The following is a 113,541-nucleotide window of genomic DNA, read 5'->3' as shown; positions in this document are numbered from 1 at the left end:
CGCAGCTCCGCAAGGGCTCGCTCCTGCAGTCCGACATGATCGTCGGACGTCCCGAACTCGGCCCGGGGCAACAGGAGATCGCCATCATGATCGACGCGGCGACCGGCGTCGCGGGCAAGATCACCCCCGGCTCGAAGGTCAACATCTACGCCACGTTCAAGGGCGAGGCCGACAACGCCGAGGACCAGTCCAAAGTCATCGTGGAGGGCGCCAAGGTGCTGGACGTCGGCAAGCTGACCCCGCTCGAACCCGACCAGGACGACCGCACGCGCCGCAGGGCCACGGAAGCGGTGCCGATCACCTTCGCCCTCGGCACCGCGGACGCCCAGCGCGTCGCCTACGCCGAATCGTTCGCCACCCACGTCCGACTCGCCCTGGTGGGCGCCGGCGGCGACGCCACCGTGCCGCCCAGGGACCGGACGTACACCCTCGACGAGGACAAGTAGGAGGTCACGGATGACCACTCGGATCCTCCCGGCCGTCGGCGACGTCGACGTGGCCCGCGCGTTGTCCGCGGTGACGGGCCGGCTGCCCGGCGCGGGAGCGGCGGTGTCCGTCGGCGTCTTCGGGGAGCTGCTCGACCACGTCGCCGGGCTGGGCCCGGTCGGCGCCGGCGGTGACGCGAGCGTGCCGCCCAGGGACCGGACGTACACCCTCGACGAGGACAAGTAGGAGGTCACGGATGACCACTCGGATCCTCCCGGCCGTCGGCGACGTCGACGCGGCCCGCGCGCTGTCCACCCTCACCGGCCAGCTGCCCGACACCGAAACCGCGCTGCCCGTCGGCGACTCCACGGCGCTGCTCGACACCCTCGCGCGGCTCGCCGCCGAGTCCGTGGACGAGCTGCCCGAAGTCGTCCTCGTCCACGAGCGCATCGGACCCGTCCCCGCCCTCGACCTCATCCGCGACCTCGTCCTGCGCTTCCCCGCGGTCGGCGTGGTTCTCATCACCGCCGACACCAGCCCGGGGCTCCTCACCGCCGCCATGGACTCCGGCGCGCGCGGCATCGTCGGCCTCCCGCTCGCCTACGACGCCCTCGCCGAACGCGTCCAGGCCGCCGCGTCCTGGTCCACGGGGATGCGCAGGCATCTGGGCAGTGGAAACGGCGGGGGACTCGAGCTGTACGCGGGAGGCGGGGGCGGGGCCGGCGCGGGCACCGTCGTCACCGTCAGCGGCGCCAAGGGCGGCGTCGGCACCACCCTCACCGCCGTCCACCTCGCCCTCGCCTCCCGCGCGTCCGGCCGCAGCGTCGCCCTCGTCGACCTCGACCTGCAGTCCGGGGACGTCGCCTCCTACCTCGACGTGCAGTTCCGCCGCTCCATCGCCGACCTCGCCGCCATCTCCGACATCACGCCCCGCGTCCTCCAGGACGCCGTCTACACCCACGAGACCGGTGTCGGCCTGCTCCTCGCCCCCGCCGACGGCGAACGCGGCGAAGAGGTCACCGACCGCGTCGCCCGCCAGACCCTCGGCGCCCTGCGCGCCCGCTACGACGTCGTGGTCGTCGACTGCGGCTCCTACGTGACCGGAGCGGGCGCCACCGCCGTCGAACTCGCCGACCAGGCCCTGCTGCTCGTCACCCCCGACGTCGTCGCCGTCCGCGCCGCCAAGCGCGTGGTGCGCCTCTGGGACCGGCTGCAGATCCGCAAGGCCGAGGAGACCGTCACCGTCGTCAACCGGCACGGCAAGGGCGCCGAGATCCAACCCGTCCTCGTCGAACGCGTCACGGGCACCAAGACCGCACGGACCACCGTGCCCGCCTGCTTCAAGGAGCTGCAGGCCGCCGTCGACGCGGGCCGCATGCAGGACCTCGAAAGCCGCTCCACCGTCAAACAGGCCCTGTGGGGCCTCGCGGGCGAACTGGGCCTGGTCGACCCGGACGCCCCGGGCACGGGCGGCAGGCGCGGCGGCCTCGCCCTGCGCAGGAAGGCGGCGACCGGCGACCGCGGCGCGGTCACCCTCGAATTCGCCGGGATGTTCCCGCTGCTGCTCGCGGTCATGGCGATCCTCTGGCAGTGCGCGCTGTACGGCTACACGTACTCCCTCGCCGGAAACGCGGCGGACGAGGCGGCGCGGGCGGCCACGGCGGCGTACGCGGCGGGCGAGGGCGCGGCCGGGGCCTGCTCCGCCGCGGCCCAGGAGCACCTGCCCGACGCCTGGCAGGGCGCGGCGGTGACCTGCACGGACGAGGGCGCGGTGTGGAAGGCCCACGTCTCCGTGGACGTCCCCGTGTTCTTCCCGGGCTTCGACGCGGGATGGCACGTCGACGGGGAGGCGGGCGCGGCGAAGGAGGGGGAGGACGGGTGAGAGGTCCACGGCACCGGCCTCGGCAGCGGCACGGGCGGCGTCGCCGCTGGGGCGACCACGGCGTCTCCATGCTGGAGTTCGCCGGCTTCCTGCCGATCCTGCTGCTCATCGGCCTCGCCGCGATCCAGCTCGGCCTGGTGGGCTACGCGGCCAACCAGGCGGGCTCCGGCGCCAGGGCCGCCGCCCGCGCGGCCTCGCAGGGCGACTCCGGGGAGGCGGCGGGCGCCGCCGCCATGGACGGCGGCCTCACCGCGTCCGTCGGCGTCAGCAAGGGCGGCGCCACGACGACCGCCACGGTCGAGGTCCAGGTGCCCACCCTGCTCCCCTTCATCGACACGGACTGGAGCGTCACCAAGGAGGCGACGATGCCGAACGACGACGCGCCCGACACCGACTGACCCCGGACCGCGAACACGCCCGCCCCCGAAGGAGGTTGAAGGACGACATGAGCCTGCGCGACCGCGTGGCCCCCACCCACCAGACCGAGCCGAGCCGCGACGACGGCCTCGTCGCCGTCTACCGCTCCAAGCTCCTGGAGGAGATCGACCTCGCCGAGATGTCGTCGCTCACGGCCGCGGACCGCCGCGTCCGCCTGGAGCGCGTACTCGGCCACATCATCAGCCGCGAAGGCCCCGTCCTCTCCACTTCCGAACGCTCCCAGCTGATCCGCCGCGTCGTCGACGAGGCCCTCGGACTCGGCGTGCTCGAACCTCTCCTCGCCGACACCTCCATCACGGAGATCATGGTCAACGGCCCCGACTCGATCTTCGTGGAGCGCGCGGGCCGCGTCGAACAGCTCCCCCTCCGCTTCGCCTCGAACGACCAGCTCATGCAGACGATCGAACGCATCGTGTCGACCGTCAACCGCCGCGTCGACGAGTCGAACCCCATGGTCGACGCCCGCCTGCCCACCGGCGAGCGCGTCAACGTGATCATCCCGCCGCTCGCCCTGACCGGCGCCACCCTCACCATCCGCCGCTTCCCGCGCGCCTACACCCTCCCCGAACTCATCGGCCTCGGCTCCCTCGACGAGCACATGCTGATGCTGCTCTCCGCATTCGTGCGCGCCCGCTTCAACCTCATCGTCAGCGGCGGTACGGGCACCGGCAAGACAACCCTGCTCAACGCCCTGTCGGGCCTCATCCCGGCCAGCGAACGCATCATCACCATCGAGGACTCGGCGGAACTGCAACTCCAGCAGGACCATGTGATCCGCCTCGAATCCCGCCCCCCGAACGTGGAGGGCAAGGGCCAGATCACCATCCGCGACCTCGTCCGCAACAGCCTCCGCATGCGGCCCGACCGCATCATCGTCGGCGAGGTCCGCGGCGGCGAGACCCTCGACATGCTCCAGGCCATGTCGACGGGCCACGACGGCTCGCTCGCCACCGTCCACGCCAACACGGCGGAGGACGCCCTCATGCGCCTCCAGACCCTCGGCTCCATGTCGGAGGTCCAGATCCCCTTCGAGGCCCTGAAGGACCAGATCAACTCGGCCGTCGACGTCGTCATCCAGCTCGCCCGGCACGGCGACGGCTCCCGCAAGGTCGCCGAGATCGTGCTGCTCGTCTCCCACGGCCGCCAGCACTTCCGCATCGTGCCGGTCACGCGCTTCGTACCGCGTCCGCTCGGCGCGGACCGCGTCGTGCACGGCTACTTCGAGCACCTGCCGCTGCCGCGCGAGGTCGCCGACAAGCTGTACGTCGCGAACGAACCGGTGCCGCCCGCGTTCGGGGTGGCGGACGCCATCGACGTACTGGACACGAGGGAAGCGATCGGATGAACGACCCCGCACTCCTCGCCCTGGGCGCCACCCTCCTGACGGGCACGCTCGCGGTCGCCGGCGTCCACACGTACGCGTCGGGCCGCGCCCAGCGCCAGGCCCTGGTGGACCGCCTCGCCCTCGGTCCCGGCACGGGTGACGGCGGCCCGCCGGGCCGCACCCGCCGCTTCGCCGCCGTCGACCGCCGCCTGCGCCGCACCCGCCTGGGCCGCGCGATCCATCTGCGCCTGTCCTCGACGGGCCTGGACCTGACAGCGGGCGAATTCTTCACCTACGTCGTCGCGGTCGTAGCCGCCCTCTGGCTGATCGCGGCCGCGACGCTGGCGCCGTTCTTCGGCCCGATCGCGGGCGTCGTCGCGATATGGGGAGCGGTCGCGTTCCTCAACTGGCAACGACAGAAACGCATCGAGGCGTTCATCAACCAACTCCCGGACGTGGCCCGCATCCTGGCGAACGCGACGGCCGCGGGCTTGGCGCTGCGCACGTCACTGGCGATGGCGGCGGAGGAACTGGAAGCCCCCGCGGGCGAGGAACTCTCCCACGTGGCGGACCAGCTCACGTTGGGCCGCTCCATCGACGACACGCTCGGCGAACTCGCCGAACGCCTCCCGTCCCGCGAACTGATAGTCCTCGTCACGACGCTCGTCCTCTCCAACAAGGCGGGCGGCACGGTCGTCAACTCCCTGCGCAACCTCACGCAGACCCTGGAGGACCGCAAGGAGACACGGCGCGAGGTCCGCACGATGCTCTCCGAGGTCAACGCGACCGCCTTCACCGTCCCGCTCCTGGGCCTCGGCTCCCTCCTCCTCATCAACTCGTCGAACGAGGGCGCGCTGAAGCGCGTGACGGGTTCACCGCTGGGCCAGACGCTGATCCTGATCTCGCTGGGCCTCTACGGCGTCGGCTTCTTCGTGATCCGCCGCCTGGGCAAGATCGAGGTCTAGGTGTTCGTCCGCATGATGTCGAGGAAGGAGACGCCGTGCTGAGCCTGCTCCTCGCGGCCGTGATGGGCCTGGCCGTGGCCGGCGTCTGCCAGGGCATCCGCATGTACCGCGCGGACGCGAAGCTGCCCACCGACCTGGCCGTGGCCCTGGAGGTCGGTGCGTCCCGCGTCTCGGTCGCGGGCTCGGCGGTGGACCGCCTCGGCATGCGCTTCGCGCCCATGGTCCTGCGCCTGATGGGCCCGAAACGGGTCGACGCCAAGCGCCGCAGGATAGACATGGCGGGCAACCCCGGCGGCCTGACGATCGACCGCTACGCGGCGAGGCGCGCGGTGTACGGCGTCTTCGGCCTCGTCCTCGGCCTGGTCTTCCTCACCAACGGCTCCCCGCTTTTCGGTCTGTTGACTCTGGCGTTCGGCGCGGTGGCGGCGGACGCGCTGATCTGGCAGGCGATCCGCGAACGCCGCGAGGTCATCGACCGCACGCTCCCCGACTTCCTGGACGTCCTCGCGGTCGTCGTCTCGGCGGGCCTCGGCTTCCGCCAGGCGCTGGACCGCGTCGCGGAGCGGTACGAGGGTCCGTGGGCGGACGAACTCCGCATCACGCTCCGCCAGATGGACATGGGCGTCAGCCGCCGCCAGGCTTTCGACGACCTGCGCCGCCGCAACGCGTCCGAGCAGGTCGCCCAGTTCGTCTCGGCGCTCCAGCAGGGGGAGGAGCTGGGCTCACCGATCGCGGAGACACTGATCCAGATCGCCACGGACATGCGCCGCACGGACGCGCAGAACTCCCGCCGCCGGGCGGCGAAGACGATCCCCAAGGCGACGATGGTGACGCTCGTCTTCATGCTTCCGGCCACGATGATCCTCATCGCAGCCGGAATGTTCCTCGGCTCGGGCTCCGACTTCGGCTCCATTCTGGGACGTTGAGACGAACGGAGATGAACTGTCATGAACGACTTCGCGAAAGCTCTTCGCGGCTGCAACTCGATGTGGGACAGTCAGGGCTGAGTTCACGGTTCGCGTGAGGGGACGTCGTGCATGGTGATCTCAACGAGGGGGAAGAGAACCCGCCAAGTTGCGGGCCGGGCACCCCGGATACCGCTTGCGTTGCGCAGAGTTGCTGCCGATGCACGCCGTGTGGCGTACGTTGCCTCTGACCACAAAGGGCGCGGTATCGGGTGGGAGAGAAGAGGCCGTCGTGCTGAAGGAACGCGTGCTCAAAGTCTGGGTCGACTGGTCGGTCTCCGTGGCGTCGCGTGTTCGGGGGGAGGGGCGGGATGCGGGGGCGGGGTTTGTGGAGTATGCGGGGTTGATGATTCTTATTGCGGGGATCTTCGTCCTGATCGACGGTCTGGGTCTCGACGGCCAGATCTCGGGCGCCATTCAGGACGCCGTCTCCGACGTGGTCGGCGGCTGACGCGCGGCCGTCCTCGTGATGACAGAGGGCAGACGCTCCCCATCTACATCTGGCTGACGGGAATCCTGCTCTTTGTTGCCCTGGCGTTCTTTGCCTTCGCCCAAGCGGCGTCGGCGCGCAATGGAGCCCAGTCCGCCGCCGACGCTGCGGCGTTGGCTGCCGCGCAGGAGTCCCGGGATGAGCTGGCGGACGGACTCGGCCTGTCCATCGGTGAGGGCGATGACTGGCTCGACTGGCTCACCGGTGACGCGCTCACCGACGTCGGGGCGCAGGCGGCGGCCGACGCGCTCGCGGCTGACAACGACGCGCAGGTCAACGATTTCGGACTGACCGAAGTGAACGGGTTTCCTGGGTACAGGGTTTCGGTCGAGACCAACTACACAGTGGGTGACTCCGTCATTCCTGGTACGGAGTCGCAGCACGCCAAGGCCGACGCCACTGCCGTCATCAAACCGCGCTGCGACGTAGATCCCTCGAGCGATCCTGAGAAGGTCGTGGAATTCGATTGCGACGGTGGCGAATCCTTCGAGATCGACCCTGAGGACTTCGAATCGGGTGATCTCCCGGACGCATCCGTTCTCTTCTCTGTCCACCTGGCCGACTGACAAGCGATCGACGAGAGAAGGAAGCCGCAGCGATGAACATTCGGCGAACCGCGACGACCCGCAGGGCAATGACCGCTGTCGCGATCACGACTGGGCTGGTCTTCACGGTGGCCGGTTGCGGCGGTGGAGACGGCGATGGTGACAAGGCCGAGAAGAGCGCGACCTCGACGTCGTCCTCTGGGCAGAGCAAGGGCGAGGATGACGACAAGGGTGAGAGCGATCAAACGCCCGAGGCGGACGAAGTGCTGGCCGAGGTCAAGGGCGAGGAGAACATCACCCTGACGGTCACCTCTGCCGTTAGGGACGAGGGTGGTTTCGTGACCGTCTCCGGCAAGGTGACGAACAACGGTGGCAGGTTCTGGGCGGCCGCCAACTGGCGTGGTGAGGAACGTGAGCTGAACAAGAACGGTTCGTCCGTGGCAGGTGCGAACCTGATCGACAACGTGGGCAAGAAGAAGTATCTCGTCCTGCGGGACACCGAGGGCCGATGCCTGTGCACGAAGTTCACGGGTGGCGTCAAGCCCAGCCAGACCGCGGACTGGTTCGCCCAGTTCCCCGCCCCCCCAGAGGGAACGGACAAGGTCACCTTCCAGGTGGGGTCGATGCCCCCCGCCCCCATCGAGATCGCCCAAGGCGAGTGACCGCATGACCCGCCACCTCCGCCACCTCGCGGGCGCCGCCACCCTCACCACCCTGATCCTCTTCGCCCCGCCGGCCCACGCCGACGACGACCCCTCCGCCCCACCGGGCAGCACCACCACCTCCCCGCCCCCGGAGGTCGACGCCACCAGCCCGGGGCTGAAGCTCGCCGACGGTGCGACGCTCGCGCCGGCGAAGGTGCTGGACATCAAGTCCGTCGTCGAGGACCTCAGCGGCGAGGAGCGCCGCGAGGACACCAACACCGACGTGAAGTTCGCGCTCCAGGCGGAGGTCCTGTTCCCCAAGGACAGCTCGAAGCTGAACCCCGAGGCGACCGCCAGGATCCAGGCGATCGCGAAGGAGGCCGAGGCCCAGAAGGCCACGGACGTCCGCGTGTTCGGCTTCACGGACAGCCTCGGCTCCTACAGCCACGGCAAGAAGCTCTCCCGCGAACGCGCGGAAGCCGTCCACGACAAGCTGGCGAGCTACCTCGGCCCGGAGGTCACGTACTCCGTGCGCGGCTACAGCGAGGACTACCCGATCGCGGACAACGGCTCGGAGGAGGGCCGCAAGAAGAACCGCCGCGTCGAGGTGTCCTTCCCCCGAGGAGCGACGAACGACGCCCCCGGCACGGAAACCAGCGGCTGAACGACGCCCTCACCACCCCCACCCCCTCGACAGGTGACGGGCGAAACCGAGATGTGCCTTCCGCGCCCCCGATGTCAGGATTGCCCCATGAACAGCAATCCCGCAGGCCACGACGGCCAGGACGGCCACGACGGCCAGGACGGCCGGGACTCGTCCCCTCGCACCCACGACTCGTCCCCCCGCACCTTCGACGCCCTCGTGGCCGAAGCCGTGGCCGCGCCGACCGAGGGGTGGGACTTTTCGTGGTTCGAGGGGCGGGCCACCGAGGCGCGGCCCTCGTGGCGGTACGCGGAGGCGATGGCCGGGCGGCTCGCCCGCGCCTCCGCGAGCCTCGACATCCAGACCGGCGGCGGCGAAGTGCTGGCCTCGGCCGCCACGCTGCCGCCGCTCGCCGTCGCCACGGAGGGCTGGCCCGCGAACGTCGCGAAGGCCACCGCCCTGCTGCACCCGCGCGGCGTCGTGGTCGTCGCGTCGCAGGAGGACGCGCCGCTGCCGTTCGCCGACGGCGCGTTCGACCTCGTCACCAGCCGCCACCCGGTCAAGGCCCACTTCGCCGAGATCGCCCGCGTGCTGCGCCCCGGCGGTGCGTACTTCGCGCAGCACGTCGGACCCGCCAGCGTCTTCGAGGCCGTCGAGTACTTCCTCGGCCCGCAGCCGGAGGAGGTCAGGAACGCCCGCCACCCGGACCAGGAGCGTGCCGAGGCGGAAGCCGCGGGGCTCGACGTCGTGGACCTGCGGGCGGAACGGCTGCGCATGGAGTTCCGAGACGTCGGCGCGGTCGTCCACTTCCTGCGCAAGGTGGTGTGGATGGTCCCGGGCTTCACCGTGGAGGCGTACCGTCCGCGGCTGCGGGAGCTCCACGACCGCATTCAGGCGGAGGGCCCCTTCGTGGCCCACAGCACGCGCCACCTCTTCGACCTCCGCAAGCCCATGGCCGTTTGACGGTACGTGAGGGGCGAGTAGTAGCTAAGCAGGCATAACGGTCAGAGCGGGCCAAGGGTTCGGTTCGTGACGTACGGGCCGAACTAGAGGCCTTGATTCCGCATCGTTATCAATACTGGCTCGTTCCGCCCCTGGGCGTCGCGTAAGTTCAGACCAAGGCTAATTCGCGTGAGCAAACCGCGCGTGCGGTGCCGCGCGGTGGAGGGGGCCGCGCGGCACCGCGAGCCGTCACTCCGCACTCCGCCCGGCACCCTCCACGACGATCCGCGCGCCCCGGCGCACGCCCCACCGGGCCATCGCCCCGGCCTCCGCCTCGATCACATGCCTGGCCCGCCATCGCGGCAGACCGACGCGGCCCGGCCGCATCGTCCGGATGGACAGCACACGCCACTCGCGGTCGAGGTACGCCACGTCGAGAGCGAACCGCATCCCCAGGGTGTGCACGCCGCGCGCCGGTGTCAGCAGGAGCGCCCCCGACACGCCCGCGCGCCCGAGCAGACCCCGCCGCCGCGCCCGCGGCGAGTCCGCGATCTCCAGCGGGACCGGAAGGTTCTGCGGGGGCGCGGATACCTTCATCGTCGCCATGTCCGCGAAATTAGCGCCCCGGCACTCCGGCGCGTCAAGCGCGCGCCCCCAAGGGGGTCCCCCATCGGGGTTACCGCCGCGCCCGGCCGAAATTCGCCCTCGAACCCGCAATTCCGCCGGTAGAACGGGATCGCGCAGTCGTCGGGCGGTCTCGGAGAGTAGTTGTGGGGCGCCAATGCACCCATCGGCACTTACGAAGGGTTATGGTGGAAACCCCCCCTCGGGCCGGTCCATCTCCCCCCCATGGACCGGCCCGATTTTTTTGTGCCACGAGGGAGGCGGGAGAAGGCCGTGGCCCGACCGCCCGCCGAAGATCGACTCCCCGTTATCGTCAGGGACATGTCGAACCAATTCCCCCCACACTCCACCCCGCCGGCGGGCCCGCCGGCCCAGCCCGGCCTGCCCACCTACCCCGGTCCCGCCCAGGACCCCGGACACGCGAGCGCATACGGATACGGGAACGGATACGGGTATGGCTACGGGGCCGGACCCATGGGGCCGCCCAAGATGCCCGGCGTCGTCCGTGCCGCGCAGATCGTCATCTGGGTGCTCGCAGGTCTCACCGTCCTCGGCAGCATCATGCTGATAGCCATCGCCAACCCGGAGACGGCCGGCGCCGCGCTCGGCGTGAACATCTGCCTCCTCGTCGCGGCGGGCATGGCCTTCCGCTTCGGCAGCGCGGGCCACGGCATCCGCGTGACGTGCATCGTCCTGATGAGCGTGCAGATCCTCTTCGGGCTCGGCGGCGCGGCCTCGGGCAACCCGGGCGGCCTGCTGCCGCTGCTCGGCGCGATCGCCACGGTGATCCTGCTCTCGCAGAGCGCCGCGGGCGCCTGGTTCAAGCGCCCGCGCGCCTGACCCGCCCGACACACGGCGAGGGGCCCCGGGCGGAATCATCCGCCCGGGGCCCCTCGCGTCCGGCCCCGCGCCGGATCAGCCCCGTCCGGCCCAGATGTTCGTGCCCGGCGTCGACACCGCGAACGTGTCGATCGCCGTCAGCTCCTCGTCCGTCAGCTTCGGACCCGCGAGCGCCGCCACGTTCTCCTCCAACTGCTTGACGCTGGACGCGCCGATCAGCGCCGACGTCATCCGCTCGTCGCGGAGCACCCAGTTGAGGGCGAGCTGGGCCAGGGACTGGCCGCGGGCCGCCGCGATGTCGTTCAGGCCGTTGAGACGCCGTACGACCTCGTCGCTCAGGAGGTTCGGGTCCAGGGACTTGCCCTGCGTCGCGCGCGAGCCCTCCGGAATGCCCTTCAGGTACTTGTTCGTGAGCAGGCCCTGCGCGAGCGGCACGAAGGAGATGCAGCCCATGCCGGCCGCCTCCAGCGTGTCGAGCAGCCCGTCGTCCTCGGTCCAGCGGTTGATCATCGAGTACGACGGCTGGTGGATGAGCGCCGGCACGCCCATCTCCCGCAGCAGCCGCGCCGCTTCCGCGGTCTGCTCGCTGTTGTACGACGACACGCCGACGTAGAGCGCCTTGCCCTGCTGGACGGCGGAGGCGAGGGCGCCCATCGTCTCCTCGAGCGGGGTGTCCGGGTCGAAGCGGTGGGAGTAGAAGATGTCTACGTAGTCGAGACCCATCCGGTCGAGTGAAGCGTCCAGCGACGACAGCAGGTACTTGCGGCTGCCCCACTCGCCGTACGGGCCGGGGTGCATCAGGTAGCCCGCCTTGGTCGAGATGACCAGCTCGTCGCGGTGGGCGGCGAAGTCCTGTGCGAAGAGCTTGCCGAAGTTGAGCTCCGCCGAGCCGGGCGGGGGGCCGTAGTTGTTCGCCAGGTCGAAGTGGGTGACGCCCAGGTCGAAGGCGCGGCGCAGGATCGCGCGCTGCGTGTCGAGGGCCTTGTCGTCGCCGAAGTTGTGCCAGAGACCGAGCGAGACGGCGGGCAGCTTCAGACCGCTGCGGCCCGTACGGCGGTACTCCATCGAGTCGTACCGGTCCTGTGCCGCGCGATACATAGACGTGTCGTTCATGGGTACGAAGCTACTTCAGCCGCTTCGCCCCCGACTGTGGAGGGACACTCGAGCGACGGTAGGGTGTCGCCCTCGGGGTTGCTCTGGGCGCGCCCCTGGAGACCGCCATCTGCTGGAGGCTGACACACGTGAACCTGCGCGACCTGGTGTACGGACTTTACGCACGCCGGGTGGAAGGCCGCCTCGACCACGACCAGGTGCCGAAGCACATCGGGGTCATCCTCGACGGCAACCGTCGCTGGGCGAAGGCTGCGGGCGGGACCACCGCACAGGGCCACCAGGCGGGCGCGCACAAGATCGAGGAATTCCTCGGCTGGTGCGCCGAGACGGACGTCGAGGTCGTCACCCTGTGGATGCTCTCGACCGACAACTTCGACCGTCCCGACGACGAGCTGAAGCCGCTCCTCGGCATCATCGAGGCCACCGTCCGCTCGCTCGTCGCCGACGGCCGCTGGCGCGTGCACCACGTCGGCGCGCTCGACCTGCTGCCCGCCCACACCCAGATGGTCATGAAGGAAGCCGAGGAGGCGACCCGCACCAACACCGGGATACTGGTCAACGTCGCCGTGGGCTACGGCGGCCGCCAGGAGATCGCCGACGCGGTCCGCTCGCTGCTCCTTGAGCAGGCGGACAAGGGCCGCAGCCTGGCGGAGGTCGCGGAGAGCGTCGACATCGACCAGATCTCCAAACACCTCTACACCAGCGGCCAGCCGGACCCCGATCTGGTGATCCGAACGAGTGGTGAGCAGCGGCTCTCCGGATTCATGCTCTGGCAGTCCGCTCACTCCGAGTACTACTTCTGCGAAGTCTTCTGGCCGGCCTTCCGCAAGGTCGATTTCCTGCGTGCGCTGCGTGATTACGCGGCCCGCCACCGCCGTTACGGGGGATGACTCCGCGGCGCCCCTGAGGTCGGGGCCACCCAGAGTTAACCAACGCGTCGTCATATGCCCTGGCATGGCTGCGCATGTTCGAGGGAATACCCCTTCCAGGTCGACGTCCGAGCAGTGTCCGACAGGGACGTCGTATCTCAGCGGGCGGCATGGGCCGTCCGCCCGGGAGGCCCTTTGCACCAGGACGACCGTGTGAGCAGCGCGGGCGACGTGGAGGGCCGGTGCTCGGCCCGCGCATCGCGGCCCGTGACCGGTCCGGCTCACACCCGCCGGATCGCACCCGGTATCCCTCCCGTCGCTCCCCGACCTCATCCGAGGGGGTACGTCCTTCCGTGGTGAACAGCACAAAGCGCCGCATGCCCGACAGGCGCACCTACGTTCTCGACACCAGCGTCCTGCTGGCCGACCCGAATGCCCTGACCCGCTTCGACGAGCACGAAGTCGTGCTGCCGATCGTCGTGGTGACGGAGCTGGAGGCCAAGCGGCACCATCCGGAGCTCGGATACTTCGCCCGGCAGGCGCTGCGTCTGCTGGACGACTTCCGCATCCGGCACGGCCGCCTGGACGCCCCGATCCCCATCGGGGACCTGGGCGGCTCGCTGCGCGTCGAGCTCAACCACTCCGATCCCGGCGTGCTCCCGGCCGGCTACCGGTTGGGGGACAACGACTCACGGATTCTCGCCGTAGCACGCAATCTCCAGGCGGAGGGGTACGACGTCACGGTCGTCTCCAAGGACCTGCCGCTCAGAATCAAGGCGTCGTCGGTGGGCCTCCTCGCCGAGGAGTACCGCGCCGAGCTCGCCATCACGGACTCCGGCTGGACCGGTATGTCCGAACTGACGCTCTCGGCGGAGCAGGTGGACCTCCTCTTCGAGGAGGACACCCTTTACGTCCCCGAGGCGTCGGAGTTGCCCGTGCACACGGGCCTCACCATCCAGTCGGAGCGGGGCAAGGCCCTGGGCCGGGTCACGGCGGAGGGCAACGTCCGGCTCGTGCGCGGCGACCGGGAGGCTTTCGGGCTGAAGGGGAGGAGCGCGGAGCAGCGTGTCGCGCTCGATCTGCTTCTCGACCCGGACGTCGGCATCGTGTCGATGGGCGGCCGCGCGGGCACCGGCAAGTCGGCGCTCGCGCTCTGCGCGGGCCTGGAAGCCGTTCTGGAGCGCAGGCAGCACCAGAAGGTGATGGTCTTCCGGCCGCTGTACGCGGTGGGCGGGCAGGAGCTCGGCTATCTGCCCGGCACCGAGGCCGAGAAGATGGGGCCCTGGGCGCAGGCGGTCTTCGACACGTTGGGCTCGGTGGCGGGCAAGGAGGTCATCGAGGAGGTCACCGCGCGCGGGATGCTGGAGGTGCTGCCGCTCACTCACATCCGCGGACGCTCGCTGCACGACGCGTTCGTGATCGTGGACGAGGCGCAATCCCTGGAACGGAACGTCCTGTTGACCGTTCTGTCCCGAATCGGGGCGAACTCCCGTGTCGTACTGACCCATGACGTGGCGCAGCGCGACAACCTCCGCGTGGGGCGGTACGACGGCGTGGTCGCCGTCGTGGAGAAGCTGAAGGGGCATCCGCTCTTCGCCCACGTCACGCTCACGCGCTCGGAGCGTTCGCAGATCGCGGCCCTGGTGACCGAAATGCTGGAGGACGGTCACATCTGAGGCAGTTCACGGCAGTTGCACCACTCAGGACGCCGTCCGGCAAAGCGAAGGAGCCTAGCCGGGCGGCGTCTTGCTGCACCCCTGTTTCCGTAAAACTCCTGGGGCAAACGGGGTGTGAGCTTTCCCACGCAACGGAGAATTGCCTTGCGGTGTCCGGCTGGGGCAGAGTCTGGGTCCTGTCAGGCCCCGCATGCGACACACGTGTACCCCCAGCGGTACGACAACTCGAGCACCACAGAACTTCATAGTGACCGTCGCATGCCGCCCGAAGCACCACGCGACGCTCCCGCCACGGGAGTTGTCCACCGGGTCCGTGCCTCCCGTGACCGAGTGACCAGCGGAGGCCAGCGCCAGGGGCACGATTGCGTCCGCGGGGTCACCTATGCGGGCGATGCTGGAAGGAAACCGTGTGAGCCGGATTTCGGTCCGGGGATTCGCCGTGGCTTCTGCCACCGCGGTCACCACCGTCGGCGCTGTCGTGGGTGTCGCCTCGGGCGACACCCAGCCCTCGAACACGAACGACATCGAGGCAGCGGCAAGCGACGCGACGCTCCTCGCAGACATACCCGCGGGTCAGCAGGCCCAGGTCCAGACCGCGTCCCTGACGCAGCAGGCCGACGCGCAGGCCATGGCCGCCGACACCGCAGCGAAGAAGACCGCAGCTGAGGAGGCCCGCAAGCAGGCCGCCGCATCGGCGATCGAGAAGCAGAAGGCCGCGGAGAAGGAAGAGGCGGCCAAGAAGGCCGCGCTCAAGAAGGAGCGTGAGGAGAAGGCCGAGACCAAGGCCAGCCGCTCCTCCGCCCGCGACGCCTCCAGCTTCGAGCCCCAGAGCTCTTACACGGTCTCCCAGGTCCAGGCGATGGCACGGCAGATGGTCCCCGGGGACCAGTTCCAGTGCTTCAGCAACATCGTGAACCACGAGTCCACGTGGAACTACAAGGCGACCAACGCCTCTTCGGGTGCCTACGGCCTCGTCCAGGCGCTGCCCGGTTCCAAGATGGCCTCGGCGGGCGCCGACTGGCAGACCAACCCGGCCACGCAGATCAAGTGGGGCCTGAACTACATGAACGACCGCTACGGAAGCCCGTGCGGAGCCTGGAGCTTCTGGCAGGCGAACAACTGGTACTAGGCCCCTTCGCGGCCGTACCGCGCTCAACCTCGCGAGGCCCCTCACCGTCCTACGGTGAGGGGCCTCGCCCGTGTACGGTCGGTCCGGACAGCTCCAGGGGGGAGTGGTGGGGAAAGACGGGGGTAAAGGACGGATCATGTCGCGAGTGCCAGGGTGGCTCGGCCGGCTCGGCGCCGGACTGAGCGGGATGGGCGAGCGGTTGAACGAGAAGCGCCGCGACAGGGACGCCGACTCGGACACCGACGAGCCGAGGAACGCCTCCGTGGAGGCGGACGAGAACGACCACGTGCCGGCCCCGCCGGCGTACGCGCCGGCCATAGCGGCCAGGCCCGACCCCGTGGACGCCGTGCCCTGGGGCATGCGCGTCGCCGCCGAGGCCGGCTGGCGGCTCCTCATCCTCGCGGGCACCCTCTGGGTCCTGATGAAGGTCATCAGCGCGGTCCAGCTGGTCGTGCTCGCGTTCGTGGCCGCCCTGCTGATCACCGCGCTGCTCCAGCCGACGGTGGCCCGCCTCAGGAACCTCGGTCTGCCGCGCGGTCTCGCGACGGCGGTCACCGCGATCCTCGGCTTCGTCATCATGGGCCTGGTCGGCTGGTTCGTGGTGTGGCAGGTCATGGAGAACGCCGACGAACTGTCCCGGCAGGTCCAGGACGGCATCGAGGATCTGCGCAAGTGGCTCCTCAACAGTCCGTTCCACGTGACCGAGGACCAGATCAACGAGATCGCCAAGAGCCTGCGGGACGCGGTCGGCGCCAACACGGAGGAGCTCACCTCCGCGGGCCTCGAAGGCGTCACGGTCATCGTCGAGACGCTGACCGGCATCCTGCTCGCGATGTTCTCGACGCTCTTCCTGCTCTACGACGGCAAGCGCATCTGGCAGTGGTTCCTGAAGCTGGTGCCCGCCCAGGCGCGGCCCGGCATCGCGGGCGCGGGGCCGCGTGCCTGGCGCACCCTCACCGCGTACGTGCGCGGCACGGTGATAGTGGCTCTGATCGACGCCATCTTCATCGGCCTCGGCATCTACTTCCTCGGTGTGCCGATGGCGGTGCCGCTCGCCGTCATCATCTTCCTCGCCGCGTTCGTGCCGCTGGTCGGTGCGGTGGTCTCCGGCGCCCTCGCCGTCGTCGTCGCGCTGGTCACGCAGGGCGTGTTCACCGCGGTGATGGCGCTCGTGGTGGTCCTCGCCGTGCAGCAGATCGAGGGACACATCCTGCAGCCGTTCATCCTCGGCCGCGCGGTGCGGGTGCACCCGCTCGCGGTGATCCTCTCCGTCGCGGCGGGCGGCATGATCGCCGGGGTCGGCGGCGCGGTCGTGGCGGTGCCGCTGGTGGCCGTCACGAACACGGTCGTCGGCTACCTGCGGGCGTACTCCCGCGAGGCCGCGCTCAAGCAGGCGCCGCAGCCGCGGGGCGCGACGGCGATGGACGCGTCCCCGGTGGGCGCGTCGAGGGTGGACGACGACGGGGACGGCCGGGACGACGAGGCGCCGACGGACGCGCCGCCGCAGTCGTCGGGTACGGACTGACGACTCACCGGAAACGCGAAGTGGGCCGGAACCCTCGGATTCCGGCCCACTGTCGTGTCTTCGGGTGCGTTACGCGAGGACGTCCTCGGAGTCCAGCGTGACGCCGACCGCCTGGATGACCGCGGCGACCTTGAAGGCCTCCTGGATCGTCTCGCGGTCCACGCCGGCCTTGCGCAGGACCTGCTCGTGCGAGTCCAGGCACTGGCCACAGCCGTTGATCGCGGAGACCGCGAGGGACCACAGCTCGAAGTCGACCTTCTCGACTCCCGGGTTGCCGATGACGTTCATCCGCAGACCGGCGCGCATCGTCCCGTACTCCGGGTCGGAGAGCAGGTGACGCGTGCGGTAGAAGACGTTGTTCATCGCCATGACGGCGGCGGCCGACTTGGCGGCCGTGTACGCCTCGGGGGAGAGGTTCGCCTTCGCCTCGGGCTCCAGCTCGCGCAGCACCTTCGGGGAGCGGGACGCGATGGCGCAGGCCAGCACGGTGCCCCACAGCTGCTGCTTGGGCAGGTCCGAGTTGCCGATGACCGAGCCGAGGTTCAGCTTCAGGTCCTTGGCGTAGTCCGGTACGGCGGACTTCAGTTCGTCGAGTGCCATGTCAGTAGCCTCCGTTCACTCGCCCGAGAGCAGCGCGACCGGGTCGAGGGTCTCGTCGCCCTTGCTCCAGTTGCAGGGGCAGAGCTCGTCGGTCTGCAGGGCGTCGAGGACCCGGAGGACCTCCTTGGGGTTACGGCCCACGGAACCGGCGGTCACCATCGTGAACTGGATCTCGTTGTTCTGGTCGACGATGAAGACGGCGCGCTGCGCGAAGCCGTCCTCGCCCTCGATGCCGAGGTCACGCATGAGCTCGTGCTTCGAGTCGGCCAGCATCGGGAAGGGCAGGTCGGTCAGGTCCGGGTGGTCCTTGCGCCAGGCGTGGTGCACGAACTCGGAGTCACCGGAGAAGCCGAGGACCTGGGCGTCACGGTCGGCGAACTCGTCGTTCAGCTTGCCGAACGCCGCGATCTCGGTGGGGCACACGAAGGTGAAGTCCTTGGGCCACGCGAAGACGATCTTCCACTTGCCCTCGTAGGTCTTGTGGTTGATCTGCTCGAACTCCTTGCCCTGCTCCAGCGAGACACAGGCAGTCAGGTCGAACTCGGGGAACTTGTCACCGACAGTGAGCACACGTACTCCTTGCGCGAGAGAGTCCCTTTTGGGGACTTTCCTGTGGGGTTGGACTGATGTCGATGGTGGCACAGGGTGCATTGATTAGGGAAATAGCTAGAGTGGGTCGTGTTGATCGGAGGTGGTTATCAGTGCGAGCCATTAATAGGGGCAGACAGCTCAGCAGCGGCAGGCAGTCCAGCGGCAAGCAGCCCAGCCTGGCGCAGCTGCGCGCGTTCGCCGCCGTGGCCGAGCATCTGCACTTCCGCGATGCCGCCTCGGCGATCGGCATGAGCCAGCCCGCGCTCTCGGGGGCCGTGGCGGCACTGGAGGAGGCACTGGGTGTCCAGCTCCTGGAGCGGACCACGCGCAAGGTGCTGCTGTCGCCCGCGGGGGAGCGGCTCGCGGTGCGGGTCGAGGCGGTCCTCGACGAGGTCGAGGCGCTCATGGAGGAGGCCGACGCGGTGAAGGCCCCGTTCACGGGGGCGCTGCGGCTCGGCGTGATCCCGACGGTCGCGCCCTACCTGCTGCCGACGGTGATCACCCTGGTCCACGAGAAGTACCCGGACCTCGACCTCCAGGTGCACGAGGAGCAGACCTCCTCGCTCCTCGAAGGGCTCACCGCGGGGCGGCTCGACCTGCTGCTGCTCGCCGTTCCGCTCGGCATGCCGGGCGTGACGGAACTCCCCCTCTTCGACGAGGACTTCGTGCTCGTCACCCCTCTCGACCACTGGCTCGGCGGCAGGGAGGGGATTCCGCGCGAGGCGCTGAAGGAGCTGAACCTGCTGCTCCTCGACGAGGGCCACTGTCTGCGGGACCAGGCGCTCGACATCTGCCGCGAGGCGGGCCGCGCGGACGCGCCCGTCACGACGACGGCCGCGGGGCTCTCCACGCTGGTCCAGCTGGTCGCGGGCGGGCTCGGGGTGACGCTGCTGCCGCGGACGGCGGTGCGGGTCGAGACGACGCGCAGCAATCAGCTCTTGACCGGGTACTTCGCGGATCCCGCGCCGACCCGGAGGATCGCTCTCGCGATGCGTACGGGGGCGGCGCGGGGCGCGGAGTACGAGGAGCTGGCCTCCGCCTTGAAGGAGGCGGTGCGGCCTCTTCCGGTGCGGGTGGTGTGATCCTCCGCTCCGGCTGTCCGCCGGGCGCACGCGTTGTTCGACCGCGGGCCGGTGGGGGCTTGTCGCGCAGTTCCCCGCGCCCCTGGGGGGACGCCCCTACGGGGCAGTCCCCCCAGGCGCTTCGGCCTCGCCGGCATCACTCCGTGCGCAGGCCGTCCGGGCGCATCATCCTGCGGAGCGGGGGGAGGCTCAGCAAGGTCACCGCTGCGACCATCGCCGCGCCCGCGCCCGTCAGGGGGACGAACGACCACCAGTCCGTGACGCTCTTGTCGATCATGCGGGTCATGACCACGCCCAGGCCGAGGCCGCCGACGATGGCGAGGGCCAAGCCGAGGGCGACGGGGATCGCCGTCTGCCACAGGAGCGACCACGCCATGGACGAGCGCCGCGTACCGAACGCGGTGAGCGCCGCGAGGAGCCGCTTGCGTTCACGGAGTTGCTCCAGCAGGGACACCAGCATCGACGCGGCGATCAGTGCCATCGTGACGCTCGCGCCGATCTGCAGGCCGCGCGCGATCGACGCGTACTGCTTGTCGCGGTCGACCGCCTGAAGCGAGTCCACGCCGAGGAACGGGCTGATGTGGGCCGCCGCGTTGCGTACGTGCTCCTCGGCGTCCGGCGCCCGCGGGTCGAGCTTGACCCACGACGTCGTCGACGCGTCGTCCAGCTTCTTGATGTCGACGGCGCCGGGCGTGGCGAAGATGCCGTCGAATTTCGTGCCCGACGGGTTGGGACGGGCCTGGACCGTGCGCGAGTCCTTCGGCAGCGTCCACAGGACCGGCTTCGCCCCCTTGTTGAAGTCGGGGTCGGGTCCGACGTTGACCGGCTTGCCGGGGCGTGCCGTCGTGTCGACCCAGTCGTTCTGCTCCCGGCTGCCCGTGTGCGAGACGAAGGTGTCGCCGTCCTTGCAGGAGCCGATCTTCGCCAGCTCGCGCAGGGTCGCGCAGGTGCCGATGTTCAGCTCCGTCGTCGGCGTCATGTCGTTGACCTTCTTGCCGCCCGGCCGTGTGACGTACGCCTGCACGGTCCCGATGACCTTCGTGACGCCCTCGGTTCGGGCGAAGTCGTCGATCATCTGCTGGGCGAGGGGCCCGCTGCCGGTCATGCTGCGCACCGTGAGCTCGGCACGCGTGGGGTCCTGCCCGGTGACCTTGTTGAAGTCGTCGTGCATGGACGCGAACATCATCTGGAGCGCCACCGCACCGGCCACCGCGACGGTGATCCCGCTGACCGCACGGGACGCCGTGCCCGACGTCAGCTGAAGCCTGCGGACGGCGAGCTGCCACGGCACGGGACCGCCGCGCAGCCGTCCCACGGCTGCTTCGACGAGCCAGGGGAGGAGCGCGCTGAGCCCGATCAGGGAGAGCGCCGAACCCACCGCGATCGCCGTCACGTTGACGGCCTCGTTGCCCATGTCGGCGTCGATGCGGCCGGACAGGAGCAGGATGGCGATGCCGGCGAGCGGCAGCAGCAGCCGCCACCACAGGCGGCGCTTGCGCTGCTTGCCGCCCCTGACGACACCGAGCGGTTCGATGGCGACCGAGCGCAGCGAGATCAGCGTCACCACGACCGCCGACACCGGCACGGCCACGGCGACCAGCGCCACCAGGCCGGGCGTCGGCACCATGTCGGAGGGGTACGCGCTGACGTTCGTCAGGTCGACCACGCCCACGAGCTCCCGCAGCAGCAGGAAGAGGACGGCGCCGGCGGCGAGCCCGAGCAGTGCTCCGAACAGGGCCTCGCCCGCGGCGATCCTGCGTACCGAGCGGGCGCTCGCGCCGACCAGTCGCAGCGCGGCGAGGCGTCGGTCGCGCCGGTCGCCGCCGAACCGGACCGCGGTGCCGATGAAGATCGCCACGGGGGTGAGCAGGACGACGCAGATCAGGACGACGAGCGCCATCAGGAACGGGTCGAGGGGCAGGGAGTTGTCCTGGCCGAACCGTGCGACGCGGTGGCCGCCCTCCGCCGATGTGAGGGTGTCGGTGCCCACGTAGTAGTAGAGCTCCAGCGGTGACATGAGCCCCGCGTCGCCGATCGTGCCGGTCTGGCGGTACTCGCTGAAGCGCTCCTTGAACAGCGGGTTCGCCGAGTCGTTCAGCAGGTCGCGCAGCGCGGGCGAGACGACGATCTCGCCGGGGCCGGGGATCTTGTCGAGCCCCGGCGGCAGTGCCGGGTGGTCGCCGTCGGCCTTCAGGAACATGCCGACGGCGGTGCGCCCGCCGAAGACGGTGCTGGTGTCGCGCACCATGACCGTCGTGTCGCTCGCCTGGGGCGCCTTGTCGTCCACCGTGGCGTAGGGCGTGCGGGCGGTGGACCGGTCGTCGCGGTTCTGCAGCAGCTGCGGCACGGAGGCCGCGCCGAGGAGCAGGGCGACGCCGAGGCCGACGCCGACGGCGGTCAGGATCGTACGGATCCAGCCCTCGCGGCCGCCGCCGGCCGCGAACCGTATGCCCATGCCCAGGTCGCGTGTCCAGGAGCTCATACGATCCGCTCCATGTCACGGGACCTGCCGTCGCGCACGATGATCTCGCGGTCGGAGTAGGCGGCGACGCGGGTCTCGTGGGTCACCAGGACGACGGCCGCGTTGGTGGAGCGTGCGGCGTCGGTCAGGAGCTCCATGACGCGTTCGCCGTTGAGGGAGTCGAGGGCACCGGTCGGCTCGTCCGCGAAGATCACGCGGGGGCTCGTGGCGAGGGCGCGGGCGACGGCGACGCGCTGGCCCTGGCCGCCCGAGACCTCGCCGGGCCGCTTGGCCGCGACGTCGTCGACCTCCAGGCGCTCCATCCAGGTGCGGGCGGTGGCCTCGGCCTCCTTGCGCCTGGCGCCGTTCAGCCGCAGCGGGAGGGCGACGTTCTCGACGCAGGTGAGCTCGGGGACGAGCTGGCCGAACTGGAAGACGAACCCGAACTCGCTGCGGCGCAGGGCGCTCAGCTCCGCGTCGGAGAGGCCGGTCAGGGAGCGGCCGTTGTACGAGATGGAGCCCTCGTCGGGGCGGACGATTCCGGCGAGGCAGTGCAGCAGGGTCGACTTTCCGGAGCCGGAAGGACCCATGACGGCGACGACCTCACCGGGGTGGATGGAGAAGGCCGCGCCGTCGAGCGCGGTGGTGGGGCCGTACGACTTGCGGAGTCCTTGGGCCACGAGAAGGGAACCTGCGGGGGTCATGCGGAGCGCACCTCCTGTGCGAGCTTTCCGAGGCGCGCGGCGGTGAGCTCAAGCCAGCGCAGATCGGCTTCGAGGTGGAACAGCGCGTGGTCGCAGATGAGCTGGTCGGCGAGGTCGCCCTTGCGCTTGCGGTCGGTGAGGATGCGCATCAGGCGCAGATGTTCGGCGCGCTGTACGTCGAGGAGTTCGGCGGCGTCGCGTTCGGTGAGGAGCGCGAGGACGACCTTGGTGTAGAGGGTCGACTGGAGGTAGGGCTCCGGCTTCTCCGGGGTGGCGAGCCACCGCTGGACGTCCGTGATGCCGGCCTCGGTGATCGCGTACCGCTTGCGCTCGGGGCCACCGCCCGCCTCTATGCCGTCGACCTCGACGAGGCCGTTCTTAAGCAGGCGGGACATGGTCGAGTAGACCTGGCCGTAGTGCAGGGGTTTGTCGTGCCCGAACTTCTCGTCGAAGGCGCGCTTGAGGTCGTATCCGTGCCGGGGGCCGGACTCCAGGAGTCCCAGAAGGGTGTGGCCAATGGACATGCGGAGCACTCTACACGGTGTGTATACGTGCCGTGTATACGCCCGGTGCATACGTCGGTCGTGGAGCACACTTGTGCGAGGCCGGGCAACCATCCGGGCCCAAGGAACGTCGGTTCCTTAGGGGCAGGTGCTCATTGTCACGTCCGCAAAAGACCGGATCGGCAGGAGTTTGTCCCAGGGTGCGGTGTTAGCTTCATGAGCTGACTCGACGTACGCATGTTGACTAGACCGAAGCGGAGCAATCTCAGTCATGGGCCGAGCCGAAGAACGACAAGCGCGGCAGCGCGGGGCCCGCAGGGCAGCGCGCAAGCGCCCGTCCGGCGGCAAGCGCACCGGCATACGCCGTTTCTTCACCTGGAAGAAGCTCCTCGGAACGTTCCTCGGGTTCTGCCTGCTCGGCATGCTCGGCTTCGTGGTGCTGTACCTCGTGGTGGACATCCCCAAGGGCAACGCCGCGGCGAAGAAGCAGAGCAACGTCTACAAGTACAGCAACGGTGACGTCATCGCGCGGACCGGTGACGTGAACCGCGAGATCGTCGACCTGGACAAGGTCCCGAAGGACGTCCAGAAGACCTTCGTCGCCGCCGAGAACAAGTCCTTCTACAAGGACGAGGGCATCGACTTCAAGGGCACGGCCCGCGGTGTCCTGAACACGCTGACCGGCAAGGGCAAGCAGGGTGGCTCGACGATCACCCAGCAGTACGTGAAGAACTACTACCTCAGCCAGGACCAGACCGTCAGCCGCAAGCTGAAGGAGCTCGTCGTCTCGCTGAAGGTGGACCGCGAGAAGAGCAAGGACGACATCCTCGCGGGCTACATCAACACCAGCTACTACGGCCGCGGCGCGTACGGCATCCAGGCCGCCGCCCAGGCCTACTACCGGGTCGACGCCAAGGATCTGAACGTCCAGCAGGGCGCCTACCTCGCCGCTCTTCTGCAGGCCCCGAGCCAGTACGACTGGGCGGCCGCGACGCCGACCGGCAAGAAGCTCGTCAAGCAGCGCTGGAACTACGTCCTCGACAACATGGTCGAGGAGGACTGGCTGGACTCCGGCAAGCGCGCGGACATGACGTTCCCCGAGCCCAAGACTCCCAAGGCGCCGCCCGGCCGCGAGGGCCAGATCGGCTATCTGGTGGAGGAGGCCAAGCGCGAGGTCCTGCGCAACAGCAACCTCAGCGAGGCCGAGTTCGAGGCCGGCGGCTACACCGTCACCCTCAACATCGACCCCAAGAAGCAGAAGCAGCTCGAGAAGGCCGTCGACGCGAAGCTGAACGACAAGCTCGACCGCAAGAAGAACAAGGCGGACGCCCACGTCCAGGCGGGCGCCGCGTCCGTCGACCCCAAGACGGGCAAGGTCCTCGCCATGTACGGCGGCGAGGACTACGTGAAGCACTACACGAACAACGCCACCCGCCGCGACTACCAGCCGGCCTCCACCTTCAAGCCGCTGATCCTCGCCGCGGCGCTGGAGAACGGCTCCAAGACGCAGGAAGGCCTGCCGATCACCGCGAGCACCGTCTACGACGGCACCAGCAAGCGGCCGGTCAAGGGCGGCGACGTCGCCTTCGCGCCGCCCAACGAGGACGACGTCAGCTACGGACCCGTCACCGTCCAGAAGGCGATGAACAAGTCCGTCAACTCCGTCTTCGCGCAGATGGGCGTGGACGTGGGCATGCCCAAGGTCATGGAGACGGCGGGCAAGCTCGGCATGGACGTCAAGGGACTGCCCGCCGTGCCCGCCCAGACCCTCGGCTCCATGGGCGCCAGCCCGCTGGAGATGGCCGGTGTCTACGCCACGCTCGACAACCACGGCAAGAAGGTCACCCCGGCCCTGGTCGGCTCCGTCGAGCACAAGGACCGCACGGTCGACCTGCCGGACCCGATCGGCGACCAGGTCGTCCAGCGCGGCACCGCCGACTCGATCACCTCGGTCCTGACCGGCGTGGTCGACGACGGCACCGGCCGCGCGGTCCGCAACCCCGTGCAGGACGTCGCCGGCAAGACCGGTACCTCCGACGACAACAAGTCGGCCTGGTTCGCGGGCTACACGCCGAAGATGGTCACCGCCGTCGGCCTGTTCGGCGAGGGCGCCAAGGGCGACCAGGTCTCCATGAAGGGCGCGGGCGGCTTCCCTCGCATCAACGGCTCGGGCTTCCCCTCAGAGATCTGGGCGGCCTACACGTTCGACGCGATGGGCTCGCCGAGCTCGTTCGACCTCGACACGAACATGGGCGCCGCCGTCGCGCCGGTCCCGGACCCGACGTCGAAGGAGCCGAAGGACCCGTCGAGCACTCCGACGAAGCCGGAGGACGACGACGAGCCGTCCAAGAAGCCGACGGACACGCCGACCCCGACGAAGTCGCCGACGACGCCGACTCCGACGCCGACGCCCACCAAGACGACCCCGACGCCGACGGCCGACCCGGACCCGACGGACACCGGCGGGCCCCCGGACCCGGAGGACGGCAGGCCCAGCAGGGACTGATCCGCGGGGATGCGTACGCGAGGGGAGGCGCCCCGGACCATCGAGGTCCGGGGCGCCTCCCCTTTACGTACGGAGCCGGGGCCGGTCAGTTCCGGTTCAGCTCGAACCAGACGACCTTCCCGGTGCTCAGCCGCGTGGCACCCCAGCGCCGCGCCATCTTGTTGACCAGGTACAGGCCGCGGCCGCCCTCGTCCGTGGCGCGCGCCTGACGCAGCCGCGGCAGCTGCGGCACGTCGTCGCCGACCTCGCACCGCAGCACGTCGGTGCGCAGCAGCCGCAGCGTGATCGGCCGCGACGCGTACCGCACCGCGTTCGTCACGACCTCGCTCACCAGCAGCTCCACCGACTCGGTCAGCTCTTCGAGGCCCCAGCGGGCCAGCGCGCTGCGGGCCAGCCGACGGGCCCGGGACGGCGTCGCGTTCTCCGGTTCGAGGAACCAGTACGCCACGTCGCTCGGCGCGATCCCGTCGAAGCGGGCGGCGAGCAGCGCGATGTCGTCGTCCCGGTCGCCGGGGCCGAGCATGTCGAGCACCTCGTCGCAGAGCGCCTCGAGGGGCGGCGGGTGGTCCGGACCCGTCAACTGGGCGGTGGCGGCGAGCCGTTCGCGCAGCTGCTCTATGCCGGTCCACACGTCGCGGAGGCGGGACTCGACGAGGCCGTCCGTGTAGAGGAGCAGGGTCGCGCCCGCGGGGGCGTCCAGCTCCACGGCCTCGAAGTCGACGCCGCCCACGCCGATGGGGGCGCCCGGCGGCACCCGCAGGACCTCCGCCCGGCCGCCCAGGTGCAGCAGGACGGGCGGCGGATGTCCGGCGTTGGCGATGGTGATGCGGTGCGCGACCGGGTCGTAGACCGCGTACAGGCAGGTCGCCATGCGGTCGGAGCCGAGCCGTTGCGCCTGCTCGTCCAGGTGGTGCAGGACCTCCTGGGGCGGCAGGTCGAGCCCGGCGAGTGTCTGCGCGGTCGTCCGCAGCTGGCCCATGATGGCCGCCGACGTCATGGAGTGGCCCATGACGTCACCGACGACCAGGGCGACGCGGCTGCCGGGCAGCGGGATCGCGTCGTACCAGTCGCCGCCGACCCGGGCCGTCTCGGCGGCCGGGAGGTAGCGCGAGGCGAGGCGCACGCCCGTCGGGCGCGGCAGCGTCTCGGGGAGCATGGTGCGCTGCAGCTCGTCGGCGATGTACGCCTCGCGGCCGTACAGGACCGCTTTGTCGATGCCGAGCGCGCTGTGCGTGGCGAGCTGGGCGGCGACGAGCAGGTCGTCCGCCTCGAACGCGGGCCGGTCGGGCCTGCGCAGGAACACGGCCGCGCCGATCACCCGGCGGCGCCCCCGCAGCGGCGCGAGGATGCCCCGCTGCCCGCCCGGCAGGGTGCGGCCCTCGCCGAGCAGTTCGGGCAGCGCGGCGCGGGCCGCCGCCGAGTCGGCGAAGACCGGGCGCACCCCGCGCAGCACCTCGGCGAGCGCGCCGCCGGGACGCACCTCGCACAGTTCGGCGCTGCCCATCACGTCGGTGATGTCGGGCTGCACCATCTGCAGCGCGGGCAGCGTGCTGCCGCCGTCGGTGTCCGGCTCCTCGCCGCCCTCCTCGATGGAGCGCAGCCGGTCGGAGCGGCGCAGCCGCAGCACCAGCGGGCCCGTGGGCCGCTCGTCGCCGACCGGCAGCGGATCGCGCAGGTAGACCAGGATCGCGTCGGAGAACGTCGGCACCGTGGCCCGGCACAGGCCCATCACGATCTCGTCGAGGTCGATGCCGCGGGCGATGCGCCGGGTCGCGGCGCCGACGAAGCGCAGCCGGTCGCCGTCGCGGCGCATGGCCGTGGGGCCCGCGCCGGGCGGCCTCGGACGGCCGGAGCGCCGCTCCTCGCCGTCCGGCGGTCCCACGGGCGCGGGACCGGCCTGCGACGGCACGCCGCTCTCGGGCACGGGGCGCGGGCGGTGCGGGTCGGGTTCGGCGGCCGAGGGCTGGGTGTGCTCACCGGAGGACGACACGGCTGTGCTGCCACCGCCCTCCGAAGTCTCCGGGGAACGCAGCAGCGCCCCGCGGGGATCCGCGGGGGCGGTCGACCGGGCAGCTGGTGCCTTGCGACCCTCGTGGGGGGTGAGGTGCTCCGTCACGCGTTTTGAATCCGTCCGTCCGGGGCTGCGCGCGCCGCGCGCCGTCCAGCGTTGCACGTCGCTCAGCCGCGTCGGCAGTGCAGAAAGACCTGGTGTTCGGGTGGTGCGTCGGTGCTTGCGGGAGCGTACGCATACGTGTCCTCGCCGGTGATCTCGAATCCCGCGTCCCGCACGACCTGCCGCAGTTCGTCCGCCAGGTAACCCGATACCCGGATTGTGTGCCCCAGGAACGGAATCGCGGCGTCGTCCAGGTCGGCCTCGACCATGGACAGCTCCATCAGGCCGCCCGGCCGCAGCAGGCCGTGCAGCAGCCGCAGCGCTTCGGGGATCTCCGCGCGCGGCAGCATCAGGAGGGCGAAGAAGCACGCGATGCCGTCGAATGTGCCGACTCCGCCGGGACCTTCGGCCCTCAGGTCGGCGATGTCGAGCTGCCGGAACTCGGCGGCCGGCACGTTCTTTCCCGCCAGGTCCAGCATGCCCGTCGAGATGTCGGTGCCGAGCACCGAGTGGCCGGATTCGGTCAGTTGCCGGGCGGTCGGCAAACCGGTTCCGCAGCCCACGTCGAGGATGCGGGAACCGGCGGGAAGCGCCGTCGCGAGATGACGCCCCGCGGCCAGCTGGCCCTCCTTGTGGGGGAAGGCGTCGTCGTAGTGCTGCCCGATGGCGTCAAAGGCCTCGGCCTGACCTCTGCGGTCCTCGCTCACGTTCTGCCGCCCCTCGATGACTTCCTGTCAGGCACCGCGCAGACCCTCGGAGTTACTGCTGTGCGCCCTTGCGGAGGACGATCCTACGTTTGAACCACGGGGGCGCATCAAGGGTCTCATGACGACACATGCGCGGGCGTACGGTCCCAGTCATCCGGAAGGGATGGTACGACCCAGGACGGATCGGGACGCCAGTGCTGCCAGCCGTCCGAAAACGGTGCCCCCCAGGCGGCGATCACGTCGAGCGCGGCGCGGCCCGCCGCGCGTACGTCAGAGGCCTTTCCCGCGTCCATCAGGCCGACCCTGCGGGCCTCGGCGAACTCGTCCTCGTCGTGCCAGCGCCAGCTGCGGTCGGGGCTCACGGAGATGTCCAGAAAGTGATCCTCGGAGTCGACGCCTCCGGACCAGCGGGCCCGCGGCTCCTCCAGGTTCACGTACCAGCTCCTGAACTGCCAGCCCGGCTCCCAGAACAGCCAGACCGACCACGGCTCGTCCGGCCGGGCCAGCTTCAGGACGCCGGTGCCGAACCAGTGGCCGCGGCGGACGGTGCGCGGCTTGGTGTAGCGGGTGGCCAGCGGCTCGTCGTGCACGGACGTGCCGTCGGCGAGCACCGGTTTCACGCACTCGGTGCCGGGCGCCATCCACACGGCGAGCAGCTCGTCGGTGTCCCGCACGACGGTGACGGGGCGGCAGATGTGGACCCGGTTCCCGGAGTTCTCCCGGTAGCGCCACAGGATGTGGTCCCCGGGCGCCCACCGCGCCACCCCGCCACCGGCCGCCGTCTTCCCGTCGAGGTCTGTCATGGACAGATACTAGACGCCTGCCTCCGCCGGGAGGCGGTGTCGCTACGGATGCGTCATCCGCAGCACGTCCAGCGCCTCGTCCAGCTGTTCCAGGGTGAGGTCGCCCCGCTCGACGTAGCCGGACTCGAGGACGACCTCGCGGATCGTCTTGCGTTCGGAGAGGGACTTCTTCGCGACCTTCGCGGCCTCCTCGTACCCGATGTACTTGTTCAGGGGCGTCACGACGGACGGCGACGACTCGGCGTACTCCCTGGCGCGTTCGCGGTTGGCGGTGATGCCGTCGACGGTCCGGTCGGCGAGCAGCCGCGCCACGTTGGCGAGCAGCCGGACCGACTCCAGGACGTTCTTGGCGATGACCGGCAGCATGACGTTCAGCTCGAAGTTGCCGGCCGCGCCCGCTGCGGCGACCGTCGCGTCATTGCCGGTGACCTGCGCGGCGACCATCAGCGCGGCCTCCGGGATGACCGGGTTGACCTTGCCGGGCATGATCGAGGAGCCGGGCTGGAGGTCCGGCAGGCTGATCTCCGCGAGGCCGGTGCGCGGGCCCGACGCCATCCACCGCAGATCGTTCGCGATCTTCGTCAGGCCGACGCCGATCGTGCGCAGCTGCCCGCTGGTCTCGACGATGCCGTCGCGCGCGCCCTGTGCCTCGAAGTGGTCGCGCGCCTCGGTCAGCGGCAGCCCCGTGGTCCGTGCGACCTCGGCGATGACGGCGGCGGAGAAGCCGGGCGGCGTGTTGATGCCGGTGCCCACCGCCGTGCCGCCCAGCGGCAGTTCGGCGAGGCGGGGGAGCGAGGCGCGCAGCCGCTCGACGCCGTACCGCATCTGGGCGGCGTATCCGCCGAACTCCTGGCCGAGCGTCACCGGCGTCGCGTCCATGAGGTGCGTGCGCCCGGACTTGACGACGTCCGAGAACTCCTCGGCCTTGCGCTCCAGGGCGGCGGCGAGGTGTTCGAGCGCGGGGACGAGGTCGTTGCTGACCGCGCCCGTGGCCGCGATGTGGATCGAGGACGGGAAAACGTCGTTGGAGGACTGCGAGGCGTTGACGTGGTCGTTGGGGTGCACGTCGCGGCCGAGGCGCTCGGTCGCGAGGGTCGCGAGGACCTCGTTGGTGTTCATGTTGGACGACGTGCCCGAGCCGGTCTGGAAGACGTCGACGGGGAAGTGGTCGTCCCAGCGGCCCTCGGCGACCTCGGCCGCCGCGTCCGCGATGGCGTCGGCGACGTCCTTGTCGACCACTCCGAGCTCGGCGTTGACCTTGGCGGCGGCCGCCTTGATCCGGGCGAGCGCGGCGATGTGGGCGCGCTCCAGGACCTGCCCCGAGATGGGGAAGTTCTCCACCGCCCGCTGGGTCTGGGCGCGCCACTTGGCGTGCGCGGGGACCCGCACCTCGCCCATCGAGTCGTGCTCGGTCCGGTACTCGCCGGTGTGGCCTTCGCTGGCGTCGCTGGTCATGCGCTGAACCTACCTCTCCGCTCAAACCCCGTAGAAAGTTGAGCACTTGTCTTGTTCCAGGTATTCCCAAGCCTGCTACTGACCAGTAAAAACCCTGGGTAACACCACACCGGGGAGGCGCAATGAAGCGCATCAGACGCAGCGGGCGAAGCGGCGGCAGGGGACGGCTGCGATGTTCGTTCGCGGCGGCCGTCGCGATGGCGGCCGTGCTCGGCACGGCCGCGGCCGTACCCGCCCAGGCGGCGGACGGCGGCGGGGCGCGGGCGAACGCCGCGACGCCCCTGCCGCCCGAGCTGGAGAAGATCCGGGCGGCCGAGGCCACCAAGCTCTACGGCAGCCCCGCCGAGCGCCCCATGGCCGAGCGCAAGACCGGCCTGATCTCGCTCGGCGACAGCGAGATCTCCGGCGAGGGCGTCGGCACGTACGAACCGGGCACGGACGGCCCCGACAACTGGTGCCACCGCTCGCCGGACACCGCGATCCACCGCACCGGCATCCCCGCCGACGTGACGTACAACGTCGCCTGCTCCGGCGCGCAGACCGTCAACATCAGGATCGGCGGTCAGAAGCAGTACGCCGACGAGCTGGTCCAGAGCGACAACCTCGCCGTCAAGGCGCGCAACACGAAGATCAAGACGATCCTGCTCGTCATCGGCGCCAACGACGACCTCCAGTTCGCCCCCGTGATGACGGACTGCGTCACCCGCTACCTGCTCCTCCAGGGGCCCTGCGCCGGCAAGTACGACGACGGCTGGCAGGCGCGCGTCGACGCCCTCGTCCCCAAGGTCGAGCAGTCCATCCGCGACCTGAAGACCGTCATGAAGGACGCGGGCTACCAGGAGGGCGACTACAAACTCGTCGCCATGGGCTACCCGAGCCCGATCGGCCCGGACTTCCGCGACAACCCGAAGTTCCCCGGCAAACTGGCCTGCGGCGGGCTCGGCTACGACTCCGACACGGAGTGGGGCCGCAACATCGCCGTCCCGGCCTTCGAGACCGGCATGCGCAAGGCCGCCAGGAACGCGGGCGCCACCTACCTCGACAACTCGCGGCTCTTCCACGGCCACGAGGTCTGCATGGAGGACACCTGGGCGCGCGGTCTGTACGTGGACCTGTCGAACCCGTTCCCGCCGGACTCCAACTCGGTGCGCCAGTCCTTCCACCCCAACGCCCGCGGCCACGCCGCCTTCGCGTCCTGCCTCACGCAGATCTACAACTCGGACCGGCGCGAGGGCAGTTGTGCCGACCCCGCGAGCACGGGCAGCCCGAAGCTGTACGAGGGCGCCTGGGACGACGCGTACAAGCCCCTGAAGAACGCGGCCACCGGCACCTGCGTCGACGTCGACGCCTCCGAGAGCCGCAACGGAACCAAGGTCCAGGGCTGGGACTGCACCGGCAACCGCAACCAGACCTGGTGGTACGACGACGCCCCCGGCGGGCAGCGCTCGCTGCACACCGGCCTCACCCAGGACCGCTGCCTGGACGTACCGGACAGCGCCTACAAGGAAGGCACCGCGCTCACGCTCTGGAACTGCCACGGCGGCGGCAACCAGAAGTTCGTCCGTGACGCCGGGACGGTGCGTCCCGCCGCCGACACCGGGCTCTGTCTGACCCTCGCGGGGGCCAAGGAGCCGGTGCGGCTGCAGAAGTGCACGGGGGCGGCCAACCAGCGGTTCGCCTGAGTCCTACGGAGGAGCCCTCTTCGGGAAGAGGGCTCCTCCGTAGTGCTACGCCAGGCCCGGTCCGCGCACCGGGATGTGCGTGAACGTCGGCTCCGGAGCCGGGTTCTGGAAGAAGTCGTTGCCCTTGTCGTCGACGACGATGAAGGCCGGGAAGTCCTCGACCTCGATCTTCCAGACCGCCTCCATGCCGAGCTCCTCGTACTCGACGACCTCGACCTTCTTGATGCAGTCCTGCGCGAGGCGCGCGGCCGGGCCGCCGATGGAGCCGAGGTAGAAGCCGCCGTGCGCGTCGCACGCGGCGGTGACCTGCTGGGAGCGGTTGCCCTTGGCCAGCATGACCTTGGAGCCGCCGGCGGCCTGGAACTGCTCCACGTAGGAGTCCATGCGCCCGGCGGTGGTCGGCCCGAAGGAGCCTGACGCGTAGCCCTCGGGGGTCTTCGCGGGGCCCGCGTAGTACACGGGGTGGTCCTTCAGGTACTGCGGCATCTCCTCGCCCGCGTCGAGCCGCTCCTTGATCTTGGCGTGCGCGATGTCGCGGGCCACGACCAGCGGTCCGGTGAGCGAGAGGCGGGTCTTCACCGGATGCCTGGTGAGCTCGGCGAGGATGTCGTCCATGGGCCGGTTGAGGTCGATCTTGACGACGTCCTCCTCCTCGCCCAGGTGCTCGTCCGTGGTCTCCGGCAGGAAGCGCGCCGGGTCCGTCTCCAGCTGCTCCAGGAAGACGCCCTCGGCGGTGATCTTCGCGGTGGCCTGGCGGTCGGCCGAGCAGGAGACGGCGATCGCGACGGGCAGCGAGGCGCCGTGGCGGGGCAGGCGCACCACGCGCACGTCGTGGCAGAAGTACTTGCCGCCGAACTGCGCGCCGATGCCGATCTTCTGCGTCAGCTCGAAGACCTTCTCCTCCAGCTCCTTGTCACGGAAGCCGTGGCCGGTGGGGGAGCCCTCGGCGGGCAGTTCGTCCAGGTAGTGCGCGGAGGCGTACTTCGCGGTCTTCAGGGCGAACTCGGCGGACGTGCCGCCGACGACGATCGCCAGGTGGTACGGCGGGCACGCGGCCGTACCCAGAGAGCGGATCTTCTCCTCCAGGAACTTCATCATGGAGGCCTCGTTCAGGACGGCCTTCGTCTCCTGGTAGAGGAACGACTTGTTGGCCGAGCCGCCGCCCTTGGCCATGAAGAGGAACTTGTAGGCGCCGCCGTCGGTCGCGTACAGCTCGATCTGGGCGGGGAGGTTGGAGCCGGTGTTCTTCTCCTCCCACATGTTCAGGGGAGCCATCTGCGAGTAGCGCAGGTTCAGCTTCGTGTACGCGTCGAAGATGCCCTTGGAGAGCGCCTTCTCGTCCTCACCTTCGGTGAGGACGTTCTGTCCGCGCTTGCCCATGACGATGGCGGTGCCGGTGTCCTGGCACATGGGGAGCACGCCCGCCGCCGCGATGTTCGCGTTCTTCAGCAGGTCGAGCGCCACGAACTTGTCGTTGCCCGACGCCTCGGGGTCGTCGACGATGCGCCGCAGCTGGGCGAGGTGCGCGGGCCGCAGGTAGTGCTGGATGTCGTGGATGGCCTCGGCGGCGAGCTTGCGCAGGGCCTCCGGGGCGACCTTGAGGAACGTCCGCCCGTCGGCCTCGAAGGTGGAGACACCCTCGGCGGTCACCAGCCGGTACGGCGTGGTGTCCTCTCCCAGGGGGAGCAGATCGGAGTACTCAAACTCTGGCATTACGGCCATTCCTCACTCGGCAGACAGCGGCGCGGCCTCCATTGGCGACGCGTCAACCAGCGTAGAGCGCGCCGACCCGGCCGGGTTTGTGAGGTAAGGCTCAGTAACCGGCAGCCGGTTGTCCACAGGGGTAGTCGCGATCTATCGCGTTTGGGTACGCTGCCGATGTGGACCTCGAAAAGCAGCAGCCCTCAGCGCTCCGTGCCTCCGACGCCGACCGGGACCGCACCGCGGACATACTCCGGGAGGCCCTGGCCGAGGGCCGCCTGACCGCCGAAGAGCACGCCGAGCGGATCGACGGGGTCTACCGCGCCAAGACCATGGCGGACCTGGAACCGCTGGTGCGGGACCTGCCGGCGGCGCACGAGCAGCCGTCCACCCACCGCCCCGCTCCCGAGCCCGCGCCGTCCCGGCCGTCCCCGGGCGTCGTGCCGCCGGTGGCGGACGAGAACCTCGTCGCGGTGCTCAGCAGCTCGGTGCGCCGCGGCCGCTGGCGCGTGGGCCGGCGCACCCATGCGTACGCCGTGTTCGGCAGCGTCGAGATCGACCTCAGCGAAGCGATCTTCGAACACCGCCAGGTCGTCATCAAGGCGTTCGCCGTCTTCGGTTCGGTCGAGGTCCGCGTCCCCGAGAACGTCTCGCTGCGCGGCAGCGGCACGGGCGTCCTCGGGAGCTATGAGGTGGACACGCTCGACTCCCCGGACCAGGACGCCCCGGTCGTCTTCGTGGACGGTGTGGCGGTCATGGGCAGCATCGAGGCCCGGCCCAAGCGCGGCAGAATCGTCCGCGATCTGCACCGGCAGCTGCGCAAGCACCTCGGCCACTGACGGCGTGCGCCGGAGTGCTCGGGGGGCGCGAGGAGTCCGGACTTCCGGACATCGGAACTCAGTGCATAGGCGCGCACACAGCGGGTAGAGCTTGCTGCATCGTCTCTCGCTCGCGAAGCCGTCGTCAGGAGTAGACCGTGCTGCAACCGTCGTCGCATCAGTCTCTGCAGGTCGCCGCTGTTCCGGCCCAGCGTGAGCCAGTGCGGGATCGGGACGATGACGCCCCGTGGCACACGGAGGCCGTGTGCCGCCGTGACGAGGCCGGACTCTTCTTCGCCCCGTCCAAGGAACCGACCGCGGCGCGGCTCTCCCGCGAGGAGGCCGCCAAGCGCGTCTGCGCCCGCTGTCCCGTCATGGTCGAGTGCCGCGAGCACGCCCTCCTGCAGCCCGAGCCGTACGGCGTGTGGGGCGGCCTCACCGCCGCCGAGCGCCGCGTGGTCCTGGCCCGGCGCCGCAGGCGCGACCTGGAGCTGCAGAAAGCGGCGCACGCGACGGGGATAGCCGCGGCGGGATAGTCACGCGGCACACCACACGCATCTTGCTGAGTGCGTCGATGGGGGCGTCCCCCGCACGGGACGCCCCCATCTGCGTACGGCTGCCGGTCCGGCCGCCCGCCGGCCCTACTTCGCGCGGTCGAAGTCGACCGCGCTGTACGCGCGCAGCTTCGAGAGCCGGTGGTCGGAGTCGATCTTGCGGATCGTGCCCGACTTGGAGCGCATGACCAGGGACGACGTCGACGCGGTCGCCGCGCGGTAGCGCACGCCCTGGAGCAGTTCGCCGTCGGTGATGCCGGTGGCGACGAAGAAGACGTTGTCGCCCTTGACCAGGTCGTCCGTGGAGAGCGTGCGGTCCAGGTCGTGGCCCGCGTCGATGGCGCGCCCGCGCTCCTCGTCGTCCTTGGGCCACAGCTTGCCCTGGATGGTGCCGCCCAGGCACTTGATGGCGCAGGCCGAGATGATGCCCTCGGGGGTGCCGCCGATGCCCATCAGCAGGTCGACGCCCGTGCCCTCGCGGACCGCCATGACCGAGCCCGCGACGTCGCCGTCGGAGATGAACTTGATGCGGGCGCCGGTCTCGCGGATCTCCTTGACGATGCCCTCGTGGCGGGGGCGGTCGAGGATCATGACCGTGACGTCCTCGGGGGAGGAGTTCTTGGCCTTGGCGACGCGGCGGACGTTGACCGAGACGGGCGCGTTGATGTCCACGTAGTCGGCGGCCTCGGGACCGGTGACCAGCTTGTCCATGTAGAAGACGGCGGACGGGTCGAACATGGCGCCGCGGTCGGCGGCGGCGAGCACGGCGATGGCGTTCGGCATGCCCTTCGCGCAGAGCGTCGTGCCGTCGATCGGGTCGACGGCGATGTCGACCTCGGCGCCGGTGCCGTCGCCGATGCGCTCCCCGTTGAAGAGCATCGGGGCTTCGTCCTTCTCGCCCTCGCCGATCACGACGACGCCGTTCATCGAGACGGTGTGGACGAGGGTCCGCATGGCCCTGACCGCGGCGCCGTCGGCGCCGTTCTTGTCGCCGCGGCCGACCCAGCGGCCCGCGGCCATGGCGGCGGCCTCGGTGACCCGGACGAGCTCCAGGGCGAGGTTGCGGTCGGGAGCCTCGGGGGAAACCTCGAGCTCGGACGGGAGATGATGCTCGGTCATCGGAGCGCACCTTTCTGCTTGATACGACGACGGCCGGATGAGGGATTGTGAACGACTCTATCCGTAGGCCGACAAAATGAGCAGAGGGCCCCACGCATGAGCGGTGGGGGCCGAGGGCGAGACCGGGGGAAGGCGCGCGTTCCGCGCCTGAGACCATGGGGGCGTGGCAGGAAGACAAGGCACTCAGACCGTCAAGAACATGGTGTGGTCGTTGGTGGTGATCGCCCTCGTCGCGGGCGTGATCTACATCTTCGTCCCGCACAACGAGTCCAAGAGCTCCGTGAAGCGGGTCGACTACCGCGTGGAGCTCCTGACGGCCCGCCGGGCCGCGGCCTATCCCGTGGCGGCGCCCGAAGGCCTGGCGAAGGCGTGGAAGCCGACGTCCGTGCGGTTCAACGGCGCCGACCACGACACCTGGCACCTGGGTTTCCTCGACCCCGACGAGCAGTACGTGGCGATCGAGCAGTCGACGGAGAAGCCGTCCGCGTTCATCAAGAGGGTCACGCAGAACGCCTCGAAGTCGGAGGCCGCCGACGAGATCGGCGGCCGCACCTGGCAGCGGTACGAGGGTTCGAAGTACGACGCCCTGGTGATCGAGGGCGAGGGCGCCACGACGGTGGTCACGGGCACGGCGTCCTTCGACCAGCTGGCGAAGATGGCCGAGTCGCTGAAGATGTCCTGACGCATTGCGTCGTATACGTGAAGGGCCCCCGGCGGTGTGCCGGGGGCCCTTCACGCGTCGCTGTGCGTGTGTCACTCAGACCGTGGTGACGACGTCCTCGTAGGACAGGCGCGGGGAGCGCGGGAACCAGGCGTCCTCGCCGGGCTTGCCGATGTTGACGACCATCAGCGGGGTGTGGTCGTCGTCCAGGAACTCCTTCTGGAGGCCGGCCGGGTCGTAACCCGTCATCGGTCCTGCGGCCAGACCGGCGGCGCGGACGCCGACGATGAAGTACGCGGCCTGCAGCGCGGCGTTCAGCAGGGCGGCCTGCTCGCGGACCGGGCGCTCCGAGAAGAACGCGTCCTTGGCCTGCGGGAAGTGCGGGAACAGGGCGGGGAGCTCGTCGTGGAACTCGTTGTCCGCGGAGAGGATCGCGACGAGCGGCGCGGCGGCCGTCTTCGGGCGGTTGCCCTCGGCCATGTGCTGCACCAGGCGCTCGCGGGCCTCGGGGGAGCGGACCAGGGTGACGCGCAGCGGCGACTGGTTGAAGGCGGTCGGACCGTACTTGACCAGGTCGTAGATGGCCTGGACCTGCTCGTCGGTGACCGGCTCGTCGGTGAAGGTGTTCGCGGTGCGGGCCTCGCGGAAGAGCAGGTCCTGGGCGGCGGGGTCAAGTGCGAGAGACATGAATCAACCTTCTTGAACGTACGGGGTGTCTGCGGAACCCGTCACCGGGCTCGCGTCTACGACAGTACGCCGCCACTGTTCAACTTTCAATCAAAACTGGATCCCCGTGATCCGGTTCACAAACCGCAGGTCAGCGCTGTTTCTGTGCGGGCGCTGGTTCTGTCAGGCGTCGTCGTCCGCCCCACCGGTGTCCGCCTCGCCGTCCATCTCGGGCCCGGCCAGGGCCGCGTCGAGCCTGGCACGGGCGCCGTCGAGCCAGCGCCGGCAGATCTTCGCCAGCTCCTCGCCGCGCTCCCACAGGGCGAGCGACTCCTCCAAGGTCGTGCCACCGGTCTCCAGGCGGCGCACCACCTCGATGAGCTCGTCCCGCGCCTGCTCGTAGCCGAGCGGGTCCGCGGAGCCGGTGACGTCGTCCGTTGTGCTGGTCATGCGCCCACCCTAATTCTCGTCATTGCCATCGTTCTGCGCGGTTCCCACGGCTCGTACGGTGAAGGCGCCCTCGGCGACGCGCGCCCTCAGCTCGTCGTCGGCGGCCACGTCGGCGGGGGCGCGGACGACCGAACCGTCCGCCTTCTGGAGCACCGCGTACCCCCTCTGAAGGGTCGCGGCGGGGGAGAGGGCCACCACGCGCGCGTGGGTGTGCGTCAACTCCGAGCCCGCCCGGTCCAGAAGATGCCCGAGCGTGCGCCGACTGCGGTCGACCAGCGCGGCCACCTGCTCCTCGCGCTCCTCGACCATGCGGTGCGGGTGCTCCATGCAGGGCCGGGCCAGGGCGTGGGCGAGGCCGCGCGCCTCGCGCTCCAGGAAGCCGTCCATGCTGCGCCGGGCGCGGTCGCGGAGCCACTGCACGCGCTCGTACTCCTCGCCGACGTCCGGCACGACCTTCTTGGCGGCGTCGGTGGGTGTGGAGGCGCGCAGGTCCGCGACGTGGTCCAGGAGCGGGTTGTCCGGCTCGTGGCCGATGGCGGACACGACCGGCGTACGGCACGCGGCCACCGCGCGCACGAGCTGCTCGTCCGAGAACGGGAGCAGGTCCTCCACGCTGCCGCCGCCGCGCGCCACGATGATCACGTCGACCTCGCCGTGGGCGTCCAGGTCCTTTACGGCCTGCACGACCTGCGGCACGGCGTGGATGCCCTGCACGGGGACGTTGCGCACCTCGAAGCGGACGGCGGGCCAGCGGTGCCGGGCGTTCTCCAGGACGTCGCGCTCGGCGGCGGATGCACGGCCGGTGACGAGCCCGATGAGCTGCGGCAGAAACGGCAGCGCCTTCTTCCGCTCCGGCGAGAAGAGACCCTCGGCACCCAGGCTCTTCTTGAGCTGCTCGATCCGGGCGAGCAGTTCGCCGACGCCGACGGGCTTTATCTCGGCGGCCCGCAGCGACAGCTGCCCCCGCCGCTCGTACCACTCAGGCTTCGCGCGTACGACGACGCGGGCGCCCTCGGACACGACGTCCGCCACCGCGTCGAACACCTGGCGGTAGCAGGTCACGCTCACGGAGATGTCGTGCGACGGGTCGCGCAACGTCATGAAGACGACCCCGGCGCCGGGCCTGCGGGACAACTGCGTGATCTGCCCCTCGACCCAGACGGCCCCGAGCCGGTCGATCCACCCACCGATGAGCCGGGACACCTCACCGACGGGGATCGGCGCGTCGGCGGACGTGTTGAGAGCCATGAACCGAGCGTAACGGCCCCCACGGACAATCCCCGGCGCGACCGGTGCTCCCACTCGGCGGCCAGGGGGGCTGATCACCGTCAGCGAAACGGCGGCCGGGGAGGGGGGGCTGATCACCGCTCAGCGAAACGGCGGCCGGGGGGGCTGGTCGCCGTTCAGCAGAACGGGGGCGGGTGGCCAATCGCCGTCAAGGGGCGCGGGGAACTGCGCGACCAGCCCCAACGAACCCGCACCCGAAAGGCCGCCCCAGGGGCGCGGGGAACTGCGCGATCAACCCCGACGAACCCACACCCGAAAGGCCGTCCCAGGGGCGCGGGGAACTGCGCGACTAGCCCCAACGAACCCGCACCCGAGAGCCGTCCCAGGGGCGCGGGGAACTGCGCGATCAACCACGACGGGCCCGCACTCAATCCCGCACAGACCCCCGCGCCCGATCCCGCCCCCGACCCTGCGCAAGCAGAACAACCAACCCCACCCCGAGCCAAACCGCTCCCACCACCTGAGCAGACGTGGACGCCTCCCAAATGACCGCGACCACGATCGCCGCCCCGAGCACGGGAACCAACACATGCCGCCACCAGCTGAACGCGGTGTCCCGGTGGCGCAGCGCGAACCAGCCCACCACGCTCGCGTGCAGCAGCAGGAACGCCGTCAGCGCCCCGATGTCGACCACCGACACCAGGTGGTCCATCCCGTCGTCCCGCCGCGCCGCCCACACCGCCGCCACCATCGTGATGACCGCCGCACACAGCAGCGCGATCCGCGGAGTGCCGGAGTCCGTCTTGGCGAGGGCCTTCGGCAGCCGCCGGTCCCGCGCCATCGCGAACAGCAGCCGCCCCGCCGCCGCCTGCCCCGCGAGCGCCGCGAACGCCGCCCCGATCGCCTTGCTGACGGCCACCAGGTCGTGCAGCCACGACCCCGCGGCCGAGTCCACCGCGTCGTAGAACGCCGTGCCCTGCTTCCCCGGATCCGACGCGAGCTCGGCCGAGGACAGCGGCTCCAGGAGGGCCACCAGATACGTCTGGAGGATGAACAGGAAGCCCGCGAGCGCCAGACACACCAGCACCGCCCGCGCGACCTTCGCCGACCCGCCCGTCACCTCCTCCGCGAAGGAGGCGATCGCGTCGAAGCCCAGATACGACAGGACCGCGATCGACACCGCGCCCACCACCGCGGACAGCGCGAACGCGCCCTGTGACCCGTCCCCGGCCAGCGGCGACAGCCAGTCGCGCGTGGCTCCGTCGCGGATCAGCACGACCACCGCCGCCACGACGAAGACCAGCAGGACCACGACCTCCATGGCGAGCACCGCGAACCCCACCCGCGCCGCCGTCCGCACGCCCCACAGGTTCAGCGCGGTCGTGATGAGCACCGCGAGCGCCGTCCACACCCACCGGGACACGGACGGCACCAGCGAGTTCATGGCGATCCCGGAGAAGAGGTACGCGACCGCCGGGATGAGGAGGTAGTCGAGCATCGCCATCCACCCGGCGATGAACCCGGGCCCTTTGCCGAGCCCCGCGCGCGCGTAGGCGAACACGGACCCCGCCTGGGGGACGACCCGCACCATCTGCGCGTAGCTGAATGCGGTGAACGCCATCGCGACCGTGGCGATCAGATAGACGAGGGCGACGGCGCCGTGCGACTTCGCGTCCAGCGTCCCGAAGACGCCGACCGGCGCCATGGGGGCGATGAACAGCAGTCCGTAGACCACGAGGTCGCGGAAGCCGAGGCTGCGCCGCAGCCCGTCGCCCCGTGCGGGCTCGGCGCCCCCCGCGGGCTCGCCGGGCTCGGCGTGGGCTCCCGTACTGGCGGACTGTCCGGACATCGTGCCTCCGTGCCTCCGTGGATCAATGCGTAGATCGACGTGCGGATCCACGCAGGTCCCAGTGTCCCCAACCGGGCGATCTTTGACGCGTTGGACGCGGCCTTACGATGGGGGGCATGACTGCTACGCCTGGCTCCCGCCGTGTCCTGCTCGCCGCTCCCCGTGGCTACTGCGCGGGCGTGGACCGTGCCGTGATCGCCGTCGAGAAGGCCCTGGAGCAGTACGGGGCCCCGATCTACGTACGCCACGAGATCGTCCACAACAAGTACGTCGTGCAGACCCTGGAGAAGAAGGGCGCCATCTTCGTCGACCAGACGGCGGAGGTGCCCGAGGGCTCCATCGTGATGTTCTCCGCGCACGGCGTGGCCCCGACCGTCCACGCGGAGGCCGCCGAGCGCAAGCTCGCCACCATCGACGCGACGTGCCCGCTGGTCACGAAGGTGCACAAGGAAGCGGTCCGGTTCGCCAAGGAGGACTACGACATCCTCCTCATCGGGCACGAGGGCCACGAGGAAGTCATCGGTACGTCGGGTGAGGCCCCCGACCACATCACGCTGGTCGACGGCCCCGAGGACGTCGCGAACGTCGAGGTCCGCGACCCGGACAAGGTGGTCTGGCTCTCCCAGACGACCCTCTCCGTGGACGAGACCATGGAGACCGTCGACGCGCTGAAGGGCAAGTTCCCGAACCTGCTCTCGCCGCCCAGCGACGACATCTGCTACGCCACGCAGAACCGCCAGATCGCGGTGAAGAAGCTCGCCGAGGACGCCGAGCTGGTCATCGTCGTCGGCTCCAAGAACTCCTCGAACTCCATCCGCATGGTCGAGGTCGCCCTGGACGCGGGCGCCGCCGCCTCGTACCTGGTGGACAACGCCGGCGAGATCGACGAGGCGTGGCTGGAGGGCGTGACGACGGTCGGCCTGACCTCGGGCGCCTCCGTGCCGGACGTGCTGGTCGACGGCGTCATCGAGTGGCTCGCCGAGCGGGGCTACGGCGACGTGGAGACCGTCAAGACGGCCGACGAGTCGATCACCTTCTCGCTGCCCAAGGAGCTCCGCAGGGACCTGCGCGCCGAGGCGGCGGAGCTGTCGCAGAGCTGAGGCGGCGCGGCGGCCTCCGTACGGCTGGGGCGGCCGGGCCGTCCCGCGTCCCGGGCGCGGGCGCCGTACGGTGGGAGCCATGCAGATCTTCGGTGTGGACATCGGCGGATCCGGGATCAAGGGCGCTCCCGTTGACCTGGATCGTGGAGACCTGACAGAAGAGCGCCACAAGGTGCTGACCCCACAGCCGTCGACCCCGGACGCGGTGGTCGACGGCGTGTGCGAGGTCGTCCAGCACTTCGGCTGGACGGGCCCCGTGGGGGCGACCTTCCCCGGCGTGATCACGAACGGCACGGCACGTACGGCCGCGAACGTGGACAAGAGCTGGATCGGCACGGACATCCAGAAGCTCGTCTCCGAGCGGCTGGGCGGCACCAAGGTCACCGTACTGAACGACGCGGACGCGGCGGGCGTCGCCGAGATGCACTTCGGCGCGGGCCGCGGCCGTACCGGCACGGTCATACTGCTCACCCTCGGCACGGGCATCGGCAGCGCACTGTTCACCGGCGGCCGCCTGGTCCCGAACACGGAGCTCGGCCACCTGGAGCTGCGCGGCCACGACGCGGAGAAGAAGGCCTCCTCCAAGGCGCGCGAGGACGAGGACCTGAGCTGGGAGCACTGGGCGCGACGCGTGCAGAAGTACCTCGCGCACGTGGAGATGCTGTTCTCGCCCGAGCTGTTCATCATCGGCGGCGGGGTCAGCCGCAAGTCGCAGAAGTTCCTGCCGCTCATCGAGGGCATCTCGGCGGAGATCGTTCCGGCGCAGCTGCAGAACAACGCGGGCATCGTGGGAGCGGCGATGGCGGCGGCGGAGGCGTAGCGCCGCGCTGGGCGGGGAGGTGTGGGCTGCGCCGGGTTAGGCGGTGGGCAGGCGCTTCCCGGCGGCACCGGTGTTCCCGACGGGCCCCCCGCCTCCGTTCCCGCCCCCGCCCCCGCTTCCGTTCCGGGCCGGAGGGGTCGTCGACCGCCCCTGCCTCCGCAACACCATCAGCCGGATCTTCCGTACGGTCACGATGAGCCCGGCGAGGAGCGTCCCGCCGTACAGCCAGCCGGCCTGGAGCGCCAGGGTCGTCACGACCCCCATGAACTGACCGCCGAACCCGGCCGTGCCCTCCGCCACGGGCAGCACCCCGGCGGCGAACGCGATGGGTACGGCCACGGGCGCGGTGACCAGGTCGGCGGGGCGCACCCACAGGGCCGTCAGCGCGGCGACGGGCACGAACAGCACGCCGTACGCGACGACGGAGCCGTCGCCGATCAGGTGCAGCAGGCAGGCGAGCAGGAACATCACGGCCGTGCAGAAGAGGCCGCTGCCGAGCCCGGTCAGCCGGGGGTTGGGCATGCGCCGCAGCGCCCGGTACAGCGGTGCCCTGCGCAGGGCCCGGACGAACGGTGGAACGGGACGGCGCGGACGGGGCGCGGACCGGTACGTCGTGCCCGCCGGGGCGGGCCGGCCCTGCGGGGGCAGCGGGGCGGGCCGGCGGGGCCGGGCCGGTGAGGTGGTCCTGGGGCCGGACTGAGGGGGACGCGTCCTGTGTTGCTCCACTGGACCAACCTAGGCGGGGCGCGGCGCGGAATCCGGCACGGGACACGCCCTTGAGCCGACCTTGGCCATCCGTTCGAAGCGGAGGCGACGGGCAGGCGGGGGCGGCGGACGCACGCCGTAGACTGGGGGATCGCCCCACGGTCGCTCCGGCCCTCAGGGCCGTCCACCCAAGACCTCACCTCACGTACGGGAAGTCGCAACGTGTCGCTCACGATCGGAATCGTCGGTCTGCCCAATGTCGGCAAGTCGACCCTGTTCAACGCCCTGACCAAGAACGACGTGCTGGCGGCCAACTACCCGTTCGCCACGATCGAGCCCAACGTGGGCGTGGTCGGCGTCCCCGACCCTCGCCTCACGAAACTGGCCGAGATCTTCTCCTCCCAGAAGGTCCTCCCGGCGACGGTCGACTTCGTCGACATCGCGGGCATCGTGCGCGGCGCGAGCGAGGGCGAGGGCCTCGGCAACAAGTTCCTCGCGAACATCCGTGAGTCGGACGCGATCTGCCAGGTCATCCGTGCCTTCAAGGACGAGAACGTCGTGCACGTCGACGGCAAGGTGTCCCCGAAGGACGACATCGAGACGATCAACACCGAGCTGATCCTCGCGGACCTCCAGACGATCGAGAAGGTCCTGCCGCGCCTCCAGAAGGAGTCGCGCATCAAGAAGGACATCGCTCCGAAGGTGAAGGCGGTCGAGGAGGCCCAGGCGATCCTGGAGAAGGGCGACACGCTCTTCTCGGCGGGCATCGTCCAGGGCTCCGGCAAGGAGGAGCTCCTCCACGACCTGCACCTCCTCACGACCAAGCCCTTCCTCTACGTCTTCAACGTGGACGAGGACGAGCTGACGGACGACGAGTTCAAGGCCGCCCAGAGCGCCCTGGTCGCCCCCGCGGAGGCGATCTTCCTCAACGCGAAGCTGGAGTCGGACCTCGCGGAGCTGGACGAGGACGAGGCCCTCGAACTCCTCCAGTCGGTCGGCCAGGAAGAGCCCGGCCTCGCCACCCTCGCCCACGTGGGCTTCCGCACCCTCGGCCTCCAGACCTACCTCACGGCAGGCCCGAAGGAATCCCGCGCCTGGACGATCCCTCAGGGAGCCACGGCCCCCGAAGCCGCGGGCGTCATCCACACGGACTTCCAGAAGGGCTTCATCAAGGCCGAGGTCATCTCCTTCGAGGACCTGGTCGAAACGGGCTCGGTCGCCGACGCCCGCGCGGCGGGCAAGGCGCGCATGGAGGGCAAGGAGTATGTGATGCAGGACGGGGATGTGGTGGAGTTCCGCTTCAACGTGTGACCGACCACTCACTGCGCGCTGCGCCGCTTGTCGAGCATGCGGTTCAGAAGGGGGCGGCTCCTCCGGGAGTCGACCCCTTCGTTGTCGTCTGCTGAATGTGCGGTGGTTGTTCGCCTTGCGGGGGCTCGGTGTCCCAGTCGACTCGGGTGTGTGGTGTGACCGGGAGGGCTTCGAGGGTGTCGTCCGTCAGGATTCGCTCGGCGGTCCTGGACGAGCAGCCGACGTAGGTCGACAGCAGGTCGTAGTCCGTCGTCACCACCCAACTGCGGTCCTGGGGCCACCAGAACTCCGGGCCGCTGTCACCCAGCACGTCCGTCAGTGATGCTCGTACGTCCTCCAGGTGGGCCAGGGAGCCGTGGCGGACGAGAGGTTCGTCGTGGGCGCCCCAGAGCAGGGCGCCGAGGTCGTAGGCGAAGTACACGTCCTGCTCGCCGGAGACGGCGGCCAGCAGGCGGGCGAGCGCTCCCCGGCTCCGTTCGTCGAGCGTGCCTTCGTCCGCCATCCACCGCGGTCCCGGGTCGGGCTCGTCCGACCGCAGCCATCGGTGGGACATCTCCGGGTGGAAGGGGACGCCGGAGTCCTTCGCCCAGGCCTTCCACCGGCGGGTGCGGCCCGAGACGTCCGTGGCCCGGAAGCGGTGAAAGATGCGGACGTACGCCTCGTAGCCCTCAGGCACCAGCTCGGACACCACGTGTCCCGGCCCGTCGTCCGAGCGGCCGAGCCGGTCGTGGAGCCACGCCAGCTCGGTCCCTTCGTACTTCCACTCTCGCTTCACCGTCACGGCATCCATTCTCCGACGCCGTCCTCTCCGCTCACTCCACCCGGTCCGCCGGGCCCACCTCCAGCCAGGTGTAGCGGTCCGCCGGGGTGTTCGTGTTCTTGCCGATGGCTCTGTGCGTCGTCTCCAGGAGCAGGCCCGTGTCGGGGGTGATGACGTAGCGGTCCTTCGTGCGGAGCGTGATGTCCTTGCCCTCGTCCGGGGTCTCGGCCTCGCCCAGCCTCACCCACGACTTCTGCGTGATCTCCACCGCGCCCCCCGCCCGGCCCTTGCTGTCCCTCACGTCACCGACCAGCTTCATGCCAGGGGTGTCCGCCAGGATGCGGAACAGTGCCGCCCGCAGGTCCGGGCCCGCGGGGGAGTCCTCCAGCATGATCGTGACCTGGTCGAAGCGGCTGTTCGGGTTCTTGGGGGAAGAGTGCCGCCAGCGTCTTTTCGTCAGTCGGCAGTTTCTCCAGTTGCGGCCAGGTCAGCCACCTCTTCCCCACCGGCCACTTCTTGACCTTGCCCGCCTCGCCCGCGGGCGGTTCGTGGGCCGTGCCGTCGGCGTCGACGGTCCAGACGCGGCCCTCGCGGTCGAAGTAGCTGGTGTCCGTGCGCCTGCCGTCGTCCTGGTTGTCCGTCTCGACGCGCACCTTCCAGTACGCGGGGGTCGTCGCCGGAGCGTCCTGCGCCACCTCCGCCATGCCCTCGAAGAACTGGCTCGCCGAGGCCGTCGCCGCCGGTTCGCCGCCCATGTCGAGCACGGGGTACGCGACGGCGCCCGTGGCGATCGCGGCCACGGCCGCCGCGGCGACGAGCAGCCTGCGGGGGCGGCGAACACGGCGACCTGCCGGCCGGGTGAGGGGCGTCGGCGCAGGCCTCGCGCGCTGCTTCTCCCTTGCCGCGCGTGCCACCGCCGCCCACGCGCCGTCCACCGCCCCGGTGGACGGTGGTGCCACATCGCCCGCCGCCTTCAGCTCCGCGGCGTCGGGGAAGTCCAGCAGATCGTGATCGTCGGTACGGTTCGTCATGCCAGGTCTCCTGTCAGATTGAGGGGAGCATCGGCGCGCATTCGGTGCCGGGCGCGGTGCAGTCGTGAGCGGGCCGTCCCCGCGGGGATGCCGACCACCGCGGCGGCCTCGCCGGGCGTCAGCTGCTCCCAGGCGACGAGCAGCAGCAACTCGCGCTCCTCGGGCGGGAGGCCGGCCAGCAGCTCGCGCAGCCGCGGGGCCACCGCCGCCGCGTCGAGGCGCTCGTCCACCGCCTCCCACGGGTCGTCGCGGAAGGGGACGCCTTCGCTCCGCCCGCCGGGCCGCTGTCGTTCCGTGCGTCGCCAGTGCGCGGACAGTACGTTCCTCGCGACGCCGAACAGCCAGGCCCGCGCGGGTCCCCGGTCCGCGTCGAAACCGCGCCGGGCCGTGAACGCCTGGAGCCAGGCCTCGGTCAGCAGGTCGTCCGCCGCGTGGGGCGCACGGCGGGCGAAGTAGCCGTGCAGCGCCGTCGAGTGGCGGCGTACGAGCGGTTCGAAGGACGCGGGGTCGCGCGCGGCTCGGGCGAGCAGTTCCTCGTCCGAAGCACCGCCCGCGGCCCGGGCGAGCAGTTCCTCGGCCTTGGCCGTGTCATACGTCCCAGGTCCGTCTACGCCGGAACCATCTGTACCGGAACCGTCCGTACTAGAACAGTCCGCACCGGAACCACCCTCACCCGGACCATCCCGTCCGTCCGGAGTCACGGAATCACGGGAATCACGGGCCCTCCTCCCCGACCACCGGTCGGCGGTCTCACCCCCTACTTGGCGTCAGCCCCCCCCACCGCGTTCGCGAGCCCCGTCTTCGCCCCTGCCCCGCACAGCGGAACCACCGTCGTCCGCTCCCCGAGCGCCCCCTCCCGTACGGCCGCCCAGCAGGCCACACCCGTGGACTCGACGTACAGCCCGCGCGAGGCCAGGTCCCGCTGGGCCGTCACGATCTGTTCCTCCGTCACCGTCAGGAAGCCGCCGCCCGACGCGCGTACCGCGTGCAGGATCTGGCGGGCGCGCGGTGGGCGGGGGATCGCGATGCCCTCGGCGAAGGTCGCCGCCATCGGGGTCTCGCCGACCAGGTCGTCGGCGCCGGCCCGCCACGCCTCGGCGAGCGGGGCGACCGCCGCGGACTGGACGGCGTACAGCGCGGGCCGCCGCGCGATGAGCCCGGCCGTGTGCAGCTCGCTGATCGCGAGTGCGGCGCCGAGCAGCAGCGTGCCGTTGCCCACGGGGACGACGAGGGCGTCGGGGAGGCGGCCTCCGAGGTCTTCCCAGAGCTCGTGGACGTACGTCTTGGTGCCGTGGAGGAAGTAGGGGTTGTGGACGTGGGAGGCGTAGAACGTGCCGGGTTCGTCGGCGGCGGCGCGGGCCGCCCGCGCCGTGGACTCCCGGTCGCCGTCGACGACTTGGAGGTGTGCGCCGTGCGCGGTGATCTGCTCCAGCTTCTTCGGTGACGTGGCGGAGGGGACGTACACGGTGCAGTCGAGGCCGGCCCGCGCGCAGTACGCGGCGACGGCCGTGCCCGCGTTGCCGCTGCTGTCGGCGATCACCCGGTCGGGGCCGAGGCGCCGCGCGAGGGCGGCGAGCATGACCGCGCCGCGGTCCTTGAAGGACAACGTCGGCATCAGGAAGTCCAACTTGGCCGAAACCGGCCCCGCCAGTTCCACGAGGGGCGTGCGGCCTTCGCCGAGGGAGAGCGCGGGGGTGGGGAGAGGGAGGCATTCCGCGTACCGCCAGAGGGAGTTCACCCGTCCCGCGAGCGCCTTCAGGGGTGCGGGCGCGGGGGAGAAGTCCAGGTCGAGGGGACCGCGGCAGGCCGGGCACGACCAGGCGAGCGAGCCGGCGGGGACGCGTGTTCCGTCGGCGGGGCAGTAGCAGTCGGGCAGGACGGTGGCCTCTGGGGCGTACGCGGTCGTGTCTGTCATGCGCGCAGGCTATGAGGGGTGGTTGTTGAACGTGGGACGTGAGGAGCCCGCGAGGTGCGTGAGAGGTGGTGATGGTGCGTCATGACGCGTGCGTGGCGGTCGTGTTACGGCCGGTCCTGACCCTTGTGGGATTCCTATGGATCGGCCAATCTTTCGTCCGGACGGAGGCAAGGGCCTACAAGGAATCGGCAAGGTTCGGCAAACCGCATGGACACGTGGCCAATTGTCATGGCCCTGCCCTGACCGGACCCTGCCGCGTGCCTCCTCCGTGAGTGTGGGCACCACAGCACCATTCCCCCACCAGCGCACCACCTATTGAGGAGGACCCCTCAGATGGCAGTGACGCGTCACAACCGCCGAAGACTGGCCGGCATCAGCGCGACAGCGGTCGCGGCCCTCGCCCTCGGCGTCGTCTCCGCCCTTCCGGCGAATGCCCGGCCGGACCGGGCCGAAGGCACGATAGAGAACGCCGGCGCACCCGGCGTGATCAAGAACAGCTACATCGTGAGCCTCGACAAGAACGCTCCGAAGGCCCGCTCCGCCGCGGGCAAGGCCCTCGCCAAGGAGTACGGCGCCAAGATCGAGCGGACCTACGACAAGGCTCTCAACGGTTACGCGGTCGAGCTCTCCGAGGCCGAGGCGAAGAAGTTCGCCGCCGACCCGGCGGTCGACGCGGTCGTCCAGAACCGGACGTTCACTGCCACCGCGACCCAGAACAACCCGCCGTCCTGGGGCCTGGACCGCATCGACCAGAAGAACCTGCCGCTGGACCAGAAGTACACCTACCCGGACTCCGCGGGCGAGGGCGTCACCGCGTACGTCATCGACACCGGCGTCCGCATCAGCCACACCGACTTCGGCGGCCGCGCCTCCTACGGCTATGACGCCATCGACAACGACAACACCGCGCAGGACGGCCACGGCCACGGCACGCACGTCGCCGGTACCGTCGCCGGCACCCTGCACGGCGTCGCCAAGAAGGCCAAGATCGTCGGCGTGCGCGTCCTGAACAACTCGGGCTCGGGCACCACCGCGCAGGTCGTCGCCGGCATCGACTGGGTGACCAAGAACGCGGTCAAGCCCGCCGTGGCCAACATGTCGCTCGGCGGCGGCGCCGACAGCGCGCTCGACACGGCGGTGCGCAACTCCATCGCGTCCGGCATCACGTACGCCGTGGCGGCGGGGAACGAGTCGACGGACGCGTCGACCAAGTCGCCCGCGCGCGTGGCGGAGGCCATCACCGTCGGCGCCACGACCAACACCGACGCGCGGGCGAGCTACTCGAACTACGGCAGCATCCTCGACATCTTCGCCCCGGGCTCCTCGATCACCTCGACGTGGAACTCCGGCGACAGTGCGACGAACACCATCTCCGGTACGTCGATGGCCTCCCCGCACGTGGCGGGCGCGGCCGCGATCTACCTCGGCCAGAACCCGACGTCGACCCCGGCCCAGGTCTCCGCGGGCCTGGTCGCCGCCTCGTCGACCGGCGTCGTCGGCAGCCCCGGCTCGGGCTCGCCGAACCGCCTCCTGAACGTCACCGGCGGCACGACCAACCCGCCGGGCAAGAAGTTCACGAACGACACGGACTACCCGATCCAGGACAACGCCACCGCCGAGTCCCCGGTGACCGTGACCGAGGTCCCGGGCAACGCGCCCGCCGCGCTGAGCGTGCCGGTGACCATCCAGCACACGTACATCGGCGACCTCCAGGTCCAGCTGATCGCCCCGGACGGCACCGCCTACACCCTCAAGGGCTACGGCACCGGCGGCAGCTCGGACAACATCAACACCACGTACACGGTGAACGCCTCCTCGGAGACGGCCAACGGCACGTGGAAGCTGCGGGTCAGCGACAACGCGGCGCAGGACACCGGGAAGATCGACTCCTGGAGCCTGCAGTTCTGACCCCTTGATGCGATCGAGTACGTGACTCAGTGATCCTCGTCCTCGCGGTACGGCTCCGGGTCGGTGACCCAGCCGGCCGCGAGGACGAGGCGTGAGGTGCGGTGGACGGCGAGGAAGCCGAAGGGGCGGTCCACTGTGACCGCCAGCTCGGTCGTCGGATGCGAGGGCAGCCCCATCCAGTCCATCGTGACCGCCGTGACCGCGGCGGCACGGAAGCCCGTCGGGCCGAACGTCGCCGTCGCCGTCTGCCTGGCCGACTCCACGCGCAGGGGCCGGTCGGAGATCCCGGGGAACGAGCCGGGGCGCCGATCGCTCGCCGCCGCCAAGCCGAAGACGCCGGGCGGCACCAGGAGGTCGTGCTCCGCGTCGAGGGTGAACTCCACGGTGCACAGCGCCACGTGCGGCGGCTCGTCGCGGGTGTCGGCGAGGGTCTCGCGCAGGACCGCGCCCGGCCCCGCGGGTCCCGGGGCCAGCTCGTCGCCCGACGTCGTGGGGACGTCGTCCGTGAGCATGCCGAGACCTGTCGTCAGCACGTCGCCGGGGGGCATGTGCGGCTCGCCCAGCAGGAGCTGGACGTCTACGTCCCCGTACCTGTCCCTGTGCGCGTCCCCGCCCCTGTCCCCGTCTCCGGCGGGGGCGCCGCGCAACGTCACCCCGGTGACGCGACCGGCCGGGCCGCGGCCGATCCGTACGGCGTCCAGGCCCGGGGCCGCCCTCTGGAGTCCCGCGATCCGGCGTCCCCGCCACGGGCCCGCGGTGGGCGTCAGCGGCTGCGGTTCGAACGGCGTCACCCAGTCCGCGCGCAGCGCGAGCGCGCTCGCCAGGACCAGTTCGGTGTCCGGCGCGAGCTCGGCCGGTACCCGTTCGATCAGCCCGCCCGTCCGCCGTGCCGCCCACGCGTCGAGCGCCGCCGCGTCCACCCCCGGATCCCCGGTCAGCACCCCCAACGCGTCCACCGGCACCCCGTCGCGCCACGCGTCCCGCAGGATCAGGGTGCGCCTGGTCCACAGGCCGAGCGCCGCGTCCATGCCGCGTACGCGGTCCATCGCGGCCAGCAACTCCCGCGCGGCCGACGCCGCTTCGTCCGCCGGCAATCCCACCGCCGCCGAGAGTTCCGCGCGGGCCGTGCCGGACGCGCCGTCGGCGAGGAACGCGAGCAGGGGCCAGACGCCCGGCGCCGAGAAGACCGTGCCGCGGTCGGCGGACGCCGCGGCGGCCCACCGGGAGGTCAGGCCGTTGACCGCCCGTACGGTTCCCCGCAGGCCTGCCCGAGTTGTTGAGCTTTGCCGCCGCATTACCTTTTATCCCCCGCCCCGATTACGATGCGCCAAGCTTTCCGTACGACTTACCCTGCGCCCCTGGCGCCACCTCAGCACCGCCCGCACCAGAATCCAGGAGCACGCAACCCGTGGACATACCGCCGCCCCCCGGCCCGAACGCCCCTCCTGGAGGCGGACAGGGCCACCCCGGCCAGCCGGGTCAGCCGAGCGCTCCCTGGCCGCCGGCACCGCACGGGCAGCAGCTCCCGTACCAGGCCTGGCCAGGCCCGTACTCCCCCTACTCCCGGCCGCCGGTGAACGGCTTCGCGATCGCGTCGCTCGTGTTCGGCATCCTCTGCTTCGTGCCCGCCGTCGGCCTCGTCCTCGGCCTCGTCGCGCTCGCGCAGATCAAGAAGAAGGGTGAGCGCGGCAGGGGTCTCGCGATCGCCGGCAGCATTCTCTCCGTCCTGGGCGTCCTGCTGCTCGTCCTCTCCGTGGCCACGGGCGCCGCCCGCGACTTCGCCGACGGGTTCAGGGAGGCGGCCCGCGAGTCCCGGCAGAGCGGCGGCGCCTTCCCGGTCGACAAAGGCGGCTGTTTCGACGCGCCCGACGGGAAGATCGACTCCATGAAGTACGCCGCCGAGGTGGACGAGGTCCCGTGCTCCGGGGAGCACGACGGCGAGGTCTTCGCGTCGTTCCGCGTGAACCACACGGAGTACCCCGGGGAGGACGCCATGGTCGACCTCGCGGAGTCCAAATGCGCCGACCTGCAGTGGGCGTACGTCATGGACACCTGGGCGGACTTCGGCGACGCCGAGATCTACTACTTCATGCCCGACCGGACCACCTGGCGCCACGGCGACCGCCACGGCACGTGCATCTTCGGTGCCACCGACCCGGAGGAGCCGCTCGAAGGCTCCCTGCGCAGCGACGCGACGACGCTCGACGCGGACCAGCTCGCCTATGTGAAGGCGGACCGCGCCTTCAGCAAGGAGTACTTCGCGGCGCCCGCGCAGGAGCGGTTCGAGGACGACCTCCAGGGCCACAAGAAGTGGGCCGCCCGCGTCGACAAGGGCCTCGCCGAACAGGCGCGGCAGCTGCGCGCGCATCACTGGCCCACGGGCACACGGAAGCACGTCGACAAGCTTCTCACCGAGATCGAGAAGGGCCGCAAGGAGTGGGCGAAGGCGGCCGAGGCCTCCGATGCCGACACCTACAACACGTACTACGTGGCGGGTCTGCAGGCACTGGACGGCAAGGGGGCCGTCGGGGCCCGCAAGTCCCTGGACCTGGGATTGACTTCGCCGCGCGACGCGACTCCCGGGGACGGTCCGGAGACGGGCCTCGACGAGCACCACGGGGACAGCGAAGAGGTGTGACGCGGCGGCCGCTCCCGGCTCGGGGGCGCCCGCGGGTGACCGTTCGGGCAAGCGCCTGAACGGTCGCCCTAAGGAGCTTTTGTCTGCTTCTGTGATAGTTCTTCGGTGTGACGTCCGTCGTGCCGCCGCCCGGCGTGACCCGGGTCCTGCTCCTGGCGACCGGGCTGCTGAACGCGGCGCTCGCCGTCCTCGTCGCCGCCCCGCTGCCGCGCATCCCGCTCCTGGTGCTCGTCGCCGCCGCGATCACCTCCTGGGGGCTCCTCCTGCTGCCGCCGGGACTGCTCGGCCTCGCGGGCGCCGCGTTCGCGGGACGACGTCATCCCTGGTGCGCGGGGCTCGCCGCGCTCGCCTCCTTCGCGGCCCTCGTCTACGGAGTGATGCCCTACGCCGCCGCGTACGACACCGCGCGGCACCAGGGACAAGACCTCGTCCCCGCGCGGTACTTCGACGGCGTCAACTACGCCAAGGTGCCCGACCGTGCGCGCACGCTCACCTACGCGCGCGTGGGCCGCGATCGCCGGGCGCACCCAGAGGGGCAGAAGCTGAGGCTCGACCTGTGGGCGCTGCCCAAGCGGGCCGCGGTGCGGCGGCCCGCCGTCGTATGGGTGCACGGCGGCGGCTGGAACAAGGGCCACCGCAGCCAGACCCCCGAATGGAACCGCTGGTTCAACGCGCGCGGGTGGTCGGTCTTCGACATCGACTACCGCCTCGCGCCCGGTGCCACCCAGCTCGACCAGATCGGCGACGTGAAGTGTGCCGTCGGCTGGGTGCGGCGGCACGCGCGCGTGTACGGCATCGACCCCGACCGCCTGCTCCTCGCGGGCAGTTCGGCCGGCGGCAACCTCGCGCTCTCCGCCGCCTACACGGAGGGGGACGGCAGGGTTCCGGCGTCCTGCAAGGTGCGCAGCAGTTCGGTCTCCGGGGTCCTCTCCCTCTACGGGCCCACCGACATGCGGCGCCTGATCGCGGGCACCGCGCTGCGCCGCGACCCCATGATCCCGCTCCTGATGGGCGGTTCGGCCGCCACCGCCCCCGCCCGCTACCGCCTCGGCTCGCCCGCGCGGCTCGTCCGGGGCGACGTGCCGCCCACGCTGCTCCTGCACGGCAGCGCCGACCGCGCGGTGCCGGTCGCGCAGGCGCGCGAGCTGGCCCGGCGCCTGAAGGAGGTCGGCGCCCCGGCGACGTACGTCGAACTGCCGTGGGCCGACCATTGTTTCGACGTGAACTGGGGAGGCTGGGGCAGTCAGATCGCGCGGGCGGCGACCGAACGTTTCCTCAAGATCCTCGACCGCTCGCTATATCCGGGGAAAGTCCCTGCGTAAAGACCTGCGCCAGCAGAAATCATCACTTCGGGTGATTCCTTGGCCTTGGGTTGCACGCAACAACCCACGGTTGCCAGGCTGTTGCTGTCTGTCAACCTGATGGGAGTGGCCAGTGACTTTCGGTGAACAGCCGGCGTATCTGCGGGTCGCGGGTGATCTCCGCAAGAAGATCGCCGACGGTTCGCTGCCGCCGCACACCCGCCTCCCCTCGCAAGCCAGAATCCGCGAGGAGTACGGGGTGTCGGACACGGTCGCCCTGGAGGCGCGCAAGGTCCTGATGGCCGAGGGCCTGGTCGAGGGGCGCTCCGGATCGGGCACCTATGTGCGTGAGCGCCCCGTCCCGCGCAAGATCGCCCGCACCGGGTACCGCGCGGTGAACGGCGGCTCGACCCCCTTCCGTCAGGAGCAGGCCGCCGACGGCGTGCGCGGCACCTGGGAGTCCCGCAGCGAGCAGATCGAGGCGAACGCCGCGGTCGCCGAGCGCCTCGGCATCCGTGTGGGGGACCGCGTGATGTGCACCAAGTACGTCTTCCGGGACGCCGGAGAGGCCATGATGCTCTCCACCTCCTGGGAGCCCCTCGCCGTCACCGGGCGCACCCCCGTGATGCTTCCCGAGGAAGGGCCGCTGGGCGGCTGCGGAGTGGTCGACCGGATGGCGGCCATCGACGTGATCGTGGACAACGTGGCGGAGGAGGTGGGCGCGCGCCCCGGCCTCGCGGAGGAGCTCACGGCGCTCGGCGGCGTCCCCGGCCACGTCGTCATCGTCGTCCACCGGACGTACTACGCGTCGGGCCGCCCCGTGGAGGCGGCCGACATCGTGGTCCCCGCCGACCGGTACCGGATCGCGTACCACTTGCCCGTGCGGTAGCCCACCGCCCCGCGCCCGCCCGCCGCCAACCCGCGCGCACGCCCCACCGGCGCGCCCTCGCGCGCCGCCGCCCATGCCGACCCGCCCCCCGTTGCCTTGTGCGCGGGGGGCGGGTTTCGGCTGTCCTCACGCGGCCCCGGCGCCCCTCCCGTTGCGCGCGTAGCCGGAGCCATGGCCGATAGCGGTCCTCATGCGTATCTCTTTGTGCAAACTCGTATCCGCTGCGTAAAGGTCGGGCGTAGGCTCGGGCATATGCGGATTGCGGTTTCCTTACAGATCGAGGCGTGGGGCGCGCCGGGGGTGGCGAACGGAGGGGCGCGATGAATGACGGGACAGTTCTGCTGCCCTGGTTCGTGATACGCCAGGACGACAACGGCAACCGCTATCGCGTGGGCAGGTACGCGACGAAGGCCGAGGCCCAGAAGATCGCCGACAGCCTCCACGACCGCGGGCACAAGCAGCTCTACTCGATCGAGAGGCTGAGCCAGAACGGCAGCGGACGTTAGGGCCTCCGTAGGCTCTGACGCATGAACGAACGCATCGTGGTGGGCGCCGCCCTGTACGACGACGGACGCCTGCTCGCCGCACGGCGCAGCGCGCCCCCGGAACTCGCCGGCGGCTGGGAGCTGCCCGGCGGCAAGGTCGAACCCGGGGAGCGGGACGAGGACGCGCTGGTGCGTGAGCTCCGCGAGGAACTGGGTGTCCGGGCCGAGCCTGTCGGCCGGGTCCCGGGTGAGTGGCCGCTGCCGGGCGGGTACGTCCTGCGGGTGTGGACGGCCCGTCTCGTGTCGGGCGAGCTCCGGCCCCTGGAGGATCACGACGAGTTGCGCTGGCTCGCCCCCGACCAGGTGTGGTCCGTCGACTGGCTGGCCGCCGACGTGCCCGCCGTCGAAGCGGCGCTCGCCCTGCCGCACGCCGCGCACTGACCCCGCGTACGCCGTTCGTGCCACAGTGCGCTCCAGTACGCGGTAAAGCAGCCGGGATATCGGGTATGTGCCCATTAACCCCATGAAACCGGACAGGTCCCGGGCAGGTTCAGCTACTGGTCTGGAAGTGATCGGCGTGATCGACACCGAAGGCGACCGCGCCGAGTGGGACTTCCCCGCGGACCCCGGCGCCGTCCGCACCGCCCGTACGGTCGTCCGCAAACAGCTCGCCGACTGGGGCCTCACGTCCGTCGCCGACGTCACCGTGTTGCTCGTGAGCGAGTTGGTGACCAACTCATTGCGGCACGCCTCCGGGCCCATCGGCGTACGTCTCGTACGCCCCGTGGACCCCAACGGCACCCTCCTCGTAGAGGTGTCCGATCCGCTCCCCGATCCGCCCCTGGAGCGCACCGCCGCCCTCGACGACGAGGGCGGCCGTGGCCTCCAGCTGGTGTCCCGTTCCTCCCGACGCTGGGGCACACGTCCGGGTCGAACGGGCAGTACGGGGAAGACGGTGTGGTTCGAGCTGGCGCTGCCGGGTTAGAAGACTGGCAGTGTGCGAGAGGCGTCCTGCACAAGGGCGGCACGGGCCAAAAAGCGTCGAGTCCGTGCTGTGATCGTGAACGCCGTGTGGCGCGGCACCGTAGTGCTGGATACTGCGGTCAGCCGTATGCGGTGACCGGTGCCGGACGCGGTGAGCTGGAGGGGACGGTTCGCGTGAGCGAGATACCAGCGAAGGCGACGGAGAGCAACGGTCCGTCGGGCGACGCGACGGCCGAGGACGCGACGGTCGGCGACGAGCCGAACGCCGCTGCGCCGAACGCTGATGTGCCGGTCGTCGACGGGCCGGCCCATGACGTGCCGGCCGACGAGATGTGGCAGAGCAACCCACCCGGTTCGATCTACGACTACATCAAGGTCGCCTCGTTCTCCATCGGCGCCGACGGCTTGGTCGACCAGTGGAGCGTGCGCGCCGAGCGGCTGTTCGGCGTGGCCGCGCGGGACGCCGTCGGCAAGGACCCCATCGAGGCCTTCGTGCCGCCCGAGCTGCGTGCGGGCGGCCACCGCAAGATGGCGGAGATCCTCGACGGGCGCGAGTGGACGGGCGTGGTGCCCTTCAGGCTGCCCGAGGACGTCCTGGCGCCCGGTGGGCCCGGTGCGGGCGGTGAGCGGGGCGCAGGCGGCCTGGAAGGCGTCGCCGAGGTCTACGTGATGCCGACCGTGACCGAGGAGGGCGAGCGGGCCGCGGTCTGCATCGTCGTCGACGTCCGGGTGCTCCGGCAGATCGAGACGGACCTCGCCGCATCTCAAGCCATTTTCGGCCAATCTCCCTTCGGGTTCCTGCTGTTCGGCACGGACTTGAAGGTGCAGCGCGCCAACCGCCGGTTCGCCGCCGTCTTCGGAGGCGGCGTCGAGGACCAGCGGGGCCGGACCGTCCACGACTATCTGCCGCGCCACGAGGCCGACCGCATGGCCGCCGCCCTGAAGCGGGTCCTCGAAACCGGCGACTCCGTGACGGACATGCAGATAGTGGGACCCGCACCCGGCAGCAGCGATCGACGGCACTGGTCGATCAACCTCTACCGCGTGCACAGCGGTTCGGGCCGCCCCATCGGCGTCGCGGGCCTCGGCACGGACGTCACCCGGCGGCACGCCGCCGCGCGGGAGGCCGCCCACGCCCGGCGCAACCTCGCCCTCCTGAACGAGGCGGGGGCCCGCATCGGCAACTCCCTGGACCTGGAGACCACCGCACGGGAGCTGCTCGACGTCGCCGTCCCCGGCTTCTGTGACCTCGCCTCCGTAGACCTCTACCAAGGCCTTCTCGACGGCGACGAGACACCGCCGGGCCTCGCCGACGGCAGCGCGGACCTGCGCCGCGTGGCCTTCGCGAGCGCCGTCGCCGACGCCCCGTTCCCGGACGGCAGCGCCCCCATAGACGTGGGCGCCGTCCACCGGTTCGCCTTCACGTCACCCTGCGCCGACGCACTGCGCGCGGCCAGGCCCCGCCTGGTCACGGGGGCCGACGACGAGTCGGCGAGCCGCCTCACCAAGGGCCTCGTCCAGTCGACGCTCGCCGTGCCGATGGTCGCCCACGACACGGTCGTCGGCCTCGCCCAGTTCTCCCGCACGAAGGGCAGCGAACCCTTCGGAGAGCGCGACAGGGCGCTGGCCGTCGAACTGGCCGCGCGGGCCGCCGTCTGCATCGACAACGCCCGCCTCTACCGCCGCGAGCACGAGCGCGCGTTGATACTGCAACGCTCCCTGCTGCCGCCCGGTGACCCCGAGGCGTCCGGACTCGACATCGCCTGCCGCTACCTCCCCGGCAACGCCGCGACAGAGGTCGGCGGCGACTGGTTCGACGTCATCGAACTGCCCGGCCACCGCACCGCCCTGGTCGTCGGCGACGTCATGGGCCGCGGCCTGCGCGCCGCCGTCGCCATGGGGGAGCTGCGCACCGCCGTCCGCACGCTGGCCCTGCTCGACCTGGAACCCGCCGAGGTGCTCTCCGCCCTCGACGAGATCGCCCGGGGACTCGGCAACCCCGCGGGGCCCCAGCAGGCCACCCGCGGGGTGCGCAAGGCGGCGGACGCCGACCTGAGCGAGGTCTACCTCGCCACCTGTGTGTACGCGGTCTACGACGCCGTCACGCGCCGCTGCACGTTCGCCAACGCGGGCCACCTCCCGCCCGTCCTCGTCGAGCCTGGCGAGTCCGCGCTCATGCTCGACGTGCCGCCGGGCATGCCCCTCGGCGTCGGCGGCGAGCCCTTCGAGGACGTCGAGGTCGAACTCCCCGAGGGCGCCCTGCTGGCGCTCTACACCGACGGCCTCGTCGAATCCCGCGACCACCCGCTGGACGAGGGTCTGAACGCGTTCGTACGCGCCCTGAACGACGCGCCGACGACCCTGGAGGACGCCTGCGACCACGTCCTGAACACCCTGGACACCCACCACGGAGAGGACGACATCGCCCTCCTGATGGCCCGCGTCGAAGGCCTGCCCACCGAACACGTCGGCGACTGGACGCTGCCGCGCGACCTCAAGTCGGTCGGCCGCGCCCGTGAACTCGCCTGCGACCAGTTGCGGGCCTGGGATCTGGAGCGGCTCTGCGACACGGCGGAACTGCTGGTCAGCGAGCTCGTCACCAACGCACTGCGGTACGGCGAAGGCGACATCAGGCTGCGCCTTCTGCTCGACCGGACGCTGGTGTGCGAGGTGTGGGACGCGAGCTTCGTGCAGCCGCGCCGCCGCCGCGCGCGGGACACCGACGAGGGCGGACGCGGACTCCAGCTGGTCGGGCTGCTCAGCGCGGCGTGGGGCTCGCGCAGGACACCGCGCGGGAAGACCGTGTGGTTCGAGATGGCGCTGCCGGACGGCGACACGGAGCCGATGGACGCGGCGGAGGCGTTGCTCAGCCTGTTCTGACGCGGTCCTGCCCCTTCGGCTTCGGGCAGGCTCACGTGGTCTTCGGGCAGGCTCACGTGGTCGCCTTGAGGGCGGCGAGGCGGGCGGTGATCTCCGCCTCGTCCCCCAGGGCGTCCAGCTCCTCGAACTGCGCGTCGAGCGAGGACGCGGCCAGCTCCTGCTTGCCGAGGGCCCGTGCCTCCTCCCGCCGCACCTTCTCCTCGAAGCGGCTCAACTCGCTGGTCGGGTCAAGGACGTCGATGTTCTGGGCCGCGTCCATCATCTGGTTCTGCGCCTGCGCCGTCTTCGCGCGGGCCACCAACTGATCACGCCGCGATTCGAGTTCGGTCAGCTTCGACTTCATCCGGTCGAGCCCGGACTTCAGTTTCTCCACGACCTCGGTCTGCGAGGCGATCGTCGGTTCGGCACCCTTCGCCTCCTTCTCGGACTGCAGCTGCCGCCCGAGCGCGACCTTGGCGAGCCGGTCGAACTTGTCGGCCTCCTCGGCGCCGCCGGCCGCGCGCAGCTCGTCCGCCTTCCTGCTCGCCGCGAGCGCCTTGCCACCCCATTCGGCTGCCGCGTCCTGGTCCTCCTTGAGGTCCTGCTCCAGCATCCGCAGATTGCCGATGGTGGTCGCGACCGCCTCCTCCGCCTCCCTGATGTTGTTCGAGTAGTCGCGGATCAGCTGGTCGAGCATCTTCTGCGGGTCCTCGGCCTGGTCGAGCAGCGCGTTGAGGTTCGCCTTGGCGAGCTGGGTGACGCGGCCGAGGATGGTCTGCTTCGGCATGGCTTGTGCTCCTTGCGTGAGGGTGCTTGCTTGGCAGGGCGCGTCGGTGCGCGCTGGGCGCGGTGGGCGCTTCTGGCGTGCGCAGGGTGTGCCGTGCGGGGAGTGGTCAGAACCTGCCGCCTCCGCCTCTGCGCCCCCGCGTACCGCCGCCGCCGAAGCTGCCGGGACTGCCGCCTCCGAGGCTGCCGCCGCCGTAACCGCCCCCTCCGAAACCGCCCCCTCCGTAGGGACCGCCTCGGCGACCGCCTCCTCCGAAGAGCTCGCCCAGGATGATGCCGCCGAGGACGGCGCCGCCCATTCCGCCGCCTCGGCCGCCGCCCCCGCCCATGCCTCCGTAGGGATTGCCGTACCCCCGTACGTCACGTTCGGCGAGCTGCTGCGCCTCACGGGCCAGCGCGTCCGCCCGCTGCGCCGCGCCGAGGGCCGCGGTGGCGTCGTCGTCCGCCTCCGCCTCTGCCTCCGCCTGCGCGAGATGGCGGCGGGCCTCGGCCAGACGGGTCCGCGCCTCGCTGCCGACGGCGCCGCGGTGGGTGGTGACGAAGTCGGTGGCCGCGCCGACGGCGCTGCGCGCGGTGAGCAGCGCCTGGGAGAGCAGGGACCGGGCGCGCCGGTCGGAGACCTCGCGCTCGCGGGCGCCCGCGAGCGCCTCGTCGAGCGCGGTGTCGGCCTCCTCGACCCTGCGCAGGGCGTCCAGCGGATCGTAGGGGCCCGCGGCCGTCCTGCCGCGCACCTCGGCGACGACCGACTCCGCGCGGGCCACACGGCCCCTCAGATCGGCCGTGGAGACGCCCGTGGAGGTGCCTTCGAGGAGCCCGCGCGCGTCGGCGAGGTCCGCCTCGGCATCGGTGAGCGCTCCCGGCAGCTTCTCGGCGGCCAGCGCGAGCTCGTCCGCCAGGCGGTCCACCGCGTCCACGAACGTGCCGGCCTGGTCGACGGCGCCCTCGGCGGCGCGCAGGTGGACGGCGGCCTTGCCGTTCTCGCCCGCGTCGACGCTCTGCCGCGCCTGGTTGAGGTGGGTGGTGGCGAACACGAGCCGGTCCTTGGCCTGCTCGACATGGCCGAGCACCGCGGCGGAGGCCGTGGGCGCGTACTTCTCGCGGAGACCGGAGAGGGTGGTCTCCGCGGCCCCCGTACGTGCTGCGACCTGCCGGAACACCGTCTCCGCGTGCTCCAGGGCGGCAGGGGCGCTCTTCTCTAGGGCGCGCAGCTCGTCGAACCCGGCGGTCTCGGCGTCGAGGCGGCGGCCCGCCTCCGTGCAGCGCGCCACGATCTCCTCCAGCATGCGGCGCCGGGTGGGATCGTCCTCCGGGAAGGCGTCGTCGAGCTCCTGGCGGAGCCGGAACGCCGCCGTCAGCTCCGTCTGCGCGTACGCGAGCGCGTCGGCGAAGGGCCGGGCCGCGTCCTCGCCGAACTGCGCCGTGGCGAAGCCGAGCTCCTCGGTGCTGGTGCGGACCGCGTCATCGGTCTCCACGAGCAGCAGCCGGGCCTTCTTGTCGAGCTCGGGGAGCGGAGTGGCCTGCTTGCCCGCCCCCTGCCCCCACCCGCCTCCGGGGGTCGTGCGGGTGGTCGCGCGCTTCCTGCGCCGCTTGTACGCGATGGTGGCGGCGACCCCGGCCGCGCACGCCGCCGCCACGGGGAGAACCAGGTCGCCGGTCGCGGAGTCGTCGGCTCCGGAGGTGCCGGCCCCCGGGTCGGCCGTGCCCGGCGTGACCGACGGGGTGGGCACGGGGCGGCCGGCGAGCACCGCGCGGTAGCCGTCCGCCGCGCCGATCGCGGCTCCGGCCCAGTCGTTCTCGCGCAGGGCGGGCCTGATCGCCGTGGTCGCCACGTCCTGGAGCTGAGCGTCGGTGAGCCGCGAACCCTCGTCCACGGAGTAGGCGAACTGACGGTCGTGGGTGGCGACGGCGAGGAGCACGTCGTCGAGCCCGAGGCCGTTGCGGTCGGCCGTGGCGTCCGCCCAGCTCTGTGCGGAGCGGCCGGAGAAGTCGCGTACATAGACGACGAAGAGCTGCACGCGCCGGTCGTCGTACAGCCGGTCGAGTGCCTGCTCGGCGGCGTCCGCGCGGTCGCCGAGCGCGTCCACCTTGTCGGTGATCTGGCCGGAGCGGGAGAGCGTGACCGGGTCGTCGGCGGCCGCGGGGGAGCCGCTCAACAGCGGAAACCAGGCGAGCAGCACGGCCACGGCGGCCGCGGCTGCCCGCAGGGCTGTCGACGGGGACGACGTCACATTTGGGAGCGTATGGCCGCATACGGGGGTCCGCGACCTGGGGCGGGCGGCCTCGGGGCGGCCTCGGAGCGTGCTCGGGGTGTGGTCGGGGTGTCCTCGGGTGCGCCGGGAACTGCTCCTCGTTCCGACCCGTTGTCGCTCTGTCGTGACTTCGCGGGCGTGGGGGCTTCGCGGGCTGGGTGGGGCGGGGGTTGAGGGTGGGGGCACCGGACGGGCCGGTCCTGAGGGACACGGCCGCGAGGCTGCGGGCGATCAGCGACGAGCTCTCCGACCGCTTCTTCGAGCGCGCCGACGTGGTGCGGACACTGCTCGTGACGCTGCTGGCCGGGCAGCACTCCCTGGTGCTCGGCCCGCCCGGGACGGCGAAGTCCGAGATGGCCAGGGAACTCACGGGCAGGATCGACGGGGCGTCGTACTGGGAGATCCTCCTGTCGAAGTTCACGGCACCGACGCGGATGTTCGGCCCCATCGACGTCGCCGCGCTGGCTCGCGGTGAGTACCGACAGGTCTACGAAGGCCGCGCAACGACCGCGCACATCGCGTTCGTCGACGAGATATTCAAGTGCTCCACGGCGGCGCTGAACGAGACGCTCGGTTACCTCAACGAACGGATCTACCACCCGGAGAACGGCGGCGAGCCGATCCGCTGCCCCCTGATCGGGGCCATCACGGCGAGCAACGAACTGCCCGTGGGCGAGGATTCGGCCGCGATCTACGACCGGCTCCTCGTACGGATCGAGGTCGGCTACCTGGAAGACCCCTCGAACTTCGCCTCGCTGGTCCGCTCCGCCGTCACCCGCCCGAAGGCACCGCGACGGACCACCGTCGAGCTGGTCGCGTTGCAGGAGGCCGTGACCGAAGGCGTCCCCTCCGTAGCGGTCCCCGACGCGATCGTGGACGCGGTGTGCACGCTGCGGGCCGCCCTGCGCCGCAAGGAGCTCGTCGCCTCCGACCGCCGCTGGCGGCAGGCGGTGGGCCTGCTCCAGGCGTCCGCGTACCTCGACGGACGCCCGGCGGTCGCCGAGACCGACCTGTCGGTGCTCACGCACGTGCTGTGGAACTCCCCGGCCGAGCGGCCGACCGTCGAGCGCGAGGTGCTGCACCTGGTCAACCCCGACGCCAAGGAGGCCCTCGACCTGGCCGACACGATCGAGGAGCTGGAGGCCCAACTCGACGCGATGGCGGGGCAGTCGCGCGAGGCGCTGAGCGACTGGGTCATCAAGAAGGCCCACAACAAGCTCGCCACGGCCGGGCAGCGACTGGAGCAGCTGCGCGAAGAGGCGGCGAACGCCGGACGCTCCACCTCGGCCATCGACCGTGTCACCGGCCGCCAGCGCGCCGTCCGCGCCCGCGTCCTCACCGAGGCGCTCGGCGTGGACGCGAGCGCGGTGCAGGCGCAGGTCTGAGCGGGGGCGGGGCGAGGGGTGATGGGCGGGGCACCGGGTGGGGGCGGTGAGGCGCCGGGCGGGGGCGGTGAGGTGCAGAGTCACGAGGGTCACGCCAGGCCGCGCCACCCGAACACTTCAGTACCTTGGCCTGCACCCGTACCCGTACCCGTACCCGCACCCCTCCCCGTCTCCGACCCTGTCTCCGTCTCCGACCGGCACACCGCAGCCGTCGTCGCGGACCGGTTCGACCGGCTCACCTGGTTCGACACCCACGAGCAGTCGGCCGCCCTGCGCGAGCTGACAGACGAGCTGAGCGCACGCCACGACTGCGCCACCGACCTCCTGGCCGACGTGTTCCTGGCGGCCTACCAGGCCCGACCCCGTCTGCGCGAGCGCACGGAAATGACCCACTCCAGGAGGGTCAACCACCAGGTGATCGCCTCCCTCATGGAGTCACCGGGCTTCGCCGAACTGCACCGCGAGTCGGCCGGTGACCCCTACGCCGCCGCCATGGCGGTACTCGCGCAGGCCACCGCGCTGCGCCGCCTGCTGGACGGCACCGAAGAGGCTCAGGACCGGGGCGAGCTGGCGGACAGGGCGGAGAACGCGGCGGACGAGCCCCACCGGGCGCCGGACGCCGAGAGCGCGGCACAGCGGGCCGCCCAGGACGCCGCGCAGGCCCTGGGAGCGGCCGCCCCCGGCATCCGGTCCGCCACCCGTAGCGCGGGGGCGAGGGCCGCCGTGGCCGTACGGGAGGAGGCCGCCCTGATGCGGGCATGGGGCGTCGGGACCGGCGAGTTGGAGCGGATGCCGTTCGACCGGCGGGCCCGGCTCGCCGAGCGGCTGCGCACCGGCCGCCTCGCCGCGTGGGCGGAGCTGATCGGGCGCTTCCGGCAGATGGCCGACGGGGAGCGTGCCCGCAAGGTGGAGCACACCTCCGGGGAACTGATCGGTGTCACCCTCGGCGACGACCTCGCCCGTGTCGTACCGTCCGAACTGGCCAACCTCGGACTGCCGGCCCTGCGCGCGGTGTTCGCCGCGCGCTACGCAGCCGGACAGTTGATGCTCTATGACAGCGAGGGTGAGCAGCCCACCGGGCGGGGCGCCGTCATCGCGTGCGTCGACACCTCGCACTCCATGTACGCGGAGGGGCCCGGTGGAGTCACCCGGGAGGCGTGGGCCAAGGCGTGCGCCCTTGCACTGCTGGACCAGGCCCGGCACGGAGGACGCGATTTCGTGGGCATCCTGTTCGCCGCCGCCGACAAGCTCCAGGTCTTCCGTTTCCCGGCCGACGAGGCCGCCGACGTCGAACGGGTGCTGGATTTCGCGGAGACCTTCCTGGGCGGAGGCACCAGCTATCAGAGGCCGCTGTCGGCCGCCTTGGAGGTGCTGGCGGAGGAGTTCGACGACACGGCCCGCGCGCGTGGGGACATCGTGATGCTCACCGACGACGAATGCGACGTCACGGAGGAGTGGATGCGCGGCTGGAACGACGCCAAGCACCGGCTGGGCTTCCGCGTCTTCGGCCTGGCCGTCGGCGCGCCGCCCGCCGCGGAGGCCGGTTCGGTGCTGGACGCCCTGTGCGACAACCTCCGCGTCGTGGAGGACTTCACCGACGTCCACGCGGCGGCCGACCTCTTCCGTGTCATCTGACCCGGCTCGGCGCGTGAGGAGCACGTACGGTGCCTGTGGGCATGGCCGGACTCCACGGGGAGACGGCCGCAGCGGGGAGGAGCGCGGTGAGCGGGGTCTGGGCAGGGGTGAGGGAGCGCGTGCTCGCGCTGCGGGACGCGCCGAACCGGCGGGCGGTGTTCGGCGCCTACTTCAAGGAGCACGGCCACCGGTTCGAGCTGCACCCGGTCCTGACCGAGGAGCAGGTCGCCGCGGTGGAGCGACAGCAGGGGGTGCGGTTCCCCGAGGAGTACCGGAGCTTCCTGCTGGAGGTCGGAGCGGGCGGCGCCGGCCCGGACTACGGCCTGTTCACCATCAAACCCCCCGAGCCGGCACAGGCCCCCGAGCCCGCCCCCCACTCCATCCCCACCACGCCGCCCGCCCCCGAGACGTTCCGCCCCGAGCGCACGGCGGAATGGGAGGCGCACCAGGCGGCGGAGCCCCAACGGTCGGCCTACGGGGACTCCGACGAGGACCTGGCACGGTTCCGCGACGCCTATGCCGCCTGGGACAAGCGCGACGACGAGCTCCTCGACGCCCTGACCGAAGGCGCGCTCCACGTGAGCGAACAGGGCTGCGCCTACTACACGCTGCTGGCGATGACCGGCCCCGAGCGCGGAACGATGTGGAATGACGTCCGCGCGGTGGGGGAGGGCGTGGTCCCGTACGAGCTCCACGGCAGCACGGCCCGGGTCACCTTCGCCGAGTGGTACGCCCACTGGCTGACCCGAGCGGAACGGCTGGCCCGACAGATGCCCGAGGGCCCGGAGCGCCCCGCCGCCTAGGGCCTGTGTCGGAAGTCCCGCCCGCCTACTCCCCCCGCCGCCGAATCTTGTTCCCCAGCCACACCAACGGGTCGTACTTCCGGTCGACCGCCCGCTCCTTCAGCGGAATCAGCGCGTTGTCCGTGATCTTGATGCCCTCCGGGCACACCTCCGTGCAGCACTTCGTGATGTTGCAGTAGCCCAGGCCGTGTTCGTCCTGGGCGGTTCGTTTGCGGTCGAGGCCGGATTCTTCTGCCGCGTCCAGCGGGTGCATGTCCAGTTCGGCGACGCGCATCAGGAAGCGCGGGCCCGCGAAGGCGCCCTTGTTCTCCTCGTGGTCGCGCACCACGTGGCACGTGTCCTGGCACAGGAAGCACTCGATGCACTTGCGGAACTCCTGCGGACGGTCCACGTCCGACTGCTGCATGCGGTATTCGCCGGGGCCCAGGCCCGCGGGCGGTACGAACGCCGGGACCTCCCGGGCCTTCGTGTAGTTGAAGCCGACGTCCGTCACCAGATCGCGCACCACGGGGAACGCGCGCAGCGGTGTGACGGTGATGACCTCGTGGCGGTCGAAGACCGACATCCGTGTCATGCACATCAGCCGGGGCCGCCCGTTGATCTCCGCCGAGCACGAACCGCACTTGCCCGCCTTGCAGTTCCAGCGCACCGCGAGGTCCGGCGCCTGGGTCGCCTGCAGGCGGTGGATGATGTCGAGGACGACCTCTCCCTCGTTGACCTCGATCTTGAAGTCCTCCAGGTCACCACCGCTCAGGTCCCCGCGCCAGACCTTGAATTGCGCGTCGTACGAACTCATTCGTACAGCTCCTCTTCAGAGAGGTACTTGACCAGCTCCTCCTTTTCGAAGAGGGCGAGCAGGTCCGGGCGGATGGGTTCGGTGGTGACGCGGACGAGGTCGATCTGGCCGCGTACGGGGTCCGTGGCCGCCAGGCCGCCTGACGGATCGGCCAGTTGGCAGAGCAGGTTGACCCGCCGCCACTCGCGGTTCATCGTCGGATGGTCCTCGCGGGTGTGACCGCCGCGGCTCTCCGTGCGCTCCAGGGCGGCCCGCGCGACGCACTCGCTGACCAGGAGCATGTTCCGCAGGTCCAGGGCGAGGTGCCAGCCCGGGTTGAACTGGCGGTGGCCCTCCACGCCCGCGCGCCGCGCACGGACCCGCAGTTCGGCGAGCTTCTCCAGGGCCTGTTCCATCTCCGCCTCCCGGCGGATGATGCCGACCAGGTCGTTCATGGTCTGCTGCAGTTCCTGGTGGAGGGTGTAGGGGTTCTCCGGGGTCACCCCGTCCTCACGGCCCTCGGCGCTGAACGGCCGCAGCGCCTCCGCGGCCGCCGTGTCCACCTGCACCTCGTCCGGCACGGGGCGCGCGGTGAGCCCCGCGGCGTACCTGGCCGCGTGCAGGCCCGCGCGCCGGCCGAAGACCAGCAGGTCGGAGAGGGAGTTACCGCCGAGCCGGTTGGAGCCGTGCATCCCGCCCGCGACCTCGCCCGCGGCGAAGAGCCCCGCGACGCGGCGCGTGGCCGCCGTGTCGGAGTCGACCGCGATGCCGCCCATCACGTAGTGACAGGTCGGCCCGACCTCCATCGCCTCCGCGGTGATGTCGACGTCCGCGAGCTCCTTGAACTGGTGGTACATGGAGGGCAGTCGGCGCTTGATGACGTCGGCGGGCATGCGCGTCGACACATCGAGGAAGACGCCGCCGTGCGGGGAGCCGCGGCCCGCCTTCACCTCGGCGTTGATGGCGCGGGCGACCTCGTCGCGGGGGAGCAGTTCGGGCGGGCGGCGGTTGTGGTCCGGGTCCTCGTACCAGCGGTCGCCCTCCTCCTCCGACTGCGCGTACTTCTCCTTGAAGACGTCGGGCACGTAGTCGAACATGAAGCGCTTGCCCTCGGAGTTGCGCAGCACGCCGCCGTCGCCGCGCACGGACTCGGTGACGAGGATGCCCTTGACCGACGGCGGCCAGACCATGCCCGTCGGGTGGAACTGCACGAACTCCATGTTCAACAGGGGCGCACCGGCGAGCAGTGCGAGCGCGTGCCCGTCGCCCGTGTACTCCCACGAGTTCGACGTCACCTTGAAGGACTTGCCGATGCCGCCGGTCGCGAGGACGACGCCGGGTGCTTCCAGCACGAAGAAGCGGCCCGACTCACGGTCGTAGCAGAAGGCCCCGCTCACGCGGCCGCCCTCGTCGCCGTCGTCCGCCGACTCGTCCTTCAGCACGCGCGTGACCGTGCACTCCTGGAAGACCTTCAGGCGCGCCTCGTAGTCGCCGAACTCCTTGTAGTCCTCCTGCTGCAGCGAGACGATCTTCTGCTGAAGCGTGCGGATCAGTTCCAGGCCGGTGCGGTCGCCGACGTGCGCGAGCCGCGGATACTCGTGTCCGCCGAAGTTGCGCTGCGAGATCCGGCCGTCCGGAGTGCGGTCGAAGAGCGCGCCCCAGGTCTCCAGCTCCCACACGCGGTCCGGCGCCTCGCGGGCGTGCAGCTCGGCCATGCGCCACTGGTTGAGGAACTTGCCGCCGCGCAGGGTGTCGCGGAAGTGGACCTGCCAGTTGTCGCCGGAGTTCACATTGCCCATGGAGGCGGCGATGCCGCCCTCGGCCATCACCGTGTGGGCCTTGCCGAACAGCGACTTGCAGATCACGGCCGTACGGGCGCCCTGTTCGCGCGCCTCGATCGCGGCCCGCAGTCCCGCGCCCCCGGCCCCCACGACGACGACGTCCCACTGCTGTCGTTCCACTTGAGACATCAGAAGGCCCCGTCCATCAGAAGAAGCGCGGATCGTCGAAGGCGCCGCTCGCGACCAGGTAGACGTAGAGGTCGGCGAGCGCCACGCTCGCCAACGACGTCCACGCGAGCAGCATGTGCCGGTTGGTCAGCTTTCCCGTCCACTGCCACATGCGGTACCGGACGGGATGCCGGGAGAAGTGCTTGAGCTTGCCGCCCATGACGTGACGGCAGGAGTGGCAGGAGAGCGTGTAGATCCAGATCAGTACGACGTTGACGAGCAGGACGAGCGTGCCGAGCCCCATGTGACCCCACTCGTAGTTCTCGTCGCGGAAGCCGAGGACGGCGTCGTACGTGAGGATGCCCGCCACGGGCACGGCGGCGTAGAAGAAGTACCGGTGGATGTTCTGCAGGATCAGCGGGAAGCGGGTCTCGCCGGTGTACTTCTTGTGCGGCTCGGCGACGGCGCAGGCCGGTGGTGAGGACCAGAAGGCCCGGTAGTAGGCCTTGCGGTAGTAGTAGCAGGTCAGGCGGAAGCCGAGCGGGAAGATCAGGATCAGGATGGAGGGGGACAGGCCCCACCAGCTGCCGAAGATCTCCCAGTTGGGGCCGCCCTTCATGGTTTCGCAGTTCTCGGCGATGCACGGCGAGTAGAACGGCGAGACGTACGGCGCCGCGTAGTAGTCCGCGTTCGCGAAGGCCCGCCACGTCGAGTAGACGATGAAGGCGAGCAGTCCCGCGGCGGTCGCCGCGGGCGCCAGCCACCAGCGGTCCGTACGCAGATGGGCAACGGTGATGGCGGCGCGCGTGCCGTCGCGCACGCCGCCGCCCGGTGCCGGTCCGCTCTTCGGTTGGGGTTCCGTGCCGGTGGCCAACGAGGCTCCACTCCTTCTTCCTCGGTCGGGGAGAAGCTCAGCGGGGAGAAGCTCGGCGAGTGTGTGCGGTGTGCGGGGTCAGGGCGCGTGGCGGTCGCAGCCGCCGAGGCCCTCGTCGTCGAGATCGCCGGTGTTCGTCCACAGCGAGCGGTCGTACGGCGTATCGGGGATCGTCACGAACTCGGGCTTGGGCGGTGGGAGGGGGGACGCCGGTGGCGGGACCGCCGCGCGCAGCAGCGCCACGCTCTCCCGCAGGTGATCGGTGTCCGTGCGCACCCGGCGCACGTCGACGCCCGCGATCTGGTCGCCGGCCTGCTGCTCCAGCCTGCCGACGGTGCGGACGAGGTCGTCCACGCAACGTTGTACAGCCGTCAATTCATCGTGCAGAGCCATTACTTGCCCTCACTTAGGGGGTGCGGTGGCAACGCTCATGCGCCTGCGAGTGTCGCGCGTCACATCCCGGCTTGTGAAGAGATCTGCAGTGATTGCCGGATCAGGGGCGGTGAATGCGCCGGATCACGCGTCGATCGCGCCGACCTCGACCGACGGTGACCGCTTGGCGATCGCGCGGCGGCGCCCGACCGGTGTCCGGACAGGCGGCGCCAACCCGGTGCCCGCCCACCCCATTGGGCCGCACGAGTGGCATCTGCGCGCCCCCGCGCCGTGCCTCCCCCGCACCGCGCGTCCCGTCGCCTTCAGTGGGGCGATAGATGTGATCAGCTCCATATACCGCCAAACGTGATCAAACCCGGCCCGGTCCTGGTAGCGGGCGGCCGGGCGAGCCCCGGACCCCGGAGGTACCAGTCATGTCCCACGACCGCGCCAGAGTCAGATCTGTCGTGTTCCTCGCGACGGGGGTGCTGGCTCTGCCCGCCCTCGCCGGATGCAGCTCGCACGACGAGGCCGGCCGGCCGGTCGCGGGCCAGGACGTCGCTCCCGCCGCCCGGGACATGGTCGCCGACGGCGGAACCATGAACTGGGCGGTCGACGAGCTGCCGGAGACGTTCAACTCCTTCCAGGCGGACGCCGACGAGGCCACCGCGCGGGTCGCGGGCGCGGTCCTGCCGTCCCTGTTCCGCCTCGACGCGCAGGGCAGGGCGCAGCCCAACGCCGACTTCCTGGAGTCCGCCGAGGTCGTCGAGCGCGAGCCGCAGCAGGTCGTCCTGTACAAGCTCAACCAGCAGGCGGTCTGGAGCGACGGCCGGGAGATCGGCGCCGACGACTTCGCCGCGCAGTGGCGGGCCCTCTCCGGCAGGGACAGCGCGTACTGGACGGCACGGAATGCGGGCTACGACCGCATCGCGAAGGTCGAGCGCGGCGCCAACAACCTGGAGGTGCGGGTCACCTTCGCCAAGCCGTACGCGGACTGGCGCTCCCTCTTCTCGCCGCTGTACCCGAAGCAGATCATGGGCACGCCCGACTCCTTCAACGACGGCGCGCGCCGCAAGCTGAAGGTGACCGCGGGCCCCTTCGCGCTCTCCGGCACCGACCGCAAGGCCGGCGACGTGACGCTGGAGCGCAACGCGCGCTGGTGGGGCAGCCCGGCGAAGCTCGACAAGATCGTGCTGCGCAAGGTGGGGCGCGCCGGGCGGGCCGAGGCGCTCGCCAAGGGCCGGGTCGACCTCGCCGCGATCGACGCGGCGGAGGCCGGCCGGATCTCCCGGGCGGCCGCGGACAAGGGGGGCGAGGGCCCGCTGGCCCACGGCCCCGGCGCCGCGATCACGCCCGCGAGGGCGCTGCGCTCCTGGGCGATCGCCCACGGCTCCGACGAGGAGGCCGCCGACACGGAGATCGAGGCACGCGCCAAGACCCGCAAGGCGGTCAAGAGGTACGCGACCGAGCAGGAGGGTCTGCGCGGCTACGTCGTACGCAAGTCACTGGAGCCCGCCTACACGCAGCTCGCCCTCAACGGTTCCGAGGGGCCGCTCGCCGACGACCGGGTGCGCCGTGCGGTGGCCCGCGCCCTGGACCGCGGGGAGCTCGCCAAGACCGTACTCAAGCCGCTCGGCCTGCCCGCCGAGCCGGTCGGCAGCCACCTGGCCCTCGCCGGGCAGCAGGCGTACGCGGACAACAGCGGGGCCCTCGGCGAGCAGGACACGGCCGAGGCGCGGGCGCTCCTCGCGGACGCCGGCTGGACGCCGGGCGCGCTGCTGAAGGGGAAGAAGGAAGAGGGCGAGAAGCAGAAGGGAGAGGAGGGGGAGAAGGAGGAGAAGACGGCCGGCGGCGAGTCGGACGCCAAGGACGAGAAGGCCGCGAAGGACGAGGAGACCGAGAAGTCGAAGGACTCCGGGGAGGACTCCACCGACGGAGGCGACGGCGACGGCGACAGCAACGACGACGGCACCTACATCGTCGGCGAAGAGGACAGCAAGCCCGGCGACTACGGCACCACCGTCCTCGCCCCCGCTCCCGCGGCCGCCTACCAGCGTGCCGTCCTGAACCGGCAGGCGGACGCCCTCGGCCTGCCCCGCGAGGCCGACAAGGAGAAGAAGAAGGAGCCGGCCGACCACGCCAAGCAGCACTCCAGGGACCAGGCCAAGGGCGGCGCCCCCGGCGCGTACGCCCCGAAGGGCACCGCCGCGCCGAAGGGCTCGGGGGCGAAGGGAGCCGCCGCGGCGGGTCCGCTCGCCAAGGACGGCAAGCCCCTCACCCTCCGGTTCGTGCTGCCCTCCGGGGACGGCTCGGAGCCGTTGCGGGCGGTGGCCGACCGGATCTCGCGGATGCTGCAGAAGATCGGCGTCCGTACGGAGACGGCGAAGGTCGCCGACGAGAGCTACTTCAAGGACCACATCGCGTCCGGGCAGTACGACCTCGCCCTCTACTCGTGGCCCGCCTCGGCCTTCCCGGCCACCGACGCCCGCCCGATCTTCGCCAAGCCCGTCCCGGCCGCGGACGGCTCGCTGAACGTCGAGCAGAACTACACGCGTGTCGGCACGGACCACATCGATCAGCTGTTCGACCAGGCGGTCGGCGAGCTGGATGAAGAAACGTCACGCTCCCTGGTCAAGAAGGCGGACGCCCGGATCTGGGCGGAGGCGGGCTCCATCCCCCTCTACCAGCGCCCCCAGCTGCTCGCCGCCCGCCCGAACCTGGCCAACGCCGGCGCGTTCGGCTTCCAGGCCCCGCACTACGAGGACATCGGCTTCCTGAAGCCGGGCGCGAAGCCGTCGGGCGGACCGTCCGCGAAGTAGCCCCCGGGGCCTCCCGAAGACGGCCGCCTCAGATTCCGCTCAACTCTCTTGCCCGCCGGCCCTCCCGGCGGGCAAGCTCGTGTTTACCCATTGACCTGCTGTTTCCCCAGTGTTCCCAAGGCTTTCCCCACCCCTGCGGCGCCCCCGCGGAGGCTGCCTCCGCGAGGGACACGTAGACTGGGGTGAGGCCGTGGCGTGTCCAGCCCGGCAGGGTCCGCGTAACTCAGATGTACGCGCGACCGACCACTCACTCCAGGAGTACGCCGCACTATGGCCACGCGCCACGACATCCGCAACGTTGCCATCGTCGCTCACGTCGACCACGGCAAGACGACCATCGTCGACGCCATGCTCAAGCAGGCCGGCTCGTTCGCCGCGCACGCCGCCGAGTCCCTCGACGACCGCATGATGGACTCGAACGACCTGGAGCGTGAGAAGGGCATCACGATCCTCGCCAAGAACACGGCGGTGAAGTATCACCCCAAGGACGGCGGGGACCCGATCACGATCAACATCATCGACACCCCCGGCCACGCCGACTTCGGTGGCGAGGTCGAGCGTGGTCTGTCGATGGTGGACGCGGTCGTCCTGCTGGTCGACGCCTCCGAGGGCCCGCTCCCGCAGACCCGCTTCGTGCTGCGCAAGGCGCTCCAGCAGCGCCTGCCGGTCATCCTGTGCATCAACAAGACGGACCGTCCCGACTCGCGCATCGACGAGGTCGTCAACGAGACGTACGACCTCTTCCTCGACCTGGACGCCGACGAGGACCAGATCGAGTTCCCGATCGTCTACGCGTGCGGCCGCGACGGCATCGCCTCGCTGACCAAGCCGGACGACGGCACGGTCCCGGCGGACTCCACCAACCTGGAGCCGTTCTTCTCCACGATCCTGGAGCACGTCCCGGCGCCGACGTACGACGAGGAGGCCCCCCTCCAGGCTCACGTCACCAACCTCGACGCGGACAACTTCCTCGGCCGCATCGCGCTGCTCCGTGTCGAGCAGGGCGAGCTGGCCAAGGGCCAGACCGTCGCCTGGATCAAGCGTGACGGCTCCATCTCGAACGTCCGCATCACCGAGCTGATGATGACCGAGGCGCTCACCCGCAAGCCGGCCGAGAAGGCGGGCCCGGGCGACATCTGCGCCGTGGCCGGTATCCCCGACATCATGATCGGCGAGACCCTCGCCGACCCGGAGAACCCGGTCGCGCTGCCGCTCATCACGGTCGACGAGCCGGCGATCTCCATGACCATCGGCACGAACACCTCGCCGCTGGTCGGCCGCGGTGGCACCGGCAAGGGCGCGGACGCGAAGGCGGCCGTCAAGGACCGCAAGGTCACCGCCCGCCAGGTCAAGGACCGCCTGGACCGCGAGCTGATCGGTAACGTCTCGCTGCGCGTCCTGGACACCGAGCGCCCCGACGCCTGGGAGGTGCAGGGCCGCGGTGAGCTGGCGCTGGCCATCCTGGTCGAGCAGATGCGCCGCGAGGGCTTCGAGATGACGATCGGCAAGCCGCAGGTCGTCACCAAGGAGGTCGACGGCAAGACGCACGAGCCCGTCGAGCGCATGACCGTCGACGTGCCCGAGGAGCACATGGGCGCCGTCACGCAGCTCATGGGCGTCCGCAAGGGCCGCATGGACAACATGTCCAACCACGGTTCGGGCTGGGTCCGCATGGAGTTCGTGGTGCCGTCCCGCGGCCTCATCGGCTTCCGTACGGAGTTCCTGACGAACACCCGCGGCACGGGCATCGCCCACTCCATCCACGAGGGCCACGAGCCGTGGTTCGGCACCCTGACGACCCGCAACAACGGGTCCCTGGTCGCCGACCGCTCGGGCGCCGTCACCGCCTTCGCGATGACGAACCTCCAGGAGCGCGGCGTGCTCTTCACCGAGCCGGGCACCGAGGTGTACGAGGGCATGATCGTCGGTGAGAACTCGCGCTCCGACGACATGGACGTGAACATCACCAAGGAGAAGAAGCTCACCAACATGCGCTCCTCCTCCGCCGACTCCTTCGAGGCGATCGTCCCGCCGCGCAAGCTCTCCCTGGAGCAGTCCCTGGAGTTCTGCCGCGACGACGAGTGCGTCGAGGTGACCCCGGAGGCCGTGCGCATCCGCAAGGTCGTCCTGGACCAGAAGGAGCGCGGCCGCTCCGCGTCCCGCGCCAAGCACAACTGACCCCACTGAGGTAGTCGGCAGGCGGCACACAGCCGCCTGAGAGGCCGATTTCCGCCGCTCCCGAGGGAGTTGGGCGGAAGTCGGCCTCTTGTGTTTTCGCTGGCGGGTACGGTGTGGCCACTGCTGCGCGGAGCTCTCCCGGCAACCGGTTTTTGTCCGCCACGTGTCCGGTATGCGGACGTCACTGACCGTTAGATGTGTAACACGTCCGTTTCGCAACCATCTATCTCGGATCGGTTTGTCCGGATTTTGGAAGTTGTACGGGCCAGGTGTGATTGAACCGAGACCAAAAGGGTGTGGTCGACCGGTACCTCATGGCTAATAGTTGACCGCGTATAGCTCGGGTCAATGGGTCACGCGCTGTGGGGAGCGCCGACTCACGAGCACACTGGGGTACTCGATCGTCGCCGTCAGGGGTGTCGGCGCGGTTTCTCGTACCCCCTCTTGTAGTGAACAAGTGGACTCATGAGGAGGAACCCCATGCGTGGTGCCAAGAGCGCCAAGTGGGTCGCGATAGCCGGTGTTGTGGCGCTGACGGCCACCGCTTGTGGCGGCGGCGACAGTGACAGCAATGGCAGCGGCAAGGTCGACCCCAAGGGGATCGTCAGCTACGCCAACGGCGAGCCGCAGAACGCTCTGCAGCCGTCGAACACCATGGAGGCGTACGGCAGCGTCGTCATCGACGCCCTCTTCACGGGCCTCGTGTACTACGACAAGCAGGGCAACATCACCTACGAGAACGCCGAGTCGGTCACCCCCGACAAGGCGAACAAGGTGTGGACCGTCAAGCTGAAGCCGGGCTGGAAGTTCCACAACGGTGAGACCGTCACCGCGAAGTCGTACGTCGACGCCTGGAACTGGGCCGCCGACCCGGCGAACGGCCAGCAGAACAGCTCCTGGTACCGCGACATCGTCGGCTACGACGAGGTCCACCCGGAGAAGGGCAAGGCCAAGAAGAAGGCCATGTCCGGCCTGAAGGTCGTCGACGACAACACCTTCACCATCACGCTGAAGAACGGCATCCCGTACTACGCGTACAAGCTCGTCTACAAGCCCTTCTTCCCGCTGCCCTCGGCCGCGCTGAAGGACCCGAAGAAGTACGGCGAGGCCCCGGTCGGCAACGGTCCCTACAAGTTCAAGAGCTGGGACCACAAGAAGTCGATCCAGGTCACCGCCTGGTCCGGCTACAAGGGCGAGGACAAGCCCAAGAACGGCGGCATCAACTTCAAGGCGTACACGACGCCGCAGGCCGCGTACAACGACCTGCGCTCGGACAACGTCGACACGATGCCGCTGATCCCGGACAGCGAGCTCGCCAACTTCAAGCAGGACTTCGGCGACCGCGCCATCGAGCAGGACTTCTCGGCGATCAACACGGTCAACCCGGCGTTCTACAGCAAGACGTTCAAGGACATGGACGTCAAGGTCATCCAGGGTCTGTCGATGGCCATTGACCGTGACACCATCGCGAAGCAGACGTTCGCCGGTACCCGTGAGTCCGCCAGCGGCTGGGTCGCCAAGGGTGTCAAGGGCTACAAGGCCGGCGCCTGTGGCGAGTTCTGCAAGTTCAACCCCAAGAAGGCCAAGCAGTTCGTCGAGGACGGCGGCGGCGTTCCGGGCAACAAGATCTCCATCCAGTACAACGCCGACCAGCCGCACGAGGGCTGGGTCACGGCCGTCTGCAACAGCATCACCAAGTCGACCGGCGTGAAGTGCGTCGGCGACCCGAAGACCGACTTCCAGGCCGACACCGAGGTGCGGGACAAGAAGCAGGTCAAGGCGATGTACCGGTCGGGCTGGGTGCTCGACTATCCGTTCAACGGCAACTTCCTCGCCGACCTCTACGGCACGGGCGTCGACGGCAACAAGGGCGGCTTCTCGGACAAGAAGTTCGACGAGCTGACCAAGAAGGCCGACGCGGCCAAGACGATCGACGAGTCCGCGGAGCTCTACCAGAAGGCCGAGGAGTCTCTGCAGAAGAGCTTCCCGGGCATCCCGCTCTGGTACAACAAGACGCTCTCCGCGCACTCCAAGAACGTGAAGAACGTGGTGTTCGACCAGGCCGGTGACCCCGTCCTGTCCGACATCGAGGTCTTCGAGAAGTAGTCGACGGAGGTCCGTCCCGAAGCGACGCCCGGTCATCCCCGGGCGTCGCTTCGGGCGGCTCCGGATTGGACGGAGGCACCAATGGGGCGTTACGTCGCACGGCGACTGCTCCAGATGATCCCGGTTTTCATCGGGACAACCCTGCTGATCTTCCTCATGGTCAACGTGCTCCCCGGCGATCCCGTACGGGCGCTCTGGGGAGACAAGCCGCCGGACCCCGCACAGGTGGCCCAGCTGAAGCACGACCGTGGGCTCGATCTGCCGCTGTGGCAGCAGTACCTGCACTACATGGGCGGTCTGCTGAAGGGTGATTTCGGAAACACCATCGCGGGCAACCGGCCCGTGCTCGACGAGATCTCGCAGGCCTTCCCGGTCTCGATGAGACTGGCCTCGATGGCCTGGACGTTCGAGCTCATCGTCGGCATCACGCTCGGCGTTCTCGCCGGCATCCGGCGCGGCCGGTTCGTCGACAACACGGTCACGCTCTTCACCCTGCTGGTGATCTCCGTCCCGATCTTCGTGATCGGCCTGCTCTGCCAGCTGTTCTTCGGCAACGAGCTGGGCTGGATCACACCAACGGTCCAGGACTCCGAGAACATGGGTCAGTTGGCGGTGCCCGCCATCGTGCTGGGCATGGTCGGCCTCGCCTATGTGGCGCGCCTGACCAGAACGTCCATCGCCGAGAACCGGTCCGCCGACTACATGCGCACCGCGGTCGCCAAGGGCCTGCCGCGCCAGCGCATCGTCACCCGGCACCTGCTGCGCAACTCGCTGATCCCGGTGGTCACCTACCTCGGTACGGACATCGGCACGCTGATGGGTGGCGCGGTCATCACCGAGGGCATCTTCAACGTGACGGGCGTCGGCAACCTGCTGTTCACGGCGCTCGCCCACCGCGAGGGCTCGGTCATCGTCGGTGTCGTCACCGTCCTGGTGCTCGTGTACCTCGCAGCCAGCCTGATCGTCGACCTGCTTTACGCGGTCCTGGACCCGAGGATCCGTTATGCCTGACCTCACCAAGACCTCGACCATGGACGAGAAGGCCGCGGCCCAGGACGAAGTCGTGGCGGGCTCGGCGGTCTCCGCCACCCCGGCGCCGGACAAGCCCCGCAGCCTCGGGGCCGACGCCTGGCGGGACCTGCGCCGCAACCCGCTCTTCATGATCTCCGCGGTGCTGATCGTGATCCTGCTCCTGGTGGCGCTCTTCCCGGGGCTCTTCACCACCGTCGACCCGACGTCCGCCGACCTGGCGAACGACTTCCTGAAGAAGCCGAACCTCGGCCACTTCTTCCAGGCCGACTGGTTCGGGTACGACCGGCAGGGCCGCAGCATCTACTCGCGCGTGATCTACGGAACGCGCAACTCCATCACCGTCGGTCTCGGCGTGACCATCCTGGTCACCCTCTTCGGCGGCCTGATGGGCATGCTCGCGGGCTACTTCGGCGGCTTCTGGGACAGCATCATCTCCCGTCTCACCGACGTGTTCTTCGGCATTCCGTTCCTGCTCGGCGCCATGGTCGTCCTGAACGCCTTCACCAACCGCACCGTGTGGGTGGTCATGGGCGCGCTGGCCTTCCTGGGCTGGACACAGATCACCCGCGTGATGCGCGGCGCGGTCATCACGACCAAGCACGCCGACTACGTGGTGGCGGCGCGCGCGCTCGGCGCCGGGACGAAGCGGATCCTGTTCCGCCACATCCTGCCGAACGCGCTCGCTCCGGTGATCGTCGTGGCGACCATCTCGCTCGGCACGTACATCGTGGCGGAGTCGACGCTGTCGTACCTGGGCCTCGGTCTCGCCGACGACGCCATCTCCTGGGGTGGCGACATCTCCAAGGCGACGCAGGACATCCGGAACAACCCGCACACGCTGTTCTTCCCGGCAGGAATGCTGAGTATCACGGTGCTGGCGTTCATCATGATGGGTGACGCCGTACGCGAAGCCCTCGACCCGAAGCTGCGCTGAGGGAGGCGTACGTGACCAGCATCGACCTCAAGACAGACTCTGTCCCCGCCCCCCGCTCGGGCGAGGAGAAGAGCGGCCGGCTCCTCGACGTGAAGGATCTCCACGTCGAGTTCCACACCCGTGAGGGCGTGGTCAAGGCCGTCAACGGCGTGAACTACAGCGTGGACGCGGGCGAGACGCTCGCCGTCCTCGGCGAGTCGGGCTCCGGCAAGTCCGTGACCGCTCAGGCGATCATGGGCATCCTCGACATGCCGCCCGGAAAGATCCCGCAGGGCGAGATCCTCTTCCGCGGCCAGGACATGCTGAAGATGTCCAACGAGGAGCGCAGGAAGATCCGCGGCCGCAAGATCGCGATGATCTTCCAGGACGCGCTGTCCTCGCTCAACCCCGTCCTCTCGGTGGGCTACCAGCTCGGCGAGATGTTCCGGGTGCACGAGGGCATGAGCCGCAAGGAAGCCAAGACCAAGGCCATCGAGCTGATGGAGAAGGTCAAGATCCCGGCGGCCAAGGAGCGGGTGAACGACTACCCGCACCAGTTCTCCGGCGGTATGCGCCAGCGCATCATGATCGCGATGGCGCTCGCCCTTGAGCCGGACCTGATCATCGCGGACGAGCCCACCACGGCGCTCGACGTGACGGTCCAGGCGCAGGTCATGGACCTGCTGGCCGAGCTCCAGCGCGAGTACAACATGGGCCTGATCCTGATCACCCACGACCTCGGCGTCGTCGCCGACGTCGCGGACAAGATCGCGGTCATGTACGCGGGCCGGATCGTCGAGACGGCGCCTGTCCACGAGCTGTACAAGCGCCCCGCGCATCCGTACACCCGTGGACTCCTCGACTCGATCCCGCGCCTGGACCAGAAGGGCCAGGAGCTCTACGCGATCAAGGGCCTGCCGCCCAACCTGCTCAAGATCCCCGGCGGTTGCGCGTTCAACCCGCGCTGCCCCAAGGCGCAGGACATCTGCCGCACGGAGATCCCGGCGCTCGTGCCGGTCACCGAGCAGGACGGCGCGGAGCTGCCGGGCCGCGGCAGCGCGTGCCACTTCTGGAAGGAGACGATCCATGGCTGAGCCGACGAAGGCTTCGAAGCTCTCGAAGTCGGACGAGCCCGCCGACGCCACCCCGAACGTCTCCGACGTGGAGACGGTGGACGCCGCCACGGCCGACGAGGCCGTCGCGGCGATCGAGGCGCCGGTCGAGCGCGGCGAGCCGATCCTGCAGGTCCGCAACCTGGTCAAGCACTTCCCTCTCACCCAGGGAATCCTGATCAAGAAGCAGATCGGCGCGGTCAAGGCGGTCGACGGCATCTCCTTCGACCTGTACCAGGGCGAGACGCTGGGCATCGTGGGAGAGTCCGGCTGTGGCAAGTCCACGGTCGCGAAGCTCCTCATGACCCTGGAACGCGCCACGGCGGGCGAGGTCTTCTACAAGGGCCAGGACATCACCAAGCTGTCCGGGCGCGCGCTGAAGGCGGTCCGCCGCAACATCCAGATGGTGTTCCAGGACCCCTACACGTCCCTGAACCCCCGTATGACGGTGGGCGACATCATCGGGGAGCCCTTCGAGATCCACCCCGAGGTGGCCCCGAAGGGTTCGCGGCGACAGAAGGTCCAGGACCTCTTGGACGTGGTGGGCCTCAACCCCGAGTACATCAACCGCTACCCGCACCAGTTCTCGGGCGGTCAGCGCCAGCGCATCGGCATCGCGCGCGGTCTGGCCCTCAACCCCGAGATCATCATCTGCGACGAGCCGGTCTCGGCCCTGGACGTCTCCGTCCAGGCCCAGGTCATCAACCTGATGGAGAAGCTCCAGGACGAGTTCAACCTGTCCTACCTCTTCATCGCGCACGACCTGTCGATCGTCCGGCACATCTCGGACCGCGTGGGCGTGATGTACCTCGGGAAGATGGCGGAGATCGGCTCGGACGAGCAGATCTACGAGCACCCGACGCACCCCTACACGCAGGCGCTGCTCTCCGCGGTCCCCGTCCCGGACCCGGAGGCCCGCGAGGGCCGCGAGCGGATCATCCTCTCCGGCGACGTCCCGTCCCCGGCGAACCCGCCCTCGGGCTGCCGCTTCCGCACACGCTGCTGGAAGGCGGAGGACAAGTGCGCGAAGGAGACCCCGCTGCTCGCGATCCCCGAGCGCTTCAAGGGTCAGGACACCCCGGCGGCGCATGAGTCGGCGTGCCACTTCGCGGAGGAGAAGGACGTCGTGCACGCGGCGTGACCTCCCGACGCTGGGGTGTGCCCCGTCATGCTTCACGCACGACGGGGCACACCCATGTGCGGGCGGCGCGGGCTCTACCGGTTGGGCTTGAGGTAGAACCAGAGCTTTGCCTTGGGGTGGCACCAGGTGGGCTCGTTGGCGCCCGCGAGCTGCACGTGGAGCATGAAGTGCAGGGGCTTGTTCTTGGAGAACTTCACCGTCTTGTTGATCTTGTAGGTGCGCCACTCCTCCACACCCTTGGGGATGTACCACCCGTTCGCCTTGCGCCAGCGCTCGTGCTTGTAGCCGTCGTCCAGATAGGCCGAACCGACGTGCAGCTCACGCTCGTTGTAGTAGCGGACCTTGATGCTCTTGACGCGCGCGGACTTCCGGGTGACCTTGCCGAGGTTCCACACCACCTTCTCCATGGTGGAGGCGTGCGGCTTGCACTCGTTCCAGGACTCCCGGTTGTAGCCGATGTTGGCCGAGTAGACCTTCTGGCTCCCGTTCTTGACCTTGGCCTTGCTGGTCGTCGACTGCGGCATCTCGGCGCGGACGGAGACGCCGTCCGCCGCCTTCCCGGGGCCTTCGGACGCGCTCGCGGGGCCGGCGGCGGCCACCGTTCCGGCCAGCAGTGCCGCCGTGACCGTCAGGGCCGCGGTGGTGGGGGTGCGCATGACTCAGCCACTTCCTGTCGCTCGTTGTGCAACGCGGCGTGCGTTCCGTAATCAACCTATGGATGCGTGGTGCCTGAAGCCAGTGATTTGAGGGGAAGATGAGGTTGTTGTGGCAGAGGTGTCTTCATGGGCCAGGACGGTCGGAGTGAACGGCGTCGGTCTGGCGCTGCGCCCTTGGCGGGCGGGGGACGCGGCTGCGGTCCTGGCCGCCTTCTCCGCCCCGGAGATGACCCGGCAGGCGGACCAGCCGGTCGACTCCCTTGCTGCGGCGACCGGTTGGATCGGCCGCCGCTCCCGCGACCGTGACGCCGGTACGGCTTACGCCTTCGCCGTGGCGGACGAGAGCGACACGGCACTGGGCAACGTCGCGGTGGGCGCGGTGAACCGGGTCCACTCCACCGGCTGGGTGTCGTACTGGACGACTCCCGCCGCGCGCGGCAAGGGCGTGGCCGCGTACGGGTGCGCGGCGCTTGCCCGCTGGTGCTTCGACGAACTGGGCCTCTACCGCCTGGAACTGGGCCACCGCACGAACAACCCCGCCTCCTGCGGCGTGGCCCTCGCGGCGGGCTTCGCGGTGGAGGGCCTGCAACGCCAGAAGCTGGCGTACGACGGGGTGCGGTATGACGTGGAGTTGCATGCGCGGCTGGCGTCGGACGACGAAGTACCGGGGAGCCGCCTGTAACAACTTCCACCCGCCCGGCGTGTATCAGTCGAGAACGGCGGGCGGACGAGCCCGCCGTGCGAGGGATGGACGGGGGACGATGGCGACGCGGCCCGAAGGAACAGACCTGGATCACTGCGCCGGCTTCGACGCGTTCTACGCCGCCACGGCCAAAAGTCTGGTCGCCACGGTCTACGCGATGACCGGCGACCTGGCGGAGGCGGAGGACGCGGTGCAAGAGGCGTACGTACGGGCGTGGCAGCGATGGGACAAGCTCGTCGACGCGGGGGACCCACTGCCCTGGGTCCGGACCGTGGCGTCGCGGCTCGCCATCAGCACATGGCGCCGGACCCGCAACCGTGTGCGGGCCCACTTCAGACACGGGCCCGGCACCGACGTGCCGGAACTGTCCGCCGACCGCGTGGCGCTGATGGAGGCGCTGCGCGGACTCCCGCTCCAGCAGCGGCAGGTCGTGGTCCTCCATCACCTGCTGGACCTGCCCGTGGAGCAGGTGGCACGGGAGACGGGCGCCACCAACGGCGCCGTCCGCACCCGGCTCAGCCGGGCCCGCAAGGTATTGGGCGAACGCCTCGCCGACACGGCGGCGTTCCGCACGGAGGGGGCGGCGAGCCATGGCTGAGCTCAAGGGGCGGGTCGAGGTCGAGGAACTGCTCGACGACGTCCGGCTGAACCTGCCCGCCGGCGCCGAGCTGCGGGCCAGGGGCGGACGACGGCAGGCGAGGCGCCGGATCGCGCTGTCCACGGCGGCGGTCACGGCCGTGGCGGGGGCGGTGCTCTGGGCGGTTGTGCCAGAGGGCGGGGACGGCGGCAGGGATGTGCGTCCCGCCGAGCGGCCGGAGCAATCGCGTGAGTTCGGGCAGGACGACACCCCGTACAAGAAGGACGGCGTAGTCCGTCTGATGCGTGCGGAGCGGCTGCCGCTGGACAAGAAGTGGCACTGGCGGGAGGGCGGCCTCGGCGGTGACGTGAACCGGAGCATCCTGCGGATCGGACTCAAGGATGTCGGCTGCGCGCCGTTCGGCACGGGAAGCCTGCCGAGCCACGGCCGCCACACCCAGTCCTATCAGGGACTCAGCAACGCCGTCGCCCGGCACCGCTATGCCGAGTTCCGCACCGAGACCGACACCGACACGGTGGTCGCCCACCTGCGCAACGTGCTCGACAACTGCGGCATGGTGAGGCTAGGGCAGGGGCCCGACGCGTACTACACGGGGTCGGGCGCGGGTCCGAGAAGCCATCTCCGTGTCCAGCTGACGCACGGCGAAAGGTGGCTCTCGGTGGTCGAGACGCTGGACGACTTCGACCGGGCGCCCTGATTCACCCTGAGCCCGTCTTGCCGTAACGGCGCAAGGCGGCGGTTTCGATGGTCCAGGCGCTGAAGGGCACGGCATCCCCGAAGATGTACGGCTCTTTGGACCTGTAGCGGTCCCCGCACGGTTCGCAGTGCACTTCGATCGTTCCGGTCCTGGGGTCGACGATCAGATAGTGGTCGATGTCCATGGCCGGGTACTCGGAGAGCTTCTCGCCGTAGTCGTTGCCGGGATGAGGCCGGGGGGATGATTTCGATGACCGCCAGCACCTGTGTGGCGTCGACGGCGAAACCCTCCTCGTCCAGCGTGGCTTCGGGGATCACCAGGGCGTCGGGCCGGCGCATCCGGCCGAGCGCGGGGGACTCGATGAGGGGGTCGTTCGCGCAGATGTGGCCAGGGTGCGTCCCGGTGAGTTGCTCGCTCAGCTGGTCTCGGCGTCGGCGGACCGTGCCCACGTGCCGCGTCGAGGGGGACGTCATCGCCAGGACCGGACCGGAAGGCCCGCCCTCGACCTTCCAAGCCCCCTCGATGCGCTCGGTGAAAGCCTCGAGTTCCTCGGCGATCGTGCGCATCGTGGCGTAGTCCACGCCGACAGAGTAGATCCGTCACATCGGCAGTGACCGCAGTCGCACCGGCCCCTCCGGCCACCGGGCCCCCTCGTGCAGGGGCGTCACCATCGTGTGCAGGGGCATGGTGATCACCCGGTCCTGGGGCTGTTCGACCAGGACCGGGACCTCGGTGGGTATCGCCTGCCAGCCCAGGCGTTCGTACAGCGCCACCAGGGGCGGGCGGCAGAAGAGGAGGGCGTGGGGCGGGCCCATCGTGCGGGCGTGGGAGAGGGCCGTCGTGAGGATCCGGCGGGCCAGGCCCCGGCCGCGGACGTCGGGGGCGACGGCCACGCCGCCCACGCCGATGACCTCCGTGAGGTCGGAGCCCGCCACCGTGACGGGGAGGCGTCGGAGCCCCGCGTGTGCGACCAGGCGGCCGTCGACGCGTATGCCGAAGTGTTCTTCCTTGGGGAGCCAGGCCAGGCCCGTCTCCGCGACGCCGAACGGGTCCTCGCCGGTGCCGAGGATCTCCTGCTGGTCGGCCTGCGTGTACTCGGGCAGGCGAAGGCCTGCCGTGTCCTGTGTGGTCATCCCTGCATGATGCGGCAGAGGTCGCGCCGCGGTGGGCGGAGGGTCCGGAACCGGCCGCGCCCCGCTCGGGTCAGGGGGGAGGGCGGGCCGGCTCCGGAGGGGCGGGGCGCGCGCGTCAGAGCGACTTGCGGGTGGCGGGGATGGCCGGCTCGACCGGGGATTCCGGGTAGTGGCACGCCGTCAGATGGCCCGCCCCGTTCCCGTCGATCTGGACCAGCGCCGGGTCCTCCGACGCGCACTTGTCCGTAGCCTTCCAGCACCGCGTGCGGAAGCGGCAGCCCGAGGGCGGGTTCACCGGGGACGGCACGTCGCCCTTCAGGAGGATGCGTTCGCGGCGCGGGATGTCGTCCGGGGTGGCCTCGGGGACCGCGGACAGGAGCGCCCGCGTGTAGGGGTGGCGCGGGTTCCCGTACAGGCTCTCGCGGTCCGCGATCTCCACGATGCGGCCCAGGTACATGACCGCGACCCGCTGTGAGAAGTGGCGTACCACCGCGAGGTCGTGGGCGATGAAGAGGAACGCGATGCCCAGGTCCTTCTGGAGCTGCTGGAGCAGGTTGACCACCTGCGCCTGGATCGAGACGTCCAGCGCCGAGACCGGCTCGTCCGCCACGATCAGCTTCGGTTCGAGGGCGAGTGCGCGCGCCACTCCGATGCGCTGGCGCTGGCCGCCCGAGAACTCGTGCGGGAAGCGGTTGAAGTGCTCGGGGTTGAGCCCCACCGTCTCCAGCAACTCCCGGACGCGCGCCTCCCGTCCGCCCGCCGGGTTGATGTCGTTGACCTCCATCGGACCCGCGATGATCTTGCCGACCGTCTGGCGCGGGTTCAGCGACGCGTAAGGGTCCTGGAAGATCATCTGGATCTCCGAGCGGACCGGTGCGAGCTCCTTGCGCGATGCGTGCGTGATGTCCTGGCCGCGGTAGGAGATCTTGCCGCCGGTCGGCTCCAGGAGACGCGTGATCAGGCGGCCCGTCGTCGACTTGCCGCAGCCGGACTCGCCGACCAGACCCAGGCTCTCGCCCCCGCCGACGGTGAAGTCCAGACCGTCCACGGCCTGCACGGCGCCGATCCTCCGCTTGAACGGGAACCCGCCCATCACGGGGAAGTGCTTGGTCAGCCCGCTGACGTCCAGGAGGGGAGAAGGGGGCTTGGTGCTGCTCATCGTCGTGAAATCCCGTCTCTTGTACGTCTGTACGTCAGTCGGTGCGCGTGCCCGCGAAGTCCGCGAAGAACTCCGTGCGCTGCTCGTCCGTGAGGTGACAGGCCGCGCCCCGGCCCCCGGACAGCTCGAGGAGCGGCAGCTCGCCCGAGCAGCGGCCGTCCGCGACCTGCTCGGTGAACGCGCACCGCGGGTGGAAGCGGCACCCGGAGGGCGGGTTGAGGAGGCTCGGCGGCGTGCCGGGGATGGGGGAGAGCGGGACGTCCACCGGGCCTTCCAGGGACGGCATGGAGCCGAGCAGACCCCAGGTGTAGGGGTGCTGCGGGGCGCGCAGGACTTCCTTCTTCGTGCCCCGCTCCACGCACCGCCCGCCGTACATCACCAGGACGTCGTCCGCGATGTCGGCGATCACGCCCAGGTCGTGCGTGATGAAGATGATCGCCGTGCCGAACTCCTGCTGGAGGTCCTTCAGGAGGTCCATGATCTGGGCCTGGACCGTCACGTCGAGGGCCGTCGTCGGCTCGTCGGCGATCAGCAGCGCCGGATTGCAGACCAGCGACATCGCGATCATCGCGCGCTGGCGCATACCGCCGGAGAACTGGTGCGGATAGTCGTCCACGCGCAGGTCGGGCTGCGGGATGCCGACCTTCGTCAGCATCTCGATCGACCGGTCCCGCGCCTCCTTCTTGGAGGCACCCGTGTGCTTGCGGAACGTCTCACCGATCTGCCGGCCGATGGTGTGGTACGGGGAGAGGGACGCCAGGGCGTCCTGGAAGATCATCGCCATCTTGTTGCCGCGCAGCTGCTCCAGCTCCCGCTCGGTGGCGGTGAGCAGCTCCTTGCCGTCGAGGAGGATCTCTCCGTCGATGGCGGTGCTGTCCTTGTGGTGCAGGCCGAGGATGGCGAGGTTGGTGACTGATTTTCCGGAGCCGGACTCTCCCACGATGCCGAGCGTCTTGCCCTTCTCCAGCTCGAAGTCGAGTCCGTCGACGGCCTTGACCGTGCCGTCCTCGGTGGCGAAGTGGACGCGCAGGTCGCGTACGGACAGGAAGGGGGTGGTGCTCATCAGATCTCTCCCTGAGCCCTAGGACAGCCGCACGCGCGGGTCGATCAGCGCGTAGAGGGCGTCGACGACGATGTTGAAGATGACGATCGCGGTGGCCGCCACGAGGACCACTCCGAGCAGGAGCGGCAGGTCGCTCGTGTCGACCGCCTTCACCGACAGCTCGCCGATGCCGTGCAGGGCGAAGGTCTTCTCGGTGATGATCGCGCCGCCGAGGAGCACGCCGATGTCCAGGCCGAAGATGGTGACGATCGGGCCCATCGCGCCGCGCCAGGCGAAGCGGAAGAAGACCGTGCGGCGCGAGAGCCCCTTGGCCCTGGCCGTGCGGACGTAGTCCTCGTTCATCGTCTCGACCAGCTGCGAGCGGGCCATGCGGGTGTAGTTCGCGGTGAAGATGAGCGCGAGCACGAGCCACGGGATCAGCAGTCCGGAGAACCACTCCGCGGGATTCTCGGTGACCGGCGTGTACGCGGGCCGGTCCAGGAGGTGCAGCTGGTCGGTGAGGACGTAGACGGCGAACACGCCGACGACGTAGATCTGCATCGAGGAGGCGACGAGCGACGCCGACGACGCGATCTTGTCGACGGCCTTGCCCTGCTTGACGGCGGCCAGCATGCCGGTGCCCACACCGAGGACGACGAACACGACCGCGGCGCCCATGGAGAGCGAGACGGTGGTGGGGAAGCGGTCGAGGATGGTGGCGAGGACCGGTTCCCGGTTGCGGAACGAGTAGCCGAGGCAGGGCGCGTCGCAGAAGCCGTACGTGTCGTAGTCACGCCCGACGAAGATGCCCTCGAACCAGTGCCAGAACTGCACCGGCAGCGGGTCGGCGATCCCCAGGTTGTGCTTCACCAGTGCCAGCGTGTCCGGCGGGCAGACCTTGCCGCAGGCCAGGCGCGCGGGGTCGCGCGGGGCGGCGTAGAAGAGGAGGAAGACGATCGCGCTGATGATCAGCAGGATCACCGCGCCGCCGATCACGCGGCGAATGAGGAAGCGGAGCATGGCAGTTGGGATTCCTGACGGATGCCGTGAGGGAGGTGAGGGTCGGGGCGGGCCCCTTCGCAGAGTCGAAGAGGCCCGGCCCGGGGGCGGTCGTCAGCCCTTGACGTACGTCTTGTGGAGCAGCGTCGCCGCGAACTGCGGGTCGTGGATGGCGCCGCCGACCTTGGAGCCGTGCAGGTACCAGCGGCGCTGGTAGGTCTCCGGGATGATCGGCACGACTTCCTTCATGATCCGCTTGTCGAGCGCGGCCCAGGCCTTGCCGGCCTCCTTCGGGTCCGAGATCACGGCGTTCTTCTTGATCGCCTCGTTGATCCAGGGGACGTCGCACTGCGAGACGTTGTTCTGGCCGTCACCGATGGCCGTGCCGTCGAACATCGGCTGGATCATGGTGTACGCGGTCGGCCAGTCCGGGGACCAGCCGAACCACATCACGTCGAACTTGTTGTCCAGGCGCTGCGCCTGGTCGTAGAAGTCCGTCGAGTTGAGCGGCTTGATGACCGGCTCGAACCCCGCGGCCTTCAGGTTCTTCTCGATGACGATCTTGGTCTTGTCGTACGTGGGGCGCCGCGGGAAGGCGTACACGATCTTCGTGCCGAGCTTGCCGGCCTTCTTCAGGATCTCGTGGGCGCGCTTGACGTCGCCCTGCGGCTTGTCGAGCTTGCCGTAGAGGTCGAACTTCTCGCGGCCGACGATGTCGGGGCTGAGGATCGTCGTCGCGTAGTCGCCCGCGGTGGTGCCGCCGTAGATCTTGCGGCTCTGCTCCAGCGGCCAGGCGATGAGGAGGGCCTTGCGGACCTCGACGTCGGTGACGCGCTTCATGTTGATGGCGAAGTAGTAGGTGCCCGACGACAGGCCGTTGAAGCTGCGCTTCTTGAGGTCGGGGGTGGTGAGCACCTTCTGCATGCGCTCGGCGGGGATCGGCTCGTAGATGGCGACCATCTGCTGGTCCTTGCCCTGGTCCGCGATGAAGCGGTCGCAGGACTCGTTGCCGGTCGGCCCGAACTCGAACTCGAAGCTGTCCGGGTAGGCGTTGCGGATCGGGTCGGTCTCCGGGTCCCAGTGCTTGTTGCGCGTCAACGTCATCGACTTGTCGATGGAGCGGTGCTTGACGATGTAGGGGCCGCAGGAGAAGGGCGCCTTGTCGTACTTCTCCTTGGTGTCGTGCTTCACGGGCGTGGCCGCGTACGAGTGCATGGCCAGCGTGAAGTTGAACTCCGGGCGCGCTTCCTTCAGGTGGAAGGTGATCGTCTTCTTCGCCTTGTCGGTGACGATCGAGTCCAGGTGCTTGCCCTTGTACGGACCGTCGTACGCGTCACGCCACTTGCCGCCCTTGCCGGTCAGCGCCTGCTGGACGTAGATGGCGCCCTCGGTGACGAACGGGGCCCAGCCGCGCTCGAAGCCGTGCCGGACGTCGTCGACGGTGAGCTCGCTGCCGTCCTGCCACTTCAGGCCGTCCTTCAGCGTGAAGGTCCAGGTCTTGTTGCCGTCCGAGGCCTTTCCGGTGTCCGTGGCGAGGTCGCCGACGAGGATCTGGTGGCCCTCCATGTCGGTCTGGTAGCCGGTGAGGCAGCGCGCGTAGAGGTTGGCGAGGGAGGAGTTGTACGCGAAGTAGATGCGCTGCGGGTCCATGTGCGACACGTCGTCCTCGGCGACGCCGTAGATGGTGCCGCCCTTCTTGCCCCCGGGGACGCCGGGGGCGGGCCCGGTCGAGTCCTTCTCGGTGCCCACCTTCACGCTCGCGTTGGTGTACTCCGTGGCGCCGCCGTGCGATCCGCCGTCGCCTCCGCCCGAGTCGCCGCTGCTGCACGCGGACAGCACGAGCGAGCCGCCCGCCGCGACCGAGGTCGAGATGAGGAGGTTTCTGCGTGAGATTGCCATGTGGCTACCAACCCTGTGAGAAGGAGTAGAGAGCGGAGAGCGGGCGGCACGGCCCCGTCGCGCGTGCCTGCCCCGAGGAAGTGGTCAGCGGGGAGTGTCAGCGTCTGGTCTTCGGGTCGAGCGCGTCGCGCACCGAGTCGCCGAGGAGGTTGAAGGCCACTACGAAGATCACCATCGCGAGGCCGGGGAAGACCATGAAGGTGATGTCGTCCTGGTAGTACTTCGAGCCGTTCTGGATCATCACGCCCCAGTCCGGCGTGGGCTCCTCGAGGCCGACGCCCAGGAAGGCGAGGCCCGCCTCGGCGGTGACGAAGAGCGGGAGCAGGAGCGTCGCCTGGATCAGGATCGGCGTCCACAGGTTCGGGAGCAGTTCCTTGAAGATGATGCGTGCCGGTGAGGCGCCGGTGACCTTGGCCGCCTCCACGAACTCGCGCTCGCGCAGGGCGAGTACCTCGCCGCGGAGCAGGCGTGCCAGCGGGGCCCAGCCGAAGGCGGTCATCACGGTGATGAGGCTGGTGACGGTGAGCCACTGGGGGATCTTGTCCTCGGGGCTGACCAGGACCGAGATCATCACCGGGAAGAACGCGATGTAGAAGAGCGTGGACGGGAAGGCCAGCAGGATGTCGATGATCCGGCCGATGAAGTAGTCCGTCTTGCCGCCGATGTATCCGGCGGTGAGCCCGATGGTGATGCCGAGCAGGGTGACGAGCAGGGTCGTCGCGGTCGCGATCAGCAGGGAGTTGCGGATTCCGTAGAGCAGGAAGGTGAAGACGTCCCTGCCGAGGACCGGTTCGACGCCGAACCAGAAGTCCCCGTCGATGCCGCCGTTCGGCTTGATCGGGTAGTTGAAGTCGTTGAGCAGGCCCGGCTGGTCGAGTCCGTAGGTGTCGTACGGGTTCTTCCCGTACACCTTCGCGATCAACGGCGCACACAACGCCACGACGAAGAAGAAGATCACGACACACGCGGCGATCACGCCGGACTTGTCCCGCTTGAAGCGGGTCCAGGCGAGCCGTCCCGGTGAACGGCCCTTGCTGCCCTGGTCCTTGGGCGACGAGGGCGTGCCGTCTGTTTTCTCCGTCACTTCAAGCGTGGCGGCAGCGGCGGGAGTTGGGGAGGTCATGGCGCTCCAGGCCCGGAGAGGGACAGCAGGAATCCGCAGGACAACCAGCACCCACGGGCTAGGCGCGACTTTCGCAAGGCGTTTCCCGCGCGGTCAATGAATGGTGGGCCGCTTTGGGGTGCTCTTGAGTTCCTTGAGGGAGACTTTACTTGATCATGGGCATGCCATTGCGTGGGCGTAATCATGCGTGATGGACAAGGTGGGCCAGGGCGGGGCAACCGCGGCAATGAGTCCGATATGAGTCCGATATGCGGGCGCGAGCGTCTCGGAATGCGTACATCCGGATGGCCTGCGACTCATACGGGTGGGGTAAATGTGCGGTTCATTCCTCTTGCGGCGATATTTGGCGGTACGTAATCGCATAGCTGAGGACAGGAGGACTCCATGCGTGGAGCCACGCACGCCAAGTGGGCCGCATGTGCGGTGACCGTCGCTCTCGCTGCGACGGCCTGCGGCGGCGGAGGAAGCGGCGGCGGCGGTGGCGACGGCTCCGGCATCGTGAGCTCCTCCTGGGGCGACCCCCAGAACCCGCTGGAGCCGGCGAACACCAACGAGGTGCAGGGCGGCAAGATCCTCGACATGGTCTTCCGCGGCCTCAAGCGGTACGACCCGAAGACCGGCGAGGCCAAGGACATGATCGCCGAGTCGATCGACACCAAGGACGCCCAGAACTTCACGGTCAAGATCAAGGACAACTGGAAGTTCAGCAACGGCGAGAAGATCACCGCCAAGTCGTTCGTGGACGCCTGGAACTACGGCGCGAACCTCAAGAACAACCAGAAGAACGCCTACTTCTTCGGCTACATCGAGGGCTACGACAAGGTCCACCCCGAGAAGGGCGACCCCAGCGCTCAGACCCTCTCCGGGCTCAAGGTCGTCGACGACAAGACCTTCACGGTCAAGCTCAGCCAGAAGTTCTCCACCTGGCCCGACACTCTCGGCTACCCCGCCTTCGCGCCGCTGCCCAAGGCGTTCTACGACGACCACCAGGGCTGGCTGTCCAAGCCCGTCGGCAACGGTCCGTACACCGTGGACTCGTACACCAAGGGCTCCAAGATGTCCCTGCGCAAGTGGGACGGCTACCCCGGCGACGACAAGGCGCAGAACGGCGGTGTGGACATGAAGGTCTACACCGACAACAACACCGCCTACACCGACCTGATGGCCGGCAACCTCGACCTCGTCGACGACGTCCCCGCCTCGCAGCTCAAGAACGCCAAGAACGACCTCGGCGACCGCTACATCAACACCCCCGCCGGCATCATCCAGACCCTCGCCTTCCCGTTCTACGACAGCAAGTGGAACAAGCCGGGCAAGGAGAAGGTCCGGATGGGCCTGTCCAGGGCGATCAACCGCGAACAGATCACCGAGACGATCTTCCAGAAGACGCGCACGCCCGCCTCCGACTGGACCTCGCCGGTCCTCGGCGAGAAGGGCGGCTTCAAGGAAGGCCTGTGCGGCGACGCCTGCAAGTACGACGCCGAGCAGGCCAAGAAGCTGGTCGAGGAGGGCGGCGGCATCCCCGGCGGCACCCTCAAGGTCTCGTACAACGCGGACACCGGCTCGCACAAGGAGTGGGTCGACGCCGTCTGCAACTCCATCAACAAGGCGCTCGACAACGACAAGGCCTGCGTCGCCAGCCCCATCGGCACCTTCGCGGACTTCCGCAGCAAGGCCTCCAAGCAGGAGCTCGACGGCGCCTGGCGTGCGGGCTGGCAGATGGACTACCCGCTGATCCAGAACTTCCTGGAGCCGGTCTACTTCACGGACGCCCCGTCCAACGACGGCAAGTACTCCGACAAGGAGTTCGACAAGCTCGTCAACGAGGCCAACGGAGAGACGGACACCAACAAGGCCATCGGCAAGTTCCAGGACGCCGAGAAGATCCTCGCCAAGGACATGCCCGCCATCCCGCTCTGGTACCAGAACGGCAGCGCCGGCTACTCGGACAAGGTCTCCGACGTCTCGCTGAACCAGTTCAGCGTGCCGGTCTACAACGAGATCAAGGTCAACTGAGACGCCGGGAGCGGCCGTCCGGCCCCCGGGAGGGGGAGCCGGACGGCCGCTCCCCCCAACACCGGAGCTCCCCATGGGACGTTATGTGATCCGGCGTCTGCTGCAGATGATCCCGGTCTTCATCGGCGCCACGCTGCTGATCTTCCTGATGGTGAACGTGATGGGCGACCCCGTCGCGGGCCTGTGCGGCGACCGCAAGTGCGACCCCGCGACGGCCGCCCAGCTGAAGAAGGAGTTCGGCCTCGATAAGCCGGTGTGGCAGCAGTACCTGACGTACATGGGCAACGTCTTCACCGGCGACTTCGGCACCGCGTTCAACGGTCAGAAGGTGACCGAGCTGATGTCGGCCGCCTTCCCCGTGACCATCCGGCTCACCATCGTGGCGATCGTCTTCGAGATCGTCATCGGCATCTCGCTGGGCGTCCTGACGGGCCTGCGGCGCGGGCGTCCCGTCGACACCGTGGTGCTGCTGCTCACGCTCGTCGTCATCTCCATCCCCACCTTCGTCACCGGCCTCGTCCTGCAACTCCTGCTCGGCGTGCAGTGGGGCGTCATCAAACCCTCCGTGTCGAGCGAGGCGCCCTTCAACGAGCTGCTGATCCCGGGACTCGTGCTCGCCTCCGTCTCCCTGGCGTACGTCACCCGCCTCACCCGCACCTCCATCGCCGAGAACCGGCGCGCCGACTACGTCCGCACCGCCGTCGCCAAGGGCCTCCCGCGCCGCCGCGTCATCACCCGGCACCTGCTGCGCAACTCACTCATCCCCGTGGTCACCTTCATCGGCACCGACGTGGGCGCGCTGATGGGCGGCGCGATCGTCACCGAGCGGATCTTCAACATCCACGGCGTCGGCTTCCAGCTCTACCAGGGGATCCTCCGACAGAGCACCCAGACCGTCGTCGGCTTCGTGACCGTCCTCGTCCTGGTCTTCCTGGTGGCCAACCTCATCGTCGACCTCCTGTACGCCGTACTCGACCCGAGGATCCGCTATGCCTGAACCGCAGGAGCCGGAGCGCGCGATCGCGGCGACCGGCATGGGCGGGGCCATGGACCTCGCCACCAGCGAGGCGACCTCCCTGGAGAAGACACCGGGCGGACCCGAGGGCGGACCCTCGGCCCCCGCGCGCAGCCTCTGGTCCGACGCCTGGCGCGACCTGCGGCGCAACCCGGTCTTCATCATCTCGGGCCTGGTCATCCTCTTCCTCGTCGTCATCTCCCTCTGGCCCTCGCTCATCGCCTCAGGCAACCCGCTCGACTGCGACCTCTCCAACGCGCAGAAGGGCTCGGCCCCCGGGCACCCCTTCGGCTTCAACGAGCAGGGGTGCGACGTCTACACCCGCGTCGTCTACGGCACCCGCGTCTCCGTCACCGTCGGCGTGTGCGCCACCCTCGGCGTCGCGATCATCGGCAGCGTGCTCGGCGGGCTCGCCGGGTTCTTCGGCGGGGCGTGGGACGCGGTCCTCTCCCGCATCACCGACATCTTCTTCGCCATCCCCGTCGTCCTCGGCGGCCTGGTCCTCCTGTCGGTGGTCACCAGCTCCACGGTCTGGCCGGTGATCGGCTTCATGGTGCTGCTCGGCTGGCCGCAGATCTCCCGCATCGCCCGCGGCTCCGTCATCACCGCCAAACAGAACGACTACGTGCAGGCGGCGCGCGCCCTCGGCGCCTCCAACTCCCGGATGCTGCTCCGCCACATCACGCCGAACGCCATCGCCCCGGTGATCGTCGTGGCGACCATCGCACTCGGCACGTACATCGCCCTGGAGGCCACGCTCTCCTACCTCGGCGTCGGACTGAAGCCGCCCACCGTCAGCTGGGGCATCGACATCTCCGCCGCCTCCCAGTACATCCGCAACGCCCCGCACATGCTGCTCTGGCCCGCCGGAGCCCTCGCGATCACCGTCCTCGCGTTCATCATGCTCGGCGACGCGGTGCGCGACGCCCTCGACCCGAAGCTGAGGTAGGCGCCCATGGCAACCGTGGCATCCGAGGCAGCCGCGTCCGGCACGCCCGCGTCGGCCAAGCTGCTCGAAGTACGGGACCTGCACGTCGAGTTCCGCACCAGGGACGGCGTCGCCAGAGCCGTCAACGGAGTGGACTACAGCGTCGACGCGGGCGAGACACTCGCCGTCCTCGGCGAGTCAGGGTCCGGCAAGTCCGTCACCGCCCAGGCCGTCATGGGCATCCTCGACACCCCGCCCGGGAAGATCACCTCCGGGGAGATCCTGTTCCGGGGGCGTGATCTGCTGAAGCTCAAGGAGGACGAGCGGCGCAAGATCCGCGGCGCCGGCATGGCGATGATCTTCCAGGACGCCCTGTCGTCCCTGAACCCGGTGCTCAGCGTCGGCGACCAGCTCGGCGAGATGTACGTCGTGCACAAGGGCATGTCGAGGAAGGACGCCAAGGCCAAGGCCGTCGAGCTGATGGACAGGGTGCGCATCCCGGCCGCCAAGGAGCGGGTCGGGCAGTTTCCGCACCAGTTCAGCGGCGGCATGCGCCAGCGCATCATGATCGCCATGGCGATGGCGCTCGAACCCTCGCTGATCATCGCCGACGAACCCACCACCGCCCTCGACGTCACCGTCCAGGCGCAGGTCATGGACCTCCTCGCCGAGCTCCAGCGCGAGATGAACATGGGCCTGATCCTCATCACCCACGACCTCGGTGTCGTCGCGGACGTCGCCGACACCATCGCCGTCATGTACGCGGGCCGCATCGTCGAACGCGCCCCCGTCCACGAGATCTACCGGGCGCCCGCCCACCCCTACACCCGCGGCCTCCTCGAATCCATCCCGCGCCTCGACCAGAAGGGCCAGGAGCTCTACGCGATCAAGGGGCTGCCCCCGAACCTCATGAACATCCCGCCCGGCTGCGCCTTCCACCCCCGCTGCCCCATGGCCCAGGACGTCTGCCGCACCGACGAGCCGCCGCTCCACCGCGTGACGTACGAGGGACTGACCGCCGAACGCAGGAGCGCCTGCCACTTCTGGAAGGAGACGCTCGATGCGTCACGTTGAGCTCGCCGACGTCGGCACGCCCGCCGGACGCGAGCCGATCCTCCGGGTCCGCGGCCTCGTCAAGCACTACCCGCTGACCCAGGGCATCGTCATCCGCAAACAGGTCGGCGCGGTCAAGGCCGTGGACGGCGTCGACTTCGACCTCGGGCACGGCGAGACGCTCGGCATCGTGGGGGAGTCGGGCTGCGGCAAGTCGACGGTCGCGAAGATGCTGGTCAACCTGGAGCGGCCGACCGCGGGCGAGATCCGCTACAAGGGCGAGGACATCACCAAGCTCTCCGGCCGCGCCCTCAAGGCGGTGCGCCGCAACATCCAGATGGTGTTCCAGGACCCGTACACCTCGCTGAACCCCCGCATGACGGTCGGCGACATCATCGGCGAGCCGTACGAGATCCACCCCGAGGTCGCCCCGAAGGGCTCGCGCCGGCAGAAGGTGCAGGACCTGCTCGACGTGGTCGGGCTCAACCCCGAGTACATCAACCGCTATCCGCACCAGTTCTCCGGCGGCCAGCGCCAGCGCATCGGCATCGCACGCGGCCTCGCGCTGCGGCCCGAGGTGATCGTCGCCGACGAACCGGTCTCCGCCCTCGACGTCTCCGTCCAGGCGCAGGTCATCAACCTCCTGGAGAAGCTCCAGGAGGAGTTCGACCTCAGTTACGTCTTCATCGCCCACGACCTGTCGATCGTGCGGCACATCTCCGACCGGGTCGGCGTGATGTACCTGGGACGGATCGTCGAGATCGGCTCGGACGCCGAGATCTACGACCACCCCACGCACCCCTACACCCAGGCGCTGCTCTCCGCCGTGCCCGTCCCCGACCCCGAGGCGCGCGACCACCGCGAACGGATCATCCTCTCCGGAGACGTGCCCTCGCCCGCCAACCCGCCCTCCGGCTGCCGCTTCCGCACCCGCTGCTGGAAGGCGCGGGAACGGTGCGCGCTGGAGGTGCCGCTGCTCGCCGTGCCGGCGGAGTTCCGGCTCGACGACAGCCCCGCCGCGCACGACTCGGCCTGCCACTTCGCCGAGGAGAAGCAGGTCGTGCCGTAACGGGCGGGGCCGCTCGCGCCTACTCCCTCGGCAGGCCCAGGGACCGCTTCAGGAAGTCCACCTGGAACAGGAGCAGGTTCTCCGCGACCTGCTCCTGCGGGGTCATGTGGGTGACCCCGGACAGCGGCAGGACCTCGTGCGGGCGGCCCGCGGCGAGCAGCGCGGAGGAGAGCCGCAGGGAGTGCGCCACCACGACGTTGTCGTCGGCGAGGCCGTGCACGATGAGCATCGGGCGGTGCGGCTCGGCCGCCTCCACGAGGCCGTCGTCCCAGATCAGGGAGTTGTGCCGGTACGTTTCCGGGGTCCGGGTCGGGTCGCCCAGGTACCGCTCCTCGTAGTGCGTGTCGTAGAGCCGCAAGTCCGTGACCGGGGCGCCGACCACCGCCGCGTGGAACACGTCGGGGCGGCGCAGCGCGGCCATTCCGGCGAGGTAGCCGCCGTAGGACCAGCCGCGGATCGCCACGCGGCCCAGGTCGAAGGGGAACCGCTCGGCGAGCGCGTGCAGGGCGTCGACCTGGTCCTCGAGGGTGAGGGTCTTGTCGTTCTTGATCGACTTTTCCCAGCCGGGGGAGCGGCCCGGGGTGCCGCGGCCGTCCGCGACGAGCACCGCGAAGCCCTGGTCGGCGAACCACTGCGAGGTCAGGAAGATGTTGTGCGCACGCTGCACGCGCTGGCCGTGCGGACCGCCGTACGGATCGAGCAGTACCGGAAGAGGGCCGTCCGTCTCCTTGTAATCCGTGGGGAGCAGGACGGCGCACGGAATGTTCCGCGTGCCCCCTTCGGTGAGCGTCACGCGCGGAGTGAGCCCCGGGCGCTGGGCGTGTGAGGCGATGGTCGCCACCTGCTTGCCCTCGCGCAACACCTGCACCTGGGCGCCGGGGTGATCTAGCGTGGCGGACACCAGGACGGTGAGGCCGCCCGCCCGGACGGCCGAGTGCACGCCCGGCTCCTGCGATACGCGCTCCACGCCCAGTTCGTTGACGCGGTACACATGGATCTCACCGGTCTCCGGGTCGGCCGCCGCCGCGCCCGCGGACGCCGAGAGGAGGATGTCCTCCTCGGTGACGTCGAGCACCGCACGCACGTGCAACTGGGGTCCGGTCAGCGGCCGTTCCCCCCACGCGAGGACGCGCGCGCCGCCCTCGTCCGCGATCCGGACCAGCTTCCCACTGGGCGACCAGCACGGCACACCAGGGAAAAGTTCAAGCCATTCCGGATCCTCCTCCGCGTGCACCATCCGCGTGGCACCGCTGTCCGGATCCACCGCCAGATACAGCTGGCTGCCCTGGTCGCGGGATTGCACGAGCAGCAGCGGCGCACCATCCGCCGACCAGTGCACACGCGCGAGATACGGGAAGCGCGCGCGGTCCCAGACCACCTCGGTCCGCGACCCGTCGAGGCCCAGGACCCACAGGCCGACCTCCGCGTTGGGCGTGCCCGCGGCCGGGTAGGCGATCTGCTCGGGAGCCCGGTCCGGGTGCGCGGGATCCGCGATCCACCACCGCCGCACCGGGGCGTCGTCCACCCGCGCGACGAGCAGCCGCCGCGAGTCCGGCGACCACCAGAAGCCTCGTGAACGGGCCATCTCCTCGGCCGCGATGAACTCGGCGAGACCGTACGTGACGGTCGCCTCCTGGCCCGTCTCGGGCTCCGCGAGGGCCCGGTCGTCCTCCCCGTCCACACCCGTCACGCGCAGGGCGCCCCGGGCCACGTAGGCCACATGACGCCCGTCCGGCGAGGGGCGCGGGTCGATCACCGGCCCCGGCACGGGCAGTTCGCGGGCCGTGCCCGCACGCAGCTCCGCCGTGAACAGGCGGCCCGACAGGGCGAACGCGGCCAGCTCCACGGCGGCGTCCGTCGCGTAGCCCACGATGCCCGCGCCGCCCTCACGGCTCCGCTCGCGCCGTGCGCGCTCCGCCGCGGACAACTTCTCGGCGGCGCCGCCGAGCAGCACGTGCGGGTCGGCGGCGACCCGCTCGGCACCGCCGTCCGACACGTCCAGGACCCACAGCCGGTTCGCCCGGTCGGTGCCGTCGGAGGAGCGCAGGAAAACAACGCGTGAACCATCCGGCGCCACGGTGAACGCACGGGGTGCGCCGAGGGTGAAGCGCTGGGTGCGGGCGTGCTGACGCGGGAAGGAGAGCCGCTGTGCCTGGCTCTCGTCGGGCCTGGGAATTCCGGGGTTCTCGGTGGTCATCCCCCGAGCCTATGGCTCATGCGCCCCCCTGTGCTGCCGTGCTCCGACTCATGCGTCCGCACGGATAGTTATGATCCGTAGCGCTTGGTGGGTATGAACCTGCTGACGTCCGCACTGGGGTACGACAACGAGTTGGAGGTGACCGCCGTGGCACTCTCGATTTCGGCGGTGGTGCTGCTGGCGATCATCGTCTTCCTGTTGGTCAAGAAGTCAGGACTCAAAGCGGGGCACGCGGTCGTCTGCACGCTGCTCGGCTTCTACCTGGCGAGCTCGTCCGTCGCACCGACCATCAACGAGCTGACGACGAACGTGGCGGGCATGATCGGGGACATCAAGTTCTGACGGGGGCTCGTAGGGTGGTCCCATGACGGAACTGCCCGCCCGGCGCCTGCTGCTCGTGCACGCGCACCCCGACGACGAGTCGATCACCACCGGCGCGACCCTGGCCAAGTACGCGGCCGAGGGTGCCCACGTCACCCTGGTGACCTGCACCCTGGGCGAGGAGGGCGAGATCATCCCGGACGGGCTCGCCCATCTCGCGGCCGACCGGGACGACTCCCTCGGTGCCCACCGCGTCGGGGAGCTGGCGGCCGCCATGAAGGAAGTGGGCGTCACCGACCACCGCTTCCTCGGCGGCCCCGGACGCTACCGCGACTCCGGGATGATGGGCGTCGAGCAGAACGCCCGCCCGGGTGCCTTCTGGTCGGCGGACCTCGACGAGGCCGCCGCCCACCTCGTCGAGGTGATCCGCGAGGTGCGCCCCCAGGTCCTCGTGACGTACGACCCCGACGGGGGGTACGGCCACCCCGACCACATCCAGGCGCACCGCGTCGCCATGCGCGCCGCCGACCTCGCCGCCGACCCGGCCTTCCGCGCCGACCTCGGCGCGCCCCACACGATCGACAAGATCTACTGGAACCGCGTCCCGCGGTCCGTGGTCGAGGAGCGCTTCGCCTGGATGGCGTCCGACGCGCTGCCGAACTCGCCGTTCGACACGCCCGCCGCCGTCGCGGACGTGCCCGGCGTCACGGACGACGAGCGGATCACCACGGAGATCGACGGCCGCCCCCACCGGACCGCCAAGGCGGCGGCGATGGCGGCGCACGTCACCCAGATCACGGTGAGCGGGCCGCTCTTCATCCTCTCCAACGAGCTCGCGCAGCCGATCTTCGACGTGGAGTACTACGAGCTGGTGCGGGGAGAAGCGTCGGCAGAGGGAGCGTCCCGCGAGACGGATCTCTTCGCGGGACTCGAAAGGGTGACGGACATGACTGAGGTGACCGCGCTGTGAGTACGCGTTCCCGTGCGTCGTCGGGGGCCGGTTCCGGGGCGTCCAAGCCCCCTGCCTCCCCCGGTGCGGGGTCCGGCGCCGCCGCCGGCGGCAGCTTCCTCGCGCAGCCCCTGAGAGCGGGCCGGCTCGCCGCCTACGCCCTCCTCTTCGTCCTCGGCGCCGTCGTCGGCGTCGCCGGGTCGCTCGTCCAAGGCGGCTTCTTCCCCGCGGGGTTGCTGCTCGCGCTCCTCGGTGCCGCCGGTCTCTTCTACGGCGGATCGCGGGCGGTCGGCACCAAGGCGGGGGCCGTCGCGCCCGCGGCCGGCTGGCTGGTCGCGGTCATGCTGCTCACCGCCACCAGACCCGAGGGCGACTTCCTCTTCGGCGCGGGGATCGGCTCGTACGGCTATCTGCTCGGCGGAATGGCCGTCGCTGTGATGTGCGCCACGCTCGGGCAGGGGACGCAACCGACCGCGCCCGCCGCCCGACTTGGCAAGTGACGTACCACTTCGCCCCGTGTCGCGCACGGGTTTGACGCCGGTCACGGGATGAGTGCCGACGGCGGCCAGTATGGTGGTGCGGCCGCCGAGCCTCCCCCAACCTCCGGCCGGGGGGACCCCGGATGAGGTCGAGACGGGCGGCGGAGTCAACCAGGAGAACCTGCCTTGAGTCGTGAAACTGACAGTTCGTCCTCCGGGCCCCAGGGGCGCGGTGGAGCCGCCTACCCCTCGGGGACGCCGCCGTACGGCTCCCCGGCGCAAGGTGCCGCCGACGGCGGCAGGGACGGAGCGCGGCGGCAGGCCGCCGAAGAGCGGCCCGACGAGCCCGAGACCCAGACCACGCTGACCACCCGCATCCGGATCAACATCCCCGGCTCGCGGCCCATCCCGCCGGTCGTCATGCGCACGCCCGTCGGTGACGACGGTCCGCGCGGGGAGTCCGTGCCTCTGGACGGTGGCCGCGGCGACGGCGGACGTGGAGACAGCGGACGCGGCGACGACGGACGTGGTGACGGTGCGCGCGGCGACGGCGGCTTCGGCGGCGGTGCCGAGCCCGGCCCGCCCGGCGCTCCCGGTACTCCGGCCGCCTCCGGGTCCGCGGGTCCGGGCGAGAGCGGTGCCGGATCCTCCGCCCCGGCCGAGGAGAAGACGAGCGACTGGTTCGCGCCCCGCAAGCCGCCGCGCAACGAGACCGGTGGCGGCACGGGCACCGGCGCCTTCGACGTGTCCGGCGCCGTGGCGTCGGGCCCCCTCGGCACGGGCGCCCCGCAGGGCGACCCGCACCGCGGCGACCTGCCCTACTTCGACGACGGGGACTCCCGGGGCCCGTCCGGGCCGACCGTCGGCCCCGTCACGGGTGACAGCCCGCTGGCGCCCCCGACGCCCCCGTCGCCCGCGCAAGGCCGTCCCGCGGGCCCAGGCGTCCCCGGCGCCCCTGGTGGCCATGGCGTCCCTGGCACCCCCGGTACCACCGGCGCCCCTGGTGCCCCCGGTGGTCCCGGTGGTCCGGCGAACTCCGGCCCCCGCCCGCCCCGTTCCGGCCCGATGAGCGACGACACCGCGATCCTCACGCCGCAGAAGTCCGGCCCTCTCGCGCCGCCGCGCGGCCCCGGCGGACCGGGTGCTCCCGGCGGTCCCGGAGCCCCCGCGCCGGGCTCCAACGTCTCCGGTGAGACCCTCACCAGCGGCATCCCCGTCGTACCGCCCGCGCAGGACAACTCGCCGTTCGCGCCCGGCCCGCAGGGTGACGGCCCCGTGCCGCACACCCCGCCGAAGCTGCCCGAGCCGGTCCGCTCGGACGTGCCGCCCGCCGCGCCCGCCCCGAAGGCCAAAAAGAAGAAGGGCCGCAACAAGCTGGTCCTCCTCGTGGCCGCCGTCGTGGTCGTGGGCTGCGGTGCGTACGGCGCGGGTCTGCTGATGAACCACGCCGACGTTCCGAAGGGCACCACCGTGCTCGGCGTCGACATCGGCGGCGGCACCCGCGACGAGGCCGTCCAGAAGCTCGACGCGGCACTGGACGAGCGCGTCACCAAGCCGCTGAAGCTGTCGGTCGACGGCGACACCGTCAGCCTCAAGCCGGACCAGGCGGGCCTGACCCTGGACAGCCAGGCCACCGTCCGCGAGGCCGCGGGCAGCGACTACAACCCCGTCTCGGTGGTCGGCTCGCTCTTCGGCAACCAGCGTGTCGTCGAGCCGGTCATGCCCGTCGACGAGGAGAAGCTGGCGGCCGCCCTGGAGCGCGCCGCGGGCGGCTCCGGGACGGCGCAGGAGGGCACGGTCGACTTCGTGCCGGGCAAGGCCGTTCCGGTCTACGGCAAGGTCGGCAAGGGCATCGACCCGCAGGCGTCGACCAAGGCGGTCGCCGAGGCGTACAAGAAGCAGGTCGAGACGGGCAGCGCGGGCACGGTCCAGGTGCCGGTCACCACGCGCAAGCCGACGATCTCCAAGGCCGCGGTCGACAAGTTCATGACCACGTTCGCCAAGCCGGCGATGTCCGCCAACGTCACCATCAAGGCGGGCGCCAAGTCGATCCCCTTCGGCCCGGAGAGGTCGCTGCCGAAGATCCTGGAGACCAAGGCCCTCAAGGACGGCACCCTCCAGGTGCACTACAACCTCGAAGAGCTCAAGAAGCTGTACGGCAACGTCTTCGACGGCGTGCTGATCCAGCGCGGCAACGGCTCCAAGACGCCGGTCCAGCCGACCGATGTGGCCCAGGCGATGGGCAAGGCGCTGACCGGCAAGACGCCGGCGGAGCGCATCGGGGTCATCGAGACGAACGCGAGCTGACCCCTCGCGCGCGTCCCGCGCGACCCGCGGCACGTGTGTCACCGACTCCGGCATGACAGATGTCATGCCGGAGTCGGCACATTCGACACTGCCGCTGTGACCTGCGCTTTTGTGACGATGGTCGACATGACGACGACCACAGCACCGCCCACCGCCGACGTGGTGAACTTCGAGCGGGTGACCAAGAACTTCGGCGACGTCCGCGCCGTCGACGGTCTCACCCTGGACCTCCGCCCCGGCGAGACCGTGGCGCTCCTCGGGCCGAATGGTGCGGGCAAGTCCTCCACCCTCGACCTGCTCCTCGGCCTGCGCCGCCCCGACAGCGGCACGGTGCGGGTCCTCGGCACCGAGCCGCGCGAGGCGATCACCGCGGGCCGGGTCGGCGCGATGCTGCAGAGCGGCGGCCTGATGGGCGAGGTGACCGTCCGCGAACTGGTCACGCTCGCCTGCGACCTGCACCCCAGGCCGTACCGCGTGAACGACGCGCTCGCCCACGCGGACATCACGAAGATCGCGGACCGCAAGGTCGACAAACTCTCCGGCGGTCAGGAACAGCGCGTCCGCTTCGCGCTCGCCACGGCGGGCGCCCACGACCTGATCGTGCTCGACGAGCCGACCACCGGCATGGACGTCACCGCCCGTCAGGCGTTCTGGGCCACCATGCGCGAGCAGGCGGACCAGGGCCGCGCGGTCCTCTTCGCCACGCACTACCTGGAGGAGGCCGACGCGATCGCCGACCGCGTCCTGGTCCTGCACCGCGGCCGCCTCCTCGCGGACGGCACCGCCGCCGAGATCAAGGCGAAGGCGGGCGCCCGCAAGGTCGCCTTCGACCTGGAGCGTATCGACGCGGCGCTCACGGAGCGGCTCCGCGCGCTGCCCTTCCTGACCACGCTCGACATCGCGGGCCACACCGTCCGCGCCCAGTCGACGGACGCCGACGCCACGGTCCACGCGCTCTACGGCCTCGGCGTCTACCCCCGCAACCTCGAAGTCGCCGGGCTCGGCCTGGAGCAGGCCTTCGTGGCGATCACCGAGGCCGAGGAGGCCAGGACCCGATGAACAGCCTGATCAAGCTCGAGATCACCCGCGCCCTGCGCAACCGCAAGTTCCTCTTCTTCTCCGTCATCTACCCGTCGGTGCTCTTCGTGATCATCGCGGGCAGCCAGGACGGCGCCGACAAGGTGCCCGAGACCGGTCTGTCCGTCCCCGCGTTCATGATGGTCTCGATGGCGTCCTTCGGCGCCCTGACCGCCGTCCTCATGGGCAACAGCGAGCGCATCGCCAAGGAGCGCGAGAGCGGCTGGGTGCGGCAGCTGCGCCTGACGTCCCTCCCCGGCCGCGGCTACGTCCTCGCGAAGACCGCGAGCGCCGCCGTGGTCAGCCTGCCGTCCATCGTCGTGGTCTTCGCCGTCGCGGCGATCTTCAAGGACGTCCGCTTCGACGCCTGGCAGTGGGCGGCGCTGACCGGCGCGATCTGGGCGGGCAGCCTCTGCTTCGCCGCGCTCGGCGTGGCCATCGGCTACCTCGCGACCGGCGACGCCGTGCGCCCCATCACGATGATCATCTACTTCGGGCTCTCCATCCTCGGCGGCCTGTGGATGCCGGTCACCACGTTCCCGCACTGGCTGCGCGAGACCGCGTCCTGGCTGCCCACGCACGCGTACGCTGCCCTCGGGCAGGCCATCGAACTGGGCGAGGCACCGCACGCGAAGGACATCACGCTCCTGGTCGCCTACTTCCTCCTCTTCGCGGGCGGCGCGGCGTGGCTGTACCGGAAGGACACACTGAAGGCGTGAACACGACAGACGCTGAGGGCAGCGAACTCCACCCCGTCTACACGTTCGGGCGCCCGCCGCAGGGCCGCCGCCAGTGCCTGACGAAGTCGGCCTGGATCGGCGTCTGGCTGGTGTTCCTGAGCGCCCCGGTCAAGGACCTGGCCGAGGGGCACCACACGCGCCTCGCCACCGTCCTCGGCTCGCTGGGCCTCGCGCTCTTCGTGGCCTGCTATCTGACCCTCGTCTTCCGCTACACCACCAGGATCCTGCGGTGGCGCCCCGTCATCTCGTCCTTCGTGCTGCTCGTGGTCCTCGCGTCGGTCCTCGCCTTCGGCTTCGGCGACAACTGGCTCGGCCTCTTCGTGTACGTCTCGGTCTCCGCGGGCGCCGTCCTGCCGGTGCGGTACGCGCTCGGGGTCATCCCCGCGGTCACGCTCCTGATGATCCTGGTCGGCTTGCGCGACGACGGCCTCGGCGACCTGGTCACCAACCTCGGCGTGATCACGCTCCTGGTGGGCTTCGCGATGTCCGGAGTACGGGAGTTGATCCGTACGACGGTCCAGCTCCGCCAGGCCCGCGCGACCGTCGCGCAGCTCGCCGCCAACGAGGAGCGGCTGCGGCTCGCCAGGGACCTGCACGACCTGCTCGGCCACTCGCTCTCCCTGATCACGCTCAAGAGCGAGCTCGCCGGGCGGATGCTCCCCACCCACCCCGACAAGGCCGCCCAGCAGGTCGCCGACATCGAACAGGTCAGCCGCCAGGCCCTGGTGGACGTGCGCGAGGCGGTCTCCGGCTACCGGCGGCGCACCCTCGCCGGTGAACTCGTCGGCGCGCGCACGGCGCTCACCGCCGCGGGCGTCGACGCCGAGGTGCCGGAGGAACCGCCCGCCGAACTACCGGGCGAGGAGGCGGAGGCGGCGCTCGCCTGGGCGCTGCGTGAGGCCGTCACGAACGTCGTGCGGCACAGCGGGGCCCGGCGCTGCACCGTGGCGTTCACGGCGCGGCAGACGCTCGCGGGACGGCTCCTCGAGCTCACCGTCGAGGACGACGGAGTGGGCACCTCCGGCGCGGGGGCCGGCAACGGCCTGACGGGGCTCGCCGAGCGCGTCGAGGCGGTCGGCGGGGCGCTGGAGACGGGCCCCGGGGACCGCCGCGGCTTCCGCCTCGCGGTCCGCGTACCCCTGGCGAAGGCCACCGTAGGATCCCCCTCATGATCAGGATCCTGCTCGCCGAGGACCAGGCCATGGTCCGAGAGGCCCTCGCCGCGCTGCTCGGCCTCGAACCGGACATCGAGGTCGTCGCGCAGGTGTCGCGCGGCGACGAGGTGCTCGCGGCGGCTCGCGCGCACGCCGTGGACGTGGCGCTGCTCGACATCGAGATGCCCGGCCGCACCGGCATCGAGGCGGCCGCCGAACTCCACGCGGCGCTACCCGCGTTGAAGGTGGTCGTGCTCACCACCTTCGGCCGGCCCGGCTATCTGCGCAGCGCCATGGAGGCCGGCGCCGACGCCTTCCTGGTCAAGGACGCGCCCGCGGCGCAGCTCGCCGAGGCGGTGCGCAAGGTGCTCGCGGGGGAGCGGGTCATCGACCCCACGCTGGCGGCGGCCGCCCTCGCCGGGGGCGCGAACCCGCTGACCGACCGTGAACGCGAGGTGCTGCGCGCGGCCGCCGACGGCGCCACCAACGCCGAACTCGCGACCACCCTGCACCTCTCCCAGGGCACGGTCCGCAACTACCTCTCGACGGCCATCCAGAAACTCGCGGTCCGCAACCGCGCGGAGGCGGTCAGGACCGCGAGGGACAAGGGCTGGCTCTGACGCCACGGCCGTTCCGGACGGCTCCTGCGTCAGTTGAGCATCGCCCGCGCCCCCTGCGCCTGCCGCCGCGCCCGGTCGGCCGTCGCCGGGTCCAGGGCGGCGACTTCCTCGGCGTAGGTGTCGAGCTCCCGCGCGCCCGCCTGGTACTCCCCTTTCTGTACGAGGAGTTGGGCACGTTCGTAGTGCAGACGCGGCGACGGCGAGGGCAGCAGCAGGCAGAGGTCGACCGCCCAGAGCGATACGTCGGAGCGCTCGGGGCGGGACGCGGCCCAGGCGCGGATGTTGTTCAGGATGCGCGCCACGATGTCCAGCGGCTCCGCGGCGCACAGCATCGACGGGGCGAGCGGCGTCCCGGTGGCCGCCGCGACCAGGAGCTCCACGTCCATGCCGGTCAGCAGCCGCCCGCCGCCGAACGGATCGACGAGCACCCGCTCCTCCGGAGGGCCGAAGCCGACGACGAAGTGCCCGGGCAGCGCCACGCCGTGGACAGGGGCCCCGGCACGCCGCGCCACCTCCATCCACACCACGGAGAGCAGGATCGGCAGCCCTCTGCGGCGCCGCAGGACCTGGTGCAGGAAGGAGGAGTCCAGACGCTGGTAGTCGCCGGGTCTGCCCTTGAACCCGAAGCCCTGGCCGAGGAGTTCGGAGAGGGTCGTGGCCCAGGCCAGCGGGTCGCGGGACCGGCCGTGCGGGGGACCGGGCGCGACCTGTTCCGCCAGCCGGTCGAGCATGCGCCGCGCGGCGTCGATGTCCGCCGCGTCGAGGGAGGGGTCCGCCTCGGTGCCGATCAGCAGGCACAGCAGGGACAGGTCGGGGCGCGGTGACCCGGCCTCGGCCGCGAACAGCCGTCGCCACTCGGTGGTTCCGGGGGGTCGGGGGTGCATACGTCCCTCGTGCCCGGTCGCCTCGATCGATACGTACCTCCGGGCGGGCCCGAGCGGCCACGCCCGACGGTCAGTTCAGCATCGCCCGCGCGGCCCGCGCCTGCTGGCGGACCCGCTCCGCCGTGGTCGGCTCCACCGTCGTCACCACATCCGCGTAGGCGTCGAGCTCCGCCGCGCCGCCGAGGAAGTCACCCCGCTGCACGAGGAGTTGCGCCCTCTCGTAACGCAGCCGTGCCGGATGGGCGGGCAGCAGGAGCGACAGTTCGAGGGCCCACAGCGCGACGTCGGAGCGCTCGGGCCTGGCGGCCGCCCAGGCGCGGATGTTGTTCAGGATGCGCTGCACGATGTTCAGCGGATCGGCGGGCGTCAGCATCGACGGCTGGATGCCGGTGCCCGTCGTCCCCGCCACCAGGAGCTCCGCGTCGGCCCCGGTGAGCAGCCGTCCGCCGTCGAACGGGTCGGCGAGTATCTGGTCGTCCTTGGGGCCGAAGCCGACGACGAAGTGCCCCGGCAGCGCCACCCCGTACACCGGGGCGCCCGCGCGCCGCGCCACCTCCATCCACACCACGGAGAGCAGGATCGGCAGCCCCCTGCGGCGCTTGAGGACCTGGTGCAGGAGGGAGGAGTCCAGGCGCTGGTAATCGCCGGGCGTCCCCTCGAACCCGCACTGTCCACCCAGGAGTTCGGCCATCGCGGTGGCCCACGCGCGGGGCCCGCCGGGGCGGAACGGCAGCAGGCCCGCGAGACGGTCGAGCTCGATCTCCGCGGCGTCGATGCCCGCCTCGTCGAGAGAGGGGTCCGCCTCGGTGCCGATCAGCAGGCACAGCGTCGCGAGACCGGGCCGTTCCGACCGTGCCTCCTCGGTGAACCGCCGCCGCCATTCGCCGGACTCCGCGTGCATACGTGCCTCGTGTCTGCCCTCGCCGGGCGCTGTTTCCGTGCCGTGCCGTTGCTGTGCGTTGTGGTGCGTTGCTGTGCTGTGCCGTTGTGCCGCCCGGTCAGGCGGGGCCGTACCGGTAGTGGTGATAGGTGTGATGCGCGGCGAAACCCATCCCGTCGTACAGCGCCCGCGCGCCGTCGTTCTCGTCCTCGACCTGCAGCCAGGCCGCCGAAGCGCCCTCGGTCAGCGCCTGCCGGGAGAGCGCGGTCATCACCGCGGTGGCGAGCCCCTCGCGCCGGTGCTCCGGGGCCACCTCGACCGCCATGAAGCCCGCCCAGCGTCCGTCCACGACGCACCGCCCGATGGCGGCCGGAGCGTCACCGCTCCCGGGCACGGAAGCGAACCATACCGAGGGCCCGCCCGCCAGCACCTCGAGCACATGCGGCCCCGGAACCCCGAACCGTTGGTACCGCCGCAGCCACGGCTCGTCGAAGGTCCGGGACAGCGTCACGCGGTCGGTGGCCGCGTCCAGGTCGGCGACCGGGGCGAGCGCGCCGATGTACAGCTGCGCGCTGACCTCGCGCTTCCAGCCGCGCTCCGCCAGGGCGGCGCAGAGCAGCTCCTGTGTGCCCTCGGCGCCGGTCGCGGTCTGGACGTAGGGCGGCAGGCCGCGGGCCGCGTACCACTCGCGGACGTAACCGAGCGCGTCGTCCAGCGGTCGGCCGGGATCACCCAGCGGCAGCACGGAGTTGGCGCGCCGGGTGAACCCCGCGGCCGACCGCAGCCGCCAGTCGCCGAGCGGCTCGCTCTCGACCGGCTGCCAGGCGCGGGCGGACACGCGCGCCAGCTCCGCGTACGAGGCGGCGGGGCCTCTTCGGCGGGCGGGCGCGGCCGGGACGACCTTGCCGGCGACCAGGGATCCTTCCGGGATGCGGACGGTTTCGCCGTTCCGGCGTGTGATGAGCACCACACCTTCGTTCCACGATGCGAGAACACCCACCGTGTCGGTGAACTTCTCACCCGAGATCGATGCGTCGGTCAAGCGTCGTACCGAAACGCGTTTTCCCACGTCAGCGGGGGTGATGCGGACCTCGAGTCGTCCACCGGCAGCGAATTCCACAGCTTGGTCAGCCCCTCCTGTTCGGATCATGCCCGGGAACGGAGATACTAGGGGTGGGCATCGACGACGCCGCGCTCCCGCGCGCCAGGCGAGCGGAGCCTGAGGACGGCCCGCCAACGCCCGTATCGAGGAGGAACGACAGCGTGACCTACGTCATCGCGCAGCCTTGTGTCGACGTCAAGGACAAGGCGTGCATCGAGGAGTGCCCGGTCGACTGCATTTACGAGGGCTCCCGGTCCTTGTACATCCACCCGGACGAATGCGTCGACTGTGGAGCCTGCGAACCGGTCTGCCCGGTCGAGGCGATCTTCTACGAGGACGACACTCCTGAGGAGTGGAAGGACTACTACAAGGCGAACGTCGAGTTCTTCGACGAGCTCGGTTCGCCCGGTGGCGCGAGCAAGCTCGGCCTGATCGAGCGCGACCACGCCTTCATCGCAGCCCTGCCGCCGCAGAACCAGTAACAAGCGGCAGCCCGAGCGTCGCCCCGGTCCCGTACGGCATCTCCGCCGCACGGGACCGAGGCGTTTGCAACGACCAGTACCAGCACGGGAGTCACCACGTGTCCGCAGTCTCCGACCGGCTTCCCACCTTCCCCTGGGACAAGCTCGAGCCGTACAAGGCCACGGCGGCCGCCCACCCCGGCGGCATCGTCGACCTGTCGGTGGGCACCCCCGTGGACCCGGTCCCCGAGCTGATCCAGAAAGCGCTGATCGCGGCCGCGGACTCGCCCGGCTATCCGACGGTCTGGGGCACGCCGGAGCTGCGCGACGCCCTCACCGGCTGGTGTGAGCGGCGGCTCGGCGCCCGCGGCTTCACGCACCGCAACGTCCTGCCGGTCGTCGGCTCCAAGGAGCTCGTGGCCTGGCTCCCGACGCAGCTGGGCCTCGGCCCGGGCGACGTGGTGGCCTACCCGCGGCTCGCCTACCCGACGTACGAGGTGGGCGCCCGCCTGGCCCGCGCGGAGTACGTCGCCTACGACGACCCGACCTCGCTCGATCCGGCGAACCTCAAGCTGCTCTGGCTCAACTCGCCCTCCAACCCCACCGGTCGCGTCCTGTCGAAGGACGAGCTGACCCGGACCGTGGCGTGGGCGCGCGAGCACGGCGTGCTGCTCGTCAGCGACGAGTGCTACCTGGAGCTCGGCTGGGAGGCCGAGCCGGTGTCGGTGCTGCACCCGGACGTGTGCGGCGGTTCGTACGACGGGATCGTCGCCGTCCACTCGCTCTCCAAGCGCTCCAACCTGGCGGGCTACCGGGCGGCGTTCATCGCCGGTGACGAGGCCGTCCTCGGGGATCTGCTGCAGATCCGCAAGCACGGCGGCATGATGACCTCCGCGCCGACCCAGGCGGCCGTCGTGGCGGCGCTCGGCGACGACGAGCACGTGCGCGTGCAGCGCGAGCGGTACGTGGCCCGGCGCACCGCGCTGCGCGACGCCCTGGTGAAGCACGGCTTCCGTATCGAGCACAGCGAGGCGAGCCTCTACCTGTGGGCCACCCGCGACGAGTCCTGCTGGGACACCGTGGGCCACCTCGCGGAGCTGGGCATCCTGGTGGCGCCCGGCGACTTCTACGGCCCCGCGGGCGACCGCTTCGTGCGCGTCGCCCTCACGGCGACGGACGAGCGCGTCGCCGCGGCGGTCGAGCGCCTGGGCTGAGCCCGGTGCCGTGAGCACGGCGGAGGGCCCGGAGCCAGTGGCTCCGGGCCCTCCTGTGTGCGTGCCGGGTGATCAGCCGAGGGGGAGGCTCTGTACCGGCAGCTGGTCGGTGGGGAGACCGCCCTTGGTGAGCGAGTCGGTGGGCAGGCCGCCGCCGGTGGCCGAGTCGGCGGTCTCGCCGAGCGCCTTGCCCGCGCCGCCCGCGACGTCACCGGCGGCCTGCTGGGCGGCGGGGGTGGCCGTCTTGCCGACGCGGCCCACGGCCTTGCCCGCGGCCGGGACGGACTTCTTCACGGCCTTGCTGCCGGTGTCACCGGCGAGGTTGCTGACGTTCTGAGCCGCATCGTCGACGGTGTTGCCGAGGCCCTCGCCGTCCAGCGTGGACACGCCGCCCAGGTCGGGGGCGGCCGGAAGGTCAACGGCGCTCGCGGAGCCGGCCGCACCGACCACGGAAGCTGCACCCGCGGCGCTGAGCAGCGCGGCACGAGCGATCCGGCGGGTCAGGGGGAGGGACATGATGCTCCTTCAGACGGGAGAGAACGTTGGGTGTCCGGCCGGTTCGGATCCGGCTTCCCACCGGACGGCTTCCGGCGCTCGGACGCAGTGACTACCGCTCGAAGCCCGCGAAGGTTTCGCTGCGCCAACGTAAAGAGTTGGCAATGCGTCGCATTATCGGCTGCGGATAAAAACGGGCAAAGAGCGCCGGGGCCGTTTCGCTGCAGAATCCTTAATCCCTAGTGATCTCAAGGGATTCGGGGTTTCGGCGGAGCGTCGGCGGGAAAGTCGGACAGGGTGTCGGTCCGTAGCACTCGGCATGCCCCCATCGAGGGACCCGTCGCACTACTGCCCGGTCACGATCCGGACCTCACCGGCGGCCGTCGCCCCCGCGGTCCCGCCCTTCTTCGCCTCGCGGCCCGCCGCGCGCCACTTCCCCGCGCC

General features: G+C 70.4%; 106 protein-coding genes (2 of these 106 running past the window's edge). 62 read left to right on the top strand and 44 right to left on the bottom strand.

The features are described from left to right. The 12 genes from cpaB to DEJ48_RS14095 all read left to right on the top strand — a co-directional run. On the top strand, window positions 1-446 hold the 3' portion of the coding sequence (cpaB, locus tag DEJ48_RS14150) for a Flp pilus assembly protein CpaB (RefSeq protein WP_150216461.1). The gene continues 265 nt to the left of window position 1, outside the view; the window shows 446 of its 711 coding nt (coding positions 266-711); the start codon falls outside the window, past its left edge; its stop codon occupies window positions 444-446. Between the two features lie 10 nt (window positions 447-456). Next, window positions 457-672 (top strand): hypothetical protein, encoded by a 216-nt coding sequence (locus DEJ48_RS14145; protein ID WP_150216460.1) that lies wholly within the window; start codon window positions 457-459, stop codon window positions 670-672. 10 nt (window positions 673-682) lie between these two features. After that, entirely contained in the window at window positions 683-2,308 is a 1,626-nt protein-coding gene (locus DEJ48_RS14140) for a CpaE family protein (protein ID WP_150216459.1), read from the top strand. After that, window positions 2,305-2,706 carry a TadE family protein gene (locus DEJ48_RS14135; protein WP_411757453.1) on the top strand — a complete coding sequence of 134 codons (402 nt, stop codon included), beginning with the start codon at window positions 2,305-2,307 and terminating at the stop codon, window positions 2,704-2,706. The genes DEJ48_RS14140 and DEJ48_RS14135 overlap by 4 nt, the downstream gene beginning before the upstream one ends. Before the next feature lie 47 nt (window positions 2,707-2,753). Then, a complete protein-coding gene (locus DEJ48_RS14130) occupies window positions 2,754-4,091 on the top strand; it encodes a CpaF family protein (RefSeq protein WP_150216458.1) in 1,338 nt (445 codons plus the stop codon). Next, window positions 4,088-5,035: a type II secretion system F family protein gene (locus DEJ48_RS14125; RefSeq protein WP_150216457.1), complete on the top strand. Its 948-nt coding sequence runs from the start codon at window positions 4,088-4,090 to the stop codon at window positions 5,033-5,035. Before DEJ48_RS14130 ends, DEJ48_RS14125 begins: the two co-directional genes overlap by 4 nt. 35 nt (window positions 5,036-5,070) lie before the next feature. After that, entirely contained in the window at window positions 5,071-5,961 is an 891-nt protein-coding gene (locus DEJ48_RS14120) for a DUF5936 domain-containing protein (protein WP_223832038.1), read from the top strand. A gap of 271 nt (window positions 5,962-6,232) precedes the next feature. After that, on the top strand, window positions 6,233-6,451 hold the full coding sequence (locus DEJ48_RS14115) for a hypothetical protein (RefSeq protein ID WP_190537992.1): 219 nt from the start codon (window positions 6,233-6,235) through the stop codon (window positions 6,449-6,451). Further along, a complete protein-coding gene (locus DEJ48_RS14110) occupies window positions 6,448-7,056 on the top strand; it encodes a pilus assembly protein TadG-related protein (RefSeq protein ID WP_150221169.1) in 609 nt (202 codons plus the stop codon). The genes DEJ48_RS14115 and DEJ48_RS14110 overlap by 4 nt, the downstream gene beginning before the upstream one ends. Before the next feature lie 32 nt (window positions 7,057-7,088). Further along, window positions 7,089-7,697 carry a hypothetical protein gene (locus DEJ48_RS14105; protein ID WP_150216456.1) on the top strand — a complete coding sequence of 203 codons (609 nt, stop codon included), beginning with the start codon at window positions 7,089-7,091 and terminating at the stop codon, window positions 7,695-7,697. A 4-nt stretch (window positions 7,698-7,701) separates the two neighbouring features. After that, the gene (locus tag DEJ48_RS14100) at window positions 7,702-8,343 is read left to right on the top strand and encodes an OmpA family protein (protein ID WP_150216455.1); all 642 of its coding nucleotides are present in this window, start codon (window positions 7,702-7,704) and stop codon (window positions 8,341-8,343) included. Between the two features lie 87 nt (window positions 8,344-8,430). After that, window positions 8,431-9,285, top strand: a complete 855-nt coding sequence (locus DEJ48_RS14095) for a class I SAM-dependent methyltransferase (RefSeq protein ID WP_150216454.1) — start codon at window positions 8,431-8,433, stop codon at window positions 9,283-9,285. A 228-nt stretch (window positions 9,286-9,513) separates the two neighbouring features. Here the strand turns inward: DEJ48_RS14095 and DEJ48_RS14090 are convergent, their stop codons facing one another. Beyond that, complete coding sequence (locus tag DEJ48_RS14090) at window positions 9,514-9,870, bottom strand: DUF192 domain-containing protein (RefSeq protein WP_150216453.1); 357 nt, start codon at window positions 9,868-9,870, stop codon at window positions 9,514-9,516. Between the two features lie 339 nt (window positions 9,871-10,209). Between DEJ48_RS14090 and DEJ48_RS14085 the strand changes: the two genes are divergently transcribed. Continuing rightward, window positions 10,210-10,728 (top strand): hypothetical protein, encoded by a 519-nt coding sequence (locus tag DEJ48_RS14085; protein ID WP_150216452.1) that lies wholly within the window; start codon window positions 10,210-10,212, stop codon window positions 10,726-10,728. 75 nt (window positions 10,729-10,803) lie between these two features. Here DEJ48_RS14085 and mgrA read toward each other — a convergent pair whose 3' ends face one another. Beyond that, a complete protein-coding gene (mgrA, locus tag DEJ48_RS14080) occupies window positions 10,804-11,841 on the bottom strand; it encodes an L-glyceraldehyde 3-phosphate reductase (protein WP_150216451.1) in 1,038 nt (345 codons plus the stop codon). Between the two features lie 128 nt (window positions 11,842-11,969). On the opposite strand from mgrA, the gene DEJ48_RS14075 reads away from it, so the two are divergent. From DEJ48_RS14075 to DEJ48_RS14060, 4 genes are all read left to right on the top strand, one after another. Beyond that, a complete protein-coding gene (locus tag DEJ48_RS14075) occupies window positions 11,970-12,731 on the top strand; it encodes an isoprenyl transferase (RefSeq protein ID WP_150216450.1) in 762 nt (253 codons plus the stop codon). 332 nt (window positions 12,732-13,063) lie between these two features. Further along, complete coding sequence (locus DEJ48_RS14070) at window positions 13,064-14,386, top strand: PhoH family protein (RefSeq protein ID WP_150185973.1); 1,323 nt, start codon at window positions 13,064-13,066, stop codon at window positions 14,384-14,386. 391 nt (window positions 14,387-14,777) lie between these two features. Next, entirely contained in the window at window positions 14,778-15,515 is a 738-nt protein-coding gene (locus DEJ48_RS14065) for a transglycosylase SLT domain-containing protein (protein WP_190537393.1), read from the top strand. Between the two features lie 136 nt (window positions 15,516-15,651). Continuing rightward, window positions 15,652-17,040 carry an AI-2E family transporter gene (locus DEJ48_RS14060; RefSeq protein ID WP_223832037.1) on the top strand — a complete coding sequence of 463 codons (1,389 nt, stop codon included), beginning with the start codon at window positions 15,652-15,654 and terminating at the stop codon, window positions 17,038-17,040. Between the two features lie 69 nt (window positions 17,041-17,109). On the opposite strand, the gene DEJ48_RS14055 is transcribed toward DEJ48_RS14060, so the two are convergent. Together DEJ48_RS14055 and DEJ48_RS14050 are read right to left on the bottom strand one after the other, a co-directional pair. Beyond that, complete coding sequence (locus DEJ48_RS14055) at window positions 17,110-17,640, bottom strand: alkyl hydroperoxide reductase (RefSeq protein WP_150216448.1); 531 nt, start codon at window positions 17,638-17,640, stop codon at window positions 17,110-17,112. 15 nt (window positions 17,641-17,655) lie between these two features. Then, on the bottom strand, window positions 17,656-18,210 hold the full coding sequence (locus tag DEJ48_RS14050; RefSeq protein ID WP_150216447.1) for a peroxiredoxin: 555 nt from the start codon (window positions 18,208-18,210) through the stop codon (window positions 17,656-17,658). Between the two features lie 131 nt (window positions 18,211-18,341). Between DEJ48_RS14050 and DEJ48_RS14045 the strand changes: the two genes are divergently transcribed. After that, window positions 18,342-19,313 (top strand): LysR substrate-binding domain-containing protein, encoded by a 972-nt coding sequence (locus tag DEJ48_RS14045; protein WP_411757452.1) that lies wholly within the window; start codon window positions 18,342-18,344, stop codon window positions 19,311-19,313. A 136-nt stretch (window positions 19,314-19,449) separates the two neighbouring features. Here DEJ48_RS14045 and DEJ48_RS14040 read toward each other — a convergent pair whose 3' ends face one another. From DEJ48_RS14040 to DEJ48_RS14030, 3 genes are read right to left on the bottom strand one after another with little or no spacing between them, the layout of a single operon-like run. Further along, a complete protein-coding gene (locus DEJ48_RS14040) occupies window positions 19,450-21,795 on the bottom strand; it encodes an FtsX-like permease family protein (RefSeq protein WP_223832036.1) in 2,346 nt (781 codons plus the stop codon). Beyond that, window positions 21,792-22,478: an ABC transporter ATP-binding protein gene (locus DEJ48_RS14035; RefSeq protein ID WP_150216446.1), complete on the bottom strand. Its 687-nt coding sequence runs from the start codon at window positions 22,476-22,478 to the stop codon at window positions 21,792-21,794. The genes DEJ48_RS14040 and DEJ48_RS14035 overlap by 4 nt, the downstream gene beginning before the upstream one ends. Continuing rightward, on the bottom strand, window positions 22,475-23,002 hold the full coding sequence (locus DEJ48_RS14030; protein WP_150171593.1) for a PadR family transcriptional regulator: 528 nt from the start codon (window positions 23,000-23,002) through the stop codon (window positions 22,475-22,477). Before DEJ48_RS14030 ends, DEJ48_RS14035 begins: the two co-directional genes overlap by 4 nt. 250 nt (window positions 23,003-23,252) lie before the next feature. Here DEJ48_RS14030 and DEJ48_RS14025 point away from each other — a divergent pair, with 250 nt between their 5' ends. Next, a complete protein-coding gene (locus DEJ48_RS14025) occupies window positions 23,253-25,487 on the top strand; it encodes a transglycosylase domain-containing protein (RefSeq protein WP_150216445.1) in 2,235 nt (744 codons plus the stop codon). 85 nt (window positions 25,488-25,572) lie between these two features. Here the strand turns inward: DEJ48_RS14025 and DEJ48_RS14020 are convergent, their stop codons facing one another. The 4 genes from DEJ48_RS14020 to DEJ48_RS14005 form a co-directional block, all read right to left on the bottom strand. After that, complete coding sequence (locus tag DEJ48_RS14020; RefSeq protein ID WP_190537391.1) at window positions 25,573-27,603, bottom strand: SpoIIE family protein phosphatase; 2,031 nt, start codon at window positions 27,601-27,603, stop codon at window positions 25,573-25,575. Window positions 27,604-27,665: 62 nt separating this feature from the next. After that, window positions 27,666-28,307, bottom strand: a complete 642-nt coding sequence (locus DEJ48_RS14015) for a class I SAM-dependent DNA methyltransferase (protein ID WP_223832034.1) — start codon at window positions 28,305-28,307, stop codon at window positions 27,666-27,668. A gap of 116 nt (window positions 28,308-28,423) precedes the next feature. Then, window positions 28,424-29,110, bottom strand: coding sequence for a DUF402 domain-containing protein (locus DEJ48_RS14010; RefSeq protein WP_150216443.1), 687 nt, complete (start codon window positions 29,108-29,110; stop codon window positions 28,424-28,426). A 42-nt stretch (window positions 29,111-29,152) separates the two neighbouring features. Further along, window positions 29,153-30,565, bottom strand: coding sequence for a class II fumarate hydratase (locus DEJ48_RS14005; RefSeq protein ID WP_150216442.1), 1,413 nt, complete (start codon window positions 30,563-30,565; stop codon window positions 29,153-29,155). A gap of 122 nt (window positions 30,566-30,687) precedes the next feature. Between DEJ48_RS14005 and DEJ48_RS14000 the strand changes: the two genes are divergently transcribed. Next, window positions 30,688-32,247 (top strand): ricin-type beta-trefoil lectin domain protein, encoded by a 1,560-nt coding sequence (locus tag DEJ48_RS14000; protein WP_150216441.1) that lies wholly within the window; start codon window positions 30,688-30,690, stop codon window positions 32,245-32,247. Window positions 32,248-32,292: 45 nt separating this feature from the next. Here DEJ48_RS14000 and DEJ48_RS13995 read toward each other — a convergent pair whose 3' ends face one another. Continuing rightward, window positions 32,293-33,960 (bottom strand): fumarate hydratase, encoded by a 1,668-nt coding sequence (locus DEJ48_RS13995; RefSeq protein ID WP_190537389.1) that lies wholly within the window; start codon window positions 33,958-33,960, stop codon window positions 32,293-32,295. A gap of 167 nt (window positions 33,961-34,127) precedes the next feature. On the opposite strand from DEJ48_RS13995, the gene DEJ48_RS13990 reads away from it, so the two are divergent. Further along, the gene (locus DEJ48_RS13990) at window positions 34,128-34,787 is read left to right on the top strand and encodes a DUF1707 domain-containing protein (RefSeq protein ID WP_150216439.1); all 660 of its coding nucleotides are present in this window, start codon (window positions 34,128-34,130) and stop codon (window positions 34,785-34,787) included. A gap of 137 nt (window positions 34,788-34,924) precedes the next feature. Then, window positions 34,925-35,302, top strand: a complete 378-nt coding sequence (locus DEJ48_RS13985) for a WhiB family transcriptional regulator (RefSeq protein ID WP_150216438.1) — start codon at window positions 34,925-34,927, stop codon at window positions 35,300-35,302. Window positions 35,303-35,407: 105 nt separating this feature from the next. Here the strand turns inward: DEJ48_RS13985 and glpX are convergent, their stop codons facing one another. Continuing rightward, on the bottom strand, window positions 35,408-36,439 hold the full coding sequence (gene glpX, locus DEJ48_RS13980) for a class II fructose-bisphosphatase (RefSeq protein WP_150216437.1): 1,032 nt from the start codon (window positions 36,437-36,439) through the stop codon (window positions 35,408-35,410). 163 nt (window positions 36,440-36,602) lie between these two features. Between glpX and DEJ48_RS13975 the strand changes: the two genes are divergently transcribed. Then, entirely contained in the window at window positions 36,603-37,121 is a 519-nt protein-coding gene (locus DEJ48_RS13975) for a DUF4245 domain-containing protein (protein ID WP_150216436.1), read from the top strand. Between the two features lie 75 nt (window positions 37,122-37,196). Here the strand turns inward: DEJ48_RS13975 and DEJ48_RS13970 are convergent, their stop codons facing one another. From DEJ48_RS13970 to DEJ48_RS13955, 4 genes are all read right to left on the bottom strand, one after another. Continuing rightward, the gene (locus DEJ48_RS13970; RefSeq protein ID WP_150216435.1) at window positions 37,197-37,787 is read right to left on the bottom strand and encodes a malonic semialdehyde reductase; all 591 of its coding nucleotides are present in this window, start codon (window positions 37,785-37,787) and stop codon (window positions 37,197-37,199) included. Window positions 37,788-37,949: 162 nt separating this feature from the next. Continuing rightward, window positions 37,950-38,216, bottom strand: coding sequence for an exodeoxyribonuclease VII small subunit (locus DEJ48_RS13965; RefSeq protein ID WP_150216434.1), 267 nt, complete (start codon window positions 38,214-38,216; stop codon window positions 37,950-37,952). A 9-nt stretch (window positions 38,217-38,225) separates the two neighbouring features. Beyond that, window positions 38,226-39,464: an exodeoxyribonuclease VII large subunit gene (xseA, locus tag DEJ48_RS13960; RefSeq protein WP_150216433.1), complete on the bottom strand. Its 1,239-nt coding sequence runs from the start codon at window positions 39,462-39,464 to the stop codon at window positions 38,226-38,228. Window positions 39,465-39,870: 406 nt separating this feature from the next. Next, complete coding sequence (locus tag DEJ48_RS13955; RefSeq protein WP_150216432.1) at window positions 39,871-41,292, bottom strand: APC family permease; 1,422 nt, start codon at window positions 41,290-41,292, stop codon at window positions 39,871-39,873. Window positions 41,293-41,399: 107 nt separating this feature from the next. Between DEJ48_RS13955 and DEJ48_RS13950 the strand changes: the two genes are divergently transcribed. Next, window positions 41,400-42,392 carry a 4-hydroxy-3-methylbut-2-enyl diphosphate reductase gene (locus DEJ48_RS13950; protein WP_190537387.1) on the top strand — a complete coding sequence of 331 codons (993 nt, stop codon included), beginning with the start codon at window positions 41,400-41,402 and terminating at the stop codon, window positions 42,390-42,392. 79 nt (window positions 42,393-42,471) lie between these two features. Continuing rightward, window positions 42,472-43,212 carry a polyphosphate--glucose phosphotransferase gene (gene ppgK / locus DEJ48_RS13945; protein ID WP_150216430.1) on the top strand — a complete coding sequence of 247 codons (741 nt, stop codon included), beginning with the start codon at window positions 42,472-42,474 and terminating at the stop codon, window positions 43,210-43,212. Window positions 43,213-43,248: 36 nt separating this feature from the next. Here ppgK and DEJ48_RS13940 read toward each other — a convergent pair whose 3' ends face one another. Next, complete coding sequence (locus DEJ48_RS13940) at window positions 43,249-43,734, bottom strand: DUF6542 domain-containing protein (protein ID WP_150216429.1); 486 nt, start codon at window positions 43,732-43,734, stop codon at window positions 43,249-43,251. A gap of 405 nt (window positions 43,735-44,139) precedes the next feature. On the opposite strand from DEJ48_RS13940, the gene ychF reads away from it, so the two are divergent. Beyond that, window positions 44,140-45,228, top strand: a complete 1,089-nt coding sequence (ychF, locus tag DEJ48_RS13935; RefSeq protein WP_150216428.1) for a redox-regulated ATPase YchF — start codon at window positions 44,140-44,142, stop codon at window positions 45,226-45,228. Window positions 45,229-45,271: 43 nt separating this feature from the next. Here the strand turns inward: ychF and DEJ48_RS13930 are convergent, their stop codons facing one another. From DEJ48_RS13930 to DEJ48_RS13910, 5 genes are read right to left on the bottom strand one after another with little or no spacing between them, the layout of a single operon-like run. Further along, complete coding sequence (locus tag DEJ48_RS13930) at window positions 45,272-46,009, bottom strand: hypothetical protein (protein ID WP_150216427.1); 738 nt, start codon at window positions 46,007-46,009, stop codon at window positions 45,272-45,274. Window positions 46,010-46,040: 31 nt separating this feature from the next. After that, window positions 46,041-46,307: a hypothetical protein gene (locus tag DEJ48_RS13925; protein WP_150216426.1), complete on the bottom strand. Its 267-nt coding sequence runs from the start codon at window positions 46,305-46,307 to the stop codon at window positions 46,041-46,043. After that, complete coding sequence (locus DEJ48_RS13920; RefSeq protein WP_150216425.1) at window positions 46,291-47,019, bottom strand: hypothetical protein; 729 nt, start codon at window positions 47,017-47,019, stop codon at window positions 46,291-46,293. The genes DEJ48_RS13925 and DEJ48_RS13920 overlap by 17 nt, the downstream gene beginning before the upstream one ends. Continuing rightward, window positions 47,016-47,720, bottom strand: a complete 705-nt coding sequence (locus DEJ48_RS13915; RefSeq protein WP_223832033.1) for an RNA polymerase sigma factor — start codon at window positions 47,718-47,720, stop codon at window positions 47,016-47,018. The genes DEJ48_RS13920 and DEJ48_RS13915 overlap by 4 nt, the downstream gene beginning before the upstream one ends. A 56-nt stretch (window positions 47,721-47,776) precedes the next feature. Next, window positions 47,777-48,934, bottom strand: a complete 1,158-nt coding sequence (locus DEJ48_RS13910; protein ID WP_150216424.1) for a threonine synthase — start codon at window positions 48,932-48,934, stop codon at window positions 47,777-47,779. A 333-nt stretch (window positions 48,935-49,267) separates the two neighbouring features. On the opposite strand from DEJ48_RS13910, the gene DEJ48_RS13905 reads away from it, so the two are divergent. Further along, window positions 49,268-50,842: a S8 family peptidase gene (locus DEJ48_RS13905; protein ID WP_150216423.1), complete on the top strand. Its 1,575-nt coding sequence runs from the start codon at window positions 49,268-49,270 to the stop codon at window positions 50,840-50,842. A gap of 26 nt (window positions 50,843-50,868) precedes the next feature. Here the strand turns inward: DEJ48_RS13905 and DEJ48_RS13900 are convergent, their stop codons facing one another. Next, window positions 50,869-52,137: a serpin family protein gene (locus DEJ48_RS13900; RefSeq protein WP_150216422.1), complete on the bottom strand. Its 1,269-nt coding sequence runs from the start codon at window positions 52,135-52,137 to the stop codon at window positions 50,869-50,871. A 113-nt stretch (window positions 52,138-52,250) separates the two neighbouring features. Here DEJ48_RS13900 and DEJ48_RS13895 point away from each other — a divergent pair, with 113 nt between their 5' ends. From DEJ48_RS13895 to DEJ48_RS13865, 7 genes are all read left to right on the top strand, one after another. Next, window positions 52,251-53,480, top strand: coding sequence for a DUF4190 domain-containing protein (locus DEJ48_RS13895; protein WP_150216421.1), 1,230 nt, complete (start codon window positions 52,251-52,253; stop codon window positions 53,478-53,480). 107 nt (window positions 53,481-53,587) lie between these two features. Then, window positions 53,588-54,802, top strand: coding sequence for an alpha/beta hydrolase (locus tag DEJ48_RS13890; RefSeq protein ID WP_150216420.1), 1,215 nt, complete (start codon window positions 53,588-53,590; stop codon window positions 54,800-54,802). Window positions 54,803-54,914: 112 nt separating this feature from the next. Beyond that, window positions 54,915-55,670 carry a GntR family transcriptional regulator gene (locus DEJ48_RS13885; RefSeq protein WP_150216419.1) on the top strand — a complete coding sequence of 252 codons (756 nt, stop codon included), beginning with the start codon at window positions 54,915-54,917 and terminating at the stop codon, window positions 55,668-55,670. A gap of 320 nt (window positions 55,671-55,990) precedes the next feature. Beyond that, window positions 55,991-56,176 carry an SPOR domain-containing protein gene (locus DEJ48_RS13880; protein ID WP_150216418.1) on the top strand — a complete coding sequence of 62 codons (186 nt, stop codon included), beginning with the start codon at window positions 55,991-55,993 and terminating at the stop codon, window positions 56,174-56,176. 21 nt (window positions 56,177-56,197) lie between these two features. Continuing rightward, on the top strand, window positions 56,198-56,596 hold the full coding sequence (locus tag DEJ48_RS13875; protein WP_150216417.1) for a (deoxy)nucleoside triphosphate pyrophosphohydrolase: 399 nt from the start codon (window positions 56,198-56,200) through the stop codon (window positions 56,594-56,596). A 127-nt stretch (window positions 56,597-56,723) separates the two neighbouring features. Continuing rightward, window positions 56,724-57,140 (top strand): ATP-binding protein, encoded by a 417-nt coding sequence (locus DEJ48_RS13870; RefSeq protein WP_150216416.1) that lies wholly within the window; start codon window positions 56,724-56,726, stop codon window positions 57,138-57,140. 173 nt (window positions 57,141-57,313) lie between these two features. Next, window positions 57,314-60,019, top strand: a complete 2,706-nt coding sequence (locus DEJ48_RS13865) for a SpoIIE family protein phosphatase (protein ID WP_362821902.1) — start codon at window positions 57,314-57,316, stop codon at window positions 60,017-60,019. A gap of 52 nt (window positions 60,020-60,071) precedes the next feature. Here DEJ48_RS13865 and DEJ48_RS13860 read toward each other — a convergent pair whose 3' ends face one another. Together DEJ48_RS13860 and DEJ48_RS13855 are read right to left on the bottom strand one after the other, a co-directional pair. Further along, complete coding sequence (locus DEJ48_RS13860) at window positions 60,072-60,785, bottom strand: PspA/IM30 family protein (RefSeq protein ID WP_150216414.1); 714 nt, start codon at window positions 60,783-60,785, stop codon at window positions 60,072-60,074. A gap of 106 nt (window positions 60,786-60,891) precedes the next feature. After that, window positions 60,892-63,012, bottom strand: a complete 2,121-nt coding sequence (locus DEJ48_RS13855; protein ID WP_150216413.1) for a TPM domain-containing protein — start codon at window positions 63,010-63,012, stop codon at window positions 60,892-60,894. A gap of 197 nt (window positions 63,013-63,209) precedes the next feature. Here DEJ48_RS13855 and DEJ48_RS13850 point away from each other — a divergent pair, with 197 nt between their 5' ends. From DEJ48_RS13850 to DEJ48_RS13840, 3 genes are all read left to right on the top strand, one after another. Then, a complete protein-coding gene (locus DEJ48_RS13850; protein WP_190537384.1) occupies window positions 63,210-64,418 on the top strand; it encodes an AAA family ATPase in 1,209 nt (402 codons plus the stop codon). 72 nt (window positions 64,419-64,490) lie between these two features. Next, window positions 64,491-66,053 (top strand): VWA domain-containing protein, encoded by a 1,563-nt coding sequence (locus DEJ48_RS13845; RefSeq protein WP_223832032.1) that lies wholly within the window; start codon window positions 64,491-64,493, stop codon window positions 66,051-66,053. Window positions 66,054-66,094: 41 nt separating this feature from the next. After that, window positions 66,095-66,856 (top strand): SMI1/KNR4 family protein, encoded by a 762-nt coding sequence (locus tag DEJ48_RS13840; protein ID WP_150216410.1) that lies wholly within the window; start codon window positions 66,095-66,097, stop codon window positions 66,854-66,856. A gap of 25 nt (window positions 66,857-66,881) precedes the next feature. On the opposite strand, the gene DEJ48_RS13835 is transcribed toward DEJ48_RS13840, so the two are convergent. From DEJ48_RS13835 to DEJ48_RS13820, 4 genes are all read right to left on the bottom strand, one after another. Further along, window positions 66,882-67,652: a succinate dehydrogenase/fumarate reductase iron-sulfur subunit gene (locus tag DEJ48_RS13835; protein WP_150216409.1), complete on the bottom strand. Its 771-nt coding sequence runs from the start codon at window positions 67,650-67,652 to the stop codon at window positions 66,882-66,884. Further along, window positions 67,649-69,601 carry a fumarate reductase/succinate dehydrogenase flavoprotein subunit gene (locus DEJ48_RS13830; RefSeq protein ID WP_150216408.1) on the bottom strand — a complete coding sequence of 651 codons (1,953 nt, stop codon included), beginning with the start codon at window positions 69,599-69,601 and terminating at the stop codon, window positions 67,649-67,651. Before DEJ48_RS13830 ends, DEJ48_RS13835 begins: the two co-directional genes overlap by 4 nt. Window positions 69,602-69,617: 16 nt before the next feature. Next, on the bottom strand, window positions 69,618-70,454 hold the full coding sequence (locus DEJ48_RS13825) for a hypothetical protein (protein WP_150216407.1): 837 nt from the start codon (window positions 70,452-70,454) through the stop codon (window positions 69,618-69,620). Window positions 70,455-70,532: 78 nt separating this feature from the next. Then, a complete protein-coding gene (locus tag DEJ48_RS13820; protein WP_150216406.1) occupies window positions 70,533-70,847 on the bottom strand; it encodes a hypothetical protein in 315 nt (104 codons plus the stop codon). Between the two features lie 413 nt (window positions 70,848-71,260). Between DEJ48_RS13820 and DEJ48_RS13815 the strand changes: the two genes are divergently transcribed. The 7 genes from DEJ48_RS13815 to DEJ48_RS13785 all read left to right on the top strand — a co-directional run bounded on the left by DEJ48_RS13815 (window position 71,261) and on the right by DEJ48_RS13785 (window position 82,127). Continuing rightward, the gene (locus tag DEJ48_RS13815) at window positions 71,261-73,645 is read left to right on the top strand and encodes an ABC transporter family substrate-binding protein (RefSeq protein ID WP_150216405.1); all 2,385 of its coding nucleotides are present in this window, start codon (window positions 71,261-71,263) and stop codon (window positions 73,643-73,645) included. 270 nt (window positions 73,646-73,915) lie between these two features. Next, window positions 73,916-75,823: a translational GTPase TypA gene (typA, locus tag DEJ48_RS13810; RefSeq protein WP_150216404.1), complete on the top strand. Its 1,908-nt coding sequence runs from the start codon at window positions 73,916-73,918 to the stop codon at window positions 75,821-75,823. Window positions 75,824-76,303: 480 nt separating this feature from the next. Beyond that, a complete protein-coding gene (locus DEJ48_RS13805) occupies window positions 76,304-77,929 on the top strand; it encodes an ABC transporter substrate-binding protein (protein WP_150216403.1) in 1,626 nt (541 codons plus the stop codon). 81 nt (window positions 77,930-78,010) lie between these two features. Next, on the top strand, window positions 78,011-78,940 hold the full coding sequence (locus DEJ48_RS13800; RefSeq protein WP_150216402.1) for an ABC transporter permease: 930 nt from the start codon (window positions 78,011-78,013) through the stop codon (window positions 78,938-78,940). Next, entirely contained in the window at window positions 78,933-79,895 is a 963-nt protein-coding gene (locus DEJ48_RS13795; RefSeq protein ID WP_150216401.1) for an ABC transporter permease, read from the top strand. Before DEJ48_RS13800 ends, DEJ48_RS13795 begins: the two co-directional genes overlap by 8 nt. An 11-nt stretch (window positions 79,896-79,906) precedes the next feature. Then, window positions 79,907-80,968 carry an ABC transporter ATP-binding protein gene (locus DEJ48_RS13790; protein WP_150216400.1) on the top strand — a complete coding sequence of 354 codons (1,062 nt, stop codon included), beginning with the start codon at window positions 79,907-79,909 and terminating at the stop codon, window positions 80,966-80,968. Beyond that, complete coding sequence (locus DEJ48_RS13785) at window positions 80,961-82,127, top strand: ABC transporter ATP-binding protein (protein WP_150216399.1); 1,167 nt, start codon at window positions 80,961-80,963, stop codon at window positions 82,125-82,127. The genes DEJ48_RS13790 and DEJ48_RS13785 overlap by 8 nt, the downstream gene beginning before the upstream one ends. Before the next feature lie 74 nt (window positions 82,128-82,201). Here DEJ48_RS13785 and DEJ48_RS13780 read toward each other — a convergent pair whose 3' ends face one another. Next, window positions 82,202-82,783, bottom strand: a complete 582-nt coding sequence (locus DEJ48_RS13780; protein ID WP_150216398.1) for a hypothetical protein — start codon at window positions 82,781-82,783, stop codon at window positions 82,202-82,204. A gap of 109 nt (window positions 82,784-82,892) precedes the next feature. On the opposite strand from DEJ48_RS13780, the gene DEJ48_RS13775 reads away from it, so the two are divergent. The 3 genes from DEJ48_RS13775 (at window position 82,893) to DEJ48_RS13765 (ending at window position 84,781) form a co-directional block, all read left to right on the top strand. Continuing rightward, a complete protein-coding gene (locus DEJ48_RS13775; protein WP_223832031.1) occupies window positions 82,893-83,465 on the top strand; it encodes a GNAT family N-acetyltransferase in 573 nt (190 codons plus the stop codon). Window positions 83,466-83,544: 79 nt separating this feature from the next. Then, on the top strand, window positions 83,545-84,084 hold the full coding sequence (locus DEJ48_RS13770; protein ID WP_150216397.1) for a SigE family RNA polymerase sigma factor: 540 nt from the start codon (window positions 83,545-83,547) through the stop codon (window positions 84,082-84,084). Further along, a complete protein-coding gene (locus tag DEJ48_RS13765; RefSeq protein ID WP_150216396.1) occupies window positions 84,077-84,781 on the top strand; it encodes a hypothetical protein in 705 nt (234 codons plus the stop codon). The genes DEJ48_RS13770 and DEJ48_RS13765 overlap by 8 nt, the downstream gene beginning before the upstream one ends. A 1-nt stretch (window position 84,782) precedes the next feature. Here DEJ48_RS13765 and DEJ48_RS40955 read toward each other — a convergent pair whose 3' ends face one another. From DEJ48_RS40955 to DEJ48_RS13730, 7 genes are all read right to left on the bottom strand, one after another. Further along, complete coding sequence (locus DEJ48_RS40955) at window positions 84,783-84,965, bottom strand: hypothetical protein (protein ID WP_317850913.1); 183 nt, start codon at window positions 84,963-84,965, stop codon at window positions 84,783-84,785. A 415-nt stretch (window positions 84,966-85,380) separates the two neighbouring features. Beyond that, the gene (locus DEJ48_RS13755; RefSeq protein WP_150216395.1) at window positions 85,381-85,914 is read right to left on the bottom strand and encodes a GNAT family N-acetyltransferase; all 534 of its coding nucleotides are present in this window, start codon (window positions 85,912-85,914) and stop codon (window positions 85,381-85,383) included. A 115-nt stretch (window positions 85,915-86,029) separates the two neighbouring features. Continuing rightward, complete coding sequence (locus DEJ48_RS13750) at window positions 86,030-87,073, bottom strand: ABC transporter ATP-binding protein (RefSeq protein ID WP_150216394.1); 1,044 nt, start codon at window positions 87,071-87,073, stop codon at window positions 86,030-86,032. A 34-nt stretch (window positions 87,074-87,107) separates the two neighbouring features. After that, window positions 87,108-88,136 carry an ABC transporter ATP-binding protein gene (locus DEJ48_RS13745; protein WP_150216393.1) on the bottom strand — a complete coding sequence of 343 codons (1,029 nt, stop codon included), beginning with the start codon at window positions 88,134-88,136 and terminating at the stop codon, window positions 87,108-87,110. A gap of 18 nt (window positions 88,137-88,154) precedes the next feature. After that, window positions 88,155-89,135 (bottom strand): ABC transporter permease, encoded by a 981-nt coding sequence (locus DEJ48_RS13740; RefSeq protein ID WP_150216392.1) that lies wholly within the window; start codon window positions 89,133-89,135, stop codon window positions 88,155-88,157. A gap of 93 nt (window positions 89,136-89,228) precedes the next feature. Further along, window positions 89,229-91,013, bottom strand: coding sequence for an ABC transporter substrate-binding protein (locus DEJ48_RS13735; RefSeq protein WP_150216391.1), 1,785 nt, complete (start codon window positions 91,011-91,013; stop codon window positions 89,229-89,231). 97 nt (window positions 91,014-91,110) lie between these two features. After that, on the bottom strand, window positions 91,111-92,136 hold the full coding sequence (locus DEJ48_RS13730; protein ID WP_150216390.1) for an ABC transporter permease: 1,026 nt from the start codon (window positions 92,134-92,136) through the stop codon (window positions 91,111-91,113). A gap of 384 nt (window positions 92,137-92,520) precedes the next feature. On the opposite strand from DEJ48_RS13730, the gene DEJ48_RS13725 reads away from it, so the two are divergent. The 5 genes from DEJ48_RS13725 to DEJ48_RS13705 all read left to right on the top strand — a co-directional run bounded on the left by DEJ48_RS13725 (window position 92,521) and on the right by DEJ48_RS13705 (window position 98,217). Beyond that, window positions 92,521-94,152: an ABC transporter substrate-binding protein gene (locus DEJ48_RS13725; RefSeq protein WP_150216389.1), complete on the top strand. Its 1,632-nt coding sequence runs from the start codon at window positions 92,521-92,523 to the stop codon at window positions 94,150-94,152. Between the two features lie 73 nt (window positions 94,153-94,225). Further along, window positions 94,226-95,149: an ABC transporter permease gene (locus DEJ48_RS13720; protein ID WP_150216388.1), complete on the top strand. Its 924-nt coding sequence runs from the start codon at window positions 94,226-94,228 to the stop codon at window positions 95,147-95,149. Beyond that, the gene (locus DEJ48_RS13715; RefSeq protein ID WP_150216387.1) at window positions 95,142-96,116 is read left to right on the top strand and encodes an ABC transporter permease; all 975 of its coding nucleotides are present in this window, start codon (window positions 95,142-95,144) and stop codon (window positions 96,114-96,116) included. Before DEJ48_RS13720 ends, DEJ48_RS13715 begins: the two co-directional genes overlap by 8 nt. A 6-nt stretch (window positions 96,117-96,122) precedes the next feature. After that, a complete protein-coding gene (locus DEJ48_RS13710) occupies window positions 96,123-97,169 on the top strand; it encodes an ABC transporter ATP-binding protein (RefSeq protein ID WP_150216386.1) in 1,047 nt (348 codons plus the stop codon). Next, entirely contained in the window at window positions 97,156-98,217 is a 1,062-nt protein-coding gene (locus tag DEJ48_RS13705; protein ID WP_150216385.1) for an ABC transporter ATP-binding protein, read from the top strand. Before DEJ48_RS13710 ends, DEJ48_RS13705 begins: the two co-directional genes overlap by 14 nt. Before the next feature lie 19 nt (window positions 98,218-98,236). Here DEJ48_RS13705 and DEJ48_RS13700 read toward each other — a convergent pair whose 3' ends face one another. Next, window positions 98,237-100,414, bottom strand: coding sequence for a prolyl oligopeptidase family serine peptidase (locus DEJ48_RS13700; protein WP_150216384.1), 2,178 nt, complete (start codon window positions 100,412-100,414; stop codon window positions 98,237-98,239). A 147-nt stretch (window positions 100,415-100,561) separates the two neighbouring features. Here DEJ48_RS13700 and DEJ48_RS13695 point away from each other — a divergent pair, with 147 nt between their 5' ends. From DEJ48_RS13695 to DEJ48_RS13655, 8 genes are all read left to right on the top strand, one after another. After that, window positions 100,562-100,756, top strand: coding sequence for a hypothetical protein (locus DEJ48_RS13695; protein WP_055569071.1), 195 nt, complete (start codon window positions 100,562-100,564; stop codon window positions 100,754-100,756). A 22-nt stretch (window positions 100,757-100,778) separates the two neighbouring features. Continuing rightward, window positions 100,779-101,705: an N-acetyl-1-D-myo-inositol-2-amino-2-deoxy-alpha-D-glucopyranoside deacetylase gene (mshB, locus tag DEJ48_RS13690; protein WP_150216383.1), complete on the top strand. Its 927-nt coding sequence runs from the start codon at window positions 100,779-100,781 to the stop codon at window positions 101,703-101,705. A 110-nt stretch (window positions 101,706-101,815) separates the two neighbouring features. After that, complete coding sequence (locus DEJ48_RS13685) at window positions 101,816-102,184, top strand: DUF6113 family protein (RefSeq protein ID WP_150221163.1); 369 nt, start codon at window positions 101,816-101,818, stop codon at window positions 102,182-102,184. Between the two features lie 165 nt (window positions 102,185-102,349). Next, the gene (locus DEJ48_RS13675; protein ID WP_190537382.1) at window positions 102,350-104,470 is read left to right on the top strand and encodes a hypothetical protein; all 2,121 of its coding nucleotides are present in this window, start codon (window positions 102,350-102,352) and stop codon (window positions 104,468-104,470) included. A 117-nt stretch (window positions 104,471-104,587) separates the two neighbouring features. Continuing rightward, complete coding sequence (locus tag DEJ48_RS13670) at window positions 104,588-105,529, top strand: ABC transporter ATP-binding protein (RefSeq protein WP_411757536.1); 942 nt, start codon at window positions 104,588-104,590, stop codon at window positions 105,527-105,529. After that, window positions 105,526-106,266 carry an ABC transporter permease gene (locus DEJ48_RS13665; protein ID WP_150216379.1) on the top strand — a complete coding sequence of 247 codons (741 nt, stop codon included), beginning with the start codon at window positions 105,526-105,528 and terminating at the stop codon, window positions 106,264-106,266. The genes DEJ48_RS13670 and DEJ48_RS13665 overlap by 4 nt, the downstream gene beginning before the upstream one ends. Continuing rightward, a complete protein-coding gene (locus DEJ48_RS13660) occupies window positions 106,263-107,459 on the top strand; it encodes a sensor histidine kinase (protein WP_150216378.1) in 1,197 nt (398 codons plus the stop codon). Before DEJ48_RS13665 ends, DEJ48_RS13660 begins: the two co-directional genes overlap by 4 nt. Then, on the top strand, window positions 107,456-108,061 hold the full coding sequence (locus DEJ48_RS13655; RefSeq protein WP_411757451.1) for a response regulator: 606 nt from the start codon (window positions 107,456-107,458) through the stop codon (window positions 108,059-108,061). The genes DEJ48_RS13660 and DEJ48_RS13655 overlap by 4 nt, the downstream gene beginning before the upstream one ends. A 29-nt stretch (window positions 108,062-108,090) precedes the next feature. On the opposite strand, the gene DEJ48_RS13650 is transcribed toward DEJ48_RS13655, so the two are convergent. The 3 genes from DEJ48_RS13650 to DEJ48_RS13640 all read right to left on the bottom strand — a co-directional run bounded on the left by DEJ48_RS13650 (window position 108,091) and on the right by DEJ48_RS13640 (window position 110,945). Continuing rightward, on the bottom strand, window positions 108,091-108,945 hold the full coding sequence (locus tag DEJ48_RS13650) for a SirB1 family protein (RefSeq protein ID WP_150216376.1): 855 nt from the start codon (window positions 108,943-108,945) through the stop codon (window positions 108,091-108,093). Window positions 108,946-109,015: 70 nt separating this feature from the next. After that, on the bottom strand, window positions 109,016-109,846 hold the full coding sequence (locus DEJ48_RS13645) for a transglutaminase-like domain-containing protein (RefSeq protein WP_150216375.1): 831 nt from the start codon (window positions 109,844-109,846) through the stop codon (window positions 109,016-109,018). Window positions 109,847-109,943: 97 nt separating this feature from the next. Continuing rightward, window positions 109,944-110,945 (bottom strand): GNAT family N-acetyltransferase, encoded by a 1,002-nt coding sequence (locus tag DEJ48_RS13640; RefSeq protein ID WP_150216374.1) that lies wholly within the window; start codon window positions 110,943-110,945, stop codon window positions 109,944-109,946. 143 nt (window positions 110,946-111,088) lie between these two features. Between DEJ48_RS13640 and fdxA the strand changes: the two genes are divergently transcribed. Both fdxA and DEJ48_RS13630 read left to right on the top strand, forming a co-directional pair. Continuing rightward, complete coding sequence (gene fdxA / locus DEJ48_RS13635; RefSeq protein WP_030573070.1) at window positions 111,089-111,409, top strand: ferredoxin; 321 nt, start codon at window positions 111,089-111,091, stop codon at window positions 111,407-111,409. A 98-nt stretch (window positions 111,410-111,507) separates the two neighbouring features. Continuing rightward, window positions 111,508-112,602 (top strand): bifunctional succinyldiaminopimelate transaminase/glutamate-prephenate aminotransferase, encoded by a 1,095-nt coding sequence (locus tag DEJ48_RS13630; RefSeq protein ID WP_150216373.1) that lies wholly within the window; start codon window positions 111,508-111,510, stop codon window positions 112,600-112,602. Between the two features lie 72 nt (window positions 112,603-112,674). On the opposite strand, the gene DEJ48_RS13625 is transcribed toward DEJ48_RS13630, so the two are convergent. Beyond that, window positions 112,675-113,118: an ATP-binding protein gene (locus DEJ48_RS13625; RefSeq protein WP_150216372.1), complete on the bottom strand. Its 444-nt coding sequence runs from the start codon at window positions 113,116-113,118 to the stop codon at window positions 112,675-112,677. A 324-nt stretch (window positions 113,119-113,442) separates the two neighbouring features. Beyond that, window positions 113,443-113,541: the 3' portion of a heavy metal transporter gene (locus DEJ48_RS13620; RefSeq protein ID WP_190537380.1), read on the bottom strand. It continues 813 nt past the right edge of the window; the window shows 99 of its 912 coding nt (coding positions 814-912); the start codon falls outside the window, past its right edge; its stop codon occupies window positions 113,443-113,445.

The organism is Streptomyces venezuelae (genome assembly GCF_008642315.1).
Lineage (GTDB): Bacteria > Actinomycetota > Actinomycetes > Streptomycetales > Streptomycetaceae > Streptomyces > Streptomyces venezuelae_D.
The sequence above is the reverse complement of the archived record's forward strand: the minus strand, read 5'-3'. Positions and strand labels throughout refer to the sequence as shown.

What these genes read in the sequence shown, in the direction of transcription:
- DEJ48_RS13910 (WP_150216424.1), bottom strand. Translation starts at nt 48,934, where the DNA reads ATGACAGACACGACCGCGTACGCCCCAGAGGCCACCGTCCTGCCCGAC.
- DEJ48_RS13710 (WP_150216386.1), top strand. Translation starts at nt 96,123, where the DNA reads ATGGCAACCGTGGCATCCGAGGCAGCCGCGTCCGGCACGCCCGCGTCG.
- DEJ48_RS13720 (WP_150216388.1), top strand. Translation starts at nt 94,226, where the DNA reads ATGGGACGTTATGTGATCCGGCGTCTGCTGCAGATGATCCCGGTCTTC.
- DEJ48_RS13785 (WP_150216399.1), top strand. Translation starts at nt 80,961, where the DNA reads ATGGCTGAGCCGACGAAGGCTTCGAAGCTCTCGAAGTCGGACGAGCCC.
- DEJ48_RS14140 (WP_150216459.1), top strand. Translation starts at nt 683, where the DNA reads ATGACCACTCGGATCCTCCCGGCCGTCGGCGACGTCGACGCGGCCCGC.
- DEJ48_RS13645 (WP_150216375.1), bottom strand. Translation starts at nt 109,846, where the DNA reads ATGCACGCGGAGTCCGGCGAATGGCGGCGGCGGTTCACCGAGGAGGCA.
- DEJ48_RS13820 (WP_150216406.1), bottom strand. Translation starts at nt 70,847, where the DNA reads ATGGCTCTGCACGATGAATTGACGGCTGTACAACGTTGCGTGGACGAC.
- DEJ48_RS14095 (WP_150216454.1), top strand. Translation starts at nt 8,431, where the DNA reads ATGAACAGCAATCCCGCAGGCCACGACGGCCAGGACGGCCACGACGGC.
- DEJ48_RS13835 (WP_150216409.1), bottom strand. Translation starts at nt 67,652, where the DNA reads ATGAGTTCGTACGACGCGCAATTCAAGGTCTGGCGCGGGGACCTGAGC.
- DEJ48_RS14025 (WP_150216445.1), top strand. Translation starts at nt 23,253, where the DNA reads ATGGGCCGAGCCGAAGAACGACAAGCGCGGCAGCGCGGGGCCCGCAGG.
- DEJ48_RS13745 (WP_150216393.1), bottom strand. Translation starts at nt 88,136, where the DNA reads ATGAGCACCACCCCCTTCCTGTCCGTACGCGACCTGCGCGTCCACTTC.
- DEJ48_RS14010 (WP_150216443.1), bottom strand. Translation starts at nt 29,110, where the DNA reads ATGACAGACCTCGACGGGAAGACGGCGGCCGGTGGCGGGGTGGCGCGG.
- DEJ48_RS13735 (WP_150216391.1), bottom strand. Translation starts at nt 91,013, where the DNA reads ATGGCAATCTCACGCAGAAACCTCCTCATCTCGACCTCGGTCGCGGCG.
- DEJ48_RS14090 (WP_150216453.1), bottom strand. Translation starts at nt 9,870, where the DNA reads ATGGCGACGATGAAGGTATCCGCGCCCCCGCAGAACCTTCCGGTCCCG.
- DEJ48_RS13970 (WP_150216435.1), bottom strand. Translation starts at nt 37,787, where the DNA reads ATGTCTCTCGCACTTGACCCCGCCGCCCAGGACCTGCTCTTCCGCGAG.
- DEJ48_RS13725 (WP_150216389.1), top strand. Translation starts at nt 92,521, where the DNA reads ATGCGTGGAGCCACGCACGCCAAGTGGGCCGCATGTGCGGTGACCGTC.
- DEJ48_RS14065 (WP_190537393.1), top strand. Translation starts at nt 14,778, where the DNA reads ATGCTGGAAGGAAACCGTGTGAGCCGGATTTCGGTCCGGGGATTCGCC.
- DEJ48_RS13655 (WP_411757451.1), top strand. Translation starts at nt 107,456, where the DNA reads ATGATCAGGATCCTGCTCGCCGAGGACCAGGCCATGGTCCGAGAGGCC.
- glpX (WP_150216437.1), bottom strand. Translation starts at nt 36,439, where the DNA reads ATGACCGAGCATCATCTCCCGTCCGAGCTCGAGGTTTCCCCCGAGGCT.
- DEJ48_RS13995 (WP_190537389.1), bottom strand. Translation starts at nt 33,960, where the DNA reads ATGCCAGAGTTTGAGTACTCCGATCTGCTCCCCCTGGGAGAGGACACC.
- DEJ48_RS14000 (WP_150216441.1), top strand. Translation starts at nt 30,688, where the DNA reads ATGAAGCGCATCAGACGCAGCGGGCGAAGCGGCGGCAGGGGACGGCTG.
- DEJ48_RS13705 (WP_150216385.1), top strand. Translation starts at nt 97,156, where the DNA reads ATGCGTCACGTTGAGCTCGCCGACGTCGGCACGCCCGCCGGACGCGAG.
- DEJ48_RS40955 (WP_317850913.1), bottom strand. Translation starts at nt 84,965, where the DNA reads ATGGACATCGACCACTATCTGATCGTCGACCCCAGGACCGGAACGATC.
- DEJ48_RS14040 (WP_223832036.1), bottom strand. Translation starts at nt 21,795, where the DNA reads ATGAGCTCCTGGACACGCGACCTGGGCATGGGCATACGGTTCGCGGCC.
- DEJ48_RS14130 (WP_150216458.1), top strand. Translation starts at nt 2,754, where the DNA reads ATGAGCCTGCGCGACCGCGTGGCCCCCACCCACCAGACCGAGCCGAGC.
- DEJ48_RS13650 (WP_150216376.1), bottom strand. Translation starts at nt 108,945, where the DNA reads ATGCACCCCCGACCCCCCGGAACCACCGAGTGGCGACGGCTGTTCGCG.
- DEJ48_RS13955 (WP_150216432.1), bottom strand. Translation starts at nt 41,292, where the DNA reads ATGTCCGGACAGTCCGCCAGTACGGGAGCCCACGCCGAGCCCGGCGAG.
- DEJ48_RS13780 (WP_150216398.1), bottom strand. Translation starts at nt 82,783, where the DNA reads ATGCGCACCCCCACCACCGCGGCCCTGACGGTCACGGCGGCACTGCTG.
- DEJ48_RS13770 (WP_150216397.1), top strand. Translation starts at nt 83,545, where the DNA reads ATGGCGACGCGGCCCGAAGGAACAGACCTGGATCACTGCGCCGGCTTC.
- typA (WP_150216404.1), top strand. Translation starts at nt 73,916, where the DNA reads ATGGCCACGCGCCACGACATCCGCAACGTTGCCATCGTCGCTCACGTC.
- mshB (WP_150216383.1), top strand. Translation starts at nt 100,779, where the DNA reads ATGACGGAACTGCCCGCCCGGCGCCTGCTGCTCGTGCACGCGCACCCC.
- DEJ48_RS13715 (WP_150216387.1), top strand. Translation starts at nt 95,142, where the DNA reads ATGCCTGAACCGCAGGAGCCGGAGCGCGCGATCGCGGCGACCGGCATG.
- DEJ48_RS13795 (WP_150216401.1), top strand. Translation starts at nt 78,933, where the DNA reads ATGCCTGACCTCACCAAGACCTCGACCATGGACGAGAAGGCCGCGGCC.
- DEJ48_RS13670 (WP_411757536.1), top strand. Translation starts at nt 104,588, where the DNA reads ATGGTCGACATGACGACGACCACAGCACCGCCCACCGCCGACGTGGTG.
- xseA (WP_150216433.1), bottom strand. Translation starts at nt 39,464, where the DNA reads ATGGCTCTCAACACGTCCGCCGACGCGCCGATCCCCGTCGGTGAGGTG.
- DEJ48_RS13805 (WP_150216403.1), top strand. Translation starts at nt 76,304, where the DNA reads ATGCGTGGTGCCAAGAGCGCCAAGTGGGTCGCGATAGCCGGTGTTGTG.
- DEJ48_RS13860 (WP_150216414.1), bottom strand. Translation starts at nt 60,785, where the DNA reads ATGCCGAAGCAGACCATCCTCGGCCGCGTCACCCAGCTCGCCAAGGCG.
- DEJ48_RS14100 (WP_150216455.1), top strand. Translation starts at nt 7,702, where the DNA reads ATGACCCGCCACCTCCGCCACCTCGCGGGCGCCGCCACCCTCACCACC.
- DEJ48_RS13730 (WP_150216390.1), bottom strand. Translation starts at nt 92,136, where the DNA reads ATGACCTCCCCAACTCCCGCCGCTGCCGCCACGCTTGAAGTGACGGAG.
- DEJ48_RS14035 (WP_150216446.1), bottom strand. Translation starts at nt 22,478, where the DNA reads ATGACCCCCGCAGGTTCCCTTCTCGTGGCCCAAGGACTCCGCAAGTCG.
- DEJ48_RS14145 (WP_150216460.1), top strand. Translation starts at nt 457, where the DNA reads ATGACCACTCGGATCCTCCCGGCCGTCGGCGACGTCGACGTGGCCCGC.
- DEJ48_RS13830 (WP_150216408.1), bottom strand. Translation starts at nt 69,601, where the DNA reads ATGTCTCAAGTGGAACGACAGCAGTGGGACGTCGTCGTCGTGGGGGCC.
- DEJ48_RS13900 (WP_150216422.1), bottom strand. Translation starts at nt 52,137, where the DNA reads ATGCGGCGGCAAAGCTCAACAACTCGGGCAGGCCTGCGGGGAACCGTA.
- DEJ48_RS13625 (WP_150216372.1), bottom strand. Translation starts at nt 113,118, where the DNA reads ATGTCCCTCCCCCTGACCCGCCGGATCGCTCGTGCCGCGCTGCTCAGC.
- ppgK (WP_150216430.1), top strand. Translation starts at nt 42,472, where the DNA reads ATGCAGATCTTCGGTGTGGACATCGGCGGATCCGGGATCAAGGGCGCT.
- DEJ48_RS14055 (WP_150216448.1), bottom strand. Translation starts at nt 17,640, where the DNA reads ATGGCACTCGACGAACTGAAGTCCGCCGTACCGGACTACGCCAAGGAC.
- DEJ48_RS13740 (WP_150216392.1), bottom strand. Translation starts at nt 89,135, where the DNA reads ATGCTCCGCTTCCTCATTCGCCGCGTGATCGGCGGCGCGGTGATCCTG.
- DEJ48_RS13840 (WP_150216410.1), top strand. Translation starts at nt 66,095, where the DNA reads ATGGCCGGACTCCACGGGGAGACGGCCGCAGCGGGGAGGAGCGCGGTG.
- DEJ48_RS13750 (WP_150216394.1), bottom strand. Translation starts at nt 87,073, where the DNA reads ATGAGCAGCACCAAGCCCCCTTCTCCCCTCCTGGACGTCAGCGGGCTG.
- DEJ48_RS13665 (WP_150216379.1), top strand. Translation starts at nt 105,526, where the DNA reads ATGAACAGCCTGATCAAGCTCGAGATCACCCGCGCCCTGCGCAACCGC.
- DEJ48_RS13880 (WP_150216418.1), top strand. Translation starts at nt 55,991, where the DNA reads ATGAATGACGGGACAGTTCTGCTGCCCTGGTTCGTGATACGCCAGGAC.
- DEJ48_RS13875 (WP_150216417.1), top strand. Translation starts at nt 56,198, where the DNA reads ATGAACGAACGCATCGTGGTGGGCGCCGCCCTGTACGACGACGGACGC.
- DEJ48_RS13755 (WP_150216395.1), bottom strand. Translation starts at nt 85,914, where the DNA reads ATGACCACACAGGACACGGCAGGCCTTCGCCTGCCCGAGTACACGCAG.
- DEJ48_RS13950 (WP_190537387.1), top strand. Translation starts at nt 41,400, where the DNA reads ATGGGGGGCATGACTGCTACGCCTGGCTCCCGCCGTGTCCTGCTCGCC.
- DEJ48_RS13920 (WP_150216425.1), bottom strand. Translation starts at nt 47,019, where the DNA reads ATGACGAACCGTACCGACGATCACGATCTGCTGGACTTCCCCGACGCC.
- DEJ48_RS13765 (WP_150216396.1), top strand. Translation starts at nt 84,077, where the DNA reads ATGGCTGAGCTCAAGGGGCGGGTCGAGGTCGAGGAACTGCTCGACGAC.
- DEJ48_RS13815 (WP_150216405.1), top strand. Translation starts at nt 71,261, where the DNA reads ATGTCCCACGACCGCGCCAGAGTCAGATCTGTCGTGTTCCTCGCGACG.
- mgrA (WP_150216451.1), bottom strand. Translation starts at nt 11,841, where the DNA reads ATGAACGACACGTCTATGTATCGCGCGGCACAGGACCGGTACGACTCG.
- DEJ48_RS13965 (WP_150216434.1), bottom strand. Translation starts at nt 38,216, where the DNA reads ATGACCAGCACAACGGACGACGTCACCGGCTCCGCGGACCCGCTCGGC.
- DEJ48_RS14005 (WP_150216442.1), bottom strand. Translation starts at nt 30,565, where the DNA reads ATGACCAGCGACGCCAGCGAAGGCCACACCGGCGAGTACCGGACCGAG.
- DEJ48_RS14085 (WP_150216452.1), top strand. Translation starts at nt 10,210, where the DNA reads ATGTCGAACCAATTCCCCCCACACTCCACCCCGCCGGCGGGCCCGCCG.
- DEJ48_RS13925 (WP_150216426.1), bottom strand. Translation starts at nt 46,307, where the DNA reads ATGAAGCTGGTCGGTGACGTGAGGGACAGCAAGGGCCGGGCGGGGGGC.
- DEJ48_RS13940 (WP_150216429.1), bottom strand. Translation starts at nt 43,734, where the DNA reads ATGCCCAACCCCCGGCTGACCGGGCTCGGCAGCGGCCTCTTCTGCACG.
- DEJ48_RS13800 (WP_150216402.1), top strand. Translation starts at nt 78,011, where the DNA reads ATGGGGCGTTACGTCGCACGGCGACTGCTCCAGATGATCCCGGTTTTC.
- DEJ48_RS14105 (WP_150216456.1), top strand. Translation starts at nt 7,089, where the DNA reads ATGAACATTCGGCGAACCGCGACGACCCGCAGGGCAATGACCGCTGTC.
- DEJ48_RS14125 (WP_150216457.1), top strand. Translation starts at nt 4,088, where the DNA reads ATGAACGACCCCGCACTCCTCGCCCTGGGCGCCACCCTCCTGACGGGC.
- DEJ48_RS13905 (WP_150216423.1), top strand. Translation starts at nt 49,268, where the DNA reads ATGGCAGTGACGCGTCACAACCGCCGAAGACTGGCCGGCATCAGCGCG.
- DEJ48_RS13700 (WP_150216384.1), bottom strand. Translation starts at nt 100,414, where the DNA reads ATGACCACCGAGAACCCCGGAATTCCCAGGCCCGACGAGAGCCAGGCA.
- DEJ48_RS14030 (WP_150171593.1), bottom strand. Translation starts at nt 23,002, where the DNA reads ATGTCCATTGGCCACACCCTTCTGGGACTCCTGGAGTCCGGCCCCCGG.
- DEJ48_RS14060 (WP_223832037.1), top strand. Translation starts at nt 15,652, where the DNA reads ATGTCGCGAGTGCCAGGGTGGCTCGGCCGGCTCGGCGCCGGACTGAGC.